The organism is Pseudomonas fluorescens (assembly GCF_902497745.1).
Classification (GTDB): domain Bacteria; phylum Pseudomonadota; class Gammaproteobacteria; order Pseudomonadales; family Pseudomonadaceae; genus Aquipseudomonas; species Aquipseudomonas fluorescens_BM.
The window spans coordinates 16929-130880 of the sequence record NZ_CABVHJ010000008.1 but is presented as its reverse complement, the minus strand read 5'-3'; the positions used below and the strand labels follow the sequence as shown (position 1 = coordinate 130880).

The following is a 113952-nucleotide window of genomic DNA, read 5'->3' as shown; positions in this document are numbered from 1 at the left end:
CAAATCCCTGTAGGAGCTGCCGAAGGCTGCGATCTTTTGATTTTGCTTTTAAAAAACAAGATCAAAAGATCGCAGCCTTCGGCAGCTCCTACAAAGGATCGGTTTGAACTCGACTTACTGTGTTGTCCTCTACAGAGAAACCTGTCGAGGATTAGCCATGAGCGACGACCTGCAACCCCCAGACATGACCACCTGGCAGCGCCTTTTCGACGACCAGACCTACTGGCAGCAATCCCCCGACGCACATTACTTCGATCTGCAACGCATCGCCGACGACATGCTCGGCCAAGGCGCCATCGACCTTGAGCAATGGCAGATCCTGCGCGCCAAGGCCGATGACCTGCACAAGGATTCCCCCGCGATCAACGTCACCCGTGAACTCGACGACCCCGAAGCCTGAGGACTGCCCCATGAAACCGATCACCCAAGGCGAACATCCCGACGAACCCCGGCCACCTGGCGAGACCGAACGCGACAACGACGCCCTGCGGCCCACCGACCCGAAACAGCGTGAAAACACTGGCAAAGGCACGCCCAGCGGCGAATCCACCGCGCAAGACACCGCAAAACAACAGACCACCTCGACACAAACCAAAGCCAAGCCCTGAACAGCGTCTATGCTCAGTGGCACATTCGGCGTCGACTGCACGTTGGCGTCGGGTGCTGCCATATTCATCACAGGGAAAGTATTGCTTATGAAGCTCGACGCACTGGCCAAGGCCATCACCCTCGCAACCGTACTGTCCGCCACCAGCTTCGGCGCCATGGCTGCCGATATTCCGCTGTCCGCCACTGTTGAAGCAGATAAGGTCACCACCAAAGTGATCTCCGTCGATGCCGCCAACCATCAGGTTGTGCTCGAAGGCGCCGAAGGCAAGCCGGTTCATGTTCAGCTCAGCGACAAGGCGAAAAACCTCGCCAATCTCAAGGCCGGCGATCAGGTCAGCATCGAAGTGCAGCGCTCCGTCGCCGCTTACCTCGACACCGATGTGGATAAAGGTCTGCCTGGCACCACCGAACGTACCGGTGAGCTACGTAAGGCTCCGGGCAGCGATAACCCCGGTGGCGAGGCGTACCGCCAGGTTCAGGTGCAACTGAAAATCACCAAAATTGATTTGAAGACAAATCAGGTGACCCTGCAAAACCCGGCGGGCGTATCGAAAGTTCTCGACGTGAAAAAGCCTGAAATTCAAGCCAAGCTGAAAGATCTGAAAGAAGGGCAGAGCGTTATTGTCACTTACACCGATATCTTGAAAGTGACTAGTCAACACGAAAGTTGAGCATTAGCTCTACAGAATGATTGTTCTTGTACAGGTTTATGTATGAGAACAATCATATAAAAAAGTCTGTCGGAAGTTTCCCGGTAAATATCGGGGGTACACATTTTTTAACTTTCTGGTACATAAATTTCATGTTTAAGCATGAGGACATATCTGCCAACTTCCATTAAAATCCCTCCCGTTCGCCCAGTGTCAGGGCTCTTTACCGGTGCATGGATTGCCAGGCCATTACACTGGGCGAACACCTCTATGGAGTAGGAGTAGTTGTATACAATTTCTGCAAACAAAAAGGGCGACTGTAAAGTCGCCCTTTTTGTTTGCAGTGAATTAAACCGAGGTTTGCCCTTCAGGCTTGCTGCCCTTGAAAGCGCTTCAACGTCGCCTGATACATTTTCGTCCTGCGGTGATTTTTCCCGTAGGTGCCTGCAGCGGCGACGGTTCCTGACTGGATGTGGTCCAGATAACTGAAAATCTTGCGCGGCGACAAAAACTTGATGCCATAGCCCAGGCTGCTCATTCGATCTTGCAGCGCATAACCCGGCACCTGCTCATCCATGCAGAAGTGCAAGCCTTGGGACTTCATCAAACGCGCATTCCACAATGTACAGAAACTTTTCAGATGGGTTTCTTTGTAAGGTCTTGGCATTTTCGAGCGCACGCCCAGACGCACTTTTGCTTTGCGAACATAGTGCTTGCAAAAGCGCGAAGTTAGTCGCCACGTATCACGCAAAACTCCCCGATTGAGTTGTTCGACACAACCGACTGCGGCCATGTCCGGAGTTTTCGTGCACTCGCGCATCATCATGGCAAACACCTCCTTGTCGTAGACAAAGGTGTCGGTGTGCAACAGAAAAAGATAATCGGTGTCGACTTTTTCCAGCGCCAGATCCAGTGCTTTACCGTGCGCAATATGGCCGGCTTCCTTGCCCGGCGAAGGCCGTTCGATCAAGTTGATCCAGTCGAGCGAACGCAAGTAATCCAGACTCGCATCCGCCGAATCGTTATCCACCACCCACACCGGAATGCGTTGCTCCTGGACGTGCTCACGCAAAAGCTCGAGGCACATACGGGTGATGTCCGGGGTTTTGTAATTTACCAAGACAAGGCTGAAATTCGACGCTGGCTGGGTTGGTAAATCAAACGCTTTCATGTCGGAAGGACTCATCTGCGATTCAAAGGCAACAGGTTTCATGGCCGCGATCGTAGCGAGGCAACCTTAGTCGAACCTTAATTTGCGGATGTGACGGTAGATGTATGCCGAAGAGAGGCGGTTGGTCTTATGAAATGCATGGGGTGCTGCCGGTCATTACCGGATAAAATGCGCGCCCCTCTCACGTTCAAGGAAGAAACGGCGCACGCCGTTGTGTCACGGATGAAACCACTTTCCCTCTACCACCCGGCCTTGTACTGGCTGCGCGTGTGGCAAAAAAGACTGTTCCGCCAGATCGCCTGGCACTGTTCCAGCAAACGCTACGCACGCCCCGTCGCTACAGCCGAGCGTCTACCGTTTCGCTACCTCAAACACACCTCGAAGCTCATCCGCAAACTCGGCGACTCCGACCTCGCCCTGCAACACAACAAAGTCATCAACCTCAAACTCGCCGTCGCCGCCATCGACGGCGTCATCATCGCCCCCGGCGAACACTTCTCCTTCTGCCGTCTGGTCGGCCGCCCGACCTTGAAGCGCGGCTACGTTGAAGGCATGGAACTGTCTTTCGGCGAGGCACGACGCGGGGTAGGCGGTGGCATCTGCCAACTGAGCAACCTGATTCACTGGATGGCCATTCATTCGCCGTTGGTAGTGGTCGAACGCTCCAACCACAGCTTCGACCCGTTTCCGGATGAGGGGAGGGTGCTGCCGTTCGGGTCCGGGGCGGCGATTTTCTACAACTACGTTGATCTGGTGCTGCACAACCCGACGGATCGGAGCTTTCAGTTGAAGTTGAACGTAGGCGAGACACAACTCGAAGGGGAGTTGTTGTGTGATCGGGTGAGGGAGTATCGCTATCACGTGTTTCAAGAGGCGCATCGGTTTGTGCGGGAGGGGGCGCGGGTGTATCGGGAGAATGAGATTTGGCGGGAAGTGCGGGAGAAGGGGCAGGTTGGGGAGTTGGTGGAGAGGGTGAGGTTGTATCGGAATCGGGTGGTGGTTAAGTACGACGTGGACGAGCGGATGTTCGAAGCGAGCTAGTATTTTGCGCAAGATTTTCGTTGGAATTTTTAAGCCACAAGGAAGTAACAAATGATCAAGCGTTTCAAAACTGTCGGTACGGCGGGCACGGCACTTTTTTCACTGTTCATCACCTGTAATACGTGGGCACAAGCGCCGCGTGATTACTACGACGGCATGAAGGCAGGGAAGTGCGCGCCAAATTCTGAGCGGCTGCATGAACAAGCGGTCGCAGGTGATCTCGACGCGCAGACGCAGTTTGGCAAAGCCATTCAGGAGAACCTCTGCGGGGTGGTTGAGCAGTGGTCACCGGGCATGCCGGAAGTGTGGTTTCGCAAAGCTGCAGAGCAAGGTAATGCTGAAGCGCAAGTCGGATTGGCTGAGGAACTTCGTTGGGATCGAAGCGTTGAGGGTGAAGACGCAAGTGTTTACTGGGATTTGAAAGCTGCGGAGCAGGGGAACGCCAAAGCGCAGTTCAGTTTGGCGCAGATCTACCATCGCGGTGGCCGATCGATCAAAAATCTCAAGGACATGGACAAAGCATTAGCGTACTACCACCAATCCGCCGAAGGTGGATATCCCTCAGCCTACATGCTGCTGGCAAGCCTTTATGAGAAAGGGGACGGAGTTACACAGGATGATGTTGTTGCCGCTCAGTGGTATCGCAAACTGGCTGAAACCGGTGACGATTACGGACAGCTGAACCTCGCGGAGATGATTGCCGCAGGACGTGGTGTGGACAAGGATGAAGCTCTGGCATTTTCCTGGTTTGGCAAGTCGGCTGCGCTCGGCAATAAGTACGCGCAGTATGAAATGGCGCAAATGCTTGAACAGGGGCGAGGCACCGTAAAAAAACAACGTGAAGCGGCCAAGCTTTACCGCAAGTCTGCGGATGCAGATTTTGGCAACGCGCAGTTAGCGCTTGGGAAAATGTACGCACAAGGACGTGGCGGCTTGCCAAAAAGCAAATCCAAGGCCGAGTACTGGATGCTCAAAGCAATTGATCGCGGTGCTCCGGGAGCTAAAGAAGAGCTGCAAAAGCTTTAATGTGCAAAGGAAGGGTATCTTGATTTGAAAGAGGGCGATCATGGGATCGCCCTTTTTTTATTTGGATAAATCAGACTTCTTGTCGCCAAGCAGACAGCGTGATCACTGTGCCTTCGTCTTTTCTATTACTGATTTCAATCTTGTAGGTGCCGCCACCAATATAGCCTTCAACGAGTGCCTTTCTCGGGTTGCCGCTGATTTCGGCATCCTTCGCATGCTGCTGATAGAAGTCGATGACGTCCGCGTACTCTGTAAAAGTCCGGAGAATGACTTCGAACTCATGTTGTGGACGGCCGGCTATTTTGTCCCAGTCACCTTCAATCGGCGTGCCCTCCATCCCCGGTGTCGTGAAAACACCGTGTGCGCCAGCACCGATCAGGTGAGCCCGCTGCGGAAGCATCGCCAGCATGGCTTTGGGAAAGTCGGAAGGTAACTGTGCCGCTGTCCACGCTCCCTGTTCCGGTTTGGTTGCAGCGTATTCAACGCTGGCAATTTTCTGCGCGGCGGCTCGGCGTTCCGGATCATCACTTTCCGCCCATATCGCCATCATGGGAGGCAGTTGCTTGCTCCAGCCAATCAAAGATTCGGCATCAGCTTGTTTAGCGCCTTGCGGTTGGAAAATGGTCAGCACGGTTTGCGGGGCATCGTTACAGGTCAAAGCCTCCTCACGCGACTTGACCGTGCAGTGGCCATTGACCAGCCCGACAGCGACCAACTGGCCCTTGTCGTTAAGCAACAATGCGCCGCGCTCAAACCCATTGTTGCCATCATCCATGGCAGTAATCATTTTGCTGCCGGCAGGCACACCGTCCGCAAACATCGACATTTCCGAATCAAGCGCTTCCAGAACTTGCTGCACAATCATTGTGTTGTCGTTGGTGTAGCTACCGGTTTGATAACCAAAAAAATCGACCAGTGCTGAGCGCACCGCTGGATCCTGGTTGAGCTTTGGCGCGCGTTCTGCGGCGGGTTCGTTTGAAAGTAACAGGGCAGTGGTGCCGTCGGGGCGTTGTTCGGAGCGAAGGGACAGTGCAGTCGCATTAAGGGAGAAGGTGAGGGCGAGGAGGATGGAAAATGGGCGATTCAGGAGTTTCAAGGGTACAGTCCTTTGATTGTTCAGTCCGGGGGAGTAGAGGTTAAACAACGAGATTTCTCAGGGGCTGCCTGCGGTTCTCTCGTTTTTTCTAAAGCAAATACCAGGCTTGTCGGGATTAAAGTTTTTAGTCCTCGTTGAGCCACTCGGCATTTTGCACCATGGCTTCTTCTAGCCACTTATCGAAGTTAGCGTAGGTGGCGTGAAGTTCCCAGCCCTCTGACGCATAAGCATGAATTATCAACACATGGGGCTGCCCAGAAAAATCATCTCCATCAAAACACGCGATGTCATCATTCGCGTTGAATTTGGCAAATGGGATCAATGTGCGTTTTGGATAAAGCTGTTTGAGTGTTTTGTACCAGTTGCTGATTGTACCTTCGTTGTATACCAGCAGCCACCAAGGCTCGATATCTGTTTCTGGTTCAATGGATGCAAAATGCAGGAAGTTTGTAGGGTATGGGTAGGCCGGTAGGCCTTCGATGTTGAGATGGATTTGCATAAGTAATTAATCAGGAGAAACCACGTTTAGAGCGCGGAAAGATTGATGGCCGTTCGGGGTAGACCACCTTCAGACAAAATAAAACGTGGCCTGCTCCCCTGTTGCACTTTTACTATTTCAGTTGGTGACTGAATTTCTCATCCAGCCCAAAGCTTTCATCTTGAATTAAAAAAAGGGCAGATTTTTTATCAGTAGAAAATAAATCTGTCCCTTTGTGATCCCCTTTTTTCTCTATCTGTATTTCATGCTTCGATCATGAATGATTCAATCTTCTTAATGAATTCCATCTTGCTTTTAGTTCTGAATTCGCCGAGAAAAACTTCGGAGTTTTTCACCGGTTTTCCTTTGTGATCATATTCGATTTTTAGGAAATCAATTACAAACTCTCCGTCGGGGTCTCCCTCTGGTTCTACTCTAGAATCGAAGCAGTGCCCACTACTACGCCTTACGCCCCCTAATAGTACTGAGGAGGTGAACCAGTCGTTAGTTTCCGGGGTTAACTCAACCTCAAAAAAGTTGTTGATCGTTATTGTCCAGCCGCTTGGTACTCGAATTGGTTGAAGTTCGTACTTTAGCTTGGGTCTCATTTTACATTGCCCATGTATTTTTTAACTTGTTCGGGTGAGGCTGGAAAGCTGTGTATGACAGGTTCGCCAGCTTTTGAAAGTTCAATCCTAACCCAGTTTGTTAGCTCGCCATTATTGTAGCCAACGGGGGTTTCTGATCTATAAAACATATATCTTGTGTTGTTAAGGGGCAGGCCACTATAAATAGCGATAAATAGGGGGGTTTCTAGAGGGCAGATTATAGATGCAAAAAAGAAACCCTGGTCTGTCGCCGTTTTCTCGTGGTCTGTCCCCGTCTTACGGAGGCAGCGAAGACTGGGGGAAGATTGAAGAAAGCTCTGCGCGATGAGGTGCATCATCAGCCGCAGAACCTGTAGTGGATTTGTGGGGAACCAACAGGGTTTTTCCCCGATTGCGACCGATTATGGCTTTCAGGGCTTCCAGAATTTAATTTCTTCCAGGTGGCGCTCTATATCATCCATGTCATCATCTCCAAGTGTTGAGTCAAAGTTCTTGCTGATGATTTTCCTTACTTTGGCAAGGCGCTGAGTAACCTTTTCATTATCAATAAAGTCAGTGGTGGCTTTCCGGTAATCTTCGACGGGTTTATCCGCGTAGTAGCTTCCCATTTTGTGTAGTGAAATTAGGATGAACTCGATGTCTGCTAGAACTTCGAGTGCATCCTTTCCATTAAGAACTATCTGTTTGTTTTTTTCTAGCATCATTTCCGCCGGTTGAATGTTGGATTCTCTAGCTTCACATTTCCTTTGATCGTAAGCTCCATTGTGCCGTATCTAGGGTTTTTTACCCATTCAAGTTGAGAGTCCGGCACGTCTGTTTCAATGTAGTCTCTGCCACGTCCTCTGCCAATTTGATACTTATCTTCAGCGTCTAGTTGGCTCAATGGCTTTTTGTTGGCAGGTTCCACGTAGACACGATTGTTATCCTGAGCTTGGATTGCTCCATCACGTTCGATGCCGGTGGATCCCTTTCTGTTGGTGTAATGCCGGACGCGAGTCGTGCTTTCTCCGCGTGGTGCGGGAGCAGGTACTGCAGGTGCGCCTTCATTGACTCTCGCTTTCTCTGTAGGGTTTCCGACATTACCCGTAGATTTGGATTTTTTCTTTGGGCACTCACTATTCAACCCCAGCGGATCCACCCACCCCGTAGGGTTAGGCACGTACTGGTAGCTATTCAAACCACCTGCAAGCTTGATCGGATCCGGCGTCAAAAACCGTCCAGTTCCCGGATTGTAGTAGCGGTGCCGGTTGTAATGTAACCCTGTCTCCGCATCGAAATACTGACCCTGGAACCGCAACGGGTTATCGATCTCGCTGACGTCCAGCTCGGCGAGATTACCGTAGGCTCGGTACTTCGCCGACCACATGATTTCACCGCTGTAGTCGGTGAGCTCCTGCGGTGTGCCGAGGTGGTCAAGTTGGTAATAGAACGGCGTGGCTTTACGTGGGCCTTCGCCATCGAGCATCGCCAACGGCCGGAAGCTGCCCGGCTCGTAGATGTAGCTGCGGTAGCGGTTTTCGGCGCTTTCGGCAATCAGGCGTTCGCCTTGCCACAGGAATTCGGTGATGTGGCCGTCGACGGTTTTTTCTATACGTCGACCGAAGGCATCGTACTTGTAGGTTGCAATACTGCCACCCGGGAGGCTAACGCCGATCAAGCGGTGCTGGCAGTCGTAACGATACTCGGTGACGAGTTTCTGTCCTGTGCCGCGACGCTCGCGAATCAGATTGCCGTAGGTGTCGTAGTCATAATGGCGGTCACCCTGCATCAGCAGGCGGTTGCCTTTGACGTTGGCGAGGTTTGCTGTGCCTTCATTGCTTTGGCCTAGCAGGTTGCCCGCCGGGTCATGGGCGAAGCTTTCCGGAGTAGCACCGCGCACGCTGATCAGTCGGTCGAGCGGGTCGTAGTGATAGCTGCGGTTGCCTTTACGGCTGTCATCGATACCCGCGAGATTGCCATTGGCGTCGTAGTTATAACGACGCTGGAACAGGCTCTTGTCTCGCTGGCCAACAGTGTGGGCTTGCAGACGGCCTTGTTCGTCGTACTGGTATTGGCTGAGCAGCAAACCTTGCTGACGTTTTTGTTCGCGCCCAGCACTGAACTGGTGAGAGGTCAGGCGTGAGCCGTTGAGGTCGATGCTGCTGAGTTGCCCGCCGGGTTGGTGACGGTAATCGAGTTTGCTGCCGTCGGGGAGGCGGCAGTGTTTGAGCTGACCAACGCTATCGTACTCGTAGCGCAGGGTGCCCCAACCTTGGTGTTCTTCGATGAGGCGGTCTTGCAGGTCGTATTTATAGGCGAGCGGCCAATGACCGTCGTCGACGTTTACGAGGCGACCGAGGGCGTCGTAGCTGTAGTGGATTTCTTCGCCATCGGCCAGGGTTTTCACCAGCAGCCGGCCAGCAGCGTCGCGCTGATACTCAGTGACCAGTTCACTGCCATCGTCGCCGAACTCGGTTTTCTTCAGCAGTTGACCGTTGAGATCATACTCGTAAGCCGTACGACGACCGTCGAAACCGGTTTCCTGCTGGATCAGGCCGTTGGCGAAGTAATCGAGGCGGTATTGCTCGCCGCGCTCGTTTTCGATTTCAGTCAGCAGCAGACGTGAGTTGTCATAGCGATAGCGAAGTTGGCTGCCGTCGGGATTGATGCGGCGGCTGACCAGATGCAGGTTGTCGGCGTATTCGTACCGAGTGATGCGGCCGAGTTCATCGCGTTCAGCGGTGACATTACCGTAGGCGTTATAGGTAAACGCACGGGTTGCGCCGCCCGGCAGCGTGACCTGAGCGAGGCGATTAGCTGCGTCCCACTGGTATTGGGTAATGGCGCCGGACTCTTCTTGGCGGGTGATCTGCCGACCCAGCGCGTCGTAGCGATACTTGCGCTGGCCGCCATCGGGCAGGCGTTCTTCCAGCAACTGGCCGAGGTTGTTCCAGCCGAGTTGATGGCGACTGCCGTCCGGGTGGCGAATCTCCAGCAGACGCCCCTGGCCGTCGTAGCTGTATAGCGTGGCGTTACCGTCCGGGTCGATTTGTTGGGTGATATCGCCCTGTCGGTTGCGTTGGTACTTCCAACTGGCTTTGCCGCGATGAACATCACTCACGAAACCGTTGATGTATTCGTACGTTGTGGCTTCGTCTTCCGGCGGGATAACGGCAGTCATCAAGCCGTTGTCGTTGTAGCGGTACTCGGTGACGGCACCCAACGGATCCTTTTCCGCGATCAATTGGCCTTTGTCGTTGTAGGCCTTGAGATGCTCGGCACCGTCCGGGTCGATCTTGCTGATCAGTCGCGCCTGATCATCGTGGGTGTACACCTCTTCGCTGCCGTCGGCGTTGGTGACAGTCACGCTGCCTTTTTCATCCCAGGCGTAGTGCGCTTCCATCTGCGAGAAGTTGGCCCAGTGATGTGTGCAACGAGACAGTTTGCCTTCGTTCTCCCACTCCCAGTAGAACGCAGCGCCGCCCGCCAGTTGCCGCTCGAGAATGACGTGCTGTTCGTTGTAGCGATAATGTTCGGCTTCACCGGCCGCGTTCTTCGCCTCGATCAGACGATGCTGGGTGTCATAGCAGTAGGTGACCAGCGTCTGCACCGTATTCCAGGCGTCTTCCAGATTGTCCGCGGGCAGGAACTGCTGATAGTCGACCGCGACAATGTGTTTGCGGTCGTAACGTAGAAGCAGGGCGCGACCGGCGCCGTTGTCGAGGCGTTTGATGCGACCGTGGATGTCGCGTGTAACGTGCAGTCGATTACCGTAGCTGTCGCTGATGGCGATCAGCGTTGCGCCTTTGCTGTTAAAGCGAAAGTGGTAGAACGATGGACGCTTGCCGGCTTGGGCGAGAATCAGTTCCGATGGATCGTCACCGAGGAAAATGGCAGCTTTTGAAAGGCTGTTGGTGATCGCTGGACGTTGTTCACTCGGGAGCGGGAACGGCGTTGCGCGGTTTTCGTGGTCGGTCCAGATTACTTCATCGCCATTGATGTCAATGCGATGAGCCAATGCATGGCTCCAGCCATAACCCAGACCGCAATCAATTTCCACGGCACTGGTTCTGTAGAGGCGCGTCCACTCAAACGGCAGTAGCCCGTCGAGTTGACCGTCGGTCAGCGTCAACAGCTCTTCACCGGTCACCATCGAAACCGGGCACCCATTAGTGCAGGTATCGGCGGCAGGTTCTGCACTTTTGTCGGCCGGGGTCTTCGCCTGCTTAGAAGCATCGTCAGCTATTTTTCCGTCCGCGAGTTTCGCGTTTTTCTTGCCATCAAACCGCAACTCGGAAATCCCGTTTCTCACCTTGGCCGTCACACCCCGCGCCGCAACAGCGGTGTATTTCGCGACGTATTCCATAAAGCCGTTGATAATCTTGAACAACGACTTCACGAAACCGACGACGGCGTTGAGGACAAGCTCACCGTATTTCTTCAAGCGGGCGATCAGGTAGATAACGCCCGTGCCTTCAGCCGCAATGGTGAGTACCACGCCAATCACGATGTCGATGGCGATACCGACCACCATTGCCGTGGTGGCTTTCGCGATGTCGCCCGCCATCTTCATCGGCGGCAGGCCTGCCAGCCAGATCACGGCGCTGCGTACCAGCAGGAACAGCGCGGCTTCGTCACTGGCCAGCAACATGGCCTTTTTCATGATGTCCGGCGAGCTTTTGGCAACTTTGATCAGTTCATCCGCACCCGCGCCAAGATCCTTCGCAAACTTGCCGGGGTCCTGCAGGATATCGAGCACTTGGTTGATGCCATCCCACACACCCTTGATGGCCTCCCAGCCACCTTCAAGAATGCCGGTTCCAATCGCCATTGCAGTGCCCGAGGTGGAAACGTTCGACCATTGCGGTTTGAAACCTGCCCATTCCTTACGCAGAAAACCTTCCAGGTCAGCGGTCACGCCGCTGTAGGAGCTGAACAGCGCATCGATCTGCGCCGGCGTCACTTCGTTATGAACGCGAATCTCGTAGAACTTGCCGGGAATACCACCGGTCCAGGCGGCTTTGCCTTGCGCGTCGAGTTTGACCTTGCTGACTGCACCACCTTCCACGGCGACAATTTCGACTTCGATATCGCCTACCGGAATGTCATAAACCGACTCGAATTTACTTTCGATCAGCAACGGTCCCTTGAGCGGGCACTGAGCCACGTTCGAAGTGAAATTACCGTCAGTCATGCTCACCGCTTTGCTGGTGTCACCAACCTTGATCACTCGCTCCATACCCAGCAAGGAGGGCAAGTCAGCGGCTCGACTGGCCTTGTCGGCAGCCCGCGCATACCAGGTTTTGGTTTGTTCCTGATACAGCTTCAGACTGTCCTTGAAGGTGTTCAGTTGGTTGTCAACAAAGGCAACGCGATCCATCAGCCTTGCTCCAGAATCAGGTGGTTTAACAGTGCTTCTTTAAGGTTTTTCGGTGCGTCCGGACGGCGCACGAAACGGCTGATTTTCAGCTTCAGGTTGTTTTCGGGCCAGGCGGTATAAATGTCTGGTCGGTCTTCTTCCAGCCACTGCATCAAGTTGCTGATCAGCGTCGTCGGATTTTCCTTGGCCAAGCCGTCCAGTAACGCCTTCGGCACCTCCCACCACGGCCAATCTTTCACCTTCGGCACAACCCGCGTCCCAACCTCCAGCGACTGCCCATTAATCAGATACCGCTCAAACATCGGCAGCACTTCCCCAGCCTTCTCCCCCAACCCATGCAGAATCGGATAGATATGCCGTCCATCCCAAAACCGGAAAAACACCTCGGTCCCGTCCGGCATCTTCACCTGCGTCAGACTGCGCAGGTGTTCGAACACTTCATTCGGCTCGGAACGCGACACCGCCAGCCAGCCCCAATCGAGGGCATCGGTTTCAGCGATCCACGGCAGGAACGCGGAATTGGCTTTGAGTTCGGTGACGTAGGGCATCACCGGTTGCCAGGTGGAGTAGGGCGTGCCGCCCCAGATCGGGATGAGCTGGGCGGTGGGTTCGGTGAGATACAGGTTTTTCAGCGCGTCGGAATCACTCGCCGCACTGATCACCAGATACAAGCGCTCGCCAGTCTGCAACGGCTGTTGCGCCAGCCAATCCTTGGGCGTAATTCGATCAGATGGCACAGGCACCTGCCTTGCATTTTTCGCATTCTTCGCAGAATGGCGCGTTACGTTTGAGGGTGTTGATCTGGGCCGGGGTCAGGACCTGGCCGGCCTTGTCGGCGTCGGCCTGTTTCAGGATGCCGGGTATCAGCGGGGCGGCGCCGGTGCCGCTGCCGGGACTACCCCCGGAATTCATGTTGATCACCGGCCCACTCATCGTCACGCCACCAGCATCAATCTTGATAAAGCTGCCGCCGCCGATCAGGGTCAGCTCACTACCGGCTTCCATCACCACTTTCATGCCGCTGCTGAGGTGGATTTCTTGCCCGGCGTCGATGAACTGGCCGGTGCCGATCTTGATGTGCTGATTGACGCCCACGGTCAGGTGGTCGTTGGCGCGGGTTTCGACTTTGCGGTCGGCGTAGACGGTGTGGTGTTCTTCGGCCTTGAATTCCGTGTAGCTGCTTTGCTCGACGGTGTCGTGGCGTTCGTTGCCGACGCGGATTTTCTGGTCGTGCTCGATGTTTTCGTCCCAGTCGCGCTGGGCGTGCAGGTAGATCTGTTCCTGACCTTTTTTGTCTTCGATGCGCAGTTCGTTGTAGCCGCCACCGCCCATCGAGCTGAGGGTTTTGAAGGTGCTGCGGGTTTTGTTGGCCGGCAGTGGATAGGGGACGGTGTTTTCCTTGTGGTACAGGCAGCCGCTGATCAGCGGTTGATCAGGGTCGCCTTCAAGGAAGGTGACCAGCACTTCCATGCCGATGCGTGGGATGGCGATGCCGCCGTACTGGGCGCCGGCCCAGGCGCTGGAGACGCGCAGCCAGCAGCTGGTTTTGTCGTCGGCTTCGCCTTCGCGGTCCCAGTGGAACTGGACTTTGACGCGGCCGTATTCGTCGCAGTGAATCTCTTCACCTTTCGGGCCGGTGACCACGGCGCTCTGGCTGCCGAGAATGCGCGGTTTCGGGTGACGTAGGGGCGGGCGGTTCGGCACGTCCCATGGGGTCGCTTGGAAGCGGTTGCGATAGCCCTGGTGGAAATCGTCTTTCAGCGCGGTGGTGTCGCTGGTTACCGACTCTTCGAGGACTTGCGGTTGCTTGCCTTCGTGGTGGACTTCGGTGAGCAGCCAGAGGTCGTTCCATTTGGCTTTCGGGTGCGCGGTCAGGGCGAGGAAGTGACCGCTGACCAACAACGGTTGATCACTCTTGCCTTCAGCCAGTTTGAAATCGCTGCGATGACGTTCGAGGGCGCGTTTGGCCAGGTGTTTGCCGCGCTCGCGGTCGATGAAACGACCTGGGTAGTCGTAGTCTTCGAGGTCGGGCAGGGCGTCACCACGGTTTTCGCTTTCGAGGGTGAGGCGTGGTTTTTCGAAGTCGTAATCGCGACGGGTGGTGCGGCTGGTACGGGTTTCCAGGCGCAGGTCGAAGCGCTTGATCACCGGGTCGCTGGCGACCATGCCGGAGTCTTGCTGATAGGCCACAGGCTTGAGTTTCGGGAACACCGTCTGGTCATCGCCGAACACCAGTTTGTGCGCCGTCGCCGTGTGCTCGAAGTGGTAGTGGATACCTTCTTCCTCGCACAGGCGCTGGATGAAATGCAGGTCCGATTCATCGTATTGCACGCAGTAGATGCGCTCGGGATAAATCGAACCGGTCTTGAATTCGTAGGCGTTGCTTTGAATGCCGTGCTCTTCAAGGACCATACCGATGATTTTCGGCACGCTGAGGTTCTGAAAGATGCGCTGGTTGATACGGTGCGCCAGGTACGACAGTTGCGGGCGCAGGGTCACCGAATAACGGGTCAGGCGTTTGCCGGAATCGCCTTGCGCGGCGCGGTAGATCTGGCCATGGATGCCGCTGCCGTCGGGCGACAGTTGCAGGAAGGCCGGTTTGTGCAGCAGGGTTTCGAGGTCCAGCGACGGCTGCTCACTGACCAGCTCCACCTCGAAGACAAAAGGCTGGCTGATGGCTTCGCGACCTTGCAGGGTGAATACCTGAAAGTCAGCAGAAAGACCTTCGATGGTCAGGGCAAAGTGGGTTTCATTGGCCGGCGCGAACATCCCTTGTTCCTCGTGCTGTACAGCGGCGTGCGTCGACGACCGCAAAACGGCTCAACTTACGCGAAATTCTGGAGGGCGAAAACAACATCGACCAGCAGAGCTGGCCGATGCTTGTAACGATCAGCCGTAATTAAACGACTGGAGCACGCCAGTCATCGGAACCCGAAGTACCGGATACTTCGTGGGTCCAGGTGATTTTACGGTAGGTGAACTGCACTTCTTCCAGGTGGGTGAAGTGCGAGTTGCCTGGATCCTGGCAGTTGTGCATTTTGTTGTTGATGGCGACGATGATCGCGTCTTCCAGTTTGGTGGTGTAGTAGTGCTCTTGGGTGCCTTGAGCAGAAGTACGGAACCACTGGATAACGATTTCGCTCATGCGCTCGCCGGAGGTCAGAGCGGCTTGCAGCAGAGGCGAAGCCTTGTCGTAGACCTTGGTGATCACAACTGGCTTGTGAACGCGCTGACCGGTTGGCTGACCGGATTGCGGGTCACGCGGGATGATCACGTCGTGGCTGAAAGCCTGAACCATAACCTGATCTTCGTGGCCTTCCTGGTAGGTGTTGCCTACGGAGTCAGCGGTGAATGCGCCTGCAGTGATCAGGCCTTGTTTTTCGCCGGTAACCGACATGTACGCTGGTGTTGCCATGGGGTGCTCTCCTTGCGGAATAATTTAAGGTGCCCGGGAGGCGAAATCGCCCGGTGGGTGCCTGACTGTTATCAAGGAGCGTGCCAACAATTGTGGCGACCATGCGGGCCGGGGTGTTTGTCTGATTTTTCAGGCGCTTGTGCGAAAAAAAGCGCTCGCCCAATGCAAAAGTGCGCAAGAAGTTGCGCAGTACTGCGCAACTTCTTGCGCACTTGGCTGCAGGCCTTGTGCGACGTAGCTCTCAGCGGTTTTATCAGGCTTTTTTGCAAAACAAGTGCGCAACTTCTTGCGCACAATGGCCAGGTGCCTTCATTCAGCTGAAGCGGCTGCCTCGAGGCTTTCAGATCAAAAGATCGCAGCCTTCGGCAGCTCCATTTGGAGTGTGTTTTTCCTGTAGGAGCTGCCGAAGGCTGCGATCTTTTGATTTTTCAACGCGCAAGTTGTGTCAGACACTCATCGATCGAACGCTGCTGCGTCGCAGCATACAACCCCAACTCATCAATAGTCGCGCGCCCCAGCGCCTGCTCAAAAGCCTGCCGATTGGAATGCTCGCCATAATGCGCCTGCGCCGCGTCGCCAAGGTTCGACTGAAAAATCCCCGCTGCACTGACCGGCAGGAAATCTTCGTACACCAACGGTTCCGCTTTCACATAACCATCGCGCAACAAGTCCTCCAGTGACGACTGCCCAAGTCCTCCCGCCGTTAGCCCTTTTTCCGTAGCGAAATAGCGAAAGTACGCCAACCCTTGTTCTCGCATGCACTCGACACTGTCAGGAAATTCGCCAAAGTGCTGAGCCATCAGCGCGTTGTAGCGTGCGGCATTGCCTTCGTTGGGGAAGTCACCGAGTTCATCGCGTGCGGCATTCAGCAAGCGGTCATACAGCGCCCGGCCTTTGGGCGTGAGTGCCGCGCCGCGCTGTTCGATTTCGCCGAAACGCGCGCTGTGACTGCCACGGGTTTGGTTCTGATCGGTAAAGGCGATCGGCTCATCCAGCGCTTTGAAACTGGTTTGGCGCAAGAGGATCGGGCATTGCCGGCGCGGCGGGCCTTCGATGATCGCTTTCGGGGTGATGCCATGGGCTGGCATTTGCTCCTGGACGCGGTCGATGTCCAGCGTGCGGGGCGTCAGGTGATTGATGTGCGGACCTTTGAATGCAACCACGTCGGCGATCAAACGGTGTTGGGCGCTCAATGTCTGATACTGCGCGGCGGTGACCGTAGCGCTGTGATGCCAACGAAAGGTTTCCAGTGCCTGTAGGACGAATGCCTCGGCCTCGCGTTCATTTAGTCCACCTGCGTTTTCAGCTTGCGCGATCAGGCGCAACGCCTCCGAGGTAAAGATCGAACGCTTGGCCAATACCGATTCGGCAAACGCGCGCAGTTGCGCATCCTCAATCAACTCGAGGCGCAACAGTGACGTAAACACCCGAAACGGGCTGATTTGCAGGGCCTCCTCATGCACAGCGCGAAACGCCGTCGAATGCACCGGCACGCCCGCCGGAGTCAGGTCGTAATAACCCACCGGCTGCATGCCCATCACCGCAAACAGGCGGGCGAGGGTGGCCAGTTCGGTGGCGGTGCCGACGCGAATGGCGCCATGGCGCTCCATGTCCAGCCGTTGGATTTCACCGGTGCTGTCGAGCTGCCGGGCGATGTCCGGCTGACGTGCAAGCACTTCGCGGTTGGTCTGTCCCACCAACTCCATCAGCCCCCTACAGTGGCACTTCTTCGCGGTACATGTCGGACATCGCTTTGGAGAAGCGCTGGCGAATCAGGTCGGGGCTGACGAACGGCTGCACGGTCATGAAAAAAATTCCTGCCACGGTCACGGAATGGATGAGGGAAAAGATCGCAGCCTTCTCTCACGCGGGCAAACGAAGAATCCTACGAACTTCATTCTGCCAACGACTGATCCACCAGTTCGATCCAGTGCATCACCCGCGTGCGTCCGGCACTGGCCAGATGGCTCTGACAGCCGACGTTGGAAGTGACGATCAGCTCAGGGCGGCCACTCTCCAGCGCATTGAGGCGGTTGTCGCGCAGTTGCCGGGCCAGCACCGGTTGCGTCAACGAATACGTACCCGCCGAGCCGCAGCACAAATGGCCGTCGGGCACGGCGGTGAGATTGAAACCGAGGCGTGTCAGCACGGCTTCCACCGCGCCGCCCAATTTCAACGCGTGCTGCAAAGTGCACGGGCAATGCACGGCAATCCGCCGCTCGCTCGCCGCGCAGACTTTTTCGAGCGGTTCCTGCGCGAGTATCTGCACCAGATCCAGCGCCCGCTCGCTGATTTCCCGGGCCTTGGCCGCATACACCGCATCGTCTTCCAGCAAATGCCCGTAATCCTTGATGAATGCACCGCAACCGCTGGCGGTCTGCACAATCGCTTCGGCGCCGTTTTGCAGTTGCGGCCACCAGGCATCGATGTTCTGCCGGGCGCGGTCGAGGCCTTTGGCTTGCGCGTCGAGGTGATAGTCCAACGCGCCGCAACACCCGGCCTCGGCCACCGGGGTGACACTGATGCCCAAGCGATCCAGCACCCGCGCCGTGGCGTCATTGGTGTTTGGCGATAACCCCGGTTGCACACAGCCCTCCAGCAACAACACGCGACGGTCATGCCGAGGGGCAGGGCGCGAGCCGTTAACCGGCAGGTGCTGCGGCAGTTTGCTTTCAAGCAAACGCGGTAACAGCGGCCGAAACGTCGTGCCCACCCGCAGCAAGCCCTTGAACAACCCAGGATTCGGCGCCAATGCGCGCAAACCTTCGCGCAACAGGCGCTGAGCTGCCGGACGCGGCACCGCGTGATCGACCACTGCGCGGCCAATGTCGAGCAGGTTGTGATAGTCGACGCCGGACGGGCAGGTAGTTTCGCAGTTGCGGCACGACAGGCAGCGATCCAGATGCAGTTGCGTCTGCGCCGTCGCGGGTGCGCCTTCGAGCACTTGTTTGATCAGGTAGATGCGCCCGCGGGGGCCATCGAGTTCATCACCGAGCAATTGATAGGTCGGACAGGTCGCATTGCAAAAACCGCAATGCACGCAGGTGCGCAGAATCTTCTCCGCCTCGGCGGCGCGGGGCAGTTGTCGCGATTGTTCGCTGAGGGTGGTTTGCATGACTAAAACTCCGCGTACATCCGACCGGGATTGAACAGCCCTTGCGGGTCGAGTTGCACTTTGAGTTGTCGGTGATAGCGCAGCAGTGTCCAGGCCAGCGGCTGGAACGGCGAAGAGCTAGCGCCGTGGGTGAAGCAGGTGGCATGGCCGCCGAGTTCCTGAGCGAGAATATGTATGTGCGCCGCGTCGGATTTCAGCCAGCGTTGTGCCCCGGCCCAGTCGATCAGTTGCGCGCCGGGCAGATCCAGTGGCCCGAGATTGTTCGGCAACGACAAGCGCCACAGCGGCAGACCTTCGTTGAAAAAACCTAGACGCTGCTCATTCAGATCCTGCCAGAACCCTGAATCCAGCGGTTCACCACCGAGGCGTTGATGCGCCGCCGTTACCGAACCTTCGCCGCCCTCAAGCCGCAGATACAGACTCTGGCCATCGTGGCAGGCGGCACTGATCGGCAACGGTTGCTGACCCCATTCGGCAAGCTTGGCCAGCGCCCGCGCGCTGTCCATATCGAGGCGAATGCTCAGGCACTGGCGCGGTTTCGGCAGGACTTTCAGCGACACTTCGGTGAGCACGCCGAGGCAGCCATAGCTGCCAGCCATCAGCCGCGACAGGTCATAACCGGCGACGTTTTTCATCACTTCGCCGCCGAAACGCAGGTGCTGACCGAGGCCGGTGATGACTCGTGTGCCCAAGACGAAATCGCGCACCGAGCCAGACCACGGCCGTCGTGGCCCGGACAAACCCGTGGCGATCATGCCGCCGACGGTGGCGCTGTCGGCGAATGAAGGCGGTTCGCAAGGCAGCATTTGTCCGGCGGCATCCAGCGCCGCCAGCAGCTCGGACAACGGTGTGCCGGCGCGCGCCGTGATCACCAGTTCGGTTGGCTCGTAACGGACGATGCCGCAGTGGGCACGGGTGTCGAGCACTTCACCGGCTACCTCGCAACCGAGAAACGCTTTGCTGTTGCCACCCTGAATTTTCAGCGGCGTGGCATTGGCCCGGGCCTCGTTGACCTGATCGAGCAGGGCGCTGGCGGCGTCGACATCGGCCATCAGAAACGCTCCAGTTCGGGGAACGGCAATTGCCCGGCGTGAATGTGCATGGCGCCGAATTCGGCGCAGCGGTGCAGGGTCGGAATGTTCTTGCCGGGGTTGAGCAGGCCTTGTGGGTCGAACGCGGCTTTTACTGCGTGAAACAGGCTCAGTTCGTCGCTGTTGAACTGCGCGCACATCTGGTTGATTTTTTCGCGGCCGACGCCGTGTTCGCCGGTGATGCTGCCGCCGACCTGCACGCACAGTTCGAGGATCTTGCCGCCCAAGGCTTCGGCGCGATGCAGTTCGCCGGGTTGATTGGCGTCGAACAGAATCAACGGGTGCATATTGCCGTCGCCGGCATGGAACACGTTGGCCACGCGCAAACCGTATTCTTCACTGAGGCGTGCGATGCCTTGCAGGACGCCGGGTAATTCGCGGCGGGGGATGGTGCCGTCCATGCAGTAGTAATCGGGCGACAAACGTCCGATGGCCGGGAAAGCATTTTTGCGCCCGGCCCAGAACCGCACGCGTTCGGCTTCGTCGCGGGCCTGACGCACTTCGGTGGCGCCGGCCGCGGTCATGACCTCGCGCACCCGCTGGCAATCGTCGTGAACATCGGCTTCCACGCCATCGAGTTCGCACAGCAGGATCGCCTCGGCGTCGACCGGGTAACCGGCGTGGATGAAATCTTCAGCGGCGCGAATGGCGAGGTTGTCCATCATCTCCAGGCCGCCGGGAATGATCCCCGCCGCGATGATTTCGGCGACCGCGCGGCCGGCCTTTTCCACGGAATCGAAACTGGCCAGCAGGACTTTCGCGACTTGCGGTTTGGGCAGCAGTTTGACCGTAACTTCGGTGATGATCCCCAGCAGGCCTTCGGAACCGGTGAACAACGCGAGCAAATCGAAACCGGCTGAATCGAGCGCGTCCGAACCGAGGGTCAGGCGCTCGCCTTCGATGGTCAGTACTTCGATTTTCAGCAGGTTGTGCACGGTCAAACCGTACTTGAGGCAATGCACGCCGCCGGCGTTTTCGGCGACGTTGCCGCCAATCGAACAGGCGATTTGCGAGGACGGATCCGGCGCGTAATACAGACCGAAAGGCGCGGCTGCCTGGGAGATCGCCAGATTGCGCACCCCCGGTTGAACCCGCGCGGTGCGCGCGTCGGGGTCGATGTGCAGAATATTATTGAAGCGCGCCATCACCAGCAGCAGGCCCTGTTCCAGCGGCAAGGCGCCGCCGGACAAGCCGGTGCCTGCACCACGGGCAACCACTGGGACGTTTTTCTCGTGGCAGAGTTTGAGCAGGGTTTGCACCTGCTCAAGTCGACGGGGCAGGGCGACCAGCATCGGTGTGGTGCGGTAGGCGGAGAGGCCGTCGCATTCGTAGGGTTTGAGTTCTTCTTCACGCCATAAAATGTCGAGGTCAGGCAGCGCTTGCTGCAATGCCTTGAGGAATTCAGCCTTGTTCACCTGCGGTAACGGGCCGTCGAGGCGTTCGTCATAAAGAATGTTCATCTCAGGCTTACCCCTTGCTGATCGTTCCCACGCTCTGCGTGGGAATGCAGCCCGTGACGCGGAGCGTCCCTTGAGGCATTACCACGCAGAGCGTGGGAACGATCAGTGGCTGGGTGCATTGTCATCTCTGGCTTCCCAAAAACTCGCGATAAAGCTCTGCAGTATTCCCCGGTTGTTCAACCATCGGCATGTGCCCGACGTGATCCCAGACATCCACGCGCAAATTGGCGATGCCCTTGCTCCACACCGGCACGCTGCTGACATCGATAAGCCGATCCTTGCGCCCCCAGAGCAACAGTGCCGGGCATTTGATGTCGGCAAGTTTCGGCTCCATCGGCGGGCTGGCGCGAAAATCGCGGAAGATCTCCTCCAGTTCATTGCGTTGTTGCTCGTAACGCTGGGCGATGGCGTCCAGCACCAGGTTCGGCACCCACGGCGGTGATTCCATGGTCATTGCGTAAAACTGGCGAAACTCTTCCCGCGAGTTGATCAGAAACGGGTTATGCCCGCGCGCCAGATGCCGCTCCATGTCGCTGATCTCCGGTGCGGTGACGCCCGCCGGGTCGATCAGCGCCACCGAAGCAATGCGATCCGGGTAAGTCGCCGCCAGCCACGCCGCGATGTAGCCGCCCATCGAGTTGCCGATGACATGGACTTTCTCCACGCCGCAAACGTCGAGCAACTGGATCATGCGTTTGGCTTGCAGCGGAATGTCGTAGCCGCCGCCAGCCTTGAAGCCGGTTTCACCGTGGCCGGCGAGGTCCGGGATGATCACCCGATACTGGCGCACGAAGTGCCGGGAAAAGCGCAGCCACAGGTTCTTGTCGCCGCTGTAGCCATGCAGCATCAGAATTGCGCTGGCCGCTTCATACGGCCCTCCTTGCCAGGTCGAGACGGTCATCTCGGCGATCGGCACTTCGATCTTGTGCAATTTGTACAACTTGGCCTCGATGGCCATGTTCAGGTCGTACAGCCAATGACCGACCGCCGGATAACTCAACCAGCTCCAGGCCACGAAAACCGCGAGGGCGACAAACAGCAAAAGCATCGACGTCTTCCTTTTACGTGTTCAGGACAGAATGTGGTCGGCCGGTTTCAGCGCCCGGGTCAAGCGGTGATAGCTGAAACTGAAGCCGGGAAACATCGCGATCACATGACCGCTCTTGCTTTGATACCAACTGTGGCAGCCGCCGGACTTCCAGACCGTGCGCTCCATCTCTCGATGAATCATCTCAGTGTAGGTACGTTCCGCATCACGGCGCACTTCGATGCTGCGCAGGCCTTTGGCCTGCACGGTGCGAATGCAGTCGAGGATGTAGTTCATCTGCGATTCGATGATGAACAGCGCCGAGGTGTGGCCGATGCCAGTGTTGGGCCCGGTGACGATAAACAGGTTGGGGAAGTCCGGCAGGCTGGTGCCCAGATACGCGCGCGGGTATTGCGCCCAGACCTCTCTGAGTTGCACGGCGTTTTTTCCGCTGACCGGATAGGAAATCACCCCATCGGTAGCGTCGTAACCGGTCGACCAGACGATCAGATCAACATCGATGTGCTGGCCGTCCTGAGTATTGATACCGGTTTCGTCGATGGAAGCGATGCCTTGCTCGCGGGTATGCAAGGTCACGTTGGGACGGCTCAGCGCCGGGTAGTAGGTGCTGGAAACCAGTACCCGTTTACAGCCGATGGTGAAGTCCGGCGTGAGTTTTTCTTGCAGCAGCGGGTCCGGCACCTGGCGTTTGAGAAAGCGCAGGGCGTGCTGCTGCACCATATGAATCGCCGCTTTCGAGTATTTGAACGCAATGACCCGGGTTTCGAATTGCCAGTAAATCAGCCAGCGCAACAGTTTGTAGGCAGGTTTGCGGCCGAGCAGCCAGCGTTGCAGGGGCCCGAACTGGCGATCCGCGCGGGGCAGCACCCAATGCGGCGTGCGCTGAAACACGTGCAGTTGCTCGACCTGCGGCGCAATCACCGGAATCACCTGCACCGCACTGGCGCCGCTGCCGACAATCGCCACGCGTTTACCCCGGTAGCCGTAGCTGTGATCCCAATTGTTCGTATGAAAAGTCTTGCCTTGAAAGCGATCCTGGCCAGGAAAGTGTGGGATGACCGGTTGGCTCAATGGCCCAGTGGCATTGATCAGGAACTGCGCATAAAAGGTGCCTTTGCTGGCGGTGCGCACGGCCCAGCGTTTTTCCGTGTCGTCCCATTCAACGCGCTCGACATTGGCTTGCAACTCCACGCGGTCACGCAAACCGAACTGCTCGATGACATGCTCGGTATAGCGCTGCAGCTCGGCCTGCCCGGCGAACATCTGCGACCAGCGGTACGGCGCAAACGACAGCGAATACAGCGGCGATGGCACGTCCACCGCCGCGCCGGGGTAGGTGTTCTGGCACCAGGTGCCGCCAAAGAAGTCCCTTCGCTCCAGCAGGCGAAAATCGTCGATCCCGGCCTTGAGCAGGTTGACCGCAGCACATTGACCGCCAAAACCACTGCCGATGATCAACACTTTATAGATGTGCATGGGCCTCCTTCTTATAGTTGTTTTTCCATTTTGCTCCTTTCATGTATAGCCAAATATTTGCCCTGTGCGCGGCCCTGATGGCGCGCTATTCAGCCCGCTGGCCGGTGATGGCTATTTAACGTCGCCCTGTTAGACTTCCAGCACATCCGTCCTGCGGTGTGCGTGATCGAGGTCCTTATGGGAAATACCGGAGGAAAGGGACTTTCATTAGCCAGGAGGCTTTATACATCGCGCATCCTCGGGTTGATTCTGGGGCTCGTGTGCGTGAGCGTGGCGATGTACTCGCTCGATCCGCCGTTGTGGGTCTGGGCGCTGATGCTCTTCAACGGCCTGGTCTGGCCGCATCTGGCGTTTCAATGGGCGCGCCGCGCCCGGGTTCCTTACCACGCTGAACACCGCAATCTGTTGATCGACGCCTTTTTCGGCGGCTTTTGGCTTGCCGCCATGCATTTCAATCCGTTGCCCACGGCGACGACCATTTCGATGATGGCCATGAACAACGTCGCCATCGGTGGTTTGCGTTTTTTGTTGGCCGGTTCCGCCGCGCAGTTGCTCGGGGTCGGCGTCGGGCTGGTGGTATTTGCTCCGGCATTCATTCCGCAAACCACGCCTGCGCAAATGTACGCCTGCTTCCCGTTACTGTTGCTGTACCCGCTGGCGCTGGGCTGGATCTGCTTTCGCCAGGCCTACACCCTTGGCCGGCATAAACGCGAATTGCTCGCCCTGAGCCGCACCGACAGCCTGACCGGGTTGCTCAATCACGGCGCCTGGAAGGATCAACTGGAGATTGCTTTTCAGCGCTGCAAGCGGCAGAAACAGGGCGCGGCGATTGCGCTGATCGACATTGATCACTTCAAGGCAATCAACGATACCTACGGCCATGTTGCGGGCGACATCGTGTTGCGCCAGTTGAGCAAGTTGCTTAAACAGAACCTGCGGGCGACAGACGTTGCCGGGCGTTATGGCGGTGATGAGTTCTGCGTGATTCTTCCGGATCTGCCACTGTTCAACGCCGCGCAGGCGATGGAGGCGTTGCGTGAGCGTTTCGCAATTCTGGGGTATGAGCAGAATCCGGCGTTGAAGGTCAGTTTGAGTATTGGCCTGGCGGCGTACGATCCTGCGCATGCCGACGCGACGCGCTGGCTCAATGATGCCGATCAGGCGCTGTACGAGGCCAAGGCAGGCGGGCGTAATCGGGTGATCTGCAATTGCGATGGCAAGCCCCGGCGGACGTTGCTGGATTCGGTTTGACTGCTCCACCATAGATCCCCTGTGGGAGCGAGCCTGCTCGCGAAAGCGCTGGGTCAGCCAACATTGATATCGCCTGACACGACGCCTTCGCGAGCAGGCTCGCTCCCACAGGGTTTTGTGTTGTCGGTTAGATCAGTGTCGCATTCGGTGTAGAGCCTCGCGCCGATGTCGGGTACGGTTAAATCCCCCAGACGCGAAACAAGGATCGCTTCATGACGTTCTCATTTTCTCGCTCCCTGCTGGCCGCCAGCCTCGGCCTGTCTCTCGCTTTCTCCACTGCACACGCCTTTGCCGAACCGCACAAACAAGTGCTCGCCGATGCCGAGCAATACCAGCCAGAAGCGCTGAAACTGCTGGAGCGGCTGGTCAACATCGACTCCGGTTCCGGCTATGAGCCCGGCCTCAAGCAAGTCAGCGACATCGCTATCGATGAGCTGAAAAAACTCGGCGCGACCCTCGAACTGGTGCCGAACACGCCGGAAAAATCCAACCATGTACTGGCAACGCTGAAAGGCACTGGCAAGGCGAAAATCCTGCTGATGGCGCACATGGACACGGTGTTCAAAGACGGTTCGGCGGCCGAGCGGCCGTTCCACATCAAGGACGGCCGCGCTTACGGGCCGGGTGTGATGGATGACAAGGGCGGCATCGTCGCCGGGATTTATGCGCTGAAAGTCCTGAAAAACCTCGACTTCAAGGACTACGCGCAAATCACTTTCCTGCTCGACGCCAGTGAAGAAACCGGTTCGGACGTCGCCACCGACCTGATCAAGAAAACCGCCAAACAGCACGACGTGACCCTCAACCTCGAGCCGGGCCGCCCGGCTGATGGTCTGGTGGTGTGGCGCAAGGGCAGCGCGACGGCGCTGGTCGAGGTCAAGGGCAAAGCCGCGCACGCTGGCGTCGCCCCGGAACTGGGGCGCAACGCGGCGATGGAAGCCGCGCATCAGATTCTGCAACTGGGCAAACTCGGCGATGAAGCGAAGAAAACCACCATCAACTTCACCGTGCTCAAGGCCGGCGACCGCACCAACGTGATTCCCGATCAAGCCACGGCCAAGGCTGACGTGCGCGCGGCGGTGCCGGAGGAATTTGACCGGATCGAGAAGGATCTGGCGCGAGTGTCGCAGGACAAACTGATTGCTGAGACGGAAGTGAAGACTTCATTGCAACGTGGCTTGCCACCGATGCCGCAGACGCCTGAGTCGGATCGTCTGATGGCCATGGCCCAGGGGATTTATGGCGAGATTGGCCGCAAGTTGACCGAGGAGGGCAGTGGGGGCGCGGCGGATGCCAGTCTGTCCGCCGGGGTCGGCACGCCGACGCTGGACGGCTTCGGGATTGTTGGCGGCAATATTCACACGCCGGAGGAATACGCCGAAGTAGCGAGCGTGGCGCCGCGGATTTATTTGTTGTCGCGGATGATCATGGAGTTGGCCAAGCCACGGTGAGGTAGCGATCGTTCCCACGCTCTGCGTAGGAATGCCTCAACGGACGCTCCGCGTTCGGCTTTGTGTGGGACGCAGAGCGTCCTGGGCTGCATTCCCACGCGGAGCGTGGGAACGATCATTAAGCCGCGGTGAGGTGGTTTGCGGTGTGATGAGGTCGGCGGGGTGCCAGATAAATCGGCCCCTCACCCTAACCCTCTCCCAGAGGGAGAGGGGACTGACCGTGTTGTTTGTGGTCCATGTGGCAACCAGCAGATCAAGTTGAATGCAAATTTGCATTCAGCGCGGTCTCTCACGTCGGCGTAGATCCAGAGCAACCCCAATCAGTGCCCTCTCCCTCTGGGAGAGGGCTAGGGTGAGGGGCTTTTATGGGAAAAGTTGGTATCTGTTGATGCGCGAGGGCTGTGCGATTTTGAATGTGATTCAGGCGCGGGCGGTGCAGCGGGAAGAGGCTTACAAGACGCCGGTTTAGCGGTGTAGCGGCGGACGCCTTCGCGAGCAGGCTCGCTCCCACAGTGGATCTTGGGTGAACACAATATTCGTGTTCGACACCGATCAAATGTGGGAGCGAGCCTGCTCGCGAAAGGGACGGTAAAGCGTGTGCATCACTCTTTGACGCTCATGTATTCCTTGGCCCAGAGAATGTATTCCTCCGGCTGGGTATAGGTGTGCGTCAACTCGGTCGCGCTCAAATCGGATGCCTGAGTGAAGATCTGCCGCTGTTCACGCAAGCTGTCATACGTCGCTTTGATCGCCGCAAAGTACGCACCATGCCCATCGATGGTCACGCGCACACCGAGCTCGGCCAGACGTTTGTCGTCGCGCAGCGCCGGGTTGCCGTAGGTCACCAGCATCAGCGGCACGGTCAGGTGTTCGGCGATTTGCTCGAGCTGATCGAAATCCTGAATCCCGACCATGCAAATGCCGTCAGCCCCGGCCGCCTGGTACTGGCGAGTGCGGCTGATGATTTCCTGGTTCGGCAGGATGCCGGCGTTGGTACGGGCGATGATCGCCATTTCCGTATCAACCCGGGCTTCCAATGCCGCGCGGATCTTGCCGACGCCTTCGGCAACGGTGATCAGGTCGGTGGATTTGCGGCCGAATTGTGCCGGCAGCAAGGTGTCTTCGATGGTCAGGGCGGCGACGCCGGCGCGTTCCAGTTCGACGATGGTGCGCATCACGTTGAGGGCGTTGCCGTAGCCGTGGTCGGCGTCGGCGATCACTGGCAATTGGGCGACGCGGCCGATGCGGGTGGCCTGTTCGGCGAACTCGCTGAGGGTGATCAGGGCAAAGTCCGGGGCACCGAGCACCTGCAACGAAGCCACGGAACCGCCGAGAATCCCCACTTCAAAACCCAGGTCAGCGGCAATGCGTGCGGACATCGGATCGAACACCGACGCCGTGTGATAGCAGGTGTCAGAGGCCAGCAGTTGACGGAAGTTACGGCGCAAATCTTGATGGGAAAGCCTGGTCATACGAGTTCCACCAATACAAAGGAATGGAAAGGCTTGAACAAAGGTGTCAACGCCGAAGAATGAAAAGGCTATCACGCGAATGGGTCAATGATCATGACGAATTTGCAAGGGACAGGTTGTCGCGGACTCTTTTGCTGAAAGGATTTACCATTTTGCGGTGATGACCGTCAGGCCGCCACCGCCTGTTGCTGTTGATTGGGCAACATCGCCGCACGCACCGAATTGCCCGGTTGCAGTTGCAGACGCTTGGCCGTGAGGCGGTCGATCACCAGGCTGCTGCCGACCCGGCGGGCGCGGGCGACGGTAATGCGGCAGTTTTCCAGACGGCGGTTGTGAATCAGCCACAACGGTGCCTGATCATCCGGGCTGCCGAGGCTCAGGGTCAGCTCGACGCTCTCGCGCACGGTGCGGATATTGCGCACCGGCGCTTCGATCACCGGGCCACCGTCGAAGATGTCGATGTAGCCTTTGTGGGTGAACCCTTCGGCCTGAAGGATTTTCAGCGCCGGTTCGGTATTCGGGTGTGCCTGGCCGATCGCCGCCTGGGCTTGTTCGGTGAGCATGCAGGTGTACAGCGGCTGGCGCGGCATCAGTTCGGCAATGAACGATTTGTTGCCCAGCCCTGACAAGTGATCGGCATGGCTGAAGTCCATCTGGAAGAAATGCCGGCCCAGACTGTCCCAGAACGGCGAACAACCGTGTTCATCGGCGCTGCCGCGCAATTCGGCAATCATCTTCTCGCCGAACAAGTGCGGGAACTCGGCAACGAACAGCAAGCGCCCCAGCGACAGCAGGCGACCATTGTTGCCATGGCGCTGATCATGGCCGAGAAACAACGAGCACAGCTCCGATTGGCCGGTCAGTTCGTTGTTGAGAAACAGCGTCGGGATCTGTCGTTGAATGCCCAGATCCGGTGCCGAACTCACGGTCAACCCGACCCTATAGTTGTACCAGGGTTCGCGCAAGCCGACCGCCCCGGCCAGGGCGCTGACGCCGACGACGCGCATGTCGTCGTCTTCGAGTACAAACAGATAGTCCGCGTCGGCCCGTTCCACCTGTTCGGCGAACGCCCGTTGCGCCCAGCGGACCCGGTGGGACAGGCGATCTTCGTTGGCCGGCAGGGTGGTGAACCCCGGGCCGGCCTGTTGCACCAGCGCCATCAAGGCTGGCAGGTCGCTGACTTTGACCGGGCGGACAATCATGCTGTAGCTCCTTCGCGCCTGTTCGGGCACTGTCGTTGGCTGCGCAACCGGGCGGGTTTCACAGGGCAATCAGCCGAATCGGGCTGCCATCGGTCACGTTCAGCGCCGCACACATGGCAGGGGTGAGGGACAGCGGTTGACCGGGTTGGTAATCGAGTTCGGCAATCATCGCCCGGAAGCCGTGCAGCGCGTCATTGCTCAGCAGATAACGGCCACGGGCATCGATCTGTGGCTGTTGCTGCACCGTTGCCATCTGGCTACGCGCGATCGAACGGATATTGGCGGTGCGCGCATACAGGGTCGGGCCCGCGTCGAACAGGTCGATGTAGCTGTTGGTTTCGAAGCCTTCACGCTCAAGGATGTCGAACGCTTCCTGACCGTCCGGGTGGATACGACCGATACAGTCTTGCGCCGCTTGCGGCAGCATCGGCACGTAAATCGGGTATTGCGGCATCAGTTCGGCGAGAAAGGTGCGGCTCTGCAGCCCGCACAGGCGTTCTGCTTCAACGTAGGGCAGGTCGAAGAAGTGTTTGCCCAGTGCATCCCAGAACGGCGAATGACCTTCTTCATCGCTGTAGCCGACGATTTCGGTAATCACCGCCTCGGCAAAGCGCGGCGCATGGGCGGCGATGAACAGCAGGCGCGCCCGTGACAGCAACTCGGAAAACGGCGTGCGTACCAGATTGGCGTCGATGTGAAAGCCGCGCAGCAGTGTGTGATCGTTGAGGTCGTGGCACAGCGACAGCGCTGGCACGCCGTGTTCAATGTTCAGCTCGCGGGAAGCGCTGGTGAAATGGCGGTTGCGCAGGCTGTAGAACGGCTCCTCAAAACCCGCCGTCGCGAGAATCTCCGAGCAGCCGACCAGTCGCTGTTCGTCGAGGTTTTCCAGCACGAAGAAGTAGTTCTCCGGGCCGTTAGCCTCTGCCGCGCTGGCGAACGAGGCACAGGAACCGGCGATTTTCGCGCGCAGACGCTCGCTGTCGTCCGGCAGGGAGGTCACGCCCACCAGACTGTCGCGGGCCAATTGTTGGAGCTGGGGCAGGTCAGTCTGCTCGACTGGGCGTAAGACCAGCATGGATGTACTCCTGTATCAAAAGGTTCGGCAAAGTCGCCGAACCTGACTATCACTGTCGGTTTCCACGCGATAAATCGGCGGTCGCCTGATTTGTTGTCAGACGCCGCTCTTTTTCTTGTCAGCCGTTGCTCGGGTCAGGCAGCGCGGTATTGGCACCGAGCTTGTTGAGGAAGAACAGGTACACCAGACCCAGAGCAATCCAGATCAGGCCGAGTTTCTGCGCATCGACGCCCATGTTGTACATGATGGCCGCGACGATGATGAAGCCGACCACCGGGCAGATCAGGTGACGCACGACCTGACCGGACTTTTGCCGACGCCAGTAGTAGTTGATCACTGTCAGGTGCAGCAGCATGAAGCCGCTGAGCGCGCCGAAGTTGACCAGCGAGGTCAGGGTGTCGACCGAGTTGATGAACAGGTAGCAGATCACCAGCGACAGCACCGCCACCAGATAAATGCTCAGGTACGGCGTGTTGTGTTTCGGGTGTACTTTGGCCAGCACTTTTGGCAGCTTGCCGTCGCGGGCCATGCCGAACAGCAGGCGCGAGACAGCGGCTTGCGAGGTGATGGCCACGGCCACGCCCCAGGCCAGCGCCGTGGCGACAGCGGTCAGGGTCGCCAGCCAGCTGCCGGCGGCGATTTCGGCGATCTCATAGAACGCGGTGTCGGCGGATTTGAAACCCATGCCGGCCGCCAGATCGGTGGCGATCCAGGTTTGTGCAACGAAGATCACGCCCATGACCACCAGGGTGATCAACGCGGCTTTGCCGACGCTCTTGCCCGGATCGCCTTTGATTTCTTCGGCGAGGGTGGAGATCGCATCGAAGCCGAGGAACGACAACACCGCAATCGACACCGCCTGCATCAGCAGGGCGAAGTTGAATGTTTCCGGGTGATACAGCGGCGCCAGGGTCAGCTCGCCGTTACCGCCACCGTTGTGCAGGGCATTCCAGGCGTAGAACAGGAAGATGCCGAGTACCACCAGTTGCGCCAGCAGGAAGATGATGTTCATCCGCGCGGTGAAGGTGATGCCGCGCAGGTTGACGAAGGTCGCGCTGACCAGAAATGCCAAAATGAAGCCGACTTTCGGAATGTCCGGGTACAAATGGTTGAGCGCCATCGCCGCGTAGACGTAGAGCAGCGGCGGAATCAGCAGGTAATCGAGGAGCATCAGCCAACCGGCGATGAAACCGACATGCTGATTGAGGCCGCGCTGCGCATAGGAATACACCGAACCTGCGATCGGAAAAGCCTTGGCCATGCTGCCGTAACTCAGCGCGGTGAACAGCATCGCCACCATGCCGATGATGTACGCCAGCGGCACCATCCCCGGGGCCTCGGCGTTAACGTAGCCATACACACCGAACGGGGCGATGGGGATCATGAAGATCATCCCGTACACCACCAGGTCGGTCAGCGTCAGGCTACGTTTCAACTCTTGCTTGTAGCCGAATTCTTCAATTTCCATGAAGCGCAACTCCTTGTCAGCCAGTCGGTCGTTTTAGTTGTTATCGGTCCATCGTTTACAGCGTCAGCAGTCTTTCATTACAGCAATGGCGCGAGGTATCCGGCCCAGCGCGATACGGCTTCGGGGCTGCGCAGCAAGTCATTGCGCACCTCGATCAGCACCGAGTCGAGGCCACGGGCATCGCCGTGCACGGGCACGGTCATGTCGCCCAGCGGATCAATCCTGTACGGCTGATTGCCGGCAACTTTCAGCGGGTATTCGCCGAGGCCGTCGAGCAGGCGTTGCGCGTAGGCCTTGGCCTGACCGAACAGCACGCCGGCTTCCAGCGGTCGCGGCTGGCCGTAATACACCGGGGTGAAACTGTGAATCCCCACCACACGCACTGCCTGGCCCTGAGCAACACGCTCGTCGATCAAGGTTTGCAAGCGCGCGTGAAACGGCTTGAACAGGGTCTGACGGCGGTATTCGCGGGTGGCTTCGTCCAGCTCGCGGTTGCCCGGCACCTGATAAATCTCGCTCTGCGCCGGAATGCTGTCCGGGGCGTGCCGTGGCCGGTTCAGATCGATCAGCAGCCGCGAATAATTGGCGCTCAACAGGGTGGCGCCGAGCCTCTCCGATAATTGCTCGGCCAGTTGCAGCGCGCCGATGTCCCAGGCGATGTGTTCGCGTGCGGCGGCCTCGTCCAGGCCCAGATTGTTCAGGGCCTCGGGGATGTAGCGGCTGGCGTGTTCGCACACCAGAATCACCGGGTGCGTCGAGTCGGCGCGGCTCAGGTTGTAGGCCGGGCGGGTGTACAACCCCATTTCGGCGGATTCAGTACAGGCGTGCATAGTGCTCACACAAGTCAGCGGGCGAGAGCTGTTCCGTCAGCGCCAGTTCCTCGGTTTTCAGGGCGTAGTAGGTGTCGAGCAGCGGCTTGGGCAGCCATGCAGTGAAGGCGCCACTGTTGCGCAGGCAATCCAGCGCCTGGGCCAGCGAGGCGGGCAGGGCAACGATGCCCCGGGCCTTGCGTTGCTCGTCGTTGAGTGAATCGGGAATTTCGTTGGTGATCGCGTTCAGCGCCAGGCGTTGTTCGATACCCAGTCGCCCGGCGATCAACAGGGCAGCCATAGCCAGATGCGGCGAAGCAGTGGCGTCCATGGCGCGGAATTCGAGGTTGAACTGCTGGGCCACGGATTTGCCACCGAGGGTCACGATCGGGCAAATGCGCAGCGCCGCTTCGCGGTTTTGCTGGCCCAGACAAGCGTAGGAAGCGCTCCAGTGGTGTGGCTGCAAACGTTCGTACGACACCGGCGTCGGCGCGGTGAAGGCACAGAGTGCCGGCAAGTAATGCAGGATCCCCGCCGCCCAATGCTGGCCGAGACTCGACAGACCGTTGCTGGTGCCGGCGTCGTAGAGCATCGGTTGACCGGCCAGATCGAGCAGGCTGACGTGTAGATGCACGCCGTTGCAAACCGCATCCGCCGCAGTTTTCGGCGCGAAGCTCAGGTCGAGGCTCATTTGCCGGGCGATCTCGCGGCTGATCTCGCGCACGTTGACCGCGCGATCGGCTGCCGCCACGCCGAGCGTCGGGCGGCAGGTGATTTCGTACTGGTGCTTACCGTACTCGGGCAGAAACATTTCCGGCTCGACACCGCCGGCGCGCAGGGCACTGAGCAGCCAGCCACCGAACTTGGCACCTTGGCGCTGGGCTTCGAGGGAGAACGCCAAGTGCTCAGCAAAACCGGCGTGCAGGTTGAATTCGTGTTCGAACGCGGCGTTGACCTGCAAGCCCAGTTCATCGCGATAACGCTCGATTTCGTCGCGCAACAGCGTGCGCGGGCAGGCGCCCCAAGGGCGGCCATCGGTTTCGCGGATATCGCCGTGAATGAAATCCAGCGCCGGTGCGTCGACGTCCGGGCCGTTGCTGACGGTGACGCGGCTGCTCAGATCGGGAATCAACCGCAGGTCGCCATAAGCGCCCCACGGATTGGTCGAGGCAATGATGTCCTGCGGCGTCAACGCGCTGTTGGCCGGCACCCAGCCGCACCCGGCGGCCTGATAATGCTCCAGCTCATCAGTGGGAAACGAGCGGCCACGGGTGATGCCGATCAGGTCGGTAGTGACCAGCGTGGTCATCGGCAGCGGTGTCAGGCGCGTGCTCATGGCCGCATCTCCTGCAAACGGGCGAGCACGGTGTCGGTGTCGGTGATCCAGCAGTAACCCTTGATCGCATTCAGGCAGGCGTGATGGCGTTCGGCGCTGTAGGTGGCGCAGGCATCTTCGACCAGCGTGACCAGATAGCCGCGATCGGCGGCGTCGCGCACGGCCATGTCGACGCATTGGTCGGTGACGATGCCGGCGATGATCAGGTGGCGTGTTTCGAGGTTGCGCAGCACATAGTCGATGTTGGTCGAGTTGAACACCCCGGACGAGGTCTTCGGCAGGACGATTTCGTTTTCCACCGGGCTCAGGTCTTCAATGATCCGCGCCTGCACACTGCCTTTGGGCAGGTGCATGTCCGAGAGTTTGTGATCGAGCGAACGGTCGCGACCATCGGCAGTGAGGCTTTCGATAATGGTGTGCAGCACGTTCTGCCGCGCCTCGCGAAAAGCGCTGAGCAGGCGACGTTGGTTGGGCACCACCTGCATGTGCGCGCGGGTCAGGAAATATTCGGCGTCAGGCCCATTGAGGTGCGCGTCGAACTGCGGTTCGAGCCAGGCACGCTGCATGTCCACCAGCAACAGCGCGGTGTGATCGGTGACAAACGGCAAATCCCGCGGCGAGCGGTGGGGAAGGCTGAACATCCTTATTTATCCTCCAGCAGGTGGGTGTTGAAGTCATTGCGCAGGGCATCGATGCCTTCCAGGCGATCGGCGAGGTTTTCGGTACGCAGGGTCAGGCAGGCGATCAGCGCTTCGACCTGAGCCAACGCCGGCACCATGGTGTCGAACGGCGAGGCCGATTCGACCGGGGCGCTGATGATCAGGTCGGCCAGTTCGCGCAGCGGCGAGGCGTAGATGTCGGTGAACAGCACCACGCGCGCGTTGTTGTTCTTCGCGGCACTGGCGACGCGCAGGGCCTGCGTCTGGTAGCGGCGGTAGTCGAACAGCAGTACCACGTCCTGGCGTTGCAGATCGAACAGGCGATCGGGCAGTTGCGCGTTGTCTTCCAAGGCGAAGCAACCGGGGCGCAGCAGGCGCAAGTGATTGAGCAGGTAAGTGGCCATCAGGCTGCTGAAACGACCGCCGAAGCAATACACCTGATGCCGGGCATCGAGCAGCCAGTCGGTGAGAATGCGCACGTCTTCGGGTTGGGTCAGTGATTGGGTTTCGACCAGCAGGCGATGGCTGTCGCCCAGATAATGGCTCCAGGCGTCGTCCTTGTGCTGATGGGCGCGCGGTTGCAACAGCGTGCGCGGCGAGCGCAGGCGGTGATCCATGTCGCTGAGCAGGGCATCCTGGAATTCCGCATAACCGCCGAAGCCGAGTTTTTTCACCAGTCGCACAATGGTCGGATCGCTGACGCCGGCATGTTCGGCCAGACGCGCCATCGGCCCCAGACCGTTACGCGGGTACTGATCAAGCAAGGCGCGAACGACTTTGCGCTCCGACGGCGTGAGATCCAGGCCGGGATCGGTGATCAGGTCTCTGAGAGGGGGCATCCGGGCTCCTGCTGGATGGGGGGTGTTGAATTCGCTTCATAATCCGTTAAAACAGTATTTATGTAACTGATGCTACATGTCTAGTGAATTTTTCAGCGTGTTGAAACGGCGCCAAAATGGGGCGCGGTGCCCGTGTAACAAGGGCTACACGGATTTCGACCGGCCTTGTAGTCCATTGCCCACAACGCTGTCAGATATTGCCGTATTCCTGGCGTCGTCGTTTTTGCCGGTGGCTATCCGGCAGTCCCGCAACCCTCGGTTTACGGCACAATTGCCAAAAGAACGGCTTTACGTCGTTGATTTTCATCAAGGCCTACCGGAGCGATGCCTGTGCAGAGCACTCGTTTGACATTGATTTGCCATGCTCGAACCGTCGCACAGAAATTGGCGTGTTTTCCTACGAACGAGCCTGTTGAAAATAGCGCGCTGGCGTCAGGTGCACTGGCCGAGCGTGTTGCTCCCCCACGACGCTTGATTTGCGCGCCGGAATTGCGCACCCGCCAGACGGCGGCGTGGTTTGGCGCCGATGCGCAGATCGACGAGGCGCTGCGCGAATGTGACTGGGGGCGCTGGCACGGGGTATCGATCAAATCCCTGCAAAACTCTGAAGACCCGGCGCTGCACGCCTGGCTCGAAGATCCCCACGCAACACCTCACGGCGGTGAGTCGGTGGCGCAGTTATGCGAGCGCGTGGCGATATGGCTGAGCAGCCTGCAAGCCACGCCGGGACATGTGGTGGCGGTGACGCATCCGTTTGTCATCCGCGCCGCGCTGATCCACGTGATGCAAGGCACAGCGTTTCATGACATTGATGTCGAACCATTATCGATGGTCGAACTGCGTTTCACCGGGCGCTGGCGGCTACGCTTGCCGGGTCTGGACGTTAAAGGAGCACGTTGATGAAACAACTGCTGGTGATCGGCATCGGTGCCGGTAATCCCGACTACATCACGATGCAGGCCGTGAAGGCGCTGAATCAGGTCGACGTGTTTTTTTTGATGGACAAAGGCACGAGCAAGGACAAACTGATCGACCTGCGCCGAGAGATCTGTGAACGCTACATCGACGACCCCGACTATCGCTTCGTCGAAGCCCACAGCCCGGAGCGCGTGCGCGGTGATGTCGACTACACCGCCAGTGTCGATGACCTGAACCGTGCCAAGCAGCAGACCTTCGAACGCCTGATCAATGACGAATTGTCTGACGGCCAGTGCGGCGGTTTTCTGGTCTGGGGCGATCCGGCGTTGTACGACAGCACCGTGCGCATCCTTCAGGCGATTCTGGCCTCGGGCGCGTGTGCCTTCGAGTTTGAAGTGATCCCCGGGATTACCAGCGTGCAGGCGCTCGCGGCGCAGCACAAAGTGCCGCTGAACACCATCGGCCGTTCCATTGAAATCACCACCGGGCGGCGTTTGGCAGCGGGGCAGGTGAGTGATGCGGACAGTCTGGTGGTGATGCTTGATGCTGAGGATTCGTATCAGCGGGTCGCCGATCAGCAGACCGAGATTTATTGGGGGGCTTACCTGGGCACACCGGACGAGATCCTGATCAGTGGCAGGCTGGCGGATGTCGCGGATGAGATCGAGCGGGTGCGCAAGGCGGCGCGGGCGGAGCATGGGTGGATCATGGATACGTACCTGCTGCGTAAGCCTTAGATTTTCGCTGGCCGAGCGGGCCTCTTCGCGAGCAAGTCGAATCGTCGCACCGTCGCTCCCACAATTTGAAACGCGTTCCCCTGTGGGAGCGAGCTTGCTCGCGAAGGGGGCCGAACTTTCAAAGCGGATTTTCGATGGGCAAAAAAACACCCGGTACAACGCAAGTCGCACCGGGTTTTTGTTGCCAGCAAGCGGCGGATGTCGTGGATCCGCCATTCACTGTTGAACTCTGTTAAGCGCGTTCCAGCGCCAGCGCCACACCCTGGCCGCCGCCGATGCACAGGGTCGCCAGACCCTTTTTCGCATCACGCTTGATCATTTCATGCAGCAAGGTCACCAGCACACGGCAACCCGATGCACCGATCGGGTGACCGAGGGCGATGGCGCCGCCGTTGACGTTGACCTTGTCCAGATCCCATTGCAGATCCTTGGCCACCGCCAGCGATTGCGCGGCGAACGCTTCGTTGGCTTCGATCAGGTCGAGCTGGCCGATGTCCCAGCCGGCCTTGTCGAGGCAGCGGCGGGTGGCCGACACCGGGCCGATGCCCATGATTGCCGGATCAACACCGGCGTTGGCGTAGGCGGCGATTTTCGCCAGAACCGGCAGGCCGAGGGCTTTGGCTTTCTCGGCGCTCATCAGGATGACCGCAGCGGCGCCGTCATTCAGCGACGAAGCGTTGCCAGCCGTGACGCTGCCGTCCTTTTTAAAAGCCGGACGCAGTTTCGCCAGGGATTCGGCGGTGGTGTCGCCGCGCGGCTGTTCATCAACCTTGAACGCCACCGGATCGCCTTTGCGCTGCGGGATCAGGATCGGGGTGATCTCATCGACAAAGCGGCCGGCTTCAATCGCGGCGGCGGCTTTCTGCTGCGAGGCTGCGGCGAAGGCGTCTTGCTGCTCGCGGCTGATTTCGTACTTGTCGACCAGATTCTCTGCAGTGATGCCCATGTGGTAATCGTTGAACGCATCCCACAGACCATCGCTGATCATGGTGTCGACGATTTGCGCGTGGCCCATGCGCAGACCGGTGCGTGCGCCCGGCATGACGTAGTTGGACAGGCTCATGTTCTCCTGGCCGCCGGCGATGATCACGTCAGCGTCGCCGCAACGGATCGCCTGTGCGCCGAGGTGCAGGGCTTTCAGGCCCGAACCGCACACTTTGTTCAGGGTCATCGCCGGTACGGCGTGGGGCAAGCCAGCCTTGATCGCCGACTGACGCGCCGGGTTCTGGCCGGCGCCGGCGGTCAATACCTGGCCCATGATCACTTCATCGACCTGCGCACCGTCCAGACCGGTCTGCTCGAGCAACTGGCGGATCACCGCCGCGCCCAGATCCACCGCGGACACGCTGGCCAGCGAACCCTGGAAACTGCCGATCGCGGTACGCGTGGCGGCAACAATTACGACGTCTTGCATTTTCGAATTCCTCACTCGGCAGCGAACTGCATTTCCGGTACGTGATCCGGGACGATCAGTTTACCAGCGGTTTTGGCGACGATTTCCTCGACGCTGACGCCAGGTGCGCGTTCCTTGAGGACAAAAGCGCCATTTTCGATTTCCAGGTAGGCGAGGTCGGTCAGCACACGTTTGATGCAACCGGCGCCGGTCAGCGGCAGGCTGCATTTGGCGAGTAGCTTGGACTCACCGTCCTTCGATGCGTGGGTCATGATCACGATGATGTTGTCGGCACCGGCCACCAGGTCCATCGCGCCGCCCATGCCCTTGACCAGTTTGCCGGGGATCATCCACGAAGCGATGTTGCCTTCGACGTCCACTTCGAATGCGCCGAGCACGGTCAGGTCGACGTGGCCACCACGGATCATCGCGAAGGATTCGGCGGAGTTGAAAATCGACGCGCCGATGCGCGCGGTCACGGTCTGTTTGCCGGCGTTGATCATGTCGGCATCAATGGTGTCTTCAGTCGGAAACGGGCCCATGCCGAGCAGGCCGTTTTCCGATTGCAGCATGACTTCCATGCCTTCGGGAATGTAGTTGGCGACCAGGGTCGGAATGCCGATGCCGAGGTTCACATAAAAGCCGTCCTGCATTTCGCGGGCGACGCGCTGAGCCATTTGTTCGCGGGTAAGTGCCATGGTTTTATTCTCCGTCAGCCTGAGTTATTTGCGGATGGTGCGCTGTTCGATGCGTTTTTCGAACGTGCCGCAAATGACTCGATCGACGTAGATGCCCGGGGTGTGGATCTGCGAGGGATCGAGTTCGCCGGGTTCGACGATTTCTTCGACTTCAACCACAGTGATCTTGCCGGCGGTGGCGGCCAGCGGGTTGAAGTTCTGCGCGGTGTGGCGGTAGATGACGTTGCCAAAGTGGTCGGCTTTCCAGCCTTTGACGATGGCGAAGTCGCCAGTGATGGATTCTTCCATCAAGTACTTGCGTCCTTTGAATTCGCGTACTTCCTTGCCTTCGGCGACCGGGGTGCCGACGCCGGTGGCGGTGAAGAAGGCCGGAATGCCGGCGCCGCCTGCGCGCATTTTCTCGGCGAGAGTGCCTTGCGGGGTCAGGATGACTTCGATATCGCCTTTGAGCAGTTGCTCTTCGAACAGCTTGTTTTCGCCGACGTAGGAGGCGATGACTTTGCTGATCTGACGATCGGTGAGCAGCACGCCGAGGCCAAAGCCGTCGACGCCGCAGTTGTTGGATACGACGGTGAGGTCGCGGGTGCCTTTGCGCTTGATCTCGGCGATCAGGTTTTCCGGAATGCCGCACAGACCGAAACCGCCGGCGATGACGGTCATGCCGTCCTCAAGCCCGGCCAGGGCTTCCTCGTAGGAACTCACGCGCTTGTCGAAACCTGCCATATGCACCTCTTTTATTATTTGCGGGCGGCTGGCTAGCCGAATGGTTGGAGTGTCTCGCTGGAAGATATATTTGTTAAGTTGATTTTTAAGGTCGATTGATTGATAAAGCTCAATAGTCGCGTTTTGGCGTGCTGCTTAACGCTTGATCGTTCCCATGCTCTGCGTGGGAACGCCTCTAGGGACGCTCCGCGTCCAGTGACGCGGAGCGTCACGGGCTGCATTCCCACGCAGAGCATGGGAACGATCATCACCGACGATCCTGAGGCTTCAGTATGACCATCAAACAGATCCGCGCCTTCCTCGCCGTCGCCCAGAGCCTCAGCTTCGCCGTGGCCTGCGAGCGCCTGCACCTGTCGCAATCGGCGTTGAGCCTGACCATCAAAGCGCTGGAAGAGGGTCTCGGCGGGCGCCTGTTTAGCCGCAACACACGCAACGTCGCGCTGACGGCCGAAGGCGAATCCTTGCTGCCACTGGCTCGACGGCTGATCGCCGACTGGGACAACGCCGAAGACGAGATGCGCCAACGCTTCAGCTTGCAACGCGGGCGGGTGACGCTGGCGGCGATGCCGTCGTTTGCCGGCAACCTGCTGCCGCCGATCCTCAAAACGTTTCGTGCGCGCTATCCAAACGTCAACGTCACGGTTAACGACGTGATCAATGAGCAAGTGCTGGAGATGGTTCGTGATCGTCAGGTGGAACTGGGCGTGGCGTTCGAGCCGATGCAAAACACGGCAATGACGTTCACGCCGTTGTACATGGATCGCTTTGTTGCGGTGGTATCGAAGGATTCGCCGTTGGCCCAGCGCGCTGAGATCGATTGGCAGACGTTGCTTCAGGAGCCGTTTATCACCTTGCAGCGGCCATCGACGGTGCGGGTGATGCTCGAAGAGCACTTGCAGGCTCGCGGCATGAAGTTGCCGGTGGAATTTGAAAGCCATCAATTGGCGACGGTCGGGCGCATGGTCGCCAGCGGTCTGGGCGTCAGCGCCGTCCCGGCGTTGTGTGCCGAGCAGATGCAAGAACTGGGCGCCCATTGCCTGACGCTGGACGACTCGGTGGAGCGGGCCATCGGCGTGCTGACCGAACCGGGCAATGAACTGTCGGCAGCGGCGCAGGCGTTGTTCGATATTCTCAAGGCTGAAGATCTGGGGCGACTGTGAGATCTACCCCCTCACCCCAACCCTCTCCCTCTCCCCTGGGCGAGGGGGAAAGGGAGCCGATCGGGGGCATTTCAGAAAATGGGTTCGACTCGAAATTTTCAGGTCGACGTATTGCTTGAGAACAACTCGGTCAGCTCCCTCTCCCTTGGGAGAGGGCTGGGGTGAGGGGCCTGGGTCCTGAGTCGAGCACATAGTGCAGCAAGTCACCGATCCAGCACTTCAACCAACAACGGCAAAAGCTGTTCACACGACGCTTCAATCTTCAAATCCAGCAAATCATCCGCGCGGGTCTTGCCCAGATTGATTGCAATCAACGGCTTGCCACGATCGGCAATCACCCGGCACAAACGAAACGCCGAATACGCCATCAAAGAAGACCCCACCACCAACATCCCCGCCGCATTTTCTGCCGCCTTCATCGCCCGTGCCGCCGTGGGCTGCGCGACGTTCTCGCCGAAAAACACCACATCCGGTTTCATCCGTTCACCGGCGCAATGCGGACAGTGCGGTACCTGAAAACGCGCCTCGAACGCCGGGTCGAGCAGGGTGTCGCCATCCGGTGCCTGCACCGCATCGACCCCGGCCAGATACGGATTTTGTTGTTCCATCAATTGCTGAATCGAATCACGCTCACTGCGCTGGCCACAGTCCAGACACACAACGCGGTGCAAGCTGCCGTGCAGTTCGATCACATCGTGGCTGCCGGCCTGATCGTGCAGGGTGTCGACGTTCTGGGTGATCAAATCGCGGATCAGCCCACCGTGCTGCAAATCGGCCAATGCCTCATGCGCTGCATTCGGCTGCGCCTGACGCACTCTCGGCCAGCCAAGCATCGCCCGCGCCCAATAGCGGCGGCGTGATTCTGGGGCGGCGAGGAACTCCTGGTACATCATCGGTTGTCGGCCACGGCGTACTCCGTCGCTGTCGCGGTAATCCGGAATGCCCGACGGCGTGCTGATGCCGGCCCCGGTCAGTACGATAAAGTCGCCATCAGCCATCACCTCTTGCAGGGTGTCGAGGTGTTCGCGGGTCGGGCTGTCGAGCATGGTCAGCGCTCCGAAGTGGACGGTGCCAGCAGGTTAGCACGCGACCCGCGCGGGTTACTTGCGAGCCTCCAGAATCAGGTTGAACGGTGTTTGCGTGGCCCGGCGGAAGTGCTTGAACCCGGCCTCGACAAACACTTTGCGCAGACGCATTTCCCCGGCCTGCGCACCCAGGCCCAGGCCGACTTCCTGAGACAACGAGTTGGGTGTGCAGATGAATGTCGAGGCGGCGTAGAACAGCCGTCCGACCGGGTTGATGTTGTCGTCCAGCGTGTCGTTGGCGAACGGCTCGACCAGTAACACCGTGCCGTCGTCTTTCAGCGAGTCATAAGCGTGACGCGCGGCGCCGACCGGGTCGCCCATGTCATGCAGGCAGTCGAAATAGCAGATCAGGTCGTAGTCGTTGCCGGGGTAGCTCTTCGCCGAGCCCTGGAAAAACTTCGCCCGGCTGCTGACTCCGCCTTCCTCGGCGCGTTGGGTGGCGACGGTGATCGACGGCGCGTGATAGTCGTAACCGACGAAGCGCGAGTTGGGAAAGGCCTGGGCCATGATCACCGTCGACGCGCCATGGCCGCAGCCGATGTCGGCGACTTTGGCGCCTTCCTCGAGTTTCGCCACCACACCGTCCAGCGCCGGTAGCCATTCGGCGATCAGGTGGCCTTTATAGCCGGGCCGGAAGAAGCGCTCGGTGCCGGTGAACATGCACGGATGGTGGTCGCCCCAGGGTAGGGCGCCGTTGCCGCGCATGGCTTTGACCAGTTTGTCCTTGTCGTGGAAAAACGACGCCACCACGCCGAGACCACCGGCGACGTAGACCGGCGAGTCTTCGACGGCCAAGGCCAATGCCTGCTCTTCCGGTAAACGGAACTGGCCGTCATGGTGCTCCATGTAGCCGGACGCCGCGTGAGCGCTGAGCCATTCGCGCACCAGACGCGGGTTGCAGGTGGTTTTGGCGGCGAGGGCATCGGCACTGATCGGCTGACTGTCGGACATCGCCCGGTACAAACCGAGCTCTTCGCCGACGATGACATTGGCCAGCATCGCCGCGCCGCCCATGTCGTTGACCAGTTTGCCCATGAATTGGTTGAGCTTCGCCTCGTCCATCATGTGTGCTCCTGAAACAGGATCACGGTCCGGCGGCGTCGAAGGTCGAGGCGTGCGCCACCGGGCGGTGGTCACGGAGTTGGGCAGGGCACGGCTGACGTCCTGCGTCCCCCTCGACTGGGTAATGAATGAGTCTAGCCCCGGTCCGGGGCTGGCGCTGTTTTTGTGAACAGCGAAAACCTCGGTGGGAGCGAGCCTGCTCGCGAAGAGGCCGGCACAATCAACATCGTTGTCGACTGTTCGGCAGCCTTCGCGAGCAGGCTCGCTCCCACAGGTTTTTCGGTGTGTATCACTGTGTATCGCGGTGGTTGGAGGATACACAGCGCTGCAAATGCCCGGTCATGTGTACACAGCGGTGATACAGCCAGCGGTTCAACTCGGCAAAACCCACTGCTGAGGTACATCCCATGCACATTCCTCCCTTATTAGCGCAACCCAGCGTCGGCCTCGGCCTGCGCCGTGGCCTGCTCAAAGACCTGCAAGCTGCCCGCAGCGGCGATTTCGATTTTCTCGAGGTCGCTCCGGAAAACTGGATCGGCGTCGGCGGCGCCCACGGTGCAGCATTGCGTGAACTGGCCGAGCGCTACCCGTTGTCCTGCCACGGTTTGTCGCTATCACTTGGCGGGTCGGCACCGCTGGATGTCGGTTTCTTGCAGGAAGTGCGGGTGTTTCTCGACCATTACAACGTGCCGCTGTACAGCGAGCACCTGAGTTATTGCAGTGATGACGGGCATCTTTACGACTTGCTGCCGTTGCCGTTCACCGAAGAGGCAGTGCACCACGTCGCCGCGCGAATCCGTCAGGCTCAAGACATTCTCGGCCGGCGTCTGGCGGTGGAAAACGTCTCCTACTACGCAGCCCCTCGTCAGGATATGAACGAAGTGACTTTCACCAACGCCGTGCTGCGTGAGGCTGATTGCGATCTGCTGCTGGACGTCAACAACGTTTACGTCAATGCGATCAACCACAGTTTCGATCCGCAATCGTTTCTCGCCGCTATCGAGCCGGGCAGGGTGGTCGGCATGCATGTGGCCGGGCATTTCGATGAGTCTGATACGTTGAAAATCGACACCCACGGCGCCTCGGTAAAACCGCAGGTCTGGTCGCTGCTGGCCGAGGCTTACGCACGATTTGGCGCACAGCCCACGCTGCTTGAGCGGGATTTCAATTTCCCGGCGTTTTCTGAGCTAGTCGCCGAGTTGCAAACCATTCGCCACTTGCAAGCGGAGGGCAGCCGTCGTGGATAACCTGATGCAGCAACAACAGGCGCTGACCCGATATCTGCGCGATCCCGACCATCAATCGCCACCGGCCGACATGAACGCGGCGCGGGTCAACATCTATCGCGATCTGGTGTTCAACAACGTATCGCAACTGTTGAGCGGCACGTTTCCGGTGTTGATCCGGATCATCGGTGAGCAACGCTGGGGTTTGCTGGTGCGCGGCTTTTTGCGTGACTGGCGAGCGCAAACGCCGAAGTTCGGCGAGATTGCCGAATCGTTTCTCGACTATTTGGCCACTCAACCGCAGGTAATCCGCGAAGGTGAGTGGCCGGCGTTTTTGCTGGAGCTGGCGCATTACGAATGGGTCGAGATGGTCTTGCAGCAATCCGATGCTCAGGCGCTGCCGGCGACCGATCCCGCGCTGTTGCTGGACCGCCCGCTGCAGATCTCGGCACTGGCCTGGCCGTTGGCGTATGCGTGGCCAGTGCATGAACTCGATCCAAACCATCAACCTGCCACGCCACCGGCTCAACCGACGCTGTTGCTGGTGCGGCGTGCGGCGGACTGGAGTGTGAAGTTTTCCGAGCTGAGTCCGTTGGCCTGGCGGCTGTTGCAGCGCATCACGGAGTTTGTGTCGTTGACGGGGCGCGAGCAGTTGCAAGGTCTGGCGCGGGAGGCGGGGCAGACCGCCAGCAGTTCGTTCATGGACAACGGCCTGGCGATGTTGCGGGAAATGCATGAGGACCAGGTGATCGGTCTGGCACCTTGAGTACCACTATTACGCCGCACACTGTGGGAGCGAGCTTGCTCGCGAAAGCGATCTGTCAGTCAATTTAAACATCGACTGACAGGACGCCTTCGCGAGCAAGCTCGCTCCCACAGGGTTTTTCGCTGTTATCAGGGATGCAGGGGGAGTTTCAGTTCCGCACACAACCCGCCGCCCTCGCGGTTGCTCAAGGTCAACGAGCCGCCCAGCGCCATGGCCAGTTGCTGAGCGATGGCCAGTCCCAGTCCGGTGCCGCCGGTATCGCGATTTCGCGAGTTTTCTACGCGATAGAACGGTTGCAGCACTTGCGCCAGTTCGGCGTCGGCGATGCCCGGGCCGCGATCCATGACGGTAATCGCCAGATTGCCCTTGTTGGCTTCGACCCAGACTTCGGCAGCGCCGGCGAATTTCAGCGCGTTGTCGGTCAGGTTTACCAACACCCTGCGCAACGCATGGGGGCGGGTGTCGATGACCGCCGCACTCTTGCCGACCAGTTGCACCTGTTTGCCCATGTCCTGATAGTCGAACACCAGGCTTTCGAGGAAGGAATCCATGTTGGTCCGGCGGCTTTCCTCGGTCGAGCCATGGATGCTGCGCGCATAGGCCACGCCTTCGCGCACCAGATGTTCCATCTCGCTGAGGTCATTCCACAGCTTGTCTTTCTCGACGCAATCGTCCATGAGTTCGGCGCGCAGTTTCATCCGCGTGATCGGCGTTTGCAGGTCATGGGAAATCGCCGCCAGCAGTTGCATGCGTTCCTTGAGGTAGGCGGCGATGCGCGCCTGCATCGTGTTGAACGCCCGCGCGGCGTAGACCACTTCGTTCGGGCCGCTTTCGTCGAGGTTGATCGGGTGGGCGTTGGGGTCGAGGGTTTCCACGGCGTCGGCCAGCCGGGTCAAGGGGCGGACCGCAATGCGTACGGCCAGCCAGGTGCAGGCGATCATCAGCGCCAGTTGGCCGAGTAATACCGCCGGCAACCAGGGTGACAACGGCACCATCGCGGGGCGCACGTCGATGGTCACCGGGCTGCCGTCGCTCAGGCGCAGATGGCCCTGAAAATGTTTCTTCGGCCCGGGAATATCGGTGAAGGTCAGCGGATAGCGTTCACCAATGGCTTCGGTGATCGAGGTGACAGCCACCGGCACATCACCGGCCTCGATCGGCGTGCCCGGTTCGCCTTCGCTCAACAGGTAACCATAATTTCTTCGCGCCAGACGCTCGAGCCAGGCAGGGCGCTCTTCGGCAGGCAAGCGATCGAGGATTGCAATCGAGGTCGAGACATCGGTTTCCAGATTGCCGAGCATGGTGTTCTTGGCGCTTTGGTAACGCTCGTAATATTGCGCACCGAACGACAGCGCCTGGGCGAGCAACAGGCCAACCAGGAAAATCAGCGACAGGCGTGAGGCGAGGGTGCGCGGCCAATGCAGATTGACGCTCATGCCGGGGCACCGAGAATTTCGACCGGCAGCGAGAACACATAACCTTCGCTGCGCACGGTCTTGATGTAGGCCGGCTCGCGCGCGTCATCGAGCAGACGCTGACGCAAACGGCTGACCAGCAAATCGATCGAGCGGTCGAACAGATCGGCATCACGGCCCTGGGTCAGGTTGAGCAGTTGATCGCGGCTGAGCACCCGTTGCGGGTGATCGAGAAACACTCGCAGTAAACGGTATTCGGCACCGCTGAGGGCGACCATGGTGCCGTCCTTGTCCAGCAGGTGACGGGCCGAGGTGTCCAGTTGCCAACGGCCGAAAGCCAGCAAGCGCCCGGCCTCGGTGACCACCAGATTCGGTGGCAGCATGCGCGTGCGGCGCAGCACGGCGTTGATCCGCGCAAGCAATTCGCGGGCGGCGAACGGTTTGGTCAGGTAATCGTCGGCGCCCATTTCCAGGCCGATGATGCGGTCGGTTTCATCGTTGCGCGCGGTCAGCATCAACACCGGCGTGGCCTTGTGTTTGCCCACGCGCAGTTCGCGGCACAGCTGCAGGCCATCGTCGCCGGGCATCATGATGTCGAGCACGATCAGGTCGACAGTGTTGGCTTCGAGAAAACTGCGCATCTGCCGGCCATCGGCGACCACTGTGGTGCGCAGGCCGTTTTTCTTCAGGTAGTTGCCCACCAGTTCACGGATCTCGCGGTCGTCGTCGACGATGAGAATGTGATCGACATGATCCATCGGTTCAAGCCTCAGTCAGAAAGGGATGCCGTGCAGTCTATAGAGCCTTCAATGGCTCGCCTGCCTGCCTTTGTATTGCAGTGTATCTGCCGCGTTCACGGATACACGGGGACGCAAAAACGCGATTTTCACAGGGTTTTGTATCGCTGTGTATCCCTCGATGGCAGGGATACACAGCGATTGAAACGCGCCTGTTCCTGACACAGACGCGATACCTCGCGAGCCTCAAATAGGCTCCATCGAGGCCCACACAGATCGCCTCGGCTCAAACCCACTGAAGCCTTGAGGAAAAACGCCATGAACAACAAATCCGTAATCGCCGCCTGCCTGTTTGCCGCGCTGAACATCTGCACGCTGTCGGCCCGCGCCGAAGCCGCTGTCACCCCGCAAACCTACACCTACGGCACCCACCTGGATATCCAGAAAGTGATCTCGCTGAAAGAGGACAACTCGGTGAATTGCGGGATTGTCGAGGCGCGCATGACCTACCTCGATTCGGCCGGTCAGACCCGCGTGCTCGATTACAGCAAATTCGCCGACGGCTGCAACAACGACAACTAAGCCATCACTCTTTATAGAAGGAAACAGCCATGAACAACGTATCGCGCTTTTTGACCGCTATCGCTTTCTCCCTGGCCGGCGTCGCCGCCCATGCCAACGCCGCGGTTGAACAGCATAGCTGCCACAGCAGCACCTGCTTCCAGCTGACGCCGGTGGCCAAGCAGGGCACCGATGGCTTGATTGCAGCCGACGGCTCCAGCCGCACACCGCAGGGCCAGATGATTGCCGCGGACGGCTCCAGCCGCACGCCGCAGGGCCAGATGTTTGCCGCGGACGGCTCCAGCCGCACGCCGCAGGGCCAGATGTTTGCCGCGGACGGCTCCAGCCGCACGCCACAAGGGCAGATGTTTGCTGCGGACGGTTCCAGCCGCACGCCACAAGGCCAGATGTTTGCCGAGAACGGCGCGAGCCGTACGCCGCAGAGCCATTGGCTGGACAGCCAGAACGTCTGAATGGCCCGTCACGTTCATTGATCAAGGGTGACTCACTATGTACCTCATCGCATTCCTCGGCGGTCTGCTGACCGTGCTCAGCCCCTGCATCCTGCCGGTGGTGCCGTTCCTGTTTGCCGGTGCCCAACGCAGCCGCACCTCGATACTGCTGACCCTCGGCGGCATGGCCCTGACCTTCGCGCTGATCTCAAGCCTGGCGGTCGTCAGCAGTGAATGGGTGATTCAAGCCAGCAACAGCGGACGTTACGTCGCCCTGATCGTGATGAGCGTGTTCGCCCTGTCGCTGATCTCGGCGCGCATCGGCGACTGGCTGACACGTCCCTTCGTGATGCTCGGCAACCGCCTCGACCCGGACACCCGGAAAAAGGCCGGGCCGATGGGCTCGATCATGCTCGGCGTGGCCACGGGGCTGCTGTGGGCACCGTGCGCCGGGCCGATTCTCGGCGTGATCCTCACCGGTGCCATGCTGCAAGGCGCCAACGCGCAGACCAGCCTGTTGCTGTTGGCCTACGGCGCCGGCAGTGCCTTGTCGCTGGGCACGTTGATCTTCACCGGGCGCGGCTTGGTCAATCGCCTGAAACCGTCGATCCCGTTCACCGGTTGGTTGCGTCGTGGTGCCGGGGCTGCGGTACTGGCGACGGCAGCGGTGATTGCCACGGGCCTGGATAAGACCTTGCTGGCGAACACCTCCTCTGAGGGGGTGGCCAGTGTCGAAAAAAGCGTGCTGGAAAACGTGCCGAAAGTGGTCGACTACTTTGTCAGCAAAGTCCGCGCGGACTCGCCGATGGAGCAGGGCAAAGGCGCGATGCCGTCGCTTTCCGGTGCGGTGCAATGGTTGAACTCGCCTGAGCTGAGCGCCGAAGCCCTGCGCGGCAAAGTGGTGCTGGTGGATTTCTGGACCTACGACTGCATCAACTGCCAGCACACCCTGCCGTACGTCAAAGACTGGGCGAAGAAGTACGAAAAGGACGGCCTCGTGGTGATCGGTGTTCACACCCCGGAATACGGTTACGAGCGGATCATCGACAACGTCAAGGATCAGGTGAAAAAGCTCGGCATCACCTACCCGGTGGCCATCGACAACAACTACGCAATCTGGCGTAACTTCGACAACCAGTACTGGCCGGCGCATTACCTGATCGACGCCAAGGGGCAGGTGCGTTACAGCCACTTCGGCGAAGGTCGCTACGAAGCGCAGGAGCAAATGATCCAGCAGTTGCTGCAGGAGGCGAAGGCGCCTGCGACCTGATCAGCAAAACCAATGGCTCAGAGGTCACGCACCATGAGCCATTGTTCGTTGTCCCAGGCGCGAAAACGCTCCAGCACCTGCCAGCCGCGTTTGGCGTAGTAGTCCTGCTTGTTCTGCGTGTGCAGATACAGGCGCGCAAAGCCGCAGTCTTTCGCCTCCTGACAAATCCCTGCAATCAAACGTTCCGCCAGACCTTGCCCGCGTGCTTCAGGGTTGACGAACACGCAGGCCAGCCAAGGCCCGAGATCAGGGCGCAGAGCGAGGTCATCACGTGCCAGCGCCGCGCCGCCGAGCAGACGCTCACCGTCCATGGCAATCAGACAGGGCCAGTCACCATTGCCTTGGCCCTCGGCAAATTCGCGCTGCCACTCGGCCAGTGGGTGGTCGACGTATTCGTAGGGAAATTGCTGGTGGATCCATTGAGCATAACGGTCGCTGTGGTGCATGTGATGCGCGAGCCAATCGATTTGCAGTGACATCAGTCGAGTCCGTTCCAGAAGCGAGGGAGCATCAAAAACCAATCCCCCAACCTTGGCAATCCTCAAGGTGTTCCAGACGCTTTACAGATTTCCACCGCTCATCGGCAAACCCCCGGTTTTACGGGGTGGCCAGACGATTGGCAGGGACGCAGAGCGGTCTCGGCGCGATAGTGCGTGAGCAGGGTCACTGCCGGCCTTGCCCCATAACAAGAGCGCGAGGTTGCCATGCCTAAATTCGTGATTGAACGCGAGATTCCAGGGGCCGGGAAGCTATCGGAAGCAGAACTCAAAGCCGTGTCGAAAACGTCTTGTGATGTATTGCGCGAACTCGGTCCGCAGGTGCAGTGGCTGCAGAGCTATGTCACCGCAGACAAAATCTATTGCGTGTACATCGCGCCGGATGAAGAGCAAGTGCGTGAACATGCAAGGCTTGGTGGCTTTCCCGCCAACAGTGTGGAGCGTGTGATGACGGTCATCGACCCGACCACCGCCGAATAACCACCGATCCAACTTGTAGCGGAGCTCACGTTCATGAGTACCCCGATTGATCTCACTGCCTTGAAGGAACGCCAGAAAGTCGCCTGGGCCAGTGGCGACTACGCCGTGATCGGCACCACCCTGCAAATTGTCGGCGAAAACCTCGCCGAAGCCTGCGACCTGCGTTGCGACGAGGAGGTGCTGGATGTCGCTGCCGGCAATGGTAATGCGACGCTCGCGGCGGCGCGGCGCGGTTGTCTGGTCACCTCGACCGACTATGTCGCGGCGCTGCTGGAGCGGGGCCAGGATCGTGCCCGCGCGGAGCATCTGGACGTGACGTTTCAGGTGGCCGATGCCGAAGCGCTGCCGTTCGCCGATGAGAGCTACGACGCCGTGCTGTCGACCTTTGGCGTGATGTTCGCACCGGATCAGGACAAGGCTGCTGCTGAACTGGGCCGGGTTTGTCGCCGTGGCGGGCGGATCGGTCTGGCCAACTGGACGCCGGAAGGTTTCGTTGGCCAGATGTTCAAGACCCTCGGCCGGCATCTGCCACCGCCTGCCGGTGCTCAGCCGCCGTCGAATTGGGGCTCCGATGCGTGGCTGCACAAGCATTTCGATGACCGCGATTTTCTGCTGCGCGTGACACGGCGCGAGTTCAACTTTCGCTATCGCTCGGCCGCGCATTTCATCGACATCTTCCGCCATTGGTACGGGCCGGTGCACAAGGCCTTCGCGGCACTGCCGCCGGAGAGCGGGCAGGCGCTGGAAAATGATCTGGCAGATTTGCTCAACCGTTTGAATCGAGCGGGGGAGGAGTCGCTGGTGGTGCCGAGTGAGTATCTGGAGGTGGTGATCACTAAACGCTGAGTCACACACCATTTTCAAATTTGTGGTGATCCCCCTGTGGGAGCGAGCCTGCTCGCGAAAGCGCTGTGTCATTCAACAAAGATGTTGTCTGACACTCCGTCTTCGCGAGCAAGCTCGCTCCCACAAGGGTAAATGTAGCTGGGGCGGAAGACCTATTTCACCTGCGGCCGATCAAACCACTCCAGCGCCGTGCGCCAGATGCAGATCCCCAGAAAGTACGCCGACATCAGCAACCACAAACCCATCACCAACGGGTTGATGACCGGATGGTTGAGTACCAGCGACAAACTGCACAGCAGCCAGATCGCCGTCACCGCAATGTTGATCGGCATGAACCGCCGTACGCGGAACGGGTGCAGGAATTTCATCCGCGTCACGGTCAGCAGCGCCAGACCAATCACCGTCAGAAAAGTGATCCACGGTCCTGGCCCGATGATGTACAGACACAGCGCGACCACATTCCACGCCGCAGGAAACCCGACAAAGTAGTTGTCCTTGCTCTTCATGTTGACGTTGCAGAAGCAGAACAGCGACGACACCAGAATCAGCGACACCGTCAGCAGCAGGGTGTAGTCGGGCAGCGGAATGTAGCGATAGATGAACAGCGCCGGGATGAACACGTATGTCAGGTAATCGATCACCAGATCAAGGATCGAACCGTCGAAGCTCGGCAGCACCGATTGCACGTTGACCTTGCGCGCCAGTGCGCCGTCGAGGCCGTCGACAATCAACGCCACGCCCAGCCACATCAGGCAGTGGGTCGGCTGGTTTTCCAACAGGGCGAGGGTGGCCAGAAATGCGGTGACCACGCCAGTCGCGGTAAAACCATGGGCGCCCCATGCTTTGAGCCTGGCGATGTGTACGGTCGATATCACGGGGGCGTTCTCCAGAAAGTGATGCAAGCCGGGTATCACCCTCGGTTAAAAGGGCGCCGGCAAACCGGGTTGGGGTTGCAGCTATCGACCGGTCTGGCCGGGATAAGGTTCAGCATCCTTGAATCTTAGCTGGCCGGCGAAAAAATACGCGGGCGAAATCCGCCAGGGTTTTGCGTGTCAGCCAAACGGTGCTGGCGCTCTGGCCGCACGGGTCTATCGTTGCCAGACGCAGTCACTGCCCTTGCCTGAGGACGACGTCATGAACACCAGCGATTTGCTCGAACAACTACTGCGAGGCCGGGCCTCGGCGGGACAGCAATCTTCAGCGTCTGCCGGCGATGGTTTGGGCGGTTTAGGCGGCTTGCTGGGCGGCCTGCTCGGTGGCGCGGATTCAACCGGGACACGCGGCGGCGCGCCGGCGGGCGGGTTGGGTGGATTAGGCAGTTTGCTCGGTGGTTTACTCGGCGTCGGTGCCGGTGGTGGCCTGGGCGGCGCATTGGGTGGTGCACTGGGTGGCGGTGGCAGCACGCAAAGCCGTTCCGGCGGCACCAATTATGCGGCGCTTGCCTCGCTGGGCATGATGGCGTTTCAGGCCTATCAAGCCTGGCAACGCAGCCAGGCCAGTTCGGCCCCGCAACAAACGCCGCAAACGGCTAACCTCCTAGCCGGCCCGGAGATTGAAGAACACGGCCACGCAGTATTGCGCGCGTTGATCGCGGCAGCCAAGGCTGACGGGCGTATCGATGAATCCGAGAAACACCTGATCAGCAGTGAAATCGGCAAACACACCGACGATCCGCAGTTGCAGCAATGGCTCGATGCCGAAGTCGCCAAGCCGCTGGACCCTGATGATGTGGCGCAGGCGGCCAATGGGGATCCGGCCGTCGCCGCCGAAATGTACCTGGCCAGCGTCATGCTGGTGGATGACCAGCAGGACGCCGAGCGCAGTTATCTGGATGAGCTGGCAGCAGCATTGCAGATCGACCCGGATTTGCAGATGCATCTGGAGCAGCAAGCCAAGGGCCAGGCCTGAAAGCAACATCAAAAGATCGCAGCCTTCGGCAGCTCCTACCGGGTGTACATCATTCCATGTAGGAGCTGCCGAAGGCTGCGATCTTTTGATCTTCAAAGCCAAATTGCATCCCATAACGGGTAGTCCCCCACACGCCGAGCCAATCCGGCGCGTATCGGGTTCATAACGATATATCGGGCCGCCGCTTTAAGATCTTCATCGCGACGCAACGCTCGGTCGTAGTAGCCGCGTTGCCATAACCGTCCCTGACTGCCGCGCTTGAGATTGATCGAACGACAACTGCGCGATTTGACGCGGCACATGAGCGCTGCCAATGAGCCTTGTTTCAATTCGATCAGCCAATGCAGATGATCCGGCATCACCACCCACGCCAGCGACTGAACCATTCCCTCGTCACTGGCTGCACGCATTTGCTCTACCAGCAGTCTTCCCAAACGCCAATCCGAAAACACTGACTGACGTTCGTGAACGGCGGCGGTGAGCAGATAAATACGTCCAGCCTCGCTATAACGTCCTTTGCGTAATCCACACGCCTTTGCAGCAGTAGGCATTCCTTTGCCCTCCCCAAAACATCGTCCCTGAACGTTAGCAATCCCTCACCGTTACGCGAACTCAACCCATTGCACGATGTAACCCTGTAGGAGCTGCCGAAGGCTGCGATCTTTTGATCTTGTTTTTAAAATCAAAATCAAAAGATCGTCCGATCGCGGCCCGAGCCTTCGGCAGCTCCTACAGAGGAATTCAGTGTGTGCGAGGATCGCGCAGGTGGCCGTCCGTCCGGGCAATTTTCACGTCGATTGAATTTTTCGCAGGCGCTGCCTCTCTGCTGCTGTAGAGGCGCGTGGAACAGCGTCCTGCCAACCGACCGAGAATTTTGCCATGACTGTCCTGACACCCCTGCAAGCTGCGCCTGCCCAACCGCATCTTATGAATGCCGCCGGGAATATTCGGCAGGTCTATGACGCGTTGTTGCGCGATGACAATTCCCAAGACCTTGCACAGGCGTTTTTACAGGAACAACTGCAACACGCCGCGCAACTCTCCGATTCCCTGCCCGAAGATCCCACGACGTGGCACGCCTGGGTGGCCGAAAATTGCGCCGATGTCGCCCGGCAATACGCCGACTATCTGCAACAGCGCAAGGACGGCGGGCCTCGGCAATTCTTCCGTGGCAAGGCGCAGGCGCTGTATTTCCTGCAAGCGGTGGCACCGACCAAACTGGTCGACGGCGCCTGGCTGTCTGGCCTGCTGCCGCGCTGGCAGGATCCGCGTTTCCAAGGCCTGCTACGCACCTTTCTGGAAGAACTGGGCGAGGGCAATCCGGCGCAGAACCACGTGGTGATCTACCGCAAACTGCTCGCCGAACACGACTTGCAGGACAGCAGCGCGATCGACGATGAACACTACCTGCAAGGCGCAATACAACTGGCTCTCGGTGTCTGTGGCGCGGATTACTTGCCCGAAGTGATCGGTTACAACCTCGGCTATGAACAACTGCCGCTGCACTTGCTGATCAGCAGTTACGAACTCAGTGAGCTGGGGATCGATCCGTACTATTTCACCCTGCATGTGACCATCGACAATGCCAGCACCGGCCATGCGCAGAAAGCCGTGCAGGCGGCGCTCGATCTGCTGCCGCTTGAGGCCGATCGCGGCGAATTTCTGCGTCGGGTGGCGCTGGGTTATCGGCTCAACGACCTCGGGCAGGGCAGTCGCGCAATCATCGAAGGTTTCGACCTTGAGCATGAACTGCTGGCGATGCTTGAGCGCAAGTGCCCATTCGCCCAACACATGCACTCCGATTACTGCCGCTTCGAAGGGCAGACCGTCAATCAGTGGCTGGCCGCACCGGAACAATTGCCCGGTTTTCTTCAAGCGTTGCAGAACAAGGGCTGGATCAAACGACACGGAGACCCGCAGGCCAGCCGCTTTTGGCAGCTGATCGCGGGCGACGGTGCGGCGATGTTTGGCGTGTTCAATGCCTACGAAAAACAACTGGTGCACGACTGGATTGCTGGTGACTGGACCTCTTCGGATAAAACCAAACCCGCTCGGCGGCACAGTCAACCCGCAGCGCCCATCGAAGGGCTTGAACAGGATCCCGATGTACAGGCGCTCAATGCCGCGCTGCAAGGTCAGGACGGCTTGGCGCAAATGGCGATTCTGATTCCCTGGCTCGCACCGTCGCGCCACGCACATCCGGCCGGACTGCTCGCCACACGGCGTTTTATCGAACTCAAATCCCGCTTGCCTTAAGGACATCACCGATGACTCAGGAAGAACAACTCTGCCCCAACGACCTCGTGTTGCTGCAACTGGGCCGACGCTTGTTGGCGGACGGATATCGGTTTGTTACGCCGACGCCGTTGACCCATCAGCGGGTCAACCAGCGTGACGAGGGGCAGATGGCCGACTCTTTACGCGATGTGTTCGGTTGGTCGCGTCCTTTCGCGCCGGGTTTGTTGCCGGCCGATGAACAGCGGCAACTGCAGGACGCTCAGGTGATTGATGCGTACGACGGCCAACTGAAGAGCCGGATACGCTGGTCGAGTCTGGATGATTTGCTGTTCGTGCATTCGGCGTTCCCTACCGACGCGGCCGACGCGGTATTTTTCGGCCCGGACACCTATCGTTTCGCCCAATTGATTCATGCCCACTTGCAACAGAACTTCGCGCCCATCCATCGCGCGGTGGACATTGGTTGTGGGGCGGGCGTCGGAGCCATTCTGATCGGCCGTGCCCGTCGCGAGGCGCAGGTGCTGGCGCTGGATATCAACCCCGCAGCGCTGCGCCTGACTTCGATCAACGCGGCACTGGCGGAGGTCGCCAACGTCGAGGTGCACGCCAGTGATCTGTTGCAGGGTGCCGACGGCGAGTTCGATCTGATTGTCGCCAACCCGCCGTACATGGCCGATCCGGCTGAGCGCGCTTATCGTCACGGGGGCGGGACGCTGGGGGCAGGGCTGTCGCTGCGTATCGTCGAGCAGGCGCTGAACAGGCTGGCGCCCGGCGGTTCGCTGTTGCTCTACACCGGTGTGGCGATGGTCGATGGTCGCGATCCGTTTCTCGACACCGTGCTGCCTCGACTGGACGAGAAGCGCTTCGGCTGGACATACCGCGAACTCGATCCGGATGTCTTCGGCGAAGAACTGCTCAATCCCGGTTATCAACGGGTCGACCGCATCGCCGTGGTGGCGCTGACCGTGACCCGAATTGGCTGAAGCAAGGCAGGTGCGCGATGAACAGAAACCTCGACGACTACAACCGCATGCGCGACTTTTCGGCGACGTCGGAACCGGCGGCCGTCAAGCGTTCGGGGCGCAAATCCGCCACGGATCATGCCTTGCAGTTCTGCATCCAGAAGCACGATGCGTCGCACCTGCATTACGACTTTCGCCTGGAGCTCGATGGCGCACTGAAAAGTTGGGCAGTGCCGAAAGGGCCGTCGCTCGATCCCAAGGTCAAGCGTCTGGCGGTGCATGTCGAGGATCATCCGCTGGATTACGCAACATTCGAGGGCAGCATTCCCGAAGGGCATTACGGCGCCGGCGATGTGATTGTCTGGGATCGTGGCGTGTGGATTCCGCTGGAAGATCCGCACAAGGCCTACGAAAAGGGCAAGCTCAAGTTCGAATTGCAAGGCGAAAAGCTCGGCGGCATCTGGAACCTGGTACGCACGCACATGCCGGGCAAGAAGGAACAATGGTTTCTGATCAAGCATCAGGACGATGCCGCGCGGCCGCAGGATGATTACGACGTGCTGCTGGCCGAGCCGGACAGTGTGCTGAGCGAACGCACAATCGTCGACAAACCCAAACTGGCCGCCGAGCAAAGCAAACCGCTGAAGAAACCTGCGGCGAAAACCCGCAGGCCCGCGAGCGGCAAGCTCACTGGTGCGCACAAGGCCAGACTGCCGACGCAGCTCAAGCCGGAACTGGCCACCCTCGTCGACAGTGCGCCCGAAGGGCAGTGGAGCTACGAGATCAAATTCGACGGCTATCGGATCATGGCGCGCATTGATCATGATCAGGTGCAGTTGTTTACCCGCAACGGTCATGACTGGACGCACAAGTTGCCGCAACAGGCCCAAGCCTTGGCTGCGCTGGGATTGGAGTCGGCGTGGCTGGACGGTGAAATGGTCGTCGCCAACGAACAAGGCGTGCCGGACTTTCAAGCCCTGCAAAATGCTTTCGAGGTCGGGCGCAGCGGCAACATCCTCTACTACCTTTTTGATCTGCCGTATCTCAACGGTGTCGACCTGCGTGAAGTGCCGGTCGAGGAACGTCGCGCCGCGCTGGCCACGGTGCTTGGCAGCCATGAGCAACCGTTGTTGCGCTTCTCCGAAGCCTTCGACGAAACGCCGGACGCGCTGCTCAACAGCGCCTGCCAGATGCAGATGGAAGGCTTGATCGGCAAACGCCTCGGCTCGCCGTATGTGTCGCGACGCAGCAGCGACTGGATCAAGCTCAAATGCAAGCATCGCCAAGAGTTCGTGATCGTTGGTTATACCGATCCGAAAGGTTCGCGCAGTGCGTTCGGCGCCTTGTTGCTGGGGCTGCATGATCGTGACAGTGGCGAGTTGCGTTACGCCGGCAAGGTCGGGACTGGCTTCAACGAGTCAACGTTGAAAAGCATCCTCGCCCAACTCAAACCCTTGCAGGTGAAGAAAGCCGCTGTGGTCAATCCGCCCAGCGGTTTCGAGGTCAAAGGCGTGCACTGGCTCAAGCCAAAACTGCTGGCGGAGGTTGCGTTTGCCGAAATGACCAAGGACGGTTCGGTACGTCACGCGGTGTTCCATGGCTTGCGCGATGACAAACCGGCCAAGGGCATCACTGAGGAGCGAGCGAAACCCGTGAAGACTGCAGAGAAGAAAACCTCCGCGAAAAAAGCACCGGAAAAAGCCCCGGCGAGCAAAGCCGACACCGCGCCCTCGCAACTCGGGCTGGCCAACGGCAAGGTGCGCATCACCCACCCGGATCGCGTGATCGACGCGGTCAGTGGCACTACCAAAATGCAGCTGGCCGAGTATTACGCCAGCGTTTCCGAATGGATCCTGCCGCAACTCAAGGATCGCCCGGTGGCACTGGTGCGCGCCCCGGACGGCATCGCCGGTGAGTTGTTTTTCCAGAAAAACGCCGAGCGTTTGGCAATACCCGGCATCACCACGCTGGACAAAGACGTCACCGGGCAACCGGTGATGCTGGTCAACAACGCCGAGGCGCTGGTCGGCGCCGTGCAGATGAGCACCGTCGAGCTGCACACCTGGAACGCCACCACCGTCGATCTGGACAAGCCTGATCGCTTCGTCCTCGACCTTGACCCGGATCCGGCGCTGCCGTGGAAAAGCATGGTCGAAGCGACAGCGCTGACGCTGACTGTGCTCGATGAACTGGGATTGAAAGCGTTCCTTAAAACCAGTGGCGGCAAGGGCATTCATCTGGTGGTGCCATTGACCCGCAAACTCGGCTGGGATGAGGTCAAGGACTTCAGCCACGCCATCGTCAGCCATATGGCCAAGCTATTGCCGGACCGATTTTCGGCGGTGTCCGGGCCAAAGAATCGTGTCGGGCGGATCTTCATCGATTACCTGCGCAACGGTCTGGGCGCCACCACCATCTGCGCTTACGCCGCGCGCACCCGCGAAGGTCTGCCGGTGTCAGTGCCGCTGTTTCGCGAGGAAGTTGCCGAGATCAAGGGCGGTAATCAATGGAACGTGCGCAACGTTCATGAGCGTCTGGCGGAGGTCGGCGACGCGCCATGGGCCGAGATGAAGAAAACCCGGCAGAGCATCACCGCCGAGATGCGCAAGCGGGTCGGGCTGAAAAAGTGATCAGGTGTCGCGCAGCAAGTCGTGGGCGTTGAGCAGTTCGAAGGCGATTTCGGGATGGTTTTCCAAGCCGCGACGAATGGCGGCGGGGATGGCCGCGCGCGTCTTGCGGCACAGGCCAGGCAACTCTTCGATCTGAATGGCAATGCCGCGCATGGTGCGCACTTCGTTGAAACCGGGGGCGACTTCGACGCGCAATCCCAGTTGTTCATACATGCGTTGTTTCAGGTGTTCGAGATCGGCGAGGTCTTTGAGTTTTTCCAGCCGCGCCAGCAGGATTTTCTCTTCTTCGCGGGTCAGGCGCAGGATGCGCAAATCCGCGCCGGGTGTCTCCAGCAACGGATCGCGCCCGCAAATGCAGGCGCCGGGCGGGCAGGGTGAGCGCAGAGGCGCAGAAGTCGTCATGGCCTCCATCATAGAGGCCGTCGGACAGTTTTGCCTATGCGCCTTCAGCGGCCGTCCATCGGCTGCTTCATCCGTGACGGCTACTGATTCAGGCCTTCGTAATGCACCAGAATCGCGTTGGCGAGATCTTCATCACTGGCGTTCAGGCCAGGATTGTTCTGGCGAACCTGTTGCAGCACCGACTCAAGATAAACCCCACGAATGGCCCCGCCACTGGCGACAAATGCAGACAAGTCGTCACGGGCCGGAATCACCATTTTGTGATCCTTGAAGGTCGAGTACAGCGACGCGGAGACACCGGCCGAGGTGGCGACATCGCCCGCATCGACGCGGGCCAACGCCGAGCCGACCGGCAGGCATAAGAGTAAAGAAGAAACGAGCACTAACTTGCGCATGACAGTGTTCCTCCACAAGCGCGAAGCAAAAAGGGAAGCACTACATAATGTGAGAGGGGCGCGGCGGGCGGGAGTTCCGTGGGGCTGCAAAGTCTGCGTTATTGCAAGTCAGACGCGGGCAACGCGATTGCAGGTTGCCCGGCCTGCAGACTGCGGCGGGTCAAATCACCCCGCAGGCCATGCGATCACCGCCACCACCCAGCGGTTTCGGCATGTCGGCGTGGTTGTCGCCACCGGCGTGGATCATCAGCGCATGGCCCTTGATCTCGGAGATCTTTTTCAGGCGCGGCGCCAATACCGGATAGTTGGCGATGCCATCTGCTGTCACGTACACCGCCGGGAGGTCACCTAAATGACCGTCAGCATACGGGCCGAGATGCTTGCCGGTTTTCTGCGGATCGAAATGCCCGCCAGCGGCGAGTGCGGCGCCTTTCACGCCATCCTTCATACCGGCGTCGCAACTGCCGTTTTCATGGACGTGAAAACCATGGATGCCGGCCGGCAGGGATTTCAGATCCGGGGTGAACAGCAGGCCGTAGGCGGTTTCACTGATGGTGACCGAGCCAATCGCTTGCGGCGCGCCGTCGGCGCTGACCAGATTGATGGCGACTTTTTCCGTCGCCGCCTGTGCGCTGCCGATGACCAAAGTGCCAAGCAAACCCAACCACAATGCGCGTTTCATAGCGTTTCCTTTTGCTGCATGAAAAATCAGAACGACGGACTCAATAGCCTGCCGGTATTAACCGGCGATGAAGGCGTTGGCCGTGCGCGTTGAAAAGTGAGACTTGCCGCGCAATCCGAAAGTTTTGCGGCATTTGGCCCTCATGCCGACACCTGCTGACACGCTCTGGTCCGGCAGACCTGCGCAAATAGGCTTAACTGAAGGCTGACAAGCGCTTACGGGCGTGGCCAAGGAGGAAAACCCGGTGTCGATCAAACTGCGTTTAGTGTTGCTGATTGTGACAAGTCTGCTGACAGCCTTGATCGTGAGTCTGGTCAGTTACGTCGGCAATCAGCGGATGGCCTCGGCGGTCAGCGATAACGCGGTCAGCATGAGCGCGCTGCGCAACCATATGGAAGCTGACATGATGCACGACGCCCTGCGTGCCGATGTCTACTCGGCGATGCTGGTGGGACTGAGCAAAAGCACCAGTACAGCGAGCGAGGTGCGCGACTCGATCAACGAGCATGCCGGGCATTTTCGTGAGGTGCTTGAGGAGAACCTCAAACTGCCGATCAACCCTACATTGCGTACCGCTCTTGAGCAGATCAGACCGAGCCTCGACACCTACATCAACACCGGCGAGCGGATTGTCGGGCTGGCACTCGACAGTCCTGATGCCGCTCAACAGGAACTGGGCACGTTCAACACAGCATTCAGTCAGCTCGAAGAGCAGATGGCCGCGCTCAGCGAATTGATTGAAACCAATACCCGGCAAACCAGCGCAGGCACCGAAGCGGCGATCCGCAATGCCAACGTCGCGCTCGGCTTGGTGTTGCTCGCCAGTCTTGTGCTGCTGTTGATTCAGGGGCGCTGGGTGATTCTGAGCATTATGGGACCGTTGAAGACCGCTAGTCGCATCGCCGAAAGCATTGCCCATGGCAATCTCAGTGAGCCGATCGCCGAGCCGTCCGGCAAGGATGAAGCCAGTGTCCTGATTCGCACATTGGCGACCATGCAGCGCGACTTGCGCAACATGATCGACGTGGTGCGGCGCAATGCTCACGGCGTCAGTGGCATGAGCGAACAACTCAGCCAGGGCTGCCATCAGGTCGCCGACAGCAGCCAGCAACAAAGCGTCGCTGCCGGCACCATGGCTGCAGCCGCCAGTCAGATGACCGCGAGCATCGAGGAAATCACCCGCCACGCCGAACGCGCCCTGAGCATGGCCAGTCAAGCCGAAACGCTGGCGAAAGAGGGGGGTGGTGTGATTCATCAAGTGGTCAGCGACATGGACGATATCGCGCGCTCGGCGCAACAGTCGGCCCAGGTGATCCGCACGCTGGATCAGGAGTCCGAAGCCATTTTCAACATCATTCAGGTGATCAAGAGCATTGCCGACCAGACCAACCTGCTGGCGCTCAATGCCGCGATTGAAGCGGCACGCGCCGGCGAGCAGGGCCGGGGCTTTGCCGTGGTGGCTGACGAAGTGCGCAGTCTGGCGGCACGCACCAGTGCCTCAACCCAGGAAATCGCGGCGATGGTCGCGCGCATTCAGCACAGTACCCGCGAGGCGGTCAGCAGCATGGAGGCGGGGGTAGCGCAGGTCGACAAGGGCATGGCGGTGACGGCGGATGTCGAACGCGCTATTCGCGAAATCCTTGAGGCGACGTTGAGCACGACACAACTGGTCAACGACATCACCCGCACGATTGGCGAGCAGAGTCAGGCCAGTAACGAGATTGCCCATCAAGTAGAAATGATTGCCGGGATGTCCGAGGGCAACAGCCGTGTAATCGGGCAAACGGCGAATACCACCGATGAGTTGTCGAGCCTGGCGGGGCAGTTGGCGCAGTCGGTGGATCGGTTTCGGTTGTAACCAGGAAGATTTGTATTGCCTGGGCTGCCGCCTTCGCGAGCAGGCTCGCTCCCACCTTTGGAATGCGTTCCCTTGTGGGAGCGAGCCTGCTCGCGAAGACGGCAGCCCAGTCAACATCTATTCAGAGTCGGTTAACCCCGATCAGAACTTGAACGCCTGCCGCCCCACCAGCAACCACTTGCCGTCCTGCTTCTGCCAGATCTGAAAGTTCTCGATCTCGGTCGGTATCACTTCAGTGCCCTTCAACGCCTGCGCGGAAAAGTGGTGGCGCACCAGCGCGGTATCGCCGGACAGGGTGATGGTCTGGTTTTGCATTTCCAGGGTCTTGAACGCGCTCTTGCCGGTTTCGATATCGGCAATGAATTCTTTCTTGTCCTGAATCTTGCCGCTGGAGTGGCCGTAGGTCAGGTTGGGCGCGGTGAGGGCGTTCAGTTCGGCGATGTCTTTGTGCAGCATCGCCTGGGTCAGATGATCGACCGCTTGGGCGACATCTTTTTCCGCCGGGGCCGAGGCGGCCATGGCGTAACCGTTGAAGGCACAGAGAAAACCGATCAGCAGTCGGGTCTTGGTCATGGAGGTTGTTTCCTTGTTGTTATGGGGTTGATGACTTATTTGTCAGTCGTCGTACAACCTAGCAGAAAATTCGTGAGTAAGGCACTGCCGAAAAGCACTCAATCGCTGGCCAACTACACTTGAATGCTGGAGGGTTTGAGTCGCGGCACTGATCGAAGGGTCATGTTCAGCGTCTGGCGGCCGATAAGCCCCTGAGCGGAAAAAGACTCTCAGGTCGGGAACAGACGCGCGGGTTTGCCCTGACGTGATATTCTTCGCGCCAACTTGGTTTGACCTTATTCAGTTTGCTTGCCTCTGGGCGGGCCGACGGAATCCCTGTCGCTCAAGTAGCTGAGCCAATAATGATAAGAAGTCAGTTCAGAAGGGACATTAACTGAGGTCGATGCAGCATGTCGGCCTTGTGTGCCCACCCGTCAAAATTGAAGTGTGCCGGAATCTGCGACGCTAGCCTGAGCGTCATCAAAGCGGATCGCATGCAGATAACAGCGGCGGGCGGAAGGCGTTTTATCATAGGTGCAACAGATGTTTAAAAAAGTGAACACAGCCCTGCTGGGTCTGGCTTTGGCGATGGGGATGACATCCGCCAATGCTGACGAAGCAAAGAAAGTCGACGTTCTGCTGATCGGCGGCGGCATCATGAGCACCACCCTCGGTGTGTGGATCAATGAGCTGGAGCCAAGCTGGTCGATGGAAATGGTCGAGCGCCTCGACGGCGTCGCCCTGGAAAGTTCCAACGGCTGGAACAACGCCGGTACCGGTCACTCGGCGCTCGCTGAGCTGAACTACACCCCGGAAGACGACAAAGGCAACGTAACGATCCCGAAAGCCGTCGAGATCAACGAAGCGTTCCAGGTCTCCCGTCAGTTCTGGGCCTGGCAGGTTCAGCAAGGCGTTCTGAAGAACCCTCGCTCGTTCATCAACACCACTCCGCACATGAGCTTCGTGTGGGGCGATGACAACATCAAGTTCCTGAAAAAGCGCTACGAAGCCCTGCAAGCGAGCCCGCTGTTCGCCGGCATGCAGTACTCCGAAGACCCGGCTGTGATCAAGAAGTGGGTCCCGCTGATGATGGAAGGGCGTGACCCGAACCAGAAAATCGCGGCCACCTGGAGCCCGCTCGGTACCGATATGAACTTCGGCGAAATCACCCGCCAGTTCGCTGCGTACCTGCAGACCAAGCCTAACTTCGATCTGAAACTGTCGAGCGAAGTGCAGGACATCACCAAGAATGCCGATGGCACTTGGCGCGTCAGCTACAAAAACCTGAAAGACGGCACTAAAACCGAAACCGACGCCAAGTTCGTCTTCATCGGCGCGGGCGGCGGTGCACTGCACCTGCTGCAGAAGTCGGGCATTCCTGAAGCCAAGGAATACGCTGGCTTCCCGGTAGGCGGCTCGTTCCTGGTGACCGATAACCCGGCCATCGCTGAACAGCACCTGGCCAAGGCCTACGGTAAAGCGTCGGTTGGCGCACCACCGATGTCCGTTCCGCACCTGGACACCCGTGTTCTGGACGGCAAGCGCGTCATCCTGTTTGGCCCATTCGCGACCTTCAGCACCAAGTTCCTGAAAGAAGGCTCGTACCTGGACCTGCTGACCAGCACCACCACCCATAACATCTGGCCTATGACCAAGGTCGGCATCAAGGAATACCCGCTGGTCGAGTACCTTGCCGGCCAACTGATGCTGTCGGATGAAGACCGTCTGAACGCGCTGAAGGAATACTTCCCGAACGCCAAAGCCGAAGACTGGCGCCTGTGGCAAGCCGGCCAACGCGTGCAAATCATCAAGCGTGATGAAGCCGCTGGCGGCGTGCTGAAACTGGGCACCGAAATCGTTGCTGCACAAGACGGCTCCATCGCCGGCCTGCTGGGCGCATCGCCAGGCGCGTCGACCGCTGCACCGATCATGCTGAGCGTGCTGCAGAAAGTCTTCAAAGACAAAGTCGCAACGCCTGAGTGGCAAACCAAGCTGCACCAGATCGTTCCAAGCTACGGCACTCAGCTGAACAGCGATCCTGCCAAAGTGGCTGCAGAGTGGGCTTACACCGCCAAAATCCTCGAACTGCCGACGCCTCCAGTGATCGGTCAGGTGGCTGCTCCGGCCGCACCGGCAGCTGAAAAAGCTGAAGCTCCGAAGGAAAACGCTGCACGTGACATGGCGCTGTAACTAGCCGCCAGAGACACAAAGCCCACTGAACCGGCGACGGTCAGTGGGCTTTTTTGTGCACGTGCCCTTTACGCCCCTGTAGGAGCTGCCGAAGGCTGCGATCTCTTGATCTTGAAGAAAAGTCAAAAGATCGCAGCCTTCGGCAGCTCCTACGGGGTTATATCTGTGCTCAGGTGTTCAGGCTTTTGCCTTGGCCAGATATGCACCGAGCCGCCGGCCCATCTCTTCGCCCAAGGCTTGCAGACCGCTGAGTGGCCGCACCATCACCTCGAACTCGACAATCTTGCCGTGCTCATCGAAGCGAATCATGTCGATGCCTTTCAGCTCTTTCGTCCCGACCCTGGCGCTGAACTCCAGAATCACATTCAAGCCATCGGCAGTCGCCAGTTCGCGGTGGTATTTGAAGTCTTCAAACACCTCAAACACGGTATTGAGGATCATCGACACCACCGGCGCACCCGGGTAAGGCGTGTGCGCCATCGGCGAGCGGAACACGGCTTGCGGGTCGAGCAGGCCGGGCAGGGCACTTAGGTTGCCGGTGTGGATCATTTCGTGCCATTTGCCTAGCGATTCGGCGACGTTGGGTTGCAGGTTCAGATCGGTCATGTTCCCTCCAGGATTTTTCTTGTTGTTGTCGCGACGGCAATGACTTTAGATCAACCACGCCGAAATTGAATCCTTGTGCCGCGATCTGAATATCGGCCCATGGCCCATGCGGATCAGATGCGCATCTGATCCGTATTTTTTCACTGGATCTGCCTCTGTTACCAGCTCAGTCATCCGCTCAAAATAGCCCCACGGTTCGGCACTCGCGGCAATCCTTCATCCCGAAGCGCCCAGTGCACCGCAAGCTCAGCATTGAGGAGAGCAACATGAACAAGATGGCGATTTTTCTGGGTGGCTTTCTGACACTGACCATTCTGATCGGCCTGCTCGCAACGATTTCTCCGGTCTGAGGCGACCCTTTTCCAGTGACGTCCACGGGTGTGTCGCGCAAAGCATGTTTAAATGCCGCGCCCCCACACCTGTAAATGGACTTCAGTCATGGCCGAACACCGCATTCGCGCGCTCGCACTTTGCGTTTTTCATCACAACGGCAAAATTCTGGTTAACGAATTTCGCGACCCGGTCAGCCAGCAAACCTGCTTTCGGCCCATCGGCGGCGGTATCGAGTTCGGCGAGACGAGCGCCGAAACCATCGTGCGTGAAGTGCAGGAGGAGTTGGGGCAGACCATGACGGACATGTGTCTGCTCGGCACACTCGAAAGTCTTTTCGTTTACAACGGCAAACCGGGACACGAAATTGTCCAGGTATACGACGCGACGTTTGTCGATCTGGGCGTTTACGACCACGCACAGATCGATGGCCATGAAAGCGACGGCGCGCCCTTCACCGCGCGCTGGCATGACAGCTCAAGCTTCAGCGAGCAGGCGCCTTTAGTGCCAAAAGGCTTGCAGGAGCTGCTGAGGAGCACCGGATTGCTCGGCTGAGCTCAGCTGGGGGATACGAATTCCGGTGCAATCGATTCACCGACTTCGCGCGTACTCGACGAGATCTTTCGGGTAAACCCAGTGATCGACATGGCGATCATCCAAGCCATACAGAAAGACAATCGCCGCAGCTTCGAATGCCCAGTAGCCGACGTAGTTGCCGTCGTCGCCCTGTAAGTGCGTATCGTGCCAAGGCGCTTGTTCGAAAGCTGGATACCAAGTCTGGCAATACTCATTGAGCAGCAGGGACGCCTCTTCGCGGGTGTCGGCATAAATTGCCTGTACGAGAGGGGTGTAGACGTCGTGATACCACTGATCAACGTCTTGCCGATCAGGCAGGACTTTTTTCAGCAGATCTTCATAGAGCGTGTCGTCCCCGGCGTAACCAGCGTCGTCCAGAAGTTTAACGAATCGTATGAGCAGGTCCTTGCGGTCGAGCAGAATGCACAGGCTGATCACTTGAACGGCTTCTTCGTATTCATCTGGCCAATCATCAATGGCGAGTGGTGAGATTTGCGGAACATCTTCGTAGGCGGCCAGCCTCTGCTGGCGCAGTTCATACTGATCGAGCAAGTCTTCAAGTAACGGGAGGAGAGCTTCGATAGGCTCGCCAACGGTATAAGTTGCAAGCAACTTATCAAGCGCCAGTCTCTGAAAGAATGCCGCGCGCAGGCTCGCTTCTTCGTCGTCAGAATCTGATTGGAAGCGATTGGTCTTGAAGAACTCCACGACAGCATCGTGTTCCCCGAGAAAGTGTGCGTAGTGGCGTCTGCTGAAAAAGGATTGGCGTTCGCTCGCTCTTATTCCTGCACTCACGCTTCACCTGACCAATACCAAAGCGTATCGCCCCAACGGGAGTCGTTGATCTTCGGCATGAGTTCACCCTGTTGGAAATGACGGCGGGAGTTCGCCTGAGCAGGCGTGAACCAATAGCCGGTCCGGCTGCATGCATCGCCGGCAACGATTCGGCCAACTTGTGTCATTCGTGGGCTTTGATGATTTCTCGCGTAGTCGACCAGATCTTTCGGGTAAACCATATGGTCGACGGCGTGATCATCGATGCCATACAAAAATGCGACGGCGCCAGCTTCAAACGCCCAGTAGCCCACGTAGTTCCCGTCCTCTCCCTGTAGGTGAGCGTCGTGCCAAGGCGCATGCCGGAATGCGGGATACCATTGTTTGCAATAAGTCAGTAGCAGCTCGGAAGCTTCTTCTTTTTCATCTGCGTAAATCGCCTGTATCAACGGCGTGTAGACATCGTGAAACCACTCATCAACATCGTCTCGATCAGGCAACACTTTGCAGAGAAGATCTTCGTAGAGTGCGTCCTCTCCCTTGAAACCCGCATTGTCCACCAGGCTTATGAACCGTTTCAGAAGATCAGTGCGGTGGAGCAGGACACACAGACTGATCACCTGTACGCACTCTTCATATTCGTCCAGCCAGCTGTCGATAGCCAGTGGAGAGATATTCGCGATCTGTTCGAAAGCTGCCAGTTTTTGCTGGCGTACTTCATATTTTGAAATCAGGTCTTCAAGCAGAGGCTCTAACTCTGGAATATCGACGCCGGCGGTATAGGAGATCAGCAGCTTTTTTAAAGCAACTGTCTTGAAGTGATTCGCCCGCAGTGAGGCTTCCTGTTCCGGGGAGTCAGATTCAAAGGTGTTGTTTTTCCAGAACTCCTCGGTGTCCACGCTGTAGGCGAGAAACTCCGCATATTGAGCGTCGTTAAGGAGATTTTGTTTCGTTTTCATCGGAGCTCATGTGTTCCTAGATAACGTAAATGCTGTTGGAGCAGAGTCGAAGCTTGCGCAATGTTGTCGATTTTAATCACCTGACCAATACCAAAGCGTATCGCCCCAATTCGAGCCACTGAACCGAGGCATTATTTCCCCCAAGTCGAAGTAACGTCGGGAGTTTGCCTGTGCGGGGCTGAACCAATAACCCGCGGCGCTACAAGGCTGACCGGCCTCTATTCGTGCTGGAGTTTTCGAATGCGCATCATCTTGGTCGAATCGCGCGTACCAGCGCTCGGTACTGTCTTGTTCGAAGCAGTTACCGTAGGGTGAATAAGTGTGCAGTTGATCGGGTTTTGGATTACGAAGCTGTTTCAAAACGCGGTTCACCGCTACATAGGTTACGGGTAGAGGTTCATGGATAGCGCCCAGTTCGGGTAAAGCGCCGGCGCGAATGATCAGTCCGCCCTGATAATCCAGCATCTCGACGTCGCCACGTCCGCTTAAGGCGTGGCGTAATCCGTCTTTACCTCCCAGTTGCTCGGTAAATCGAGTGCCTACAATGGTGTACCAGTTGACACCTTTGATGTGATCAAGCAGTTCTCGTTTGAAGTTGTGCACCATTGAGTCAACTTCCAGACCGACATATTGCTGCGCCAGTTGAAATTCCATGGGCATGTAACGATCGAAGTCGTAGGGCAGTATGCTCGAAAGTCCGCCGTAGCCATGTTCGGCTTCAACCTGATCGCACAAGTAAACCAGCCATTCTTCAAAGCGCGCGACGCCATCGGGCTCTTTCAGGAAACTCCAGGGCAATGTCATCTTCAGGTATGAGCGTTTTTGATCGCCATGCACCTCGAACGAGTTCAGTGCGGACAGGCTGTACGCAGCAGCTTCGTTCGCCGTTGCGGCGCTGCTGATGTGCCATTCGTATTGTTCGTTCGGCCCTGACTCGCGGATTTTTTCCTGGGTTTTGCTGAATCCGGAATCTGTCAGCTTCTTGTAGCGGTCGTCGAACTGTCCCTTCAGATGCTGGCCGAACTCTTCCTTGAATCGGGTGAAGCATTGCATGACATTGCGCTTGCTTTGCAGCGAGTAGCCTTCCTTGAAGTAGAGGGTTGCGATCAGCCCGAGTCGTACAACGGGGGTGTTATCGGGTAGCTCAAACGTCAGGTCTGGAGCTTGTTCGCTCAGTTTTTCCAATGTATTCATAAAGCTCTCTTTTATCAGGCTGTCGCCGCAGCAGTGATAGCAGCGCCGCCCAAAATGGTGGCTAGCACGGCCCATGAAAGCTGAGCCAGTCGAACGATAACCAAAATTGCTGCGACGATAGCAGCAGGCACACCGGCAGCAACCAGGGCCGCTCCAATAGCAAAAGCCACCACAACGGTGGCAACGACTGTTCCTACGTCAATCAATACTTGCATCCAGTCGATTTCCTTGAGCTTTTCCAAGGTCAGGTCGGTGAAATGCTGAATTTCCTTCCACGCAGCCCTGAGTTGCTCATCCGTCCAGCGAACGATCTTCGCACCTGTTTCACTGACCCATTCCCAGGCTTTTTGAGACTCACGTCTAATCCATTGACCCTTGATTCCGAGCCACGTAGCGGCGTCTTCGAGGTGTTGTTGCATTTCTTGCGATAGCCTTCGAATGCCCTGAGCACCTTGCTCCAAGAGCCCTTCAACGGCCTCTTGAAGTTGCGTCCAGCTTTCGACCCGCGCCGGTCTGGGTGTCGCTGTTGGGCCGTACGCGGGAACAGGGACCGGAGCGGGTCTTGGGGCTTGCCCCGGGCCTCCGGTCGGGGGCAGCAAAACAGGCCATTGCTGTGGGTTGAACTCACCAGTAGGCTTATGTTGTCTGTTGTATTCGCGGTCGCGTTCACGCTCGCCGTCATCTCGACAATCATTGATTTCGAGTACAGAAAAACGGTTTGGGCCACCAGCTATATCCAGATAAGCCTCTCGCTGTGCCATACCGAGGACGTCCCCGGGAAACTTCACTTCCACTAGCCTTTCCAGATTATCCGGGTGCGCAACACCTTGATGATCTGTTCCAGCTTGTCCCGGCCAACGCAAGCTGCGTGTCTTGACGATGATAACGTCGGGACGCCGTAATAATCCTTTGACTGAACCTTTAGGGAATGGAAAGAGTGAATGGCGCCGCGTGGGGTCTGGCTTCACATCGTCGCCCAGCCATGAGGAACTCAGGAATGGTTTGGGGGGGAGGGACGACATATCGAAGCAGACTTCAGCTTTGTAATCCCATTTGAATTCCCAGCGGTATTCATCTGCCCGAATCAATCCACTCATTACCAGCTGTTTAAGCTCCATGCCGGTGAAGTCGCCATCTTTGGCTTTTTTTATCGTTAATCTGGGAAACCGCGATGCGTAATTGGCTTTTTCCATCAGATACGGTTTGTTATCAGGATTGGGCAGCGGTGCTTGTTTGACCGTACCTTCGATACTGGTGTTCGTGCAGCCTTGTGGCGTTTGAGGTGGTTGCATGACCGGCATGATTCAGCCCTCCGAGTTGGCGTTTTTGAAGTCCAGGGTCATTTCCTTGGGTGCGCTTTCCCCTGCCCTGATCAACGGCTCTTCAGGCTCGGGTTTGCGAACAGGTGTCAGCAGTTCAACCTCTGCCGGGCTGCTGCTGTGTGCCTGAAAGGTTTTTCCTTCTTCGTTGGTATAACCGGCAATTCGGGTGCTATCAGCGAGCTTCAACGTATAGGGGGTACCCACCAGAGGTTCACCGGTTTTCTCATCCAGCAACAGGTAGCGCGCCTTGTGACTGCGCGGCGCGCTGTCAGGCAATTGGCCGAATTTATCGGTGTCAACTGCGCCGGGAATCAACGGCACCAAAATCCCGATCCCGGTCCCCACGCCAGGTGCGCCGCCGGTATTGACCTTCACTTCGGCGCCGCTGATGGTCACGCCGCCGGCGTCGACCTTGACGAAACTGCCGCCAGCCTTGGCGGTGAGTTCCATGCCGGCGTCTACCACGACCTTGTCGCCGGCGTGGTAGTGAATTTCGCTGCCGGCTTCGACGAATTGAGCGGTGCCGATTTTTACGTGCTGGGTCACGCCGACGGTCAGGTGCTCGTCGGCGCGCATTTCGCTGATGCGGTCCAGATGGGTGATGCGGTGTTCTTCAACCTTGAATTCGCTCAGCGTGTTGGCTTCGACGGTGTCGTGCCGTTCGTTGCCGACGCGGATCTTCTGGTCGTGCTCGATGTTCTCGTCCCAATCGCGCTGGGCGTGGATGTAGATCTGCTCGGCGCCTTTCTTGTCTTCGATGCGGAATTCGTTGTAGCCCTTGCCGCCCGGTGAGCTCAGGGTCTTGAAGGTGCTGCGGGTTTTGTTCGCCGGCAGGTCGTAGGAGACGACGTTTTCCTTGTGGTACAGGCAACCGGTGACCAGCGGCTGGTCGGGATCGCCTTCGAGGAAGGTGACGAGGACTTCCATGCCGATGCGCGGGATGGCGATGCCGCCATAGGCTGCGCCGGCCCAGCCGCTGGCGACGCGCATCCAGCAGGTGGTTTTGTCGTTGGACTGGCCGTCGCGGTCCCAGTGGAATTGCACTTTGATCCGGCCGAATTGGTCGCAGTGGATTTCTTCGCCTGCGGGGCCGGTGACGACGGCGGTCTGGCTGCCGAGGACTTTTGGTTTCGGGTGTTCAAGGGCAGGGCGGTAATGCGCGTCCCACGGGGTGGCGAGGAAGCTGTTGCGGTAGCCCTGGTGGAAATCGCTTTTGTTGTCGGTGACGTCGCTGGTGACGTTTTCGCCGAGCACTTGCGGCTGTTTGCCTTCGTGCAAGACTTCCAGCAGCAGCCACAGGTCGTTCCACTCGGCGCGCGGGTGTTCGGCCAGCGTCAGGAAATGGCCGCTGGTGAGGGTTGGTTCGTCACCTTTGCCTTCGGCGAGTTTGTAGTCGCTGCGATGGCGTTCGAGGGCGCGGGTGGAGAGGAACTTGCCGCGCTCGCGGGTGGTGAAGCGGCCGGGGTAGTCGTAGTCCTCGAGGTCCGGGGCGAACTCGGTTTTGACCGCGCCTTCGGGGAGGATCTGCGGTTTTTCGAAGTCGTAATCGCGGCGGCTGACGCGGGTGGTGCGGGTTTCCAGACGCAGGTTGAAGCGTTTGATCACCGGTTTGTCGGCGGCCATGCCGGAGTCTTGCTGGTAGCTCACCGGTTTCAGCTTGCGGAACACCGTCTGGTCGTCGCCGAATACCAGTTTGTGGCCGCTGCTGCTGTGCTGGAAGTGGAAGTGAATGCCTTCTTCTTCGCACAGGCGCTGGATGAAATGCAGGTCGGATTCGTCGTACTGCACGCAGTACTCACGTTCCGGGTATTCGGCGTTGAGCTGGAAACTGTAGGCGTCGGCGAGGATGCCGCGATCCTCCAGCACCTGAGCGATGATCTTCGGCACGGTCAGTTGCTGGAAAATCTGCTGATCGTGGTTGTGCCGCAGGTAGGCCAGTTGTGGCACCAGGCTGAGGCTGTAACGGGTCAGGGTCTTGCCGGAGTCGCCTTGCTCGATGCGATAGACCAGACCGTGGATCTTGCCTTCGCCGGTCGGGCCGAAAGTCAGGACGCCGGGCTTGTGCAGCAGCTCTTCGAGTTTGAGGTCGGGGCGCGCGCTGACGAGTTCGAGGTCGAAACGGAACGGTTGGTTGAGGGCTTCGCGACCGGTGAAGCTGAGGACTTGCAGGTCGGCGTTGGCGCCTTCGACAGTGAAGGTAATGTGGCTAGCGTTTGCATCCAGCATGCTCGACTCCATCCATTGGAAAAGCTGTGCCGATGTTGCAACAACTGAAACAGCCGATCAAGCGTCCAAACGCGCCATAATCAGCGATCAGACTCAGCTCACGATGCAGCCATCGAGGGACGGACGAGCCATGGATTCGCTGATCAACGCCGCCGCACGCGCGCTGTCTGCTGGTGACCCGCTAGGCGCGTTGAACTACGTCGCTCTGCGTGAGGACCCGCCGGCGCTGGCCCTGCGCGCAATTGCCATGGCTCAGCTCGGTGATCTGCCCCGTGCCAAGGCGTTGTTGCAACGGGCGATAAAGGCGTTCGGCAGCAATGAACCGTTGTCGCGGGCGCGTTGTGTGGTCGCCGAGGCCGAGGTGGCGCTGGCAGCGCGGGATTTGGGCTGGCCGGTGAAGGCACTGGAGGCGGCGCGGCAGGTTTTGCAGGATCACGGTGACGGTGTGAATGCGGCGCACGCGCGCTATTTACAGATTCGCCGGTTGCTGCTGATTGGCGAATTGGACGAGGCCGAGACGTTGCTGGGTGAAACTGACCCGGCGCCGTTGCCGCCGGCGCTGCGTACTGCTCATGAGTTGATCGCCGCCGGGATCGCCGTGCGTCGGGTCCAGGCACACAAGGCCAGTGCGGCGCTGGCTAGGGCGCAGGTTGCGGCGCAACAGGCCGGGATCGCCGCACTGAGCGCCGAGGTCGATCAGGCCAGTCACATGCTCGCTGCGCCGGCAGCACGGTTGATCGTCGCCGGTCAGGCAAAACTGGTGAATCTGGAGGAGGTGGAAGCGTTGTTCACCTCGTCGACACTGATCGTCGATGCCTGTCGCTACAGCGTGCGCGGTGCCGGCATGACGGTGGCGCTGGCCACGCGGTCGATGCTGTTCAATCTCGCACGATTACTCGCGCAAGCCTGGCCGGACGATGTGGCGCGCGAAACGCTGTTCGCCACAGCCTTTGGTTTTCCCCTCACGGATGAGTCGCACCGTGCTCGCTTGCGGGTCGAAATCGGCCGGTTGCGTGCGACGTTGGCACCGCTGGCGAGCATTACCGCAACGCCAAGAGGCTTTGCGCTGGTGGCCGCGGATGTGGCGTTGCTGACCTTGCCGGTCGAGGACAAATACGCGGCGTTGCTGGCCTTGCTTGCCGACGGCGAGAGTTGGTCGAGTTCGGCGTTGGCACTGGCCTTGGGCAACAGTCAGCGTCAGGTGCAGCGAGCGTTGGAGGCATTGGCGCTGGTGGGCAAGGTTCAGGCCTTCGGTGTCGGCCGGGCGCGGCGCTGGATGACGCCGCCAATGCCGGGTTTCGCGACGATCTTGTTACTCCCGGTGTCGCTGGGCAATGGCTAGGCTGGACCCACACACCCACGAGGAAGCCCCCATGAAACACGCAAACGCAGAAATCCTTCGCGAGTACGGCCCGTTTGATGACATCAAAGGCATTCACGGCGTGACCTTCGATGGCCAGCAGGTCTGGTTCGCCAGCGACGGACAGCTCAACGCACTGGATCCGGCCAGTGGCGAAACCGTGCGCACGCTCAAGGTCGGCGCCGACGGTGGAACCGCCTTCGACGGCAAGCACCTGTACCAGATTGCCGACCGCCACATCCACAAAATCGATCCGGCCACCGGACGCGTTCTGCACACCATTCCGGCACCGGGCAATGGCGGTGATTCAGGCATGGCCTGGGCGGACGGCTCGTTATGGGTGGGGCAGTATCGCGAGCGCAAGATTCATCAGATCGATCCGCAGACCGGCGAGATCCTGCGCACGCTGGAGTCGAACCGTTTTGTCACTGGGGTGACCTGGGTGGATGGTGCCTTGTGGCATGGCACTTGGGAGGGAGATGAGAGTGAGCTACGGCGGATTGATGCGCAGGATGGCAAGGTCCTTGAGTCGCTGAAGATGCCGGCGGGTCAGGGAGTCTCGGGTTTGGAGGCTGACGGCGCGGATCGCTTTTATTGCGGTGGCGGCGACAGCGGGCGGGTGAGGGCGGTGCGTCGGCCTCAGTGATCAAGGTGTCTGTACTGGCCTCTTCGCGAGCAAGGTCGCTCCCACAGTGATTGCGGGTGAACACAAATTTTGTGAGCAACCCCAAACCCTGTGGGAGCGAGCCTGCTCGCGAAAGCGGAGTATCAGTCACCGCTGTTTCGACGGCGTTCGATACCGTCCGGATTGCCGATGTCCAGCAACCTTCTTTCCACCAGGACATTCTCAAGTGCCTGACGCTCGACCGGCGCCATTTGGTGCTCACGCTTTTTCAGCTCCAGCAGAATCGGGCTGGACCAAGTGCGGTAGGTTTGTTCGATGTTGCGGCGCGACGTCATCAGTCTCTCCTTGATCAAGAGCCCGGTGTTGCGGGCAGGGGCTCAATCCGATGAGGTATTAACGTTAGACGACAAAGCCGGAACTCGCGAATGCACCGCGATCCCCTGTAGGCGTCGTGGCGCAAATTAATGGCTCGGCACGATCACGGGTGGCTGCGGTCGTACTCTTCACATGGGCGTATCACTTGTGGAGATCCAATGAGCCAGGAAGTCCTGACCACCGAAACCAACCGCCGCCAGTTGCAGCAGATCATCGCCGGGCTGTCCGACGGGGTGATTCTGCTGGAGCTGGATCAGAGCATTCTCTGGGCCAACGAAGCCGCGCTGGCCATGCACGGTGTCAGCCGGATCACCGATCTGGGCCACAATGCCGACGAATATGCCAAAAAATTCAACCTGCGCTATCGCAACAATCACTCGATCACCGCGGAAAACTACCCGATCAGCCGGGTGGCGCGCTGTGAGAGTTTCAATGACGTGCTGATCGAAGTATCGCCGACCGATGATCCGGAACGTATCTGGGTGCACAGCGTGCGCAGCATGATTCTCACCGATCGCGAAGGGCAGCCCGAGTCGTTGGTGCTGATCATGAGCGACGTCACCGACTGGGCCAACGCCGAGCAGCGTTTCGAAAAAACCTTCAACGCCAACCCCGCGCCGGCGGTGATCTGCCGCCTCAGCGACCTGCGCTACATCAAGGTCAATCCCGGTTTTCTCGAGATGACCGGCTATACCCGCGAGCAGGTGATTGGCACTTCGGCCTATGAGATCGACATTTTTGAGCAGGCCGAGAAAAAAGATCTGGCGATTCAGCGTCTGCGTGATGTCGCGACCATTCCGCAGATGCAGGCCGAACTGCGCCTGCCTGATGGCGGCAGCAAGCAAGTGATCGTCGCCGGCCAACCGCTGACGCTCAACGATGAGGATTGCATGCTGTTTTCCTTCGTCGACATGGAGCCGAGGCACAGGGCCGAGGTGGCGTTGCGTCAAAGCGAGGAGCGTTTTGCCAAGGCGTTTCGCCTGACGCCGGTGCCGATCCTGATTTGCAGTGCCGATGAACAGCAGGTGATCGACGTCAATCAGGCGTTCCTCGAAACCCTGGCCTACGACAGCGAGGACGTGCTCGGCAACACCGTGACGCGGCTGGATTTCATCGATGACAGCGGTGCGCGCACGCGGTTGCTGGCCGCGCTTGAGAAAAACGGTCGGGTCGATCGGGTGGATGTGCGGGTGCGCAAGAAAGATGCGGAACTGCTCGAGTGTGCGCTATCGGCCGACACCGTGAATATTCAGGACATGCCGTGTTATTTGCTGGTGTTGATGGACATCACCGAGCGCAAGCGCACCGAGCTTGAGCTGGTGGCGGCGATTGAAGAGGTGATGAAAGATGCTTCGTGGTTCAGTCGGACGCTGATCGAAAAACTGGCCAATGTGAAGAAGGTCAACTCGCCGCAATTGCCTAGCGTTTCGTTTACCGATCTGACGGCGCGTGAACGTGATGTGCTGGGGTTGATCTGTGAAGGGCTGGCGGACAAGGAGATCGCGGCGCGGCTGAAACTGGCGCCGAACACCGTGCGTAATCATGTCGCGACGGTGTATTCCAAGCTGGATGTGCACAGTCGCAGTGAGGCGATTGTCTGGGCGCGGGAGCGTGGCTTGTTCTCCGGGGAGTCGGGTGGCAAGGGGCAGCGATAGGGTGCAAATGCACTAGTTGATCTGGTGCAATTTGAGGTGTTGATGTCGGGCGGCTGTTCTTAGTCTGTTGGGGTGCGGTGCGAGCCTTTTGAGGTTTGTGGTCGCGTCCCTTCGAAGTTGCTAAAGGAACAGCCGCAATGATGAATCTTGTGCAGTTGCGCGCGCAGCTTGAGCGTAGTTTTTCGCCGCTGGCGTGTGAGTGTCTGGTTGATGGTGATCATTCGCTGACGGTGAAGCTGTATCACCCGGTGTCGGGGCAGGTGGATCTGGTGATCAGCGGGTTGAAGCTTGATGCGTTGCGTACGCCTGAGGCTGTTGAAGCGTTGGTTGAAGAGTTGCGGTATGAGCTTGAGAGCAATTCTTTGCGTTTGTTTCGGGATCCGGATTTGGCTTAGGGCTTTTGGGCTTGGCGGCCTTTGGGCCGACCATGCTCTTGGGGTTTGGGTGTATATCCGTTTTTTCGGGTGCTGCGGGTGGCGGTTCCGCTCTTACAGCGGGTCACTTTTTCAAACGCCGGAGTGCCGGCCCAGCAAAAAGTAACCAAAAGGCTGGGCCCCGGCGTTCGGCCCACTCGCTAAAGCTCGGGGTTCCTTCGTTCCGGGATCGATCCGGGGGCAGCGCCTACGGTTTGCTTCGCTGCACCTCCTCTCGCTGTGTTTGGCTTCGCCAAACGGTCGCTGCGCTCCCACCCCCGTATCAATCCCTCCACTCAGCCTGCCGAAGGGGCCAGCACGGCAAGATCAAGAGCTGCAGCCGAGCTAACGCTCATCCTGTTGAGTGGTGAAAAGCAGAAGCGATGCTAGGTGGGAGTTGCCTTGCTTTTGCTTTTCTGTGGGAGCGAGCTTGCTCGCGATGGCGGCCTGTCTGGCAAAGCGAATCCCAGCCTGCCAACCCTCGCTGATTCCAACGCAAAATCGACAGCCATACCCCTCCCGATCCGGCCTATTCACTGGCGCTTGCGGGGGCCTCGGCTATAAAGAATGAGTGGTCAGGTCTTCCGTGGTCGGTTCGGTCGCGGGAGTTGCTCTTCCATTCATCGCGGGTCGTCCTATGAACAATCCTGGGAAACGCGTGTTGCCGTTGGTTTTTTTTGCCGTTTTGCTGGCGGGCTGCGCCAGTCCTCCACCCCCTCCGCCAGTGACGCCACCGCCACCGCCGGAGCGCACGTGTCAGGTGCTCGAAAACACTGAGGTCGCCGGTGACGTGTACGCCGACGGGCAGGTGACTCGCCACATCACCACCACCCGTTGCGTCACGCAGTAGCGCCGGCGGGGCGTAAGTCCCGGGTTGAGCGGATTGTGCTGGTGGCGGACCTGGTCGGCACGGCGGTGTTTGCTGTCGAGGGTGCGATTGCGGCGATGCGCAGTCAGCTTGATTTGCTCGGGGTGATGGTGATTGCGTTTATCGTCGCCCTCGGCGGCGGGGTCACCCGTGATCTTTTGATTGGTGCGACGCCACCCAATGCCGTGGCCGATTGGCGCTACCCGGCGCTGGCGTTTTTCATGGGCGGGCTGGCGTTTGTCTTTCATGAGCAGGTGCTGGGCTGGTCTGGATCGACACTGGTTGTGCTCGACGCTGCGGGGTTGGCGCTGTTTGCCGTGGCGGGTGCGCAGAAGGCGTTGAATTTCGGCATTACGCCGTTTGTGGCGATGCTGATGGGCACGATCACGGGGGTTGGTGGCGGGGTGATTCGCGACATTGTGCTGGCGCGGATACCGCTGGTGTTGCAGGCGGATTTGTATGCGAGTTCGGCGTTTGTCGGTGCGGCGGTGTTGATCGTTGCGCGCAGGCTGGGCGTTTCGCCGGTGGCGGCGGCGTTGCTGGCGGGGGCGGGGTGTTTGACGTTGCGTTTGCTGTCGGTACATTTCGGTTGGCAATTGCCGAAAGTCATAGCCTGATACACGATCCCTGTGGGAGCGAGCCTGCTCGCGAAGGGGCCATGTCAGCCAACATATTTGTTGAATGACACACCGCATTCGCGAGCAGGCTCGCTCCCACAGGGTTAATCATTTGCCCGGGATCAGGACAAGAACCCACCGTCGACATTCAGCGCAACCCCGGTGGTGTAGCTCGACGCATCACTGGCCAGGTACAACACCGCACCGGCCATTTCACTCGGATCGGCCACACGCTTGAGCGGAATCTGTGTCAGCGCCTGCTTGAGAATCGCATCGTTTTTCACCAGTGCCGAGGCGAACTTGGTGTCGGTCAGGCCCGGCAGCAGGGCGTTGCAGCGGATGCCGAACTGCGCGCATTCCTTGGCGAAGACCTTGGTCATGTTGATCACCGCCGCTTTGGTCACCGAGTAGATGCCCTGGAAGATCCCCGGCGAAATGCCGTTGATCGACGCAACGTTGATGATGCTGCCGCCACCGTTTTCGCGCATCAGTTTGCCGGCTTCGACCGACATGAAGAAGTAGCCGCGAATGTTCACGTCGACAGTCTTCTGGAACGCGCTCAGGTCAGTGTCCAGCACGTTGCAGAATTGCGGGTTGGTCGCAGCATTGTTGACCAGAATGTCGAGGCGGCCGAACTGTTCCTTGATCCCGGCGAATACTTGGGCAATCTGTTCCATTTCACCGATGTGGCAGGCCACAGCTGTAGCCTTGCCGCCCGCAGCAATGATCGCGTCGGCCACGTGTTGGCAGCCGTCGAGTTTGCGGCTCGAGACGATCACGTGGGCCCCTTGCTGGGCCAACAGTTTGGCGATGGCTTCACCGATGCCACGGCTGGCGCCGGAAACGAAAGCGATCTTGCCGTCGAGGTCGAACAACTGAGTCTTGGACATTAAGGGTTCCTTGGTGTGGGCCGTCAGAGGCTCGATTTCGCAATGACTTGCAGGCTCATCTGCTCCAGCAGTTTGTTCATGTGAATGAACTGCGCGAAGCGTTTGTCCTGGGTCTGGCCATGGTAGAAGCGGTAGTAGATCTGCTGCACGATGCCGGCCAGACGGAACAGGCCGTAGGTGTAGTAGAAGTCGAAGTTGTCGATCTGGATGCCCGAGCGTTCGGCGTAGTAATCGACGAACTCACGGCGGGTGAGCATGCCCGGCGCATGGCTCGGCTGGCGGCGCATCAGTTGCACCGGCGCCGGGTCGTCCGCCTCTATCCAATACGCGAGGGTGTTGCCCAGGTCCATCAGCGGGTCGCCCAGGGTGGTCAGTTCCCAGTCGAGCACGCCGATGATCTGCATCGGGTTTTGCGGGTCGAGAATGACATTGTCGAAGCGGTAGTCGTTGTGGACGATGCTCGACGTCGGGTGGTCGGCCGGCATCTTGTCGTTGAGCCAGGCTTTGACCTTTTCCCAGTGCGGCGCATCCGGAGTCAGGGCTTTCTCATAGCGCTCGCTCCAGCCTTTGATCTGGCGGGCAACGTAGCCTTCCGGCTTGCCCAGGTCGCCGAGGCCGCAGGCGTTGTAGTCGACGCGGTGCAGTTCAACGAAACGGTCGATGAAGCTTTTGCACAAGGCTTCGGTTTTTGCCGAATCGAGGCCCAGTTCCGGCGGTAGTTCCGAGCGCAGGATGATCCCTTTGACCCGTTCCATCACATAGAACTCGGCGCCGATCACCGATTCGTCGGTGCAGTGCACGTAGGCTTTCGGGCAATACGGGAAGCCGTCGCGCAATTGATTGAGGATGCGGAATTCGCGGCCCATGTCGTGGGCCGATTTGGCCTTGTGGCCGAACGGCGGACGGCGCAGGACGAATTCCTGTTCCGGGTATTCCAGCAGGTAGGTCAGGTTCGACGCACCACCGGGGAACTGGCTGATCGCAGGCAGGCCGCTCAGGCCCGGAATATGTGCCTTGAGGTACGGATCGATCAGGCTGGCATCGAGTTCTTCGCCAGAGCGGATACGGGTGGACTGGTCAGTAAGCGCCATGCTTATCCCTTCTGCTTATTTTGGAGGCCAGACATCATTGGCTAATCTAATGGGGCGCTCGGGCGGTCACAAGCGCGGGTCGGTCTTATAGGTTAGCGTGTTGCCGGATAATCACCTTTGGGAATGTGCGCGACGGGCTGCGGCAGACTAAGGTTTAGCGGGTATGCCATGGTCGAAAAGGAGCTTTGAAATGGGCTGTCCGCAAGTCTGTGCCACGGCCACGTTGCAGTGCAGCTTCGGCGCCGCGCCGTCGATGCTCAACGTATTGCCGGTCAACCGCACGCTGACCGGCGGGATGCCGGCGGCGAACATCATGGATCACATCCCGTTGGTGAATATCCTGCCGTTTGGCGTGTGCATGAGCCTGGCCAACCCGATGGTGGCCGCTGCGACGGCGGCCGCGTTGGGGGTGTTGACGCCGATGCCGTGTATACCGGCGACGGCCACACCGTGGATTCCCGGTGGCGCGCCGACGTTATTGCTGGGCGGGATGCCAGCGATTGATGCCAACTCAACGTTGATGTGCAATTGGGCGGGGGTGATCAAGATTGCGATGCCGGGGCAGATGCAGATGCTTATTCCCTGACGTTTGGCGTTTATCCGAATACCGCCGCCCCTCACCCCAGCCCTCTTCCGGAGGGAGAGGGAGCCGACCGAGGTGTCTGCCGAGATACATCGACCTGAACGACCGAGTCGATTATGGATTCAAAACATGTCTTAGACGTCGGCGTAACTCGCCAATCTCCCCTCGATCAGTTCCCTCTCCCCCAGGGAGGGAGCCGACCGAGGTGTTCCCAAAAATCTGTCGATCTGAACGACCGAGTCGATTGTGGATTCTCTGCATATCCTTCACGTCGGCGTACCTCTTCAATATCCCCCGATCAGTTCCCTCTCCCTCGGGGAGAGGGCTAGGTGAGGGGCTCTTCAAGGTTCTCAGGCCTGCTGCGGATCCGCCCACTGCCGATACCACCAGCGCACCCGTGAAATCGGTTTGCCGTCCGCACCCAGCGGCCGCCCGTCGTCGGCAAACCCTTGCTCCGGCTCCAGCAATTGCCCGTTCACATAGCGTGCTTCCAGCGCTGGTTTGCCATTCGGATGAAAGCGCTGATAACGCCCCTCACGTACGCCATCGCGATAGAACTCAGCCTCAGCCACCTGGCCATCAGGGAAATAGTTGAATGCCTCCCCATGCAGCAGCCCACGTCGATACGTCGCCTTGCGCTGGAGAAAACCCTCCGGAGCGTAAAAACTCGCCACGCCTTGCAGTTTGTCGCGCACAAACGGCATCTGCGCCGAGACCTTGCCGTTGGGGTGATAGAGCAATGACGTGCCTTGCAGCTCGCCCTGGCTGTAATGCAGATCCGCCTGTTTGCGCCCGTCATCCTTGATGTTCAACGGGCCATCGAGTTGACCGTCCTGCAAGCGCCCCTTGAGCTGTTTGTCATTCTGCTGAAGATCCAGCGGTGTGATCGCCATGGCTGCTCCTTGTCAGTTGACCTGCACCAGACCGCCCTTGATGGTCAGCATGCCGCCGCCATCCACGGTCTGCGAGGCGGCGCCCTTGTTGGTCAGGCTGATGCCGGCGTCGTTGGTCAGCGTCGTGCCGGCCTTGTTGTCCAGTGAAGTTCCGGCCTGATTGGTCAAGGCCGTTCCAGCCTTGTGGGTGATCGAGGTGCTGGCCTCGGTGGCCAGGTCGGCGCCGCTTTTGATTGTGAAACTGCCGCCACTTTGCAGGGTCAGGGTGCCGCTGACCTTGATCGTCAGGTTGCCGTCGACCGTCAGGCTGTAATCGCCTGTGACTTTGTCGGTGAAATTGCCGCCGGTACTGTGGTTCTGGTCGGCGCCGACTTTCACCGTGCGGCTGTCCTTTACATCGAGACTGTCGCTGCCGGTCTGAATGGTCACGCTGCGTTTGCCTTTTTCCAGCGTCACCGTCTCGTCGCCGTCCTTCACTGTGCGGGTGCGCGCGTTCTGCACGGTGAGGGTTTCGTCGTGGCCGACGGTGGCAGTGGTGTCGTTGAGGACGTTGATGTTGAAATCCTTCTGCGCCTGCAAGAACAGTTCTTCCGCGTCCTTTTTGTCTTCGAAGCGCAGCTCGTTGAAACCGCCGCCACCCTTGGATGACTGGGTCTTGATTCCCGATTGCGTCTGATTGGCCGGGAGGGCATAGGGCAGGGCGTTGTCGCCGTTATAAACGCAACCGGTGACCAGTGGCCGGTCCGGATCACCGTCGATAAACGTGACGATGACTTCCTGGCCGATGCGCGGGATGAACTGCATGCCGAACCCCTTGCCACTCCACGGCAACACCACGCGTACCCAGCAGGAGCTGGTTTCGTCATTCTTGCCGTCGCGATCCCACGGAAACTGCAACTTGATCCGGCCGTATTCATCGGTCCAGATTTCCTCGCCGGATTTGCCCACGACAATGGCTGTCTGCGGATGCATGCGCGGCTTTGGCGTCAAACGTTGCGGGCGAAACGGCGTGGCTTTGGGGATCGCTTCGAAGCGGTTGCGATAACTTTCGTGGCTGGCGTCATGGGTGACCCGCGTGACGACCCAATCAATGTTCAGGCTTGCATCGTCGTGACCACCGAGGGTGAACCAGTGCCCCGGAATCAACCAGCGACAGTCGCTTTCACCGACAAAGCGTTTTTCCTCGCTGCGTAAGCCGTCGACGCGTTGTTTGGTCAACATATCGCCACGCGCCTTGGCGTTATAACCGCCCGGATGCTCATAAATTGTCAGGGGGCCGGCCACGGCTTCGGCCTGGTCGTACAGTGAGGTTGTCGGCGTAGTGAACTCATAATCCGTCGCCCGATACACCCCGGCCACGGCTTGCAAACAGACTTGGCCGGAACGGATGCCATGCAATTCACGTTCGCCCAAGCCCTGGCCCAGGTAATTGACCGTCGGCCCGTTGGGGATCGGCACGAAGGCGTCGTTGCTGTCGCCGAGCACCAGCGTGTGTTTGCCGTCCTCGTGGGTGAAAAACCAGAAAATTCCTTCCTCTTCCAACAACCGTGAGACGAACGCGAAATCCGTTTCACCGTACTGCACGCAGTACTCGCGTGGCGTATAGCTGCCGGTCAGCGACAGCTTGAAATCGCTGAAGCCGTGGGCCTTGAAGATGGTGCTGACGATGTCCGAGGTCGCGAGGTTCTGGAACACGCGGTTGTTGCTGGCCAGCTTCAGCCACCATAGCCATGGTCTTAATAGAAGCTGATAGCGTTCGGCGGTGGCGTCGGCGGGAAGTTGGCGGATCTCGGCGACCAGTGCGTCGAACGGGCGTAGTTGGGCGTCGTTGTGAAACGTGGTGGTGAGGTGGGTGGCGACGGCGTTGCTCAGGGTGAGGGACGCGCCGTCATTGAGGCCGTTAAGGGTTTGCGAACCGAGTGCATTGAGCGCTTCTTCACCCGATAGCGATTCAGGATAAAGCGCCGACAGCGAGGGGGCGGTGAGGGACAGGGTGGTATTGCTGTCGATTGAGCGGGGCATTGAGCACCTTCATTCAATGGAACTGATCGCGTTTTTCTGATCATTGGTAGCTTGATTTGAGGGGCTTCTTGTTTTTCTTCAGTCGATACTTGTTTTCGAACTCGGCCCAGACGAGCCGCATTGAATGCCAGGGTTGCTCGGTTTTCAGTTCGGTGGCTTTCGCATGAAGCAGTGCAGGGATCGCTCCCAGGTCATTATTGGTTCTTATTATGTTTATAAGCGTATCTGTCTGACTCAGGCTTTTCTTTTGAAGGTGGTTCATGCTGTTAGACTTTTTCTCTTCCTGCGCAATGGTTGGTTTGTTTTGTTCCAGGAAAGCGATCGCACGATTAAGGTTTATAGTCGCTGCTGGCGACTCTGGGCCACCTGCAGCACCTGATTCATGTCCGTGATATTCATCTTTTCCGCTGTAGCCTTCCAGACATTCGATTATCTTGGCTTGCGACACGAATAAACGCTCCAGATCCTGGGCTTTGCTGGTGCGATAGGATTGAATGCAGCTCCAGACACTTGTTGCAGACATTTTGATAATTCCTCTTGCAAGATTCAGTGGCGCCAAAATGGGGACAGGCTTTTTTTCATGACTTTATCCTTGTCAGTTTTGGACGAGCGCCTTTCTTTCATCACGGTTATCGTGCACTTGTGGCGGACCCCGGGCCTTACTCCAACACCCACTCCGCCAGTTTCCCGGTTACTTGCGTCATCAACACATTCTCGACATCCCGCGCGCCGGCCGCGCTGCACTTGGCCAGCACTGCTTTGACAATTCCCGAATCGAACTCGAACTGCTTGCCGGTCGCTGCCTTGTAACGCCCGCGCAATTTCTCCAGTTTCGCCAGCACAATCCCTTCCAGTGTCTGCTCATCCAGTGGCCGATACGCGACCACGGTCATGCGCGCCAGAAATGCCGGGCGGAAGGCTTGCAGCAGGACCTTGTGCAGGGCTTCGTTGAAGGCTTCGGAGCCGAGTTGCGCAACCGGGGTATCGAGCAACAGTTCGGCGCCGACGTTGCTGGTGGCGAGCATCACGGTGTTCTTGAAATCGACCACCAACCCGGTGCCGTCCTCCATCAAGCCTTTATCGAAAACGTTGTAGAACGCCTCGAGCACATCCGGGTGCGCCTTCTCGATTTCATCGAGCAACACCACCGAATAGGGTTTGCGCCGCACCGCTTCGGTCAGTACGCCGCCGCTGCCATAACCGACATAACCCGGTGGTGCGCCTTTGAGTTGGCTGACGGTGTGGGCTTCCTGATATTCGGAAAGATTGATACTGATGAGGTTGCGTTCACCGCCGTACAACGCATCAGCCAAGGCATAAGCGGTTTCGGTTTTACCGACGCCCGTGGGTCCGACCAACAGGAACACACCCACTGGTTTTTGCGGGTCGGTAAGTCCGGCGCGGTAGGCCTGCAAACGTTGTGCGATGGTATTGAGCGCGATGCTTTGGCCCATCACGCGTTGGCCCATGCGTGTGCCTAGAGTGCGCACGGCGTGGGCTTCGTCGGCGAGCATTTTGCCGACGGGGATGCCGGTCCAGCCGGCAATCACGGCGGCGACGGTTTTGGTGTCGACCTGCTCTGGCACCAGTGGATCGTCCTGGCGAATCGCGTCGAGTCCGGCCTCCAGGCGCAACAGTTCGGCGGCGAGATGATCGATGCGGCTGTCGGTGGCTTCATCGGGTTTGTCGCTGTCGGCACGTTCGCTCAAGGCCAGCAGTTCGCGCCGGGTATCGAGCAGCTCGCGTACGGCAACGCGCTCTTCGCTCCAGCGGGTTTCCAGTTCGCGGATGGCTTGCACATTGGTCTTCGATTCACTTTCCAGCAGCGTGATGCGTTCGCGGTGGTCCAGCCCGGTGGCCTGTTCGCGGCGCAGACGTTCGACTTCTTCTTTCAGACTTTGCTGGCGGTGGCGCAGGCTCTCCAGCGGCGGCGGCACATCATGCTGGCCGAGGGCGACGCGGGCGCACGCGGTGTCGAGCACGCTGATGGCTTTGTCCGGTAACTGGCGGCCGGAAATGTAGCGGTGCGAGAGCTTCACCGCTTCATGAATAGCGGCATCGAGCACTTGTACGCCGTGGTGCTGTTCAAGTTTGGCGGCCACGCCGCGAAGCATTTCCACGGCAGTGATTTCGTCCGGTTCTTCAACCTGCACCAGTTGAAAGCGGCGGGCGAGGGCAGGGTCTTTCTCGAAATATTTTTTGTATTCCATCCACGTCGTGGCAGCGAGGGTGCGCAACTCGCCACGGGCCAGCGCCGGTTTCAGCAGGTTGGCGGCATCGCTGCCACCCTCGGCACCGCCCGCACCGATCAGGGTGTGGGCTTCGTCGATGAACAGGATGATCGGTTTGTCGGCACTGCGCACCGCGTCAATCACGCCCTTCAAGCGCTGTTCGAATTCACCTTTGACCCCGGCACCGGCCTGCAACAGACCGAGGTCGAGCACCCGCAGGCTGACTTCCTGCAACGACGGCGGCACATCCCCGGCAGCGATGCGCAGGGCCAGGCCTTCGACCACGGCGGTTTTACCCACACCCGGTGCGCCGACCAGAATCGGATTGTTTTGCCGACGGCGCAGCAGAATGTCGATGCACTGGCGAATTTCACCGTCGCGACCCACGATTGGATCAATGCGTCCGGCATGCGCGTCGGCCGTCAGGTCCTGGGTGTATTGATCGAGCACCGAGTCCCGGCGGGGGGCTGAATTGGCCGATGAACCCGGACGCGCACCGACATGCTCACGAGAGTTTTCCGTCCATTCCAGCAGATTCGCGCGCAGTGCTTCCTTGGGAATCCGCAGCAACGACGAGGCGCTGTTGAGCAGCAAGCTGCGGCGTTCATCGCGATCAACCAACGCCAACAACAGCAATCCGGAACGAATACTGTCGAGCCCCAACACACTGGCCTGCACCACTGCATCTTCGAGCAGACCGAGGGTGTGTGACGACAGCGCCGGCGTGCGCGTACTGCCCGCCTTGAACAGGTCCAGCGCCTTGTTGATCTCCGCCGTGAGCGCATCACGTTCCAGGCCGAAACGCGGCAGCAGAAAAGCCAAATCACCGCCCTCGATGTCGAGCAGCTCGAGCAACAGATGTTCGATCTCGACAAAGTGATGGCCGCGTTGCAGACAGCGCTGCGCGGCGCGCTCAAGGGCGCGGCGGTTATCCGGGTTGAGGCGTCCGATCAGGCTGGCCAGTTCCATGTTCAGGTGATCTCCAGCTGACGAAGGCGGGTTTCGATGGTTTGCACGCCGAGGCTGGCCTGACGCTGCAAACCGCCGTTCCAGCTCAGCAGAACCGGGGTCTGGCGAGCGAGTTTCAGCGGCCCGGCTCCGCGCACCCGCAGCACCAGCCTGACGTCCAGGTCCGGGCCGAAATACAACCCGGCGAGGCTGGCCAGTGCCGGGTGTGCTTCGCCATCCGGGAGAAAGCGCGCCGCCTGTATCGATGGCAACGGCCCGAGGGTCAGGCGAATGCCGGCGTGCTCATCCCAGACCCGCGTGCCAGCCACGGCGCTGCGGCCCAGTTGCAGGTTGCGTCCACCGGCTTTCATCACACTGCGGCTGGCGGACGGGATCTGTCGCCAGGCACCTTCGTAAGCGCTCAATTCGACCGGCACGCCAAACTGCTCGCGGACAATCGCGGCGAACCCCGCCAACGAGCGACGGCCATCGGCAAACAACGCCGTGCACGCGAGCACGGCGCAGTCGGGAACAGCCTGGCGCTCCTGCAAGGCCTTGGGCAGCAAACCGGTCAGCGCGCGCAATTGCGCCTGCACCGGCGAAGCCCCAGGCGTGACAAAACCCAACGCGACCCGGTGTTTGCGCATCACTTTGTAGAGCAGGCTGAGCAAGCGATGCTGGAACAGATCGAGAAACGCGGCCGGTGCATGATCCTTGGCCCGCGCCCGTTGTTGCAGCCAATCCTGATAGGCGTAGGGGAGAGGGCCGTCCGGGCCGCCGAGACCGAATATCGGTGTGTCGAGTGTCAGCGGTTCGCCAGGCTCTTCGTGCAGGGCTTCGATCTGGCTGGCGGCAAACGCCGGTGTCAGTGGCCCGCGCAGTTTCAGCGCTTCGGTCTGCGGCGAGGTGCCGCTGCCGAGTGGATCGGCCTGCGGTTGCTCGCGTTCGAGCAACAGCAACGCCTGCAACCATTCGAAGGCCTGCGGCTCACGGCGCAGGCGTTGGCTCAGGGTCAGAGCGACAGGGGCATGCCGGCTTGGGGTTGCCATGCCTTGACCTCCTTGTCGGACTGCATCAGGACGGTGCGCACAAAGCGATTGGCCGTGGCGTACAGCGAAAAGAACTGCGCCAGCACCGCCGAAAACAGCACCGCGCTACTGCCGACAAAATGCTGCGGATCGAGCTGCAACTGCACTTCCAGACCATTGCGCCAGCCTCGCCAGGCATCGGCACCGACATGGCCGATCACCCGTTCGCAGCTGAGTTGCAGCAGACCTTCGATCTGTCTCAAGGCGCTGGCCTCATCGCGCAGATTGTGCAGATGCAGAATCTCTTTCAAGGCATCCAGCGCCTGCGGCCCTTCGACCAGCGACAAATGATTGAGGGTCAGTTGTGACACCAGACGCCAGCGCGAATCACCGTCCAGCCGCGGCAGACTCTGCGCACTCGGCGAATTGCGCAGGCGTGCCCAGGCGACCGGACCGGGGCGCTCGAAACCCAGCGGCGTACCGGCCGGCAGACTTTGCGCCAGATACCGGTTGGTGCAGAGCAACTCGGCGGTCAGGCTGTAGTCGGGCAGGTCGGTTTGCGGTTCAAAACGGGTGTCGACCACGCTCAGCAGTAAATCACTGCCGAGCCGGTTTGGCGTCATGCCGTTGACCCGTCGCGCATGCCAGTAACGCTGTTGATCGCCACCGCTGTGCTGGCTGCCGTAATACGCCGGCAGGCGCTGCACGCCGGTGCGGGTACTGGCGCGCATGCCGCGAATGCTGTGGATCTCGACGCTGTTCTCGCGGTGGCTGTCGGCGATCAGTCGATACTCGCTGCGCGTGCCGTCGGGACGCAGCGGTTCGGAAGTCCGCGGGAACAGGTTGATCACCGGCGCGCAGCCCAAGGTGATGTCGCTGGCCTGCAAGTTCAGGCGGCTAGCGGGGGCACGGTCGAAAACGATGTACAGATAGAGGGTCTGACTGTCGCTGGAGACTCCGCGCAACGGCAGATCGAAAAAGTGGAATTTGTCCGGGAAAGCAAAATACTCGGCCAGCAAGCGCATGCCTGGATGGACACCGTCTTCATCCGGCAACAGTGCTTCGTCATCGCTGAAACCGACGATGTTCGGCAAGCCTTTCAGCGCCGTCGGAACACTGCCCGGCGACCCCGCCAGCACCTGCACCGCATGCGCGCCGAGCAGGTCATACAGGCAGGCATTGACCACCGGTGACGCGGCCAGATGGAGGCGCAGTTGCTCAATGCCCAGATCTGCCCACTGGCTCTCGCCCAGGCAACGCAGGCTCAAACGCAATGCCGAGCGCGACTGCGCGACGCCGGTTAACGCCTGGGCTTCATCGCTGCCCAGCAGCAGTGCCTCGCTGACTTCGATCGGCCATAAACGAACGGCGGCCGAGGTGCGAAAGTGAATGCTCTCGCCTTTGCTGGTGGTGACGAATAACGGCGTATCACGGGGCAGGGTATAGCCGTCGTCGAGGTTGCCTTTGCTCGGGTCCGGCTCGAACTGCACGATGGCGCAGGACGGCAACGGCCGCATCGCCAACGGATAAAGTTGTTCGAGCAATGCATCGCTGAACTCGGCGTAGTCGTCATCAAGGCGCCGTTGCAGGCGTGCGGCGAGCAGTGCAAAACCTTCCAGCAAACGCTCAACGTGGGGATCGGGGCATTCGCCCGGGGACAGTTCCAGGCGCCGCGCGACTTTTGGATAGCGCTCGGCAAACTGGCTGCCGGCGTGACGCAGCCAGGTCAGTTCGCGTTGGTAGTAGTCGAGCAGTTGCGGGTCAATCGAGTCGCTCATGGCGCACCTCCAGTCCCTCGCCGCCGGGCTCAATGACAAACGCCACCGGCCAGTGCTGCTGACCACTGCGCAACTCGCCGAGCAAGCGAATGCTCATCCGCTGCGGCTGTTCGGGCAATGGATTGACCTGAACTTCGCCCAACAGCAGGCGCGGTTCAAAATGGCTGATGGCTTCGCGGATGTCTCGCGCCAGCTTGCGCCGATCATCGCTGCGCTGCTGTTGCAAGGCGCTCCAGTCGACGATGCCGTAGTCGATCACACTCACTGGCGTGGTCCGTGTGAGTGGGCCACGGCGGGTGTTGAACAGGCGCCCGAGCTCGGCGTGCACCGAGTCGAGCAAGTCCTGCCGATCGAATGTGCGCGGGTTCTCGGCCTCGCTGGACGCGAGGCGTTCGAACAGCGGTGCACGCATGCCGGTGCCTGCCATGGCCAGGGCGCCGGGTTAGCTGACAAGCTTGTTGGCGGCCATGTCCCAGGTCGACGCGGCGGTGCCTTCCTTGGTGCCGTCGTCTTTTTGCGCGGTGAGTTCCCATTTGATCTTGGTGAAGTTCAGTGACACGGTTTCCACCGGTTTGCCGCCGGTGCCGCCACTGACGCTGACGTTGGACAGCACCACGTTGGTGAGGGTGTAGACGATGAAGGGCATCAACTGCCCGCTGCCCTCGGCGGCGTTGCGGCCGATGGTGATGACTGCTTCGGGGATCGGTTTGCCGGCGCAGCAGTACTCGTTGAGCGAGGGTGTCGAGCTGTCGACGAACTTGGTAACCGTGAATTCACCGATATGCGGTTTGCCGGAGGTGCGCTCCGAGTTGCTGACGTCGTTGGTGACTTGCATTGCCACATTGTGGCTGTAGGACATGACTTCGATCTTGTCCGCAAAACCTTCGAGCAGGCTGTCGCCTTTGATGTCGCCGCCGAGGTCGAGAATGATTGCATCCATCGCTTGAAACTCCTGAAGAAATTCACATTAGGCAAATGAGCTGAACACGGAACCCGTGGCGAGGGGACAAATCCTCTCGCCATCAGGGTTTTCTCTGGAGCTTTAAGCGGCAACCGGCGGTGGCAACGTCGCCACCAGGCGAATCGATGCGGTCAGCTCTTCCAGCTGGAAGTGCGGGCGCAGAAACACCGTCGCGCGATAGGCGCCGGGCTTGCCGGCGACTTCGGTGACGTCCACCCGCGCTTCACGCAACGGGTACTGCGCCTTGATTTCCTGCGGCGCGTTGTCGTTGATCAGCACGTAATCGGCGATCCAGTTGTTGAGGTAGGTCTGCACGTTGTCGCGGGTCATGAAACTGCCGACCTTGTCGCGCATGATCACCTTCAGGTAATGGGCGAAACGTGACGCGGCGAGCACGTATGGCAGCATCGCCGAGATCCGCGCGTTGGCGTTGGCCTCGTTGGTGTTGTAGACCTTGGATTTGTTGGTGGTCTGGCCACCGAAGAACACCGCCACATCGCTGTTTTTCTTGTGGCACAGGGCGATGAAACCGAGGTCGTTAAGCTCTTTCTCGCGACGATCGGTGATCGCCACTTCGGTCGGGCATTTCAGCGACAGATCGCCGGAGCTGGTGCGGAACGTATGCGCTGGCAAACCTTCTACCGCGCCACCACCTTCAGCACCACGAATCGCCGCGCACCAGCCGTACTTGGCGAACGCTTCGGTGATGCGTTGCGACAGCGCCCACGCAGCATTGCCCCACAGGTATTTGCTGTGGTCGGTGCCGTTGACGTCTTCGACGTAGTTGATGCCTTCCACTGGCGACGTATCGGGACCGTAGGGCAGACGCAGCAGAAAGTGCGGCAGCACCAGAGACACATAACGCGAATCCTCGCTCTCGCGGAACGAGCGCCACTTGATCAGTTCCTGGCTCTCGAACACCTTCGACAGATCACGCGGCACCGCCAGTTCGGTGAAGCTGTTCATGTCGAACAGGCGCGGGCTGGCGGCGGCAATGAACGGCGCGTGTGCAGCGGCGGCGACGTTCGACAGTTTCTCCAGCAGGCCGATGTCCTGCGGGTGACGGCCGAAGGTGTAGTCACCGACCAGCAAGCTGAAGGGATGGCCACCGAAGGTGCCGTATTCCTCTTCATAGATTTTCTTGAACAGTGCGCTCTGGTCGAATTCGACGGCTTTTTCCAGGTCGTTCTGCAGTTCTTTCTGCGTGACGTTGAGCAGGCGCAATTTCAGCCGGGTGCTGGTTTCGGTGTTCTGCACCAGCAGGTGCAGACCGCGCCACGAGGCTTCGAGTTTTTGCAGATCGGGATGGTGCAGCACCTCGTTGAGCTGGGCGCTGATCAACTCGTCGATCTGGCTGATACGGTCGTTGATCATCGCCACGGTGTCCTTGTCGATGGCCATGCCTTCGTCGAGCACCTGGGTGGCGAATTCCGCGAGCATGTCGCGGGCGTAATCCTGCTGACTGTCATCGTGGGCCATGCGGCCGTCGAGAATGATCTGGTCGAGCAGGGAAAGTGTCTCGGTCGTACTGTCGCTGGCTTGTTTCTGAGCTGAAGCGGGCATGGCGAATTCTCCCCTCGATTAGGTGGACGATCAGGCTTGCGGTTCGGCCGGGGCCTCGGCGTCAGCGGCCGGGGTAGCGGTGTCCGGGCGGGCCGATTTGATTTCCTGCAGGCCTTCGGTGTTGGCGATGACATCGCGCAACAGCTTGTCCAGGTCATCGTTGCCATCGAGTTTGGTCAGCAGATCGCGCAGGCGCTGGCGGGCCTCGAAAAGGCGCCGCAGCGGCGTGACTTGCTCCACCACCTTGACCGGGTCGAAGTCGTCGATGTGTTTGAAATTGAGTTCGATATTGAGCTTGCTGTCGTCGCCGCTGAGGGTGTTGTTGACCTGCAACGTAGCGCGCGGACCGATCGAGGCGAGTACTTCGTTGAAATTGTCGCGGTCGATTTCGGTAAAGCGCCGCTCAGTCAGTTTTGCCAATGGCTCAAGTGGCTTGCCCGACAGATCGGCGAGAATTCCGACCACCAGTGGCAATTCCTTTTTCTCGATGGCATTGCCGATTTCGACGTCGTAAGTGATTTGCACTCGGGGCGGGCGCACCCGGTCGAGCTTGTGCTGAGTACTTTCTGCCATGTCGGCGGACTCCGATGCGATGAGCGGGCGCAATGCATCGGGGAGGCCCGTTCATCGCTTTCCCTTGCTGGACCGTAGGTTAGAAAGGGAGGCAGATGACCTGTCGTTCCTTTGACAAACCTTCTTGATTCGGCTGTAGGAACCGAACTACCCAAGACGCTAGAACAGGTCTATAAAAATGCAAGCAAAAACATTTTTGGACAGGTTCGCGAAAAGGAAAATTCATTTTGCGTAGACGACTTTTTCTAACACTGCTGTTTGCGTCCCTGGCCGGTTGCTCCCTCTTCGGGCCGAAGGTCGACCTCGACAGCCTGACCCTCGACGTCGCGCCCAAAGCCAACGACGACACGCCGATTGCCGTGGACTTCATTGCGGTCGCCGACCCCGACTTGCTCAAGCAATTGTCGGGCATCAGTGCCAGCCAGTGGTTCGCCGGGCGCGAACAGTACCAGCGCGACTATCGTCAGTTGATGAGCGTGTGGGGACTGGAACTGGTGCCGGGGCAATTCATCGACCGCCAACCCTTCCCGTTGGGGGGCAAGAAGGCTGCTGGACTTTTGGTCTTCGCCAGCTATACCACACCCGGAGCACACCGCTTGCGCCTCGACGATCAGAGTGAGGCGTGGCTGAAATTCGACAGCCGCGAGATGAGCCTGGTCAACCCCAAACACTGAAACACCGCCGCTGCCGCCGGATTGCGGCCTTGTCGAAGGGAGTCGTATGAGTCTGCTACCTGATGCGGTTTGCTGGCACGAAGGCATGCAATTGCTGCCGCAGCATTTTCAGTTGCAAGGGCTGCGAGCCGAAGCGCTCGGCGCGCATCTGGCGCAAGGGTGCAATCCGTGGTTCTGGGGTGTCAGCCACATGGAGTTCGATCCTTCGGCGCTGAGCGCGGGCGTGGTGCGCGTTTTGTCGCTGCAAGGGACGATGCCCGACGGCTTGCCCGTGGATTTGCAGGCCGGGATCGGGCCGACGCTGGAACTGGATGTCGGCGCGGCGATCGATGCCACCGACGATGCCACTGTCACCGTGTACCTGGCGATCAGCCCGATGTGGCGTGCCGGGCAGTTGCTGCCGCTCAAGGGTCGCTTGCAATCGGTGGTGGGTGACGCACTGCCGGATCTCACCAGTGGTGAATTTCCTGAGTCGATCACCGTGTGGCGCCCCAATCCACGCCTGTGCACGCAACTGAACAAAGCCGATTCGATCTGTCTGCCGTTGCTGAAAATCCGCAAGGAGGGCGGCGGCTTCCTGCCGCTGACTTACACCGCGCCAACACCACTGCTGCTGCCCGAGTCTGCGCTGGGGCGACGCATCGCCGGCCTCTGCGCGCGGGCGCGGGAGAAGTGCCTGTTTCTCGGCGGCCGTTTGCGCCAGGCGCAACAGGCTGGCAATCAGGACGACGCGCTGGAAATCCGCCGGCAGCTGACCGCGTTGTGGGCACGCCTGCCGGAAGTCGAAGGCGCGCTGAACAGTCGCGTTGCTCACCCGCAGTCTCTGTATGTGCACCTGCTCGGCCTGGCTGGCGCATGGGCGGCACTCGATCCGCTGGCCGGTGTGCCAGCGTTTGCACCGCTGGATTTTCTCGAGTTGCAACGCGGTTATGACGCGGTGCTGCAATGGCTGGAAACCACCCTCGAACTGATCCGCGCCGGCTACCGCAGCCTGCCGTTCGAGCGCGGTGAGCACAGCTTTTCCATTCAACTGCCGGACGAGCAGCCGGGTCAGCGCCTGGTGATCGGTCTGCGCATGCCCAACGGCGCCAGCGAACAAGCGGCTATTGACTGGTTGCGTGGTGCGATCATCGCCTCGGCGCCGCACATTGCGCTGCTCAGTCGTCAACGCATGAGCGGTTTGCCGCACCAGGTCATGAGCCGCAGCGAACAGGTGGCCTACAGCGTCGGCGAGGACACGCGGCTGTTTGTGATCACGGCCGAAGGTACGTGGTTCGACGCGCAACTGCCGCTGGTCATCGCGGCACCGGCGGCGAAGCTGACCAGCAGTCCGTGGCAAGTGGTGCTGTTTATCGCCCAGAACAGCGAAAGTGCCTGATCACACAAGGAACGCCGTATGTCGCAAGGAAGTGCCGCAAGCCTTGGGTTGCAGGACGCACCGTTGAGCAGCGCGTTCCGCCAGACGTGGCAACAATGGCAACAGGACTGGGTGCAATTGCCCAAGGACAGCGAGGACGAAGCAGCGCTGGTGGACACCGTGGTCGAACTGTCCACGCAAGCGTCGCAGCGGTTGTGGCGCACCGCTTATTCGCGGGTCGGTGATTCGGCGACCGATCAGGTCAAGGCGCTGGTCTATGCGTTCGTCGCGCTGGTCGACGAAACCCTGTTGTTCACGCCATGGCCCGGGCAGTCGGCGTGGCAGGACAAACCTTTGGAGTCGCGTCTGTATTCCAGTCGTCAGGCCGGCGAACAAGTGCCGTCGGCGATTCAGACATTGCTCGATGAACAGCAACCGACCAGCCGCGATCTGGCCAACGTGTATCTGCAGTGCCTGATCCTTGGTTTCCATGGGCGTTTGCGGGGCGAACACAGTCAGGCGCAACTGGAGAAATGGCGGCTGGCGCTGTACACCTTTGCCTGGCAGGACGAGGCCAGTTATGCCGATGTCAGTCAGCGTCTGGCGCAGCCGTCGCTGACCACGCCATTGCAACTGCCGGTGCGCACGGCGCTGCCGGATGGCTTTCGCCTGGCACTGGGGATACTGGCGATGATGTTGTTGCTGACCGGGCTTGGCCAGTTCCTTTGGCGCGATATTCGTTCGGAGCTGGACCCGGTGCTGCAGATCATCGACTCGGTGGCGCCAGCGGAGCAAGACTCATGAGTACCCTGACGATAGTCGCGTGGGTGGTCGCTCTGCTGCTGGTTGGCGTGATCATCGCCGTGGTGGTGTGGTGGTTGCGCACCCAGAGTGGCGCAGCGATCCGCAGTTTCTACGCAGCCGTGCGGCAAATGGAGCAGGAGCAGGGCAGCCACGACCGCTATCAGATGCCATGGCTGCTGATGCTCGGCGACGAAACCCAGGGCACGCAACTGGTCAGTGAATGGCGTCTGCAACCGACCGACAAACCGGCGTGGTTCGGCCGTTGGTGGTCGGACCCGGAAGGTGCTGTGCTAGTGGTGCCGCAGGCGCTGTTTCTGCCCGACGACGGTATGCATTTGCAGCGTGGCGGCTGGTGGCGTTTGCTCGGTCTGATCTTGCGGATGCGCAGCAAGCGGCCTCTGGACGGGGTGGTCTGGCTGGTGCCGGTCAGTCGCCTGAGTAATCTCGAACAGGCTGCCAGCCTCGGTCTGGCCGCACGCCGGCGCTTCATCGATCTGCTGCAACGTTTTGGCCTGAGTGTGCCGGTGTACGTGGTCATCACCGGACTTGAAGAACTGCCGGGGTTCCAGGAGTTGATCAGCGCGCTGCCCGACGAGGCCCGCGAACGTACCCTGGGCTGGTCGTCGCCTTATTCGCGCGATGCGGTTTGGCAAGGGCAATGGAGCGATCAGGCGCTCGATCGCATCCATCGCGCTGTGGCGGAAGCCATCATCGAAATCGGCACCTTGTCCGGCCAGCTCAGCGCCGATCTGTACGCCTTGCCGGAGCGTCTGGAAACCTTGCGACGCGGTTTGCAGAGTGTTCTGGAACCGGTGTTTCAAGGCAACGCTCAGGGTGAAGCGCCGTGTTTTCGCGGTGTCTATTTCAGCGCCAGTCAGGCCTCGAAGGATGCCAAAGACGGATTTTCCGCCGACGACAGCGGCTTGCAGCAAAGCGTGTTCGTGCGCCAGTTGTGGCGCCAGCGCCTGGTCGGCGAGCGCGGGCTGGCGCAAGGCGTGCCGCGTCTGCTGCGTTTGCGTCAGCGCTGGCAGCGGCTGACGGCCGGTGTGGCGCTGGTGGTCGGGGTGATCTGGGCCGTGGCGATGCTTTGGGTCTGGCACGTGTCGGTCAAGGATGCCCACGAACTGGCGCGGCAGATGCAAGGCGCGCAAAAGAACTACGTGGCGATCAGCGACGAGGCGCAGCGGGTCGACTCGACCCGGCGTAACGTGCAGACATTCTGGCGCGTGCTGGAGCGTGCGCCGCACTGGAACTACGTTTCTCTGGTGTTTCCGACGTCGTGGTTTTCCTCGTTGGACAATCAGCTTGAGCAGCAAGTCTTGCAGTCCACCCAGCGCCACATCATGGTGCCGCTGCATGATCTGTTGAGCGCGCAACTGGCACAGATCAAAGCGATTCGCAGCACCGATCGGCGCAGCAGTGTCGAAAGCGACGACCCGGCGCAGTGGCAGAACTATCTGAAAGCTAACGATCTGGTGGATCGGGCACTGCGATTGGAGCAGCAGAATCAGCTGTTCAATCAGGTGCAAAACAATCAGCGCGCGCCACTGGATGACTTGGTGCAACTGAGCAACAACGCGCTGTCGCTGAACCTCAACACGGGCACCTTGCCCTATGCAGCTTTCTACAATCGGCTGATCGTGGCCGGGGAAGACGGCAGCTTGCAGGCGCTCGACCTGAGCGTCGACCGGCCACTGATCGTCAGCAACTTTTCCGGATTGATGCAGCGCTGGCTGGATCAATATTTCCTCGCCGACAACTTTGTCAGCAAGGCCGGTTACCTCAAGTTACACCTCGATCAACTGGAGGCCGGCAGTGGCAACAGCCTGCGCGAGCTCGAAGAGCTGACCGCGCTGGTCGACGATCTGCAAGCGGCAATTGCCCTGACCAATGCAACGTGGAGCCGTGGCAAAGGCCAGGAATTGGTGCCGGGTTATGGTGACTTCCTCGCCAAAGTGGGCAAGAGCACATTGTTGGGCGTGCAAGTCCAGCAAGACCTCGACACGCAAGCGTCACGCTTGCAGCAGAGTTTCCGCGATCAATGGATCGCCCAGGTCGGCTCGCGGGACAATTTGCTGGTACAGCAAGTCAGCGGGCAATTGGCGTTGCAAGAGCAAGTGGTGAAACTCGATAACGCGATACAGGCGCTGTTCAAGCGCGACTTCGTTTCGGTCGCCCTGCGTGCCAGCGAAGACAACGTCAATATGCAAGGCCAGACCGTGGACGGTGATGACCTCAATGAATCGCTGAAATATTTCGCCGACTACAACAGCTACATCGCCGAAGAACTGCCACGCATTCCACCGGACTATCGCGTTGCGGTGCTTAAAGCCGCCGAGCGTGCCGCCGCCCAGGCGATGTGGTTGAGCCTCAAGGATCACAACGATCAGGCACATCCTTACGCTGTGTTCAATGTGCAGGCCGAGCAAGCCATGGCCCTGCAAAAGGCTTTTGTCGAGGTGCATCGCCCGGATCTCGCCACGCGTCTGCAAACGGCGCTCAACCGCCGCGCCATGGCGCAGCTTATTGGTGGTCTGGATGAAATCACCGCACAACCACTGTTCGGCGGACGGGCCGAAATCAGCCAGTGGGACGGTTCGAAAAACCTTGGTCTGGAACTGTTCGGCGCCAGCGACGTGCAGGACCTGAAACTGAGCCTCAAACAGCAGTTCAACACCATGCTCGGCATCACTGAGCGGCGGACGTCATCGTTGCAGTGGCTGACAACACAGCAAGCCAATCTGTCGGCACTGGATTACGAACGCGTGACGCAGTTCAGTGCCCTCAACGACGAACTGCGCAAATACAAAGAGGCCAACCCGGCCAGTTCGCCCGCACAGATCGAGCAACTGGTCAGTCGCGATTTCGTCGAGATGGACGTCAATTCCTGCCTGCAAATGTTGCAGACCGCCAACGTCGCCGGCGGGCGCGGCACGTTGGCGATGCGCGCGGTGGAGCTGCAACAGGAAGCCATGCAGCGTTGTCAGCAGCTGCAAGTGCAGCAGGCCGCTGCGGCTTGGAATGAGCTGGCTAACTACTTCAATCAATATCTGGCGGATCGCTTTCCGTTCGCCAACGGCGTGCAGATGCAGGACGCCGATCCGGCGCGGGTTGAATATTTTCTGCAACTGATCGACAAAAAACTGCCGGTCGCGCAGGCCGGCCTTGCCACCAATCAGACCCCGGAACGCCTGGCAGCGGCGGATTTTCTCAACCGCTTGAAGCAGGCCAGCACCTGGCTGACGCCGCTGTTCGTGCGCGACAAGAGCGGCATCCTTGGCATCGAGCTGGACGTGCGCTGGCGCACCGATCGCGATGATGAGCTGGGCGCCGATCAGGTGATTGCCTGGGGTTTGCTCGCCGGCAATCAGCAGATCAACTATCCGGCAGCCGAGCAACCGAATCTGCGCTGGATGGTCGGTCAACCTGTCCGCATAACCCTGCGCTGGGCGCGCAACGGCAAGGAACGGCCGGTCAATGATCCGCAGCAACCGAATCTGGTAGTGCGCGATCTGGAGGCCGGCTGGGAGTATGGCGGGCCATGGTCGCTGCTGCGGATGATGCGGGCGCACTTCTCGGTGCAGCGTCAGCCAAACGTGGATTACACCGATTTCCCGCTGACGTTGCGTTTACCTGTAACCGGGGCGCCGGACAGCGTCACCAGCGACTTCACGCGAATGTTCGTGCGCCTGTCGCTGATGAGCCAGGGCTCGAAACTGCCGTTGTCGATCGCGCCGTTGCCCACCCGTGCGCCACGTTCGCCGTTTCAGATGACCGGCAGCACCGCCGCCCTTGAATCGCAGAAGGAGGACCTGTGAGCCTGCCATCGACCGCCGTGCCAGACCTGATTGATCAACTGCTCGCGCCAATCAGCGCGGATGCTCCCTGCGGCGTCGATTTGCGCTATGAGCGTGAGTTCGATCAGTTGCGCGACTTGCGCCGCGAGGATGATGCCAGCCTTCCGACCGGGGTGTGGCAGTCGACACTGAAGCGGGCGAACTGGCCGGAGGTCGAGAAGCTCACCACTGCTTTATTGCTCGAACGCAGCAAGGACTTGATGCTCAGCGCCTGGCTCGGCGAAGCGTGGCTGCACCTGCAAGCACTGGACGGTTTGCCCGGCAGCCTGGCGCTGATCGTCGGTTTGTGTGAGCGCTTCCCCGAGCATTTGCATCCGCAAGCTGAGGAGGGCGATCAGTCGTGGCGCGTGATTCCGCTGGAGTGGCTGGTGCGTCGCTACAGTGAAGTGTTGCTCACTCGCGTGCCGCTGTTCGGCACGCGCAACAACGATTTTGAAGCCTATACCCTGGAAGTCTGGCGACGTTTGCAGGTTCAACAGGTGCAGGTCAACGACAGCAAGAATGCCAAAAGCTCGGCAGAAACTGCACGCAATGAACAGAAAAAACTCAGCGAGCAGATTCGCGCCACACCGCTGGCGTTCTGGTTGCGCACCCAGGGCAACCTGCTGCTGAGCCTGCAACACCTGCAACGGCTCGACAGCTGGAGCGATGCTTATCTGGGTGAGCAAGGCCCGGGATTGCGCCCCTTGCAGGACATCATTCAAGCGCTGCTGAAGCTGGTTCAGGAGTTTATCGCCATGCACCCACAACAACCGGCACCGCCGGCACCCGTGGTCGAAGCCCCCGTCGCCATGCCACAGCCTGAAGAGCCAGCGCCGGTTGCCCAGGTATTTCGCGAACCGGCCAACCGCGAGGAGGCGTATCGGCAATTGCTGCTGATCGCCGAATACCTGGCCCGCACGGAACCTCACAGTCCCGTGCCCTATCTGATCCGTCGCGGCGTCGAGTGGGGCAACAAACCGCTGAGCGAGTTGCTGGGTGAGTTGATCAGCGCCGACGCGGAATCACGGCGCCTGTGGACGTTGCTCGGCGTGCTTTAGTGCACGCGCTGGTTGCTGAGTTTCGGTGGCAGCGCAATGGGCGTCAGTACCGGCTCGCCGGAGAAGAACGCCACGAGGTTTTTGCCTACCAATTCGACCGTGCCTTGCGTCGCTTCCGGTGACAGGCCGGCGACGTGTGGTGTCAGCAGCACGTTGCTCAGGGTTTTCAGCGCATCCGGCACTTGCGGCTCGTGGTCGAACACATCGAGTGCGGCGCCGGCAATTCTGCGCTGTTCAAGGGCAGTGATCAGATCCGCCGTAGCGATGACGCTGGCGCGGGCAATGTTGACGATGAAGCCTTTCGGCCCGAGCGCATCGAGCACCGCGCGGGTGACCAGATGTTGCGTGCCAATGCCACCGGGCGTGGCGACAATCAGAAAGTCTGACGCCCGGGCCAGTTCGGTCGGCGTCGAGCAGAACGCATAAGGCACATCGCTACGCACCTGGCGGCTGTGGTAGCTGATTTCCATGTCGAAGCCGAGGTTCGCGCGTTTGGCGATCGCCAACCCGACGGCGCCCAGCCCGAGGATCCCCATGCGTTTGCCAGCCAGCGACGGGCGCATGATCTTCGGCCATTCACCCCGGCGTACTGCGGCATCGCAACGCGGGATATCCCGGACCAGTGCCAACAACATTGCCATCGCATGGTCAGCCACCGACGAGGCGTTGACCCCGGCGCCGTTGGTGACGGTAATGCCACGGTTGCTGGCAGCTTGCAGGTCGACCTGTTCGTAGCCGGCGCCGATGACGGTGATGATCTTCAACGCGGGCAGGGCGGCGATCTCTTCGGCCGTCAGGCCCAGCGGACCCCGGGTCAGTACCGCATCGATGCGGTTGCCTTGGGAGGCAATGGCGTGCGCACGTTCGGCGGGCGTGGGGGCGAGAATCAGGTGAAAGCCCTGATGTTCGAGAATCGGCAAATAGTCATTGATGGTTTCAACCAGTACCAGAACGGTTGCGGGCATTGCGCGGCTCCTGTGAACGTCGGCGGGTAGGTCGCGATAGTCGTTTCAGAGTGCTGAATCCGCAGCGACTTGGCAATCGTTGTCATTGGCGCAGTGGTGCTTTGATTCTGGACGGCTTCGGGCAAGAAGCAAGGGGTGGCAGCACACCGGTGATCCGGTGTGCTGTCGGCATCATTGGGCCGCTTGGGCTTTGGCTTGCTCAGCCATCGCGATCGGCTTGATATCGTAGGTCGGATAGAACTCGGTGCGGTAACTGCCCCATGCGGTGTTTTCCAGCGCAAGGTTCACTTCCGCCAGACGCGAGACAGGAAAGCGCACGGTCACGACCTGGCCGATACCCATCATGATGTTCCAGCTCACCACCTCGACTCCGGCCGGGGGAAAGGTTTTATGGAATCCCTGTTGCGCGAGCTGGGCCTTGAGTTCACTTAACGGTCGGGTTTGATCATGTTTCAGAAACACGGTCAGCATCATCGCGTTGTCGGCGGTGGCGACGGCATTTTTTGCGGGCTGGGTGGCAGCTTGTGCGCTGACCCCGGCGCAATACACCGAAGAGGCCAGCAACGTCGACATCAGCAGGGTTTTAAGTGACTTTTGCATATCGAACTCCTGGTTTTATTGTTTGATGGCGGACTTGGTTTCTATCGTTCCGGTATAGGGCGCATGAACGACATGAATGCGTACGAGAGGGTTGTTGTCGACCATGTCGCGGGGTACTTCCCGAGAATAAGTGAACTCATGTTTGTTCAATGTTTCCAGACGCCTGACAACTGTTTTGGTCGTGCCGATATCGGGCACAAGAATGTGCTGTTGCTGATCGCCGGTGACAAAGAAATAACCGCCACCACCATTGTTGTATTTTGACTCGCCTGTATCGGTGTAAAAGAACTCATATCGATTGCGCTCGGGATCCCACGTCGATATACCGACAACGCCGGGGTACCTGGCCTTGACGTCGGTTTCAGGGGCGCCGTCGACATAGACCTTGGTCGTCAACCATCGCGGCGAGGAGGCCAGCTCGCGGACGTCGGCATTGGCGCTGGTGAGCGGGGCGAGCAACGCGGCCAACAACAGGCCGGTCATCATGTACTTTTGCATGTTGTGTCCTCTTGATTGCACTTTAATTGTCAGTCGTTGAATTCAGGGCGATAAAAATATAGACCTGCTACGGAATATTGTTCAATGGCTGGGTAGTTGCTTGTAACAAATGGCTGGTATTCGATTTTAAGCAATGTTTTGTTGCGAGTTTTTCTGGCTGTTTAAGTTGTAGGAATATTCTGAAAGGTTGGTGGCTAATTGACTTGTTTGTTGGCGTTTCCTGTAGTTAATGTCGCTGGCCTCCGTAGTTGATTACACAATGCTGTAGGACAAGAGATCCCGTAACAAATGTCTGGTTGACGCAACCGCAGCAAGTCAGGTTGCGTCAATTTCAGGGAGGACTTCCTCAGAACGTCACTTCATCGCTGTCGACCAATCGTGCGAAGGCGGCACCGAGGGTGACGTTGTGATGTTTGATGATCGCTTCGGCGGATAGCACAGCAGTGTCCATGCAAGTGTGGGCGTCAGCGACCAGCAATGTTCTGAAGCCCAGATCGGCAGCGCTGCGACAGGTGCTGTCGATGCAGAACTGGCTTTTCATGCCGACCACATAGAGCTCTTCTACCTGTGCGGCCTGGAGTTGCCGTGCAAGTTCAGTGCCATGGAAAGCATTGGGTCGGAATTTGTCGAAGAGGGTGTCGATTTCGGCGTCCAGCTCAAGCGCTGGCAGTAATTGCCAGAAAGGACTACCAGCGGCAATCGGTGAGCCGTCCGGGCCAGTGTGGCGCACGGCGAAGATCGGCACTTGATTTGTGCGGGCCTGAGCGACCAGGCGCTGGATGTTGGCGAGAACCCGTTCGCCCTGGTATGGCTTTTCCGGTCCGTGGAACAGACCGACCTGCATATCGATGATCAGCAATGCTGCGGGCATGGTGTTTTCTCCTTGGGTGCTGCAGATGCCGCACGGACGGGAGAAACAACAAGGCCCCGTCCATTGCTGGCGGGGCCTTGGGTTTGCTGCGCTGGGCTTACCTCAGACAGAAACACCACGACCCGCCGGTGGCGGTCGTGGTGGTACGGGTGAGTTGCAGCGCGCAAAGGTTCATGTGACCGATCATGCTGGCACCTGTGCCGGGCTGTCAATCAACCGCTCAAGTGACGTATTGCGCGATGCCGTTACCGAATGACCAGTTCTCTTTTTTCACCTCCACCAAATTGATGAAGACGTCTTCCAGGCGCACCGCCAGTTGGGTATGCAGGCTTTCGGCGATGGTTTTGAACAGCAACTGTTTTTTCTCTATCGAGCGACCTTCGCTGATGGTGATTTGAATGAACACCACGCCATCGCTGCGCTGGATTCCCAGATATTGCGGGTCATAGATGAAGTGCTGGCGGTCGTGCTCGGTGAGGATCTGGAAGTTGTCGTACTCGGGCACATCGATACAACTGCGCAGGGCCGCGTAGATGTGCTCGCCGATGCGTTTGGCGAAAGTGGGGTCGGGGTTTTGTCTGATGTCGACGCGAACCAATGGCATGGGAGGGCTCCGCAGGGCAAGGGGACTCATCTCACGCTAGATCATGTGGGGCAAATTGAAAGGCACGGGTACTTGATCGCGAGGTGTTTCTAAAAGGCTCTCTGTATGAGGCTGCCTACCTGACTCGCGGATTTTGCCTACGAATTCGACAGATTCGTCCGCTATCCGGACAGGTGAACAAAGCGAAATTATGAGGGTACAAAGCAGCCAGGGTAGTCACCGCCAACAGCCAAGGAAGGCAAATGTACAAAAACGATCGTGAAAATCTGGAACTCGACAGGCTGGAAAATGAATCAAGGAAACTTGTGGCTGAAAGACAAAAGCTCGTGGCGGAAGAAAAAAAGCTTAACAGAGAGACGAGTTTATATCCGCTTGCAGTAGTAGCCGGGGTGGTGACAGCAATCACCGCAGTAGCAGGCGTTTTCTTCAGGTTTTGATTGTTCGCGTTTTACAAATGTCAGATCCATGACCCAAAAAGGAAAGTCACATGAGTACCTATGATCGCAAAGCCAGAATGGAAGAAATGGAGCGGGAACACGATGAGTGGGTTGAAAGAATACGCATAAAAAACAAGCGCGATATGTACCCGATCTGGGCAATGTTAGCTTTTGGAATGTTTTGCTGGTCACTTGGTTTCTTCGTGGGTCGGACGATCTGATCAGATTTTGCCGCTAATACGCGGTACAGACGCTTTTCAGAAAACGACACTGCACGTACCTGGCCGCGACAGTGTTTTTCCCGAAAACGACACTCCGCTGATCTGCTCCGCACAACCATTCCTCAGCTAAGTCTTTGCTTCTGCTCATTTATCACGGAGAATCGCGCCCCTGTTTCGGCCGGAGCATGTCTGTCGGTTTTTTCCGACGCGTCCTGACCGAGTGGCAAGTGACCGGAATGCGGAGATCCGACCGGATGAATGATCAGGCCAATAGCGTCGAAGAGCGCTTTGATGCAGCAGCACCCGCTGAACTTTCGAGCTGGAATCGCCAGGACACCACCTGGATGTTGGGACTGTTTGGGACGGCCATCGGCGCCGGTACCCTGTTTTTGCCGATCAACGCAGGTCTGGGTGGCTTCTGGCCGCTGGTGGTCCTCGCGCTGCTGGCCTTCCCGATGACCTTCTACGCGCACCGTGGCCTGACCCGCTTCGTGCTGTCCGGTCGCGAAGGTGCCGACATCACGGAAGTGGTCGAGCAGCATTTCGGTATCAAGGCCGGCGCGCTGATCACCTTGCTGTACTTCTTCGCGATCTTCCCGATCCTGCTGATCTACAGTGTCGGCCTGACCAATACAGTCACCAGTTTCCTCGAACATCAACTGCACATCACGCCACCGCCGCGCGCGCTGCTGTCGTTCGTGCTGATTCTCGGCTTGCTGGCGGTGGTGCGGTGCGGTGAGCAGGCGATCGTCAAGGCGATGAGCCTGATGGTTTACCCGTTCATCGTCGCGTTGCTGTTTCTTGCGGTGTACCTGATTCCGCACTGGAACGGCGGCATCCTGACCACCGTTTCGCAAGTACCGCCACCGTCGGCGCTGCTGCACACGCTGTGGCTGGCGATTCCGGTGATGGTGTTCTCGTTCAACCACTCGCCGATCATTTCCGCGTTTGCAGTGGATCAGAAGCGTCAGTACGGCGTGCATGCCGATGAGCGCAGCTCGCAGATCCTGTTCCGCGCCCATGCGTTGATGGTGCTGATGGTGCTGTTCTTCGTCTTCAGTTGCGTACTGACGTTGTCGCCGGAGCAATTGGCGGAAGCCAAAGAGCAGAATCTGTCGATCCTGTCGTACCTGGCCAACCACTTCAACAATCCGACCATTGAATTCGCGGCGCCGCTGATTGCGTTCGTGGCGATCTCCAAATCGTTCCTCGGTCACTACATCGGCGCCAGTGAGGGCTTGAAGGGCTTGATCGTGAAGAGCGGCAAGCGTCCGAGCGCGAAGGCACTGGATCGCATCGTGGCGGCGTTCATGCTGGTGATCTGCTGGATCATCGCGACGCTGAACCCAAGCATTCTGGGCATGATCGAAACCGTCGGCGGCCCGGTAATCGCGGCCATCCTGTTCCTGATGCCAATGTATGCGATTCGCAAAGTGCCAGCGATGGCACGCTATCGTGGTCAGGCGTCTAACGTGTTTGTTACGGCGGTAGGTCTGGTAGCGATTTCGGCACTGGTTTACAAGCTGGCGATGTAACACGGATTCAATCGATAAAAACCGCTGTGCCTGCCCGGGCACAGCGGTTTTTTTTGTCCGGGCGTCGAGCTTGCTCGCAAAAGCGATGAGACCCGAACAGGCAACCGTCATTCTGCTGGCATAAAAAAACGCCGCTCATCTCACGATGGGCGGCGTTTTTCATTGCGTTGTAACGTTAGGCTTGAACGACCGGGATGTTGGCGTTCGCAGCAGCTTCACGGAACTCGGCGATCTGGTCGAAGGACAGGTAGCGGTAGATATCGGCCGCCATGCTGTCGATCTTGCCAGCGTATTCCATGTACTCCTCGACGGTCGGCAGGCGACCCAGGATCGAAGCAACGGACGCCAGCTCAGCCGAAGCCAGGTAGACGTTCGCGCCGTCGCCCAGACGGTTCGGGAAGTTACGGGTCGACGTCGACACCACGGTGCTGTTCGGCTCAACGCGTGCCTGGTTACCCATGCACAGCGAGCAGCCTGGCATTTCCATGCGTGCGCCAGCCTTGCCGTAGATGCCGTAGTAGCCTTCTTCGGTCAGTTGGTGAGCGTCCATTTTGGTCGGCGGCGACAGCCACAGACGGGTTGGCAGCTGACCCTTGACCTGATCCAGCAGTTTACCGGCAGCGCGGAAGTGACCGATGTTGGTCATGCACGAACCGATGAACACTTCGTCGATCTTCTCGCCAGCAACGCTGGACAGCAGACGGGCGTCGTCCGGGTCGTTCGGCGCGCACAGTACCGGCTCGCTGATGTCGGCCAGATCGATTTCGATGACTTCGGCGTATTCGGCGTCGGCATCGGCTTCCATCAGTTCCGGGTTGGCAACCCAGGCTTCCATCGCTTGGGCACGACGTTCCAGGGTACGAGCATCGCCGTAGCCTTCGCCGATCATCCAGCGCAGCAGGGTGATGTTGGAGTTCAGGTACTCGGTGATCGACTCTTTCGACAGCTTGATGGTGCAACCGGCAGCCGAACGTTCGGCCGAGGCGTCGGACAGTTCGAACGCCTGCTCCAGGGTCAGACCTTCCAGACCTTCGATTTCCAGGATGCGGCCGGAGAAGGCGTTTTTCTTGCCTTTCTTCTCAACGGTCAGCAGACCGTTCTGGATGGCGAAGTAAGGAATGGCATGAACCAGGTCGCGCAGGGTGATGCCAGGTTTCATTTTGCCTTTGAAGCGCACCAGGATCGATTCCGGCATGTCCAGCGGCATAACGCCGGTGGCCGCAGCAAACGCAACCAGACCGGAACCGGCCGGGAACGAAATGCCCATCGGGAAACGGGTGTGCGAGTCACCACCGGTACCGACGGTGTCCGGCAGCAGCATACGGTTCAGCCACGAGTGGATGATGCCGTCGCCCGGACGCAGGGAAACGCCGCCGCGGGTCATGATGAAGTCAGGCAGGGTGTGGTGGGTGGTCACGTCGATCGGCTTTGGATACGCCGCGGTGTGGCAGAACGACTGCATCACCAGATCAGCGGAGAAGCCCAGGCACGCCAGGTCTTTCAGTTCGTCACGGGTCATTGGACCGGTGGTGTCCTGAGAACCTACGGTGGTCATCTTCGGTTCGCAGTAGGTGCCAGGACGAACGCCTTGGCCTTCTGCCAGACCGCAAGCCTTGCCGACCATCTTCTGCGCCAGGGTGAAACCCTTGGTGCTTTCAGCTGGAGCTTCCGGCTTTTTGAACAGGTCGAACGGTGGCAGACCCAGTTCGGCGCGAGCCTTCTCGGTCAGGCCACGGCCGATGATCAGCGGGATACGGCCGCCGGCACGGACTTCGTCCAACAGCACCGGAGTCTTCATTTCGAAGGTGGTGATGACTTCGTCAGTACCGTGCTTGCAGACTTTGCCAGCATGCGGGTACAGGTCGATCACGTCGCCCATGTTCATGTTGGAAACGTCGAACTCGATTGGCAGTGCGCCGGCATCTTCCATGGTGTTGTAGAAGATCGGAGCGATTTTGCTGCCGAAGCAGAAACCGCCAGCGCGCTTGTTCGGCACGTAAGGAACGTCGTCGCCGAAGAACCACAGTACCGAGTTGGTGGCCGATTTACGCGACGAACCGGTACCGACGACGTCACCGACGTAGGCGATAGGGAAGCCTTGACCGCGCATTTCTTCGATCTGCTTCATCGGGCCGATAGCGCCCTGCTGATCAGGAACGATGCCGTCACGGGCCATTTTCAGCATGGCCAGGGCGTGCAGCGGGATGTCTGGACGCGACCAGGCATCAGGAGCAGGGGAGAGGTCGTCGGTGTTGGTTTCGCCGGTGACTTTGAATACGCGCAGGCTGATCTTGTCGGCCAGGGTCGGACGGTTTTTGAACCACTCGCCGTCAGCCCAGGATTGCAGTACGCCTTTGGCGTGAACGTTGCCGTTCTTGGCTTTTTCCGCGACGTCGTGGAACGCATCGAACATCAGCAGGGTGTGCTTGAGTTGCGCGGCAGCGACTGGCGCCAGCTCGGCGTCGTCCAGCAGGTCAACCAGAGTGACGATGTTGTAGCCGCCCTGCATGGTGCCGAGCAGTTCTACAGCGCGCTTTTTGTCCAGCAGCGGGGAGGAAACTTCGCCCTTGGCCAGTGCAGACAGGAAGCCGGCTTTGACATAGGCCGCTTCGTCCACGCCTGGTGGAATGCGATTGGTGATCAGGTCAACGAGAAATTCTTCTTCGCCAGCCGGAGGGTTTTTCAGCAGCTCGACCAGGCCTGCTGTTTGTTCGGCGTTAAGCGGCTGGGGAACGATACCCAGGGCTGCACGCTCTTCGATATGTTTGCGGTAGGCTTCAAGCACAGTTATTACCCTCATCAGTGGTCCCAAATGGGTGTCCGGGACGCTCATCCCGAAATTGCCGTACTCATGCTCCTCACGACGTTGTGGGTCGTTCGGCCAGAATTACCGGCAATTCCTTACAGAAGCTGCTTTCAAAGTTTTACGCCTGCAGAACGGGGAGCTGATGAGGGTTGGCGCTGGATTTTTCCCCGCTGGAAAAACCCCTCGCCAACACCGCTCTGAAGGAACGACTGTGCTCGTGACGCTTTGAAAACAGCTTCTAACGGACATTGGCGCCTTAAAAGGCTGGCTGATTCTACGGCAAAAAAAATTTAAAGGTAAGTCGCGCTCTATTGGACTTTCGTGGCAATGCGCGTGGCCGGGGCAAACACTCAGTACGGCTGAGACCCTGATGTTTGAGGGGTGATCAATGCCCGACAAAGGGCTAAGATGCCGGTCTGTTCCGCGTTTCAGTGCCTCTGCCTACTTTATGCCCAATCAGACCATCAAGACCCCCTGCGTCGGCCTCTGCTCCACTGTTTACGGTGATCTGGTGTGCCGTGGCTGCAAGCGTTTCCACCACGAAGTGATCCATTGGAATGGTTACAACGAGGAAGAAAAACGCGCGGTGTGGTTGCGTCTGGAGCAATTGCTGTCACAAGTGATGGCGGCCAAGGTCGAGATTTTCGATTCGGCGCGCCTGCGCGAGCAGCTCGAACAACGCAAGATCCGCTTCGTGCCGCATCAGTCGGAATATTGCTGGGCGTATCAGCTGATTGCCCGTGGTGCGCGGGTGATCATTAATCTGGAAGCCTACGGGATGGTGTTGCTGCCGGAGTTTCGCGACTGGAGCCTGCCGGAGTTGCGTGATGCCATTGATCGGGAATTTTTCCTGCTGTCGGAAGCGCATTACCAGCGCTACATCGCCCCGGGCTTTCTGAAAGACGCCTTCGGCGCCTGAAGGTCAAAAGATCGCAGCGTGCCGCAGCTCCTACATGGGAATGCTTTCTACCTGTAGGAGCTGCCGAAGGCTGCGATCTTTTGATCTTTAATGTTTCACCGCCAACTCCACCAGATGATCCTCAACCTCCTGCGGTTTGAGCACCAGCACATCGCTCTCCAGTGAATCCAGGACGACTTCTGCAGTATTGCCGATCAACGCCCCTGACAACCCGGTACGCGCCACGGTGCCAATAACGGTCACTGCCGCCTGCAGCTTGTGCGCCATGAACGGGATCAACACATCCGCCGGGCCTTCCTCTATGTGCAGATGCTCATCATCGACATCGAATTCAGCCTGAAATGCCCGGCATTGCTCGCGATAGCGCGCCGCGATGGTTTCACTCAGTTGCAGCGTCGGGTCAGCCGCCGACAGCATCGGCGACGGATGGGCGCTGATTACGTGCAGATGCGCCTTGGCCAGACTGGCAATGTCGTAGCCATGATCAATGATTGTCGTGTGCAGATGCCGGTGTTCGCCATCGGCATTGCCCACGTCCACCGCCGCCAGAATCACCTTGTCCTTCCACGAACCTGCGGTTTTCACCAGCAGCACCGGGGTAGGGCAGTGGCGCAGGAGTTTCCAGTCGGCCGGGGTCAGCAGGGCTTTTTTCAGCGAGCTGTCGGGGAAATGCTGCTTGATCACCAGCCCGCAACCCTCGGCCTGCTGCACATCGATGATGGTTTCATGCAGGCTCTCGTTCCACGCCTGCTCGGTCGTCACGCTGTAACCGTCGGCCAGCAGTGCGGTCTTGAGCACGCCGAGCATACCGGCGTGATCGTGCTTCTTGTCGCACACCAGCAGGTGCAGATGGGCCTGGGTCACGCCAGCGATCAACTTGGCGCGCTTGAGCGCCAGGCTTTCCGAATGTTCGGGTTCGATGACCACCAGAATGCTGCGAATGGCTTGCATGAGCGGAGTCTCCAGCAAAGAAAAGGCACGGCGTTGCACAACTATAGTTGCTGCTCGATCATCCGCGACTTGATGCATATCAACGCGCGCGGCTGGTGGTCTGCGGACAGGCCGGTATAATCGGCGCCCTTCGCTCGAACACCTTTACCGTGAGCCCCATGATCCTTCCCGAAATCCACGAATTCCTTGGCTGCCGCACCCCCGACGCCTGGGTTCAGGCCGCACTGGCCGATCAGGAAACCTTGCTGATCGACCACAAGAACTGCGAGAAAAAGTCGGCAATACAACCACGAAATGTGAGAGACACCTATGCTGCCTGAAGTCCATGAATTCCTTGGGTGCCGAACCCCTGTTGCATGGGTTGAGGCGGCTTTAGCTCAGCAAGACGTGATGCTGATTGATCACAAAAATTGTGAGTTTAAGGCTGCTAGCACTGCGCTGAGCATGATTGCTAAGTACGGTGCGTATCCGGATTTGGTGATCATGATGTCGCGGCTGGCCCGTGAGGAGCTTGTCCATCACGAGCAGGTTTTACGGCTGATGAAAAAGCGGAAGATTGAATGGCGTCCGCTTTCAGCCAGCCGATATGCCTCAGGACTGCGAGCTATTGTGCGAAGCCATGAACCGGTGAAGCTGGTTGATACGTTGGTAGTCGGAGCTATTATCGAAGCGCGTAGCTGTGAGCGGTTTGAAGCGCTTGTGCCTCATTTGGATGAGGAGTTGGGGCGGTTCTACTATGGGTTGCTTAAAAGTGAAGCGCGGCACTTCCAAGGGTATCTGAAGCTTGCCTATGAGTACGGTGAGGCGGCGGATGTGGATCGAGTGATCCAGAAGGTTAGGGCGGTGGAGGCAGAATTGATCGAAAGTCCGGATCGCGAGTTCAGATTTCATAGTGGTGTTCCGACACCAGAGTGACTTTGGTTTCTCAACGAAAAAACGCAATGGATAAAAAATGTAAACGGCTTTTTTCATCGAACTAAAGTGAGGCTCACTCGCCCCTTTAGCCCAGCTTGGAGCCAGGTAGTCAATCCCCGGTGGCATCGTGCAGCGCTGGTACAGCATGTAAGATTCACGCCTACTTCATTTCCCCGCTTCTATACGCGCAAACCTTTCTAAGGGATTCCATGTCTGCCCTCTCAAACCTGCTCAACACCTACCGCGCAGCTTCCGTCAGCGAACGTGAAAAAGGCACCTACTTTGAGGAGCTGATATGCACCTATCTGCGTAATGAGGCCACCTATCGGGATTTATACGAACAGGTTTGGACATACGCTGATTGGGCGAAAAGCCAAGGCTTGGACGGGAGAGATACGGGGATCGATTTGGTGGCTAAAACACAGGGTACAGGTGAGTACCACGCCATCCAGTGCAAGCTTTACGCTCAGGGCTATAGGGTACAGCGGAAGGATATCGACAGTTTCTTTACGGCCTCCGGGAAAAAGCCGTTCACTCATCGTATTATCGTAGCCACGACTAATGAATGGAGTGAGCACGCCAACGATGCACTGCTTGGCCAGCATCAAACGATTAATAAGATTGATCTTCAGGCGCTTGAAGAAAGCCAAATAGACTGGAGCAAATACCAGCCAAACCAGGCACCTGTTTTAAAAGAAAAAAAGCAGCTCCGTGAGCATCAGAAAACGGCCTTGAAGGCCACAGAGATCGGCTTGGAAACAGCGGAGCGCGGCAAGCTGATTATGGCCTGTGGTACAGGCAAGACTTTTACGAGTCTAAAGATTGCCGAACAGCTGGCGGGGCGCGGTAAGCGTGTATTGTTTCTAGTACCTAGCCTATCGCTGCTATCGCAAACCCTGACTGAATGGACTCAGGAAAGTGCGATCCCACTGCATAGCTTCGCCGTGTGTTCCGACAGTGATGTTGGCAAGAAACGAAAAGCTGATGATGACGTGGTGCAAACCTATACCCATGAACTGCGCTATCCGGCTACCACGAAGCCTGAGAAATTGGCTTCAGAAATGGGTAAGCGGTGCGACGACCAACATATGAATGTTGTTTTTTCTACCTATCATTCGATTGATGTGATTAGCCGCGCCCAGAAAGAGCATGGTTTAGAATCGTTCGATTTGGTGATCTGTGACGAGGCACACCGCACAACGGGCGCAACGTTTGGTGATGGCGATGAAAGCAACTTCGTCAAAATTCATGATGCTAGCTACATTCGCTCTAGCAAACGTTTGTATATGACTGCCACACCTCGTATCTATGGCGACAATGCCAAGGTTAAGGCGGAGACTAGTAACGTTGCGCTCTGTTCGATGGATGACGAGAACATGTACGGCAAAG

At 59.0% G+C, this 113952-nt stretch carries 105 protein-coding genes and 2 pseudogenes; 44 read left to right on the top strand and 63 right to left on the bottom strand.

Annotated elements, in window-relative coordinates:
* The first annotated feature begins 157 nt into the window (after positions 1-157).
* The 3 genes from F8N44_RS14710 to F8N44_RS14700 all read left to right on the top strand — a co-directional run bounded on the left by F8N44_RS14710 (position 158) and on the right by F8N44_RS14700 (position 1280).
* Positions 158-400, top strand: coding sequence for a hypothetical protein (locus F8N44_RS14710; protein ID WP_150650785.1), 243 nt, complete (start codon positions 158-160; stop codon positions 398-400).
* 10 nt (positions 401-410) lie between these two features.
* Positions 411-608, top strand: coding sequence for a hypothetical protein (locus F8N44_RS14705; RefSeq protein WP_150650784.1), 198 nt, complete (start codon positions 411-413; stop codon positions 606-608).
* 87 nt (positions 609-695) lie between these two features.
* Positions 696-1280 (top strand): hypothetical protein, encoded by a 585-nt coding sequence (locus F8N44_RS14700; RefSeq protein ID WP_150650783.1) that lies wholly within the window; start codon positions 696-698, stop codon positions 1278-1280.
* Positions 1281-1626: 346 nt separating this feature from the next.
* On the opposite strand, the gene F8N44_RS14695 is transcribed toward F8N44_RS14700, so the two are convergent.
* A complete protein-coding gene (locus F8N44_RS14695; protein ID WP_150650782.1) occupies positions 1627-2430 on the bottom strand; it encodes a glycosyltransferase family 2 protein in 804 nt (267 codons plus the stop codon).
* 222 nt (positions 2431-2652) lie between these two features.
* Here F8N44_RS14695 and F8N44_RS14690 point away from each other — a divergent pair, with 222 nt between their 5' ends.
* Both F8N44_RS14690 and F8N44_RS14685 read left to right on the top strand, forming a co-directional pair.
* On the top strand, positions 2653-3471 hold the full coding sequence (locus tag F8N44_RS14690; RefSeq protein ID WP_150650781.1) for a VanW family protein: 819 nt from the start codon (positions 2653-2655) through the stop codon (positions 3469-3471).
* Between the two features lie 51 nt (positions 3472-3522).
* Positions 3523-4497 (top strand): tetratricopeptide repeat protein, encoded by a 975-nt coding sequence (locus F8N44_RS14685; protein WP_150650780.1) that lies wholly within the window; start codon positions 3523-3525, stop codon positions 4495-4497.
* Positions 4498-4567: 70 nt separating this feature from the next.
* On the opposite strand, the gene F8N44_RS14680 is transcribed toward F8N44_RS14685, so the two are convergent.
* From F8N44_RS14680 to F8N44_RS14615, 14 genes and pseudogenes are all read right to left on the bottom strand, one after another.
* On the bottom strand, positions 4568-5593 hold the full coding sequence (locus F8N44_RS14680; protein ID WP_150650779.1) for a hypothetical protein: 1026 nt from the start codon (positions 5591-5593) through the stop codon (positions 4568-4570).
* Between the two features lie 124 nt (positions 5594-5717).
* The gene (locus F8N44_RS14675; RefSeq protein ID WP_150650778.1) at positions 5718-6092 is read right to left on the bottom strand and encodes an SMI1/KNR4 family protein; all 375 of its coding nucleotides are present in this window, start codon (positions 6090-6092) and stop codon (positions 5718-5720) included.
* Positions 6093-6334: 242 nt separating this feature from the next.
* Complete coding sequence (locus tag F8N44_RS14670) at positions 6335-6679, bottom strand: hypothetical protein (RefSeq protein WP_150650777.1); 345 nt, start codon at positions 6677-6679, stop codon at positions 6335-6337.
* Positions 6680-7089: 410 nt separating this feature from the next.
* On the bottom strand, positions 7090-7380 hold the full coding sequence (locus tag F8N44_RS14665) for a hypothetical protein (RefSeq protein ID WP_150650776.1): 291 nt from the start codon (positions 7378-7380) through the stop codon (positions 7090-7092).
* Complete coding sequence (locus F8N44_RS14660) at positions 7380-12038, bottom strand: RHS repeat-associated core domain-containing protein (protein WP_150650775.1); 4659 nt, start codon at positions 12036-12038, stop codon at positions 7380-7382. Before F8N44_RS14660 ends, F8N44_RS14665 begins: the two co-directional genes overlap by 1 nt.
* On the bottom strand, positions 12038-12775 hold the full coding sequence (locus F8N44_RS14655) for a DUF4123 domain-containing protein (protein ID WP_150650774.1): 738 nt from the start codon (positions 12773-12775) through the stop codon (positions 12038-12040). Before F8N44_RS14655 ends, F8N44_RS14660 begins: the two co-directional genes overlap by 1 nt.
* Positions 12765-14807, bottom strand: a complete 2043-nt coding sequence (gene tssI / locus F8N44_RS14650; RefSeq protein ID WP_150650773.1) for a type VI secretion system tip protein TssI/VgrG — start codon at positions 14805-14807, stop codon at positions 12765-12767. The genes F8N44_RS14655 and tssI (F8N44_RS14650) overlap by 11 nt, the downstream gene beginning before the upstream one ends.
* Before the next feature lie 130 nt (positions 14808-14937).
* A complete protein-coding gene (locus F8N44_RS14645) occupies positions 14938-15453 on the bottom strand; it encodes an Hcp family type VI secretion system effector (RefSeq protein ID WP_007919523.1) in 516 nt (171 codons plus the stop codon).
* Positions 15454-15881: 428 nt separating this feature from the next.
* Positions 15882-17259 (bottom strand): annotated as a pseudogene (locus F8N44_RS14640) (VOC family protein).
* 88 nt (positions 17260-17347) lie between these two features.
* On the bottom strand, positions 17348-18568 hold the full coding sequence (gene glcF, locus F8N44_RS14635) for a glycolate oxidase subunit GlcF (RefSeq protein WP_150650772.1): 1221 nt from the start codon (positions 18566-18568) through the stop codon (positions 17348-17350).
* 2 nt (positions 18569-18570) lie between these two features.
* Positions 18571-19620, bottom strand: a complete 1050-nt coding sequence (gene glcE, locus F8N44_RS14630; protein WP_150650771.1) for a glycolate oxidase subunit GlcE — start codon at positions 19618-19620, stop codon at positions 18571-18573.
* On the bottom strand, positions 19620-21119 hold the full coding sequence (gene glcD / locus F8N44_RS14625; RefSeq protein WP_150650770.1) for a glycolate oxidase subunit GlcD: 1500 nt from the start codon (positions 21117-21119) through the stop codon (positions 19620-19622). Before glcD ends, glcE begins: the two co-directional genes overlap by 1 nt.
* A gap of 121 nt (positions 21120-21240) precedes the next feature.
* Complete coding sequence (locus tag F8N44_RS14620; protein WP_150650769.1) at positions 21241-22167, bottom strand: alpha/beta fold hydrolase; 927 nt, start codon at positions 22165-22167, stop codon at positions 21241-21243.
* A 21-nt stretch (positions 22168-22188) separates the two neighbouring features.
* Positions 22189-23643 (bottom strand): flavin-containing monooxygenase, encoded by a 1455-nt coding sequence (locus F8N44_RS14615; protein WP_150650768.1) that lies wholly within the window; start codon positions 23641-23643, stop codon positions 22189-22191.
* A gap of 177 nt (positions 23644-23820) precedes the next feature.
* On the opposite strand from F8N44_RS14615, the gene F8N44_RS14610 reads away from it, so the two are divergent.
* Both F8N44_RS14610 and F8N44_RS14605 read left to right on the top strand, forming a co-directional pair.
* Entirely contained in the window at positions 23821-24894 is a 1074-nt protein-coding gene (locus tag F8N44_RS14610) for a diguanylate cyclase (protein ID WP_150650767.1), read from the top strand.
* A gap of 212 nt (positions 24895-25106) precedes the next feature.
* Positions 25107-26345, top strand: a complete 1239-nt coding sequence (locus F8N44_RS14605) for a M20/M25/M40 family metallo-hydrolase (protein ID WP_150650766.1) — start codon at positions 25107-25109, stop codon at positions 26343-26345.
* 602 nt (positions 26346-26947) lie between these two features.
* On the opposite strand, the gene F8N44_RS14600 is transcribed toward F8N44_RS14605, so the two are convergent.
* From F8N44_RS14600 to F8N44_RS14565, 8 genes are all read right to left on the bottom strand, one after another.
* Positions 26948-27817, bottom strand: coding sequence for an isocitrate lyase/PEP mutase family protein (locus F8N44_RS14600; RefSeq protein WP_007919546.1), 870 nt, complete (start codon positions 27815-27817; stop codon positions 26948-26950).
* Positions 27818-27984: 167 nt separating this feature from the next.
* On the bottom strand, positions 27985-29019 hold the full coding sequence (astA, locus tag F8N44_RS14595; protein ID WP_150650765.1) for an arginine N-succinyltransferase: 1035 nt from the start codon (positions 29017-29019) through the stop codon (positions 27985-27987).
* A gap of 58 nt (positions 29020-29077) precedes the next feature.
* On the bottom strand, positions 29078-30094 hold the full coding sequence (locus tag F8N44_RS14590) for an arginine N-succinyltransferase (RefSeq protein ID WP_150650764.1): 1017 nt from the start codon (positions 30092-30094) through the stop codon (positions 29078-29080).
* Positions 30095-30212: 118 nt separating this feature from the next.
* Positions 30213-31562 (bottom strand): APC family permease, encoded by a 1350-nt coding sequence (locus F8N44_RS14585; RefSeq protein WP_141129837.1) that lies wholly within the window; start codon positions 31560-31562, stop codon positions 30213-30215.
* Between the two features lie 77 nt (positions 31563-31639).
* A complete protein-coding gene (locus F8N44_RS14580; protein WP_150650763.1) occupies positions 31640-32392 on the bottom strand; it encodes an N-formylglutamate amidohydrolase in 753 nt (250 codons plus the stop codon).
* Positions 32376-33707 carry a glutamine synthetase gene (locus tag F8N44_RS14575; RefSeq protein ID WP_150650762.1) on the bottom strand — a complete coding sequence of 444 codons (1332 nt, stop codon included), beginning with the start codon at positions 33705-33707 and terminating at the stop codon, positions 32376-32378. Before F8N44_RS14575 ends, F8N44_RS14580 begins: the two co-directional genes overlap by 17 nt.
* Positions 33704-34348 carry an isochorismatase family cysteine hydrolase gene (locus F8N44_RS14570; RefSeq protein ID WP_034152528.1) on the bottom strand — a complete coding sequence of 215 codons (645 nt, stop codon included), beginning with the start codon at positions 34346-34348 and terminating at the stop codon, positions 33704-33706. Before F8N44_RS14570 ends, F8N44_RS14575 begins: the two co-directional genes overlap by 4 nt.
* A gap of 2 nt (positions 34349-34350) precedes the next feature.
* Positions 34351-35205, bottom strand: a complete 855-nt coding sequence (locus F8N44_RS14565) for a MurR/RpiR family transcriptional regulator (RefSeq protein WP_034152527.1) — start codon at positions 35203-35205, stop codon at positions 34351-34353.
* Between the two features lie 330 nt (positions 35206-35535).
* Here F8N44_RS14565 and F8N44_RS14560 point away from each other — a divergent pair, with 330 nt between their 5' ends.
* Together F8N44_RS14560 and cobF are read left to right on the top strand one after the other, a co-directional pair.
* Positions 35536-36105 carry a histidine phosphatase family protein gene (locus F8N44_RS14560; RefSeq protein ID WP_150650761.1) on the top strand — a complete coding sequence of 190 codons (570 nt, stop codon included), beginning with the start codon at positions 35536-35538 and terminating at the stop codon, positions 36103-36105.
* The gene (gene cobF / locus F8N44_RS14555) at positions 36105-36860 is read left to right on the top strand and encodes a precorrin-6A synthase (deacetylating) (protein ID WP_150650760.1); all 756 of its coding nucleotides are present in this window, start codon (positions 36105-36107) and stop codon (positions 36858-36860) included. The genes F8N44_RS14560 and cobF overlap by 1 nt, the downstream gene beginning before the upstream one ends.
* Positions 36861-37092: 232 nt before the next feature.
* Here the strand turns inward: cobF and F8N44_RS14550 are convergent, their stop codons facing one another.
* Genes F8N44_RS14550 through F8N44_RS14540 form a run of 3 tightly spaced genes read right to left on the bottom strand, consistent with a single transcriptional unit; the run spans position 37093 to position 39674 of the window.
* Complete coding sequence (locus F8N44_RS14550; RefSeq protein WP_150650759.1) at positions 37093-38274, bottom strand: acetyl-CoA C-acetyltransferase; 1182 nt, start codon at positions 38272-38274, stop codon at positions 37093-37095.
* Positions 38275-38285: 11 nt separating this feature from the next.
* A complete protein-coding gene (locus F8N44_RS14545; protein WP_134174048.1) occupies positions 38286-38951 on the bottom strand; it encodes a CoA transferase subunit B in 666 nt (221 codons plus the stop codon).
* A gap of 24 nt (positions 38952-38975) precedes the next feature.
* Positions 38976-39674, bottom strand: a complete 699-nt coding sequence (locus tag F8N44_RS14540) for a CoA transferase subunit A (RefSeq protein WP_016983257.1) — start codon at positions 39672-39674, stop codon at positions 38976-38978.
* 272 nt (positions 39675-39946) lie between these two features.
* Between F8N44_RS14540 and F8N44_RS14535 the strand changes: the two genes are divergently transcribed.
* Complete coding sequence (locus tag F8N44_RS14535; protein WP_150650758.1) at positions 39947-40834, top strand: LysR family transcriptional regulator; 888 nt, start codon at positions 39947-39949, stop codon at positions 40832-40834.
* Positions 40835-41037: 203 nt separating this feature from the next.
* Here F8N44_RS14535 and F8N44_RS14530 read toward each other — a convergent pair whose 3' ends face one another.
* On the bottom strand, positions 41038-41880 hold the full coding sequence (locus tag F8N44_RS14530) for an NAD-dependent protein deacetylase (RefSeq protein WP_150650757.1): 843 nt from the start codon (positions 41878-41880) through the stop codon (positions 41038-41040).
* A 54-nt stretch (positions 41881-41934) separates the two neighbouring features.
* Entirely contained in the window at positions 41935-42981 is a 1047-nt protein-coding gene (locus F8N44_RS14525; RefSeq protein ID WP_150650910.1) for a class I SAM-dependent methyltransferase, read from the bottom strand.
* A 407-nt stretch (positions 42982-43388) separates the two neighbouring features.
* Between F8N44_RS14525 and F8N44_RS14520 the strand changes: the two genes are divergently transcribed.
* Positions 43389-44228, top strand: coding sequence for a DUF692 domain-containing protein (locus F8N44_RS14520; protein WP_150650756.1), 840 nt, complete (start codon positions 43389-43391; stop codon positions 44226-44228).
* A complete protein-coding gene (locus F8N44_RS14515) occupies positions 44221-44973 on the top strand; it encodes a DUF2063 domain-containing protein (protein ID WP_150650755.1) in 753 nt (250 codons plus the stop codon). The genes F8N44_RS14520 and F8N44_RS14515 overlap by 8 nt, the downstream gene beginning before the upstream one ends.
* Positions 44974-45101: 128 nt before the next feature.
* Here F8N44_RS14515 and F8N44_RS14510 read toward each other — a convergent pair whose 3' ends face one another.
* Together F8N44_RS14510 and F8N44_RS14505 are read right to left on the bottom strand one after the other, a co-directional pair.
* On the bottom strand, positions 45102-46409 hold the full coding sequence (locus F8N44_RS14510; RefSeq protein ID WP_150650754.1) for an ATP-binding protein: 1308 nt from the start codon (positions 46407-46409) through the stop codon (positions 45102-45104).
* Positions 46406-47146, bottom strand: a complete 741-nt coding sequence (locus F8N44_RS14505) for a response regulator (RefSeq protein ID WP_007919579.1) — start codon at positions 47144-47146, stop codon at positions 46406-46408. Before F8N44_RS14505 ends, F8N44_RS14510 begins: the two co-directional genes overlap by 4 nt.
* Before the next feature lie 297 nt (positions 47147-47443).
* Here F8N44_RS14505 and F8N44_RS14500 point away from each other — a divergent pair, with 297 nt between their 5' ends.
* Genes F8N44_RS14500 through F8N44_RS14490 form a run of 3 tightly spaced genes read left to right on the top strand, consistent with a single transcriptional unit; the run spans position 47444 to position 49408 of the window.
* Complete coding sequence (locus tag F8N44_RS14500) at positions 47444-47707, top strand: DUF2790 domain-containing protein (RefSeq protein ID WP_150650753.1); 264 nt, start codon at positions 47444-47446, stop codon at positions 47705-47707.
* A 29-nt stretch (positions 47708-47736) separates the two neighbouring features.
* Complete coding sequence (locus F8N44_RS14495) at positions 47737-48159, top strand: hypothetical protein (RefSeq protein WP_150650752.1); 423 nt, start codon at positions 47737-47739, stop codon at positions 48157-48159.
* 37 nt (positions 48160-48196) lie between these two features.
* Positions 48197-49408: a cytochrome c biogenesis protein DipZ gene (locus F8N44_RS14490; RefSeq protein ID WP_150650751.1), complete on the top strand. Its 1212-nt coding sequence runs from the start codon at positions 48197-48199 to the stop codon at positions 49406-49408.
* Positions 49409-49425: 17 nt separating this feature from the next.
* Here F8N44_RS14490 and F8N44_RS14485 read toward each other — a convergent pair whose 3' ends face one another.
* Positions 49426-49887 (bottom strand): GNAT family N-acetyltransferase, encoded by a 462-nt coding sequence (locus tag F8N44_RS14485; RefSeq protein WP_150650750.1) that lies wholly within the window; start codon positions 49885-49887, stop codon positions 49426-49428.
* A gap of 225 nt (positions 49888-50112) precedes the next feature.
* Between F8N44_RS14485 and F8N44_RS14480 the strand changes: the two genes are divergently transcribed.
* Entirely contained in the window at positions 50113-50385 is a 273-nt protein-coding gene (locus F8N44_RS14480) for a DUF4242 domain-containing protein (RefSeq protein ID WP_150650749.1), read from the top strand.
* 33 nt (positions 50386-50418) lie between these two features.
* Complete coding sequence (locus F8N44_RS14475) at positions 50419-51231, top strand: class I SAM-dependent methyltransferase (RefSeq protein WP_150650748.1); 813 nt, start codon at positions 50419-50421, stop codon at positions 51229-51231.
* 152 nt (positions 51232-51383) lie between these two features.
* On the opposite strand, the gene pcsA is transcribed toward F8N44_RS14475, so the two are convergent.
* On the bottom strand, positions 51384-52106 hold the full coding sequence (pcsA, locus tag F8N44_RS14465; RefSeq protein ID WP_007919592.1) for a phosphatidylcholine synthase: 723 nt from the start codon (positions 52104-52106) through the stop codon (positions 51384-51386).
* Between the two features lie 259 nt (positions 52107-52365).
* On the opposite strand from pcsA, the gene F8N44_RS14460 reads away from it, so the two are divergent.
* Positions 52366-53139: a tellurite resistance TerB family protein gene (locus F8N44_RS14460; RefSeq protein ID WP_150650909.1), complete on the top strand. Its 774-nt coding sequence runs from the start codon at positions 52366-52368 to the stop codon at positions 53137-53139.
* A gap of 92 nt (positions 53140-53231) precedes the next feature.
* On the opposite strand, the gene F8N44_RS14455 is transcribed toward F8N44_RS14460, so the two are convergent.
* The gene (locus F8N44_RS14455; protein WP_150650747.1) at positions 53232-53690 is read right to left on the bottom strand and encodes an REP-associated tyrosine transposase; all 459 of its coding nucleotides are present in this window, start codon (positions 53688-53690) and stop codon (positions 53232-53234) included.
* 328 nt (positions 53691-54018) lie between these two features.
* Here F8N44_RS14455 and F8N44_RS14450 point away from each other — a divergent pair, with 328 nt between their 5' ends.
* The 3 genes from F8N44_RS14450 to ligD are packed head-to-tail and all read left to right on the top strand — an operon-like array spanning position 54019 to position 58969.
* On the top strand, positions 54019-55395 hold the full coding sequence (locus tag F8N44_RS14450) for an iron-containing redox enzyme family protein (RefSeq protein WP_150650746.1): 1377 nt from the start codon (positions 54019-54021) through the stop codon (positions 55393-55395).
* An 11-nt stretch (positions 55396-55406) separates the two neighbouring features.
* A complete protein-coding gene (locus F8N44_RS14445) occupies positions 55407-56360 on the top strand; it encodes a methyltransferase (protein WP_150650745.1) in 954 nt (317 codons plus the stop codon).
* A gap of 17 nt (positions 56361-56377) precedes the next feature.
* Positions 56378-58969, top strand: a complete 2592-nt coding sequence (ligD, locus tag F8N44_RS14440; RefSeq protein WP_150650744.1) for a DNA ligase D — start codon at positions 56378-56380, stop codon at positions 58967-58969.
* Here the strand turns inward: ligD and F8N44_RS14435 are convergent, their stop codons facing one another.
* From F8N44_RS14435 to sodC, 3 genes are all read right to left on the bottom strand, one after another.
* Positions 58970-59371 carry a hypothetical protein gene (locus F8N44_RS14435; RefSeq protein ID WP_177413854.1) on the bottom strand — a complete coding sequence of 134 codons (402 nt, stop codon included), beginning with the start codon at positions 59369-59371 and terminating at the stop codon, positions 58970-58972.
* An 80-nt stretch (positions 59372-59451) separates the two neighbouring features.
* The gene (locus F8N44_RS14430; protein WP_150650743.1) at positions 59452-59766 is read right to left on the bottom strand and encodes a DUF2388 domain-containing protein; all 315 of its coding nucleotides are present in this window, start codon (positions 59764-59766) and stop codon (positions 59452-59454) included.
* A 160-nt stretch (positions 59767-59926) separates the two neighbouring features.
* Complete coding sequence (gene sodC, locus F8N44_RS14425; RefSeq protein ID WP_150650742.1) at positions 59927-60448, bottom strand: superoxide dismutase family protein; 522 nt, start codon at positions 60446-60448, stop codon at positions 59927-59929.
* Positions 60449-60671: 223 nt separating this feature from the next.
* On the opposite strand from sodC, the pseudogene F8N44_RS32210 reads away from it, so the two are divergent.
* A pseudogene (locus F8N44_RS32210) lies at positions 60672-61448 on the top strand (MCP four helix bundle domain-containing protein); the annotation flags it as partial.
* Positions 61443-62306, top strand: a complete 864-nt coding sequence (locus tag F8N44_RS32205; protein ID WP_412071516.1) for a methyl-accepting chemotaxis protein — start codon at positions 61443-61445, stop codon at positions 62304-62306. The pseudogene F8N44_RS32210 and the gene F8N44_RS32205, both read left to right, overlap by 6 nt.
* A 141-nt stretch (positions 62307-62447) precedes the next feature.
* Here F8N44_RS32205 and F8N44_RS14415 read toward each other — a convergent pair whose 3' ends face one another.
* The gene (locus F8N44_RS14415; protein ID WP_095120253.1) at positions 62448-62879 is read right to left on the bottom strand and encodes a nuclear transport factor 2 family protein; all 432 of its coding nucleotides are present in this window, start codon (positions 62877-62879) and stop codon (positions 62448-62450) included.
* A gap of 522 nt (positions 62880-63401) precedes the next feature.
* On the opposite strand from F8N44_RS14415, the gene mqo reads away from it, so the two are divergent.
* Positions 63402-65048 (top strand): malate dehydrogenase (quinone), encoded by a 1647-nt coding sequence (gene mqo, locus F8N44_RS14410; RefSeq protein ID WP_150650740.1) that lies wholly within the window; start codon positions 63402-63404, stop codon positions 65046-65048.
* Positions 65049-65225: 177 nt separating this feature from the next.
* Here the strand turns inward: mqo and F8N44_RS14405 are convergent, their stop codons facing one another.
* Entirely contained in the window at positions 65226-65654 is a 429-nt protein-coding gene (locus tag F8N44_RS14405) for a nuclear transport factor 2 family protein (RefSeq protein ID WP_150650739.1), read from the bottom strand.
* A gap of 438 nt (positions 65655-66092) precedes the next feature.
* On the opposite strand from F8N44_RS14405, the gene F8N44_RS14395 reads away from it, so the two are divergent.
* The gene (locus tag F8N44_RS14395) at positions 66093-66539 is read left to right on the top strand and encodes an NUDIX hydrolase (RefSeq protein ID WP_150650738.1); all 447 of its coding nucleotides are present in this window, start codon (positions 66093-66095) and stop codon (positions 66537-66539) included.
* 36 nt (positions 66540-66575) lie between these two features.
* Here F8N44_RS14395 and F8N44_RS14390 read toward each other — a convergent pair whose 3' ends face one another.
* The 5 genes from F8N44_RS14390 to tssI (F8N44_RS14370) all read right to left on the bottom strand — a co-directional run bounded on the left by F8N44_RS14390 (position 66576) and on the right by tssI (F8N44_RS14370) (position 73035).
* A complete protein-coding gene (locus F8N44_RS14390; protein WP_150650737.1) occupies positions 66576-67355 on the bottom strand; it encodes a PoNe immunity protein domain-containing protein in 780 nt (259 codons plus the stop codon).
* Positions 67352-68293, bottom strand: a complete 942-nt coding sequence (locus tag F8N44_RS14385; protein ID WP_150650736.1) for a PoNe immunity protein domain-containing protein — start codon at positions 68291-68293, stop codon at positions 67352-67354. Before F8N44_RS14385 ends, F8N44_RS14390 begins: the two co-directional genes overlap by 4 nt.
* 72 nt (positions 68294-68365) lie before the next feature.
* Entirely contained in the window at positions 68366-69487 is a 1122-nt protein-coding gene (locus F8N44_RS14380) for a DUF3396 domain-containing protein (RefSeq protein ID WP_150650735.1), read from the bottom strand.
* Positions 69488-69501: 14 nt separating this feature from the next.
* On the bottom strand, positions 69502-70788 hold the full coding sequence (locus tag F8N44_RS14375; protein WP_007919616.1) for a VRR-NUC domain-containing protein: 1287 nt from the start codon (positions 70786-70788) through the stop codon (positions 69502-69504).
* A gap of 3 nt (positions 70789-70791) precedes the next feature.
* Positions 70792-73035 (bottom strand): type VI secretion system tip protein VgrG, encoded by a 2244-nt coding sequence (gene tssI / locus F8N44_RS14370; protein WP_224794768.1) that lies wholly within the window; start codon positions 73033-73035, stop codon positions 70792-70794.
* Between the two features lie 130 nt (positions 73036-73165).
* Between tssI (F8N44_RS14370) and F8N44_RS14365 the strand changes: the two genes are divergently transcribed.
* Both F8N44_RS14365 and F8N44_RS14360 read left to right on the top strand, forming a co-directional pair.
* Positions 73166-74377: a helix-turn-helix domain-containing protein gene (locus F8N44_RS14365; protein ID WP_150650734.1), complete on the top strand. Its 1212-nt coding sequence runs from the start codon at positions 73166-73168 to the stop codon at positions 74375-74377.
* A gap of 31 nt (positions 74378-74408) precedes the next feature.
* Positions 74409-75041: a PQQ-binding-like beta-propeller repeat protein gene (locus F8N44_RS14360; RefSeq protein ID WP_150650733.1), complete on the top strand. Its 633-nt coding sequence runs from the start codon at positions 74409-74411 to the stop codon at positions 75039-75041.
* A gap of 122 nt (positions 75042-75163) precedes the next feature.
* Here the strand turns inward: F8N44_RS14360 and F8N44_RS14355 are convergent, their stop codons facing one another.
* Positions 75164-75355: a hypothetical protein gene (locus tag F8N44_RS14355; RefSeq protein ID WP_038366183.1), complete on the bottom strand. Its 192-nt coding sequence runs from the start codon at positions 75353-75355 to the stop codon at positions 75164-75166.
* 198 nt (positions 75356-75553) lie between these two features.
* Between F8N44_RS14355 and F8N44_RS14350 the strand changes: the two genes are divergently transcribed.
* The 4 genes from F8N44_RS14350 to F8N44_RS14335 all read left to right on the top strand — a co-directional run bounded on the left by F8N44_RS14350 (position 75554) and on the right by F8N44_RS14335 (position 78948).
* Positions 75554-77050: a helix-turn-helix transcriptional regulator gene (locus F8N44_RS14350; RefSeq protein WP_150650732.1), complete on the top strand. Its 1497-nt coding sequence runs from the start codon at positions 75554-75556 to the stop codon at positions 77048-77050.
* A gap of 137 nt (positions 77051-77187) precedes the next feature.
* Positions 77188-77445, top strand: a complete 258-nt coding sequence (locus F8N44_RS14345) for a DUF1652 domain-containing protein (protein WP_150650731.1) — start codon at positions 77188-77190, stop codon at positions 77443-77445.
* 655 nt (positions 77446-78100) lie between these two features.
* A complete protein-coding gene (locus F8N44_RS14340; protein ID WP_150650730.1) occupies positions 78101-78313 on the top strand; it encodes a hypothetical protein in 213 nt (70 codons plus the stop codon).
* The gene (locus tag F8N44_RS14335; RefSeq protein ID WP_224794767.1) at positions 78298-78948 is read left to right on the top strand and encodes a trimeric intracellular cation channel family protein; all 651 of its coding nucleotides are present in this window, start codon (positions 78298-78300) and stop codon (positions 78946-78948) included. Before F8N44_RS14340 ends, F8N44_RS14335 begins: the two co-directional genes overlap by 16 nt.
* A 122-nt stretch (positions 78949-79070) precedes the next feature.
* Here the strand turns inward: F8N44_RS14335 and F8N44_RS14330 are convergent, their stop codons facing one another.
* Both F8N44_RS14330 and F8N44_RS14325 read right to left on the bottom strand, forming a co-directional pair.
* Positions 79071-79838: an SDR family oxidoreductase gene (locus F8N44_RS14330; protein ID WP_016985259.1), complete on the bottom strand. Its 768-nt coding sequence runs from the start codon at positions 79836-79838 to the stop codon at positions 79071-79073.
* A gap of 23 nt (positions 79839-79861) precedes the next feature.
* The gene (locus tag F8N44_RS14325) at positions 79862-80929 is read right to left on the bottom strand and encodes a phosphotransferase family protein (protein ID WP_150650729.1); all 1068 of its coding nucleotides are present in this window, start codon (positions 80927-80929) and stop codon (positions 79862-79864) included.
* Positions 80930-81119: 190 nt separating this feature from the next.
* Here F8N44_RS14325 and F8N44_RS14320 point away from each other — a divergent pair, with 190 nt between their 5' ends.
* A complete protein-coding gene (locus F8N44_RS14320; RefSeq protein WP_150650728.1) occupies positions 81120-81515 on the top strand; it encodes a DUF4280 domain-containing protein in 396 nt (131 codons plus the stop codon).
* 347 nt (positions 81516-81862) lie between these two features.
* Here the strand turns inward: F8N44_RS14320 and F8N44_RS14315 are convergent, their stop codons facing one another.
* The 10 genes from F8N44_RS14315 to tssB form a co-directional block, all read right to left on the bottom strand.
* A complete protein-coding gene (locus F8N44_RS14315) occupies positions 81863-82405 on the bottom strand; it encodes a toxin-antitoxin system YwqK family antitoxin (RefSeq protein WP_150650727.1) in 543 nt (180 codons plus the stop codon).
* Between the two features lie 12 nt (positions 82406-82417).
* Positions 82418-84427 (bottom strand): type VI secretion system tip protein VgrG, encoded by a 2010-nt coding sequence (gene tssI, locus F8N44_RS14310; RefSeq protein ID WP_150650726.1) that lies wholly within the window; start codon positions 84425-84427, stop codon positions 82418-82420.
* Between the two features lie 40 nt (positions 84428-84467).
* Entirely contained in the window at positions 84468-84950 is a 483-nt protein-coding gene (locus tag F8N44_RS14305) for a hypothetical protein (protein WP_150650725.1), read from the bottom strand.
* Between the two features lie 136 nt (positions 84951-85086).
* Positions 85087-87627 carry a type VI secretion system ATPase TssH gene (gene tssH / locus F8N44_RS14300; RefSeq protein ID WP_150650724.1) on the bottom strand — a complete coding sequence of 847 codons (2541 nt, stop codon included), beginning with the start codon at positions 87625-87627 and terminating at the stop codon, positions 85087-85089.
* 2 nt (positions 87628-87629) lie between these two features.
* Positions 87630-88655 carry a type VI secretion system baseplate subunit TssG gene (gene tssG, locus F8N44_RS14295; RefSeq protein ID WP_150650723.1) on the bottom strand — a complete coding sequence of 342 codons (1026 nt, stop codon included), beginning with the start codon at positions 88653-88655 and terminating at the stop codon, positions 87630-87632.
* Positions 88619-90412 (bottom strand): type VI secretion system baseplate subunit TssF, encoded by a 1794-nt coding sequence (gene tssF / locus F8N44_RS14290; RefSeq protein WP_150650722.1) that lies wholly within the window; start codon positions 90410-90412, stop codon positions 88619-88621. The genes tssG and tssF overlap by 37 nt, the downstream gene beginning before the upstream one ends.
* Positions 90396-90839 (bottom strand): type VI secretion system baseplate subunit TssE, encoded by a 444-nt coding sequence (gene tssE, locus F8N44_RS14285; protein ID WP_150650721.1) that lies wholly within the window; start codon positions 90837-90839, stop codon positions 90396-90398. The genes tssF and tssE overlap by 17 nt, the downstream gene beginning before the upstream one ends.
* A gap of 15 nt (positions 90840-90854) precedes the next feature.
* Complete coding sequence (locus F8N44_RS14280; protein ID WP_150650720.1) at positions 90855-91352, bottom strand: Hcp family type VI secretion system effector; 498 nt, start codon at positions 91350-91352, stop codon at positions 90855-90857.
* Positions 91353-91454: 102 nt separating this feature from the next.
* On the bottom strand, positions 91455-92936 hold the full coding sequence (gene tssC / locus F8N44_RS14275) for a type VI secretion system contractile sheath large subunit (protein WP_007911038.1): 1482 nt from the start codon (positions 92934-92936) through the stop codon (positions 91455-91457).
* Positions 92937-92966: 30 nt separating this feature from the next.
* The gene (gene tssB, locus F8N44_RS14270; RefSeq protein WP_064117633.1) at positions 92967-93509 is read right to left on the bottom strand and encodes a type VI secretion system contractile sheath small subunit; all 543 of its coding nucleotides are present in this window, start codon (positions 93507-93509) and stop codon (positions 92967-92969) included.
* A gap of 227 nt (positions 93510-93736) precedes the next feature.
* Here tssB and F8N44_RS14265 point away from each other — a divergent pair, with 227 nt between their 5' ends.
* The 5 genes from F8N44_RS14265 to tssA are packed head-to-tail and all read left to right on the top strand — an operon-like array spanning position 93737 to position 101241.
* On the top strand, positions 93737-94183 hold the full coding sequence (locus F8N44_RS14265; RefSeq protein ID WP_150650719.1) for a type VI secretion protein: 447 nt from the start codon (positions 93737-93739) through the stop codon (positions 94181-94183).
* Positions 94184-94229: 46 nt separating this feature from the next.
* Positions 94230-95561 carry a type VI secretion system baseplate subunit TssK gene (gene tssK / locus F8N44_RS14260; RefSeq protein ID WP_150650718.1) on the top strand — a complete coding sequence of 444 codons (1332 nt, stop codon included), beginning with the start codon at positions 94230-94232 and terminating at the stop codon, positions 95559-95561.
* An 18-nt stretch (positions 95562-95579) separates the two neighbouring features.
* Complete coding sequence (locus F8N44_RS14255; protein WP_150650717.1) at positions 95580-96344, top strand: DotU/TssL family secretion system protein; 765 nt, start codon at positions 95580-95582, stop codon at positions 96342-96344.
* Positions 96341-100162, top strand: a complete 3822-nt coding sequence (locus tag F8N44_RS14250; RefSeq protein ID WP_150650716.1) for a type VI secretion system protein — start codon at positions 96341-96343, stop codon at positions 100160-100162. The genes F8N44_RS14255 and F8N44_RS14250 overlap by 4 nt, the downstream gene beginning before the upstream one ends.
* Positions 100159-101241, top strand: coding sequence for a type VI secretion system protein TssA (tssA, locus tag F8N44_RS14245; protein WP_150650715.1), 1083 nt, complete (start codon positions 100159-100161; stop codon positions 101239-101241). Before F8N44_RS14250 ends, tssA begins: the two co-directional genes overlap by 4 nt.
* On the opposite strand, the gene F8N44_RS14240 is transcribed toward tssA, so the two are convergent.
* From F8N44_RS14240 to F8N44_RS14220, 5 genes are all read right to left on the bottom strand, one after another.
* Complete coding sequence (locus tag F8N44_RS14240) at positions 101238-102206, bottom strand: 2-hydroxyacid dehydrogenase (protein ID WP_150650714.1); 969 nt, start codon at positions 102204-102206, stop codon at positions 101238-101240. The genes tssA and F8N44_RS14240 overlap by 4 nt on opposite strands.
* Before the next feature lie 171 nt (positions 102207-102377).
* Positions 102378-102806, bottom strand: a complete 429-nt coding sequence (locus F8N44_RS14235) for a hypothetical protein (protein WP_150650713.1) — start codon at positions 102804-102806, stop codon at positions 102378-102380.
* 15 nt (positions 102807-102821) lie between these two features.
* Positions 102822-103304 carry a DUF4822 domain-containing protein gene (locus tag F8N44_RS14230; protein ID WP_150650712.1) on the bottom strand — a complete coding sequence of 161 codons (483 nt, stop codon included), beginning with the start codon at positions 103302-103304 and terminating at the stop codon, positions 102822-102824.
* 346 nt (positions 103305-103650) lie between these two features.
* On the bottom strand, positions 103651-104175 hold the full coding sequence (locus F8N44_RS14225; RefSeq protein WP_150650711.1) for a cysteine hydrolase family protein: 525 nt from the start codon (positions 104173-104175) through the stop codon (positions 103651-103653).
* A 220-nt stretch (positions 104176-104395) separates the two neighbouring features.
* Positions 104396-104779 carry a tautomerase family protein gene (locus F8N44_RS14220; protein ID WP_150650710.1) on the bottom strand — a complete coding sequence of 128 codons (384 nt, stop codon included), beginning with the start codon at positions 104777-104779 and terminating at the stop codon, positions 104396-104398.
* A 242-nt stretch (positions 104780-105021) separates the two neighbouring features.
* Between F8N44_RS14220 and F8N44_RS14215 the strand changes: the two genes are divergently transcribed.
* The 3 genes from F8N44_RS14215 to F8N44_RS14210 all read left to right on the top strand — a co-directional run bounded on the left by F8N44_RS14215 (position 105022) and on the right by F8N44_RS14210 (position 106972).
* The gene (locus F8N44_RS14215; protein ID WP_150650709.1) at positions 105022-105216 is read left to right on the top strand and encodes a hypothetical protein; all 195 of its coding nucleotides are present in this window, start codon (positions 105022-105024) and stop codon (positions 105214-105216) included.
* 50 nt (positions 105217-105266) lie between these two features.
* Positions 105267-105437, top strand: coding sequence for a hypothetical protein (locus F8N44_RS31320; protein WP_191630892.1), 171 nt, complete (start codon positions 105267-105269; stop codon positions 105435-105437).
* A gap of 254 nt (positions 105438-105691) precedes the next feature.
* Positions 105692-106972 (top strand): HAAAP family serine/threonine permease, encoded by a 1281-nt coding sequence (locus F8N44_RS14210; RefSeq protein WP_150650708.1) that lies wholly within the window; start codon positions 105692-105694, stop codon positions 106970-106972.
* A 175-nt stretch (positions 106973-107147) separates the two neighbouring features.
* On the opposite strand, the gene acnB is transcribed toward F8N44_RS14210, so the two are convergent.
* Entirely contained in the window at positions 107148-109757 is a 2610-nt protein-coding gene (gene acnB, locus F8N44_RS14205; RefSeq protein ID WP_150650907.1) for a bifunctional aconitate hydratase 2/2-methylisocitrate dehydratase, read from the bottom strand.
* 469 nt (positions 109758-110226) lie between these two features.
* Here acnB and F8N44_RS14200 point away from each other — a divergent pair, with 469 nt between their 5' ends.
* On the top strand, positions 110227-110697 hold the full coding sequence (locus tag F8N44_RS14200) for a DUF1289 domain-containing protein (protein ID WP_026000439.1): 471 nt from the start codon (positions 110227-110229) through the stop codon (positions 110695-110697).
* Between the two features lie 87 nt (positions 110698-110784).
* On the opposite strand, the gene F8N44_RS14195 is transcribed toward F8N44_RS14200, so the two are convergent.
* Positions 110785-111648: a universal stress protein gene (locus F8N44_RS14195; RefSeq protein ID WP_150650707.1), complete on the bottom strand. Its 864-nt coding sequence runs from the start codon at positions 111646-111648 to the stop codon at positions 110785-110787.
* 47 nt (positions 111649-111695) lie between these two features.
* Between F8N44_RS14195 and miaE the strand changes: the two genes are divergently transcribed.
* The 3 genes from miaE to F8N44_RS31730 form a co-directional block, all read left to right on the top strand.
* The gene (gene miaE / locus F8N44_RS32200; protein WP_412071514.1) at positions 111696-111968 is read left to right on the top strand and encodes a tRNA isopentenyl-2-thiomethyl-A-37 hydroxylase MiaE; all 273 of its coding nucleotides are present in this window, start codon (positions 111696-111698) and stop codon (positions 111966-111968) included.
* Positions 111958-112563 (top strand): tRNA-(ms[2]io[6]A)-hydroxylase, encoded by a 606-nt coding sequence (locus F8N44_RS14185; protein WP_150650706.1) that lies wholly within the window; start codon positions 111958-111960, stop codon positions 112561-112563. The genes miaE and F8N44_RS14185 overlap by 11 nt, the downstream gene beginning before the upstream one ends.
* Positions 112564-112772: 209 nt before the next feature.
* Positions 112773-113952: DEAD/DEAH box helicase family protein (locus F8N44_RS31730; protein WP_224794766.1), on the top strand; the 1180-nt coding region annotated here is incomplete at its 3' end.

Bases quoted from the DNA above. Each gene is read 5' to 3' on its own strand.
- F8N44_RS14710 (WP_150650785.1), top strand. From the start codon at position 158: ATGAGCGACGACCTGCAACCCCCAGACATGACCACCTGGCAGCGCCTT.
- F8N44_RS14705 (WP_150650784.1), top strand. From the start codon at position 411: ATGAAACCGATCACCCAAGGCGAACATCCCGACGAACCCCGGCCACCT.
- F8N44_RS14700 (WP_150650783.1), top strand. From the start codon at position 696: ATGAAGCTCGACGCACTGGCCAAGGCCATCACCCTCGCAACCGTACTG.
- F8N44_RS14695 (WP_150650782.1), bottom strand. From the start codon at position 2,430: ATGAAAGCGTTTGATTTACCAACCCAGCCAGCGTCGAATTTCAGCCTT.
- F8N44_RS14690 (WP_150650781.1), top strand. From the start codon at position 2,653: ATGAAACCACTTTCCCTCTACCACCCGGCCTTGTACTGGCTGCGCGTG.
- F8N44_RS14685 (WP_150650780.1), top strand. From the start codon at position 3,523: ATGATCAAGCGTTTCAAAACTGTCGGTACGGCGGGCACGGCACTTTTT.
- F8N44_RS14675 (WP_150650778.1), bottom strand. From the start codon at position 6,092: ATGCAAATCCATCTCAACATCGAAGGCCTACCGGCCTACCCATACCCT.
- F8N44_RS14670 (WP_150650777.1), bottom strand. From the start codon at position 6,679: ATGAGACCCAAGCTAAAGTACGAACTTCAACCAATTCGAGTACCAAGC.
- F8N44_RS14665 (WP_150650776.1), bottom strand. From the start codon at position 7,380: ATGCTAGAAAAAAACAAACAGATAGTTCTTAATGGAAAGGATGCACTC.
- F8N44_RS14660 (WP_150650775.1), bottom strand. From the start codon at position 12,038: ATGGATCGCGTTGCCTTTGTTGACAACCAACTGAACACCTTCAAGGAC.
- tssI (WP_150650773.1), bottom strand. From the start codon at position 14,807: ATGTTCGCGCCGGCCAATGAAACCCACTTTGCCCTGACCATCGAAGGT.
- F8N44_RS14645 (WP_007919523.1), bottom strand. From the start codon at position 15,453: ATGGCAACACCAGCGTACATGTCGGTTACCGGCGAAAAACAAGGCCTG.
- glcF (WP_150650772.1), bottom strand. From the start codon at position 18,568: ATGCAAACCACCCTCAGCGAACAATCGCGACAACTGCCCCGCGCCGCC.
- glcE (WP_150650771.1), bottom strand. From the start codon at position 19,620: ATGGCCGATGTCGACGCCGCCAGCGCCCTGCTCGATCAGGTCAACGAG.
- glcD (WP_150650770.1), bottom strand. From the start codon at position 21,119: ATGAACATTCTTTATGACGAACGCCTCGACGGCCCGTTACCGCAGGTG.
- F8N44_RS14620 (WP_150650769.1), bottom strand. From the start codon at position 22,167: ATGCTTTTGCTGTTTGTCGCCCTCGCGGTTTTCGTGGCCTGGAGCTGG.
- F8N44_RS14615 (WP_150650768.1), bottom strand. From the start codon at position 23,643: ATGCACATCTATAAAGTGTTGATCATCGGCAGTGGTTTTGGCGGTCAA.
- F8N44_RS14610 (WP_150650767.1), top strand. From the start codon at position 23,821: ATGGGAAATACCGGAGGAAAGGGACTTTCATTAGCCAGGAGGCTTTAT.
- F8N44_RS14605 (WP_150650766.1), top strand. From the start codon at position 25,107: ATGACGTTCTCATTTTCTCGCTCCCTGCTGGCCGCCAGCCTCGGCCTG.
- F8N44_RS14600 (WP_007919546.1), bottom strand. From the start codon at position 27,817: ATGACCAGGCTTTCCCATCAAGATTTGCGCCGTAACTTCCGTCAACTG.
- astA (WP_150650765.1), bottom strand. From the start codon at position 29,019: ATGATTGTCCGCCCGGTCAAAGTCAGCGACCTGCCAGCCTTGATGGCG.
- F8N44_RS14590 (WP_150650764.1), bottom strand. From the start codon at position 30,094: ATGCTGGTCTTACGCCCAGTCGAGCAGACTGACCTGCCCCAGCTCCAA.
- F8N44_RS14585 (WP_141129837.1), bottom strand. From the start codon at position 31,562: ATGGAAATTGAAGAATTCGGCTACAAGCAAGAGTTGAAACGTAGCCTG.
- F8N44_RS14580 (WP_150650763.1), bottom strand. From the start codon at position 32,392: ATGCACGCCTGTACTGAATCCGCCGAAATGGGGTTGTACACCCGCCCG.
- F8N44_RS14575 (WP_150650762.1), bottom strand. From the start codon at position 33,707: ATGAGCACGCGCCTGACACCGCTGCCGATGACCACGCTGGTCACTACC.
- F8N44_RS14570 (WP_034152528.1), bottom strand. From the start codon at position 34,348: ATGTTCAGCCTTCCCCACCGCTCGCCGCGGGATTTGCCGTTTGTCACC.
- F8N44_RS14565 (WP_034152527.1), bottom strand. From the start codon at position 35,205: ATGCCCCCTCTCAGAGACCTGATCACCGATCCCGGCCTGGATCTCACG.
- cobF (WP_150650760.1), top strand. From the start codon at position 36,105: ATGAAACAACTGCTGGTGATCGGCATCGGTGCCGGTAATCCCGACTAC.
- F8N44_RS14550 (WP_150650759.1), bottom strand. From the start codon at position 38,274: ATGCAAGACGTCGTAATTGTTGCCGCCACGCGTACCGCGATCGGCAGT.
- F8N44_RS14545 (WP_134174048.1), bottom strand. From the start codon at position 38,951: ATGGCACTTACCCGCGAACAAATGGCTCAGCGCGTCGCCCGCGAAATG.
- F8N44_RS14540 (WP_016983257.1), bottom strand. From the start codon at position 39,674: ATGGCAGGTTTCGACAAGCGCGTGAGTTCCTACGAGGAAGCCCTGGCC.
- F8N44_RS14535 (WP_150650758.1), top strand. From the start codon at position 39,947: ATGACCATCAAACAGATCCGCGCCTTCCTCGCCGTCGCCCAGAGCCTC.
- F8N44_RS14530 (WP_150650757.1), bottom strand. From the start codon at position 41,880: ATGCTCGACAGCCCGACCCGCGAACACCTCGACACCCTGCAAGAGGTG.
- F8N44_RS14525 (WP_150650910.1), bottom strand. From the start codon at position 42,981: ATGGACGAGGCGAAGCTCAACCAATTCATGGGCAAACTGGTCAACGAC.
- F8N44_RS14520 (WP_150650756.1), top strand. From the start codon at position 43,389: ATGCACATTCCTCCCTTATTAGCGCAACCCAGCGTCGGCCTCGGCCTG.
- F8N44_RS14510 (WP_150650754.1), bottom strand. From the start codon at position 46,409: ATGAGCGTCAATCTGCATTGGCCGCGCACCCTCGCCTCACGCCTGTCG.
- F8N44_RS14505 (WP_007919579.1), bottom strand. From the start codon at position 47,146: ATGGATCATGTCGATCACATTCTCATCGTCGACGACGACCGCGAGATC.
- F8N44_RS14500 (WP_150650753.1), top strand. From the start codon at position 47,444: ATGAACAACAAATCCGTAATCGCCGCCTGCCTGTTTGCCGCGCTGAAC.
- F8N44_RS14495 (WP_150650752.1), top strand. From the start codon at position 47,737: ATGAACAACGTATCGCGCTTTTTGACCGCTATCGCTTTCTCCCTGGCC.
- F8N44_RS14490 (WP_150650751.1), top strand. From the start codon at position 48,197: ATGTACCTCATCGCATTCCTCGGCGGTCTGCTGACCGTGCTCAGCCCC.
- F8N44_RS14485 (WP_150650750.1), bottom strand. From the start codon at position 49,887: ATGTCACTGCAAATCGATTGGCTCGCGCATCACATGCACCACAGCGAC.
- F8N44_RS14480 (WP_150650749.1), top strand. From the start codon at position 50,113: ATGCCTAAATTCGTGATTGAACGCGAGATTCCAGGGGCCGGGAAGCTA.
- F8N44_RS14475 (WP_150650748.1), top strand. From the start codon at position 50,419: ATGAGTACCCCGATTGATCTCACTGCCTTGAAGGAACGCCAGAAAGTC.
- F8N44_RS14460 (WP_150650909.1), top strand. From the start codon at position 52,366: ATGAACACCAGCGATTTGCTCGAACAACTACTGCGAGGCCGGGCCTCG.
- F8N44_RS14455 (WP_150650747.1), bottom strand. From the start codon at position 53,690: ATGCCTACTGCTGCAAAGGCGTGTGGATTACGCAAAGGACGTTATAGC.
- F8N44_RS14450 (WP_150650746.1), top strand. From the start codon at position 54,019: ATGACTGTCCTGACACCCCTGCAAGCTGCGCCTGCCCAACCGCATCTT.
- F8N44_RS14445 (WP_150650745.1), top strand. From the start codon at position 55,407: ATGACTCAGGAAGAACAACTCTGCCCCAACGACCTCGTGTTGCTGCAA.
- ligD (WP_150650744.1), top strand. From the start codon at position 56,378: ATGAACAGAAACCTCGACGACTACAACCGCATGCGCGACTTTTCGGCG.
- F8N44_RS14435 (WP_177413854.1), bottom strand. From the start codon at position 59,371: ATGACGACTTCTGCGCCTCTGCGCTCACCCTGCCCGCCCGGCGCCTGC.
- F8N44_RS14430 (WP_150650743.1), bottom strand. From the start codon at position 59,766: ATGCGCAAGTTAGTGCTCGTTTCTTCTTTACTCTTATGCCTGCCGGTC.
- sodC (WP_150650742.1), bottom strand. From the start codon at position 60,448: ATGAAACGCGCATTGTGGTTGGGTTTGCTTGGCACTTTGGTCATCGGC.
- F8N44_RS32205 (WP_412071516.1), top strand. From the start codon at position 61,443: ATGCAGCGCGACTTGCGCAACATGATCGACGTGGTGCGGCGCAATGCT.
- F8N44_RS14415 (WP_095120253.1), bottom strand. From the start codon at position 62,879: ATGACCAAGACCCGACTGCTGATCGGTTTTCTCTGTGCCTTCAACGGT.
- mqo (WP_150650740.1), top strand. From the start codon at position 63,402: ATGTTTAAAAAAGTGAACACAGCCCTGCTGGGTCTGGCTTTGGCGATG.
- F8N44_RS14405 (WP_150650739.1), bottom strand. From the start codon at position 65,654: ATGACCGATCTGAACCTGCAACCCAACGTCGCCGAATCGCTAGGCAAA.
- F8N44_RS14395 (WP_150650738.1), top strand. From the start codon at position 66,093: ATGGCCGAACACCGCATTCGCGCGCTCGCACTTTGCGTTTTTCATCAC.
- F8N44_RS14385 (WP_150650736.1), bottom strand. From the start codon at position 68,293: ATGAAAACGAAACAAAATCTCCTTAACGACGCTCAATATGCGGAGTTT.
- F8N44_RS14380 (WP_150650735.1), bottom strand. From the start codon at position 69,487: ATGAATACATTGGAAAAACTGAGCGAACAAGCTCCAGACCTGACGTTT.
- F8N44_RS14375 (WP_007919616.1), bottom strand. From the start codon at position 70,788: ATGCCGGTCATGCAACCACCTCAAACGCCACAAGGCTGCACGAACACC.
- tssI (WP_224794768.1), bottom strand. From the start codon at position 73,035: ATGCTGGATGCAAACGCTAGCCACATTACCTTCACTGTCGAAGGCGCC.
- F8N44_RS14365 (WP_150650734.1), top strand. From the start codon at position 73,166: ATGGATTCGCTGATCAACGCCGCCGCACGCGCGCTGTCTGCTGGTGAC.
- F8N44_RS14360 (WP_150650733.1), top strand. From the start codon at position 74,409: ATGAAACACGCAAACGCAGAAATCCTTCGCGAGTACGGCCCGTTTGAT.
- F8N44_RS14355 (WP_038366183.1), bottom strand. From the start codon at position 75,355: ATGACGTCGCGCCGCAACATCGAACAAACCTACCGCACTTGGTCCAGC.
- F8N44_RS14350 (WP_150650732.1), top strand. From the start codon at position 75,554: ATGAGCCAGGAAGTCCTGACCACCGAAACCAACCGCCGCCAGTTGCAG.
- F8N44_RS14345 (WP_150650731.1), top strand. From the start codon at position 77,188: ATGATGAATCTTGTGCAGTTGCGCGCGCAGCTTGAGCGTAGTTTTTCG.
- F8N44_RS14340 (WP_150650730.1), top strand. From the start codon at position 78,101: ATGAACAATCCTGGGAAACGCGTGTTGCCGTTGGTTTTTTTTGCCGTT.
- F8N44_RS14330 (WP_016985259.1), bottom strand. From the start codon at position 79,838: ATGTCCAAGACTCAGTTGTTCGACCTCGACGGCAAGATCGCTTTCGTT.
- F8N44_RS14325 (WP_150650729.1), bottom strand. From the start codon at position 80,929: ATGGCGCTTACTGACCAGTCCACCCGTATCCGCTCTGGCGAAGAACTC.
- F8N44_RS14320 (WP_150650728.1), top strand. From the start codon at position 81,120: ATGGGCTGTCCGCAAGTCTGTGCCACGGCCACGTTGCAGTGCAGCTTC.
- F8N44_RS14315 (WP_150650727.1), bottom strand. From the start codon at position 82,405: ATGGCGATCACACCGCTGGATCTTCAGCAGAATGACAAACAGCTCAAG.
- tssI (WP_150650726.1), bottom strand. From the start codon at position 84,427: ATGCCCCGCTCAATCGACAGCAATACCACCCTGTCCCTCACCGCCCCC.
- F8N44_RS14305 (WP_150650725.1), bottom strand. From the start codon at position 84,950: ATGTCTGCAACAAGTGTCTGGAGCTGCATTCAATCCTATCGCACCAGC.
- tssH (WP_150650724.1), bottom strand. From the start codon at position 87,627: ATGGAACTGGCCAGCCTGATCGGACGCCTCAACCCGGATAACCGCCGC.
- tssG (WP_150650723.1), bottom strand. From the start codon at position 88,655: ATGGCAACCCCAAGCCGGCATGCCCCTGTCGCTCTGACCCTGAGCCAA.
- tssF (WP_150650722.1), bottom strand. From the start codon at position 90,412: ATGAGCGACTCGATTGACCCGCAACTGCTCGACTACTACCAACGCGAA.
- tssE (WP_150650721.1), bottom strand. From the start codon at position 90,839: ATGGCAGGCACCGGCATGCGTGCACCGCTGTTCGAACGCCTCGCGTCC.
- F8N44_RS14280 (WP_150650720.1), bottom strand. From the start codon at position 91,352: ATGGATGCAATCATTCTCGACCTCGGCGGCGACATCAAAGGCGACAGC.
- tssC (WP_007911038.1), bottom strand. From the start codon at position 92,936: ATGCCCGCTTCAGCTCAGAAACAAGCCAGCGACAGTACGACCGAGACA.
- tssB (WP_064117633.1), bottom strand. From the start codon at position 93,509: ATGGCAGAAAGTACTCAGCACAAGCTCGACCGGGTGCGCCCGCCCCGA.
- tssK (WP_150650718.1), top strand. From the start codon at position 94,230: ATGAGTCTGCTACCTGATGCGGTTTGCTGGCACGAAGGCATGCAATTG.
- F8N44_RS14255 (WP_150650717.1), top strand. From the start codon at position 95,580: ATGTCGCAAGGAAGTGCCGCAAGCCTTGGGTTGCAGGACGCACCGTTG.
- F8N44_RS14250 (WP_150650716.1), top strand. From the start codon at position 96,341: ATGAGTACCCTGACGATAGTCGCGTGGGTGGTCGCTCTGCTGCTGGTT.
- F8N44_RS14240 (WP_150650714.1), bottom strand. From the start codon at position 102,206: ATGCCCGCAACCGTTCTGGTACTGGTTGAAACCATCAATGACTATTTG.
- F8N44_RS14235 (WP_150650713.1), bottom strand. From the start codon at position 102,806: ATGCAAAAGTCACTTAAAACCCTGCTGATGTCGACGTTGCTGGCCTCT.
- F8N44_RS14230 (WP_150650712.1), bottom strand. From the start codon at position 103,304: ATGCAAAAGTACATGATGACCGGCCTGTTGTTGGCCGCGTTGCTCGCC.
- F8N44_RS14225 (WP_150650711.1), bottom strand. From the start codon at position 104,175: ATGCCCGCAGCATTGCTGATCATCGATATGCAGGTCGGTCTGTTCCAC.
- F8N44_RS14220 (WP_150650710.1), bottom strand. From the start codon at position 104,779: ATGCCATTGGTTCGCGTCGACATCAGACAAAACCCCGACCCCACTTTC.
- F8N44_RS14215 (WP_150650709.1), top strand. From the start codon at position 105,022: ATGTACAAAAACGATCGTGAAAATCTGGAACTCGACAGGCTGGAAAAT.
- F8N44_RS31320 (WP_191630892.1), top strand. From the start codon at position 105,267: ATGAGTACCTATGATCGCAAAGCCAGAATGGAAGAAATGGAGCGGGAA.
- F8N44_RS14210 (WP_150650708.1), top strand. From the start codon at position 105,692: ATGAATGATCAGGCCAATAGCGTCGAAGAGCGCTTTGATGCAGCAGCA.
- F8N44_RS14200 (WP_026000439.1), top strand. From the start codon at position 110,227: ATGCCCAATCAGACCATCAAGACCCCCTGCGTCGGCCTCTGCTCCACT.
- F8N44_RS14195 (WP_150650707.1), bottom strand. From the start codon at position 111,648: ATGCAAGCCATTCGCAGCATTCTGGTGGTCATCGAACCCGAACATTCG.
- F8N44_RS14185 (WP_150650706.1), top strand. From the start codon at position 111,958: ATGCTGCCTGAAGTCCATGAATTCCTTGGGTGCCGAACCCCTGTTGCA.